We start from the raw sequence: 112,480 nt of genomic DNA, 5'->3' as shown, positions 1-112,480 counted from the left end.
CCATGACGTTCAAGGTGCCGGGTTACCGCGTGAATCAGCTGCTGGGACGGGGAAGTCACGGCGAAGTGTGGTCCGCCCGCGCCAACGGCTCCGGTGAGCTGGTGGCGCTGAAACGGATAGTCACCGCAGACGCCGGCATTGTCACCGCCGCGCGGGCCGAGGCCGCCGTGCTGGCCGCCCTTGACCACCCGAGCCTCATCCAGCTTCGGGAGTTCATTGCCATGGATGCGGCCGTAATCCTGGTGATGGAGCTGGCAAACGCAGGCTCGCTCGCAGGATTGCTGGGCAGGCGAGATCGACTCAGTCCCGGCGAGGTGGCGTCAACGCTCAGTCCGATCGCCGCCGCACTCGCGCACGCTCACCACGAAGGAGTGCTGCACGGAGATGTCAGCGCCGCCAACGTGCTGTTCTCGGAGGCCGGTCATCCGAAGCTGGCCGACTTCGGTGTGGCCAGGATGGTCGGGGGCGATGCCGAGGTCATCGGCACGCCGGCCTACCTCGATCCGGTCATCGCCGCCGGCGGCGTGCCGGGCGCGGCCAGCGATGTGTTCTCGATGGGCGCGGTCGCGCTGCACTGCCTCACCGGCACCGGGCCGTGGCACAGCGGCGGAGCGACCGGCGTCGACGATGTTCTCGCCATCGCGGCCCGCGGGTCGATACCGAATCTGGCTGCCCGGCTTGAGCACTGCCCGCCCGACCTGGCCGCCGTGGTGATCCGGGCTCTGGACCCAGAGCCTTACCGGCGAGGCACCGCCGCCGAGTTCGCCCTGGACCTTCGTGCATCGACGCGGCCGGTGCCGGTGATGCTGACCGGTGGCCGGGTCGTACCCAGGGTTGGGCGGCACTCCCTCGAGGGCAGGCAGGCCAGCATGCTGGCGGGTCGCGGGTCCGGGTCTGCCGCGGGCACCCGTGAAGCTGTCGGCGCACGGTCGGGTGCTGGAGCGTCGGCTGCCGGCCGTGCGGCCACCGACGGACCGGGAGGAGCCGACCCGCTGGCTGCGGGCGTAGCCGGACGACCGATATTTTCGCGTCCGCCGCGGATAACGGCGGGGCCTCCACAAGCCGAGCTGACACACGTGTCCCGGCCACAGGTTCGCCCGCCCGTCGTGGCACCGCGTCACGGCCCACGGTGGCTGCCGGCAGCACTCGCGGGCAGGGCGTGGTGGCTCGGGTTCGGAGCCGTCGTGATCGGTGGCTCGGTGTTGCTGGCCGTAGCCGTAGCCCTCATCGCGCTGCCTCGGCGGCCGGCGAGCATCTCGGCGGGGCGGCCGCCGTCGGGAATCCCCGCCCCGCGCTCCGCAGCGACTGTGGAGGGCAGTGTCGCGTCCGCGCCAGCAACGACGTCCGCGAGGGCTGGGGCGGCAACCGCTCCTGTGCCGCGTGCGCTGGTGGCCGCGCCGGCCGAGGCGGCGAGAATTCTGGCCGCGCTGGATGCGACTCGGTCCCAGGCGTTCGAGTTGCGCCGGCCAGACCTGCTCAACGACGTGTATGGCGTGCCGGGGCTGCTCGAACAGGACACTCAGCAGCTCACCGATCTGGTCCCGCCCGGCTGCGGTGTGACCGGGCTGCGTACGCGCTACCGGGTGCTGTCCGCCTCCCGTTCATCGACCGCGACATCGGCCACCGCGCTCCACGTGAGCGTGACCGCCAGTCTCGGAGCGGGGTCAGTGGTGTGCGGAGGTTCGGTCCACGGGCGGACTCGCGCGGCCGGGCCGGTCGGACTTCGCCTGGTGATCGAGGGCGGAGGTGCTGGTTACCGCATCGTGTCCGAGCGTGCCGACGCTCCGGCGCGATGACCGGCACTGGCAGATCCTCCGCCGACGGGCGTCAGTTCTTCGTAGCCCAGGCGAGCGCCGCGTGCACGTCCTCGTGCTGAAACCGGTAGCCGGTCTGGGACAGCTTCTCGGGGATGACCCGCTGACTCACCAGCACACCCTCGTCGGCGAACTCTCCGAGCGCCAGCCGGAGCGCGAAGGCCGGTCCGGGCAGCAGAGCTGGGCGATGCAGGACTGTGGCGAGCGCCGCGCTGAACTCCTCGTTGCGCACCGGCTGCGGACCCGCGAGATTGACCGGCCCGGTGACCGATTCCGACTCGAGGACGTGACGGATCGCGCCGATCTCGTCGGCCAGGCTGATCCACGCCTGGTACTGCTTGCCGGAACCGAGCTTGCCACCGGCTCCGATCTTGAACAGCGGGACGAGCCGCTTGAGAAGACCGCCGTGTGCACTGAGCACCAGGCCGGTCCGCAGGGTCGCGACGCGGACTCCGGCGTCCACGGCCGGTGTCGTCGCCGCTTCCCACTCCTGAACGAGCTCGGCGAGAAAGCCGGTGCCGGCGGCTGCCGTCTCGGGCAGCGGCAGGTCGCCCCGCTCGCCGTAATAGCCGATGGCGGAGGACGAGAGGAAGGCCCGGGGCCTGTCCGCCTGCGGCAGGCTGGCCAGGGTCGCGGCGATCGTCGCGGTCGGCTGCACCCGGCTGTCCAGGAGCTCGCGCTTGTAGGCCGCGTTCCACCGCTTGTCGCTGATCCCGGCACCCGACAGGCTGATGACCGCGTCCACGCCGCTGAGGGCGGACGGATCGAGCTCGCCGCGGTCCGGGTGCCACTCGATCTCGGATGCCGCGGCCGGGGACCGGCGTACGAGGGTGGTGATGGAGTGACCGTAACCGGGCAGGTCCGCTACCAGCGCGCGACCGAGGAATCCGGAGGCTCCCGCGATGAGCACCTTCATGATCGGCTCCTTCGGGGCACTGCGCCTGCGATGGTCAGCGCGGGCGGGTGCCCACGTTGCGCGAAAGCCGACCGGCCGCGGGTGCCCGATCGGCTTTCGTCAGTCGTTTCGAGGTCAGGCAAGCCCGAGCGCACGCTCGAACGCACCGGCTTCCAGCCGCGCCTTCATGGTGCTGAGAAAGCGTGCCGCGTCGGCGCCGTCGACGATTCGGTGGTCATAGGACAGCGCCAGGTAGACCATCGAGCGGATGGCGATGACCTCGCCCAGGTTGGCGTCCGACACCACGACCGGACGCTTCACGACGGCGCCCGTTCCCAGGATCGCGACCTGCGGCTGGTTGATGATCGGCGTGTCGAACAGCGCGCCGCGGCTGCCGGTGTTCGTCAGCGTGAACGTACCGCCACCGAGCTCGTCCGGGGACACCTTGTTGGTACGGGTCCGCTCGGCCAGGTCGGCGATCTTGCGCGCCACTCCGCCGAGGTTCAGGTCACCGGCATCGTGGATGACGGGCACCAGCAGACCGCGGTCGGTGTCCACAGCGATCCCGAGGTGCTCGGCCTCGTGGTAGGTGACCGTGCCGGCCTCGGTGTCCACCGAGGAGTTCACGTTCGGGTGCTGCTTCAGCGCCTCGACCGCGGCGACGGCGAAGAAGGGCAGGAATGAGAGCTTGACGCCCTCGCGCTTCTCGAAGCCCGTCTTGGCGGCGTCGCGCAGACGCGCGATCCGGGTGATGTCGACCTCGACCACGGTGGTGAGCTGGGCCGAGGTCTGCAGCGACTCCACCATGCGGGCCGCGATCACCTGGCGGAGCCGCGACATCTTCACCGTCTGGCCACGCAGCTCGCTGCCGGGCGCCGACTGTGCGGTGGCAGAACCAGCGGACGGGCCAGAGCTCGCCGAAGGGGCAGAACCAGCCGAAGGAGAAGAGCCGGCCGTTGGAGCAGCGGATGCGGACTTGGCCTGTGCGGCCAGTGCTGCCTCTTCCGCCTGACGCTCCGCGGCGGCATTGGCTGCGCTCAGCACGTCGGACTTCCGGATCCGGCCGCCCACGCCGGTGCCGGTGAGCGAGTTCAGGTCGACGCCGTGCTCACTGGCGAGCTTGCGCACCAGGGGGGTGACGTACGTGCCCGCAACCTCGTCGTCGTCCGCGCCCGCAGGTGCCGTGACAGGTGCGGCGGGTGCCGCAGACGCCGGTGCGGCAGCGGCAGGTGGGGCAGCTGCAGCAACAGCGGGGGCGGCGGCAGGGGCGGCGGCCGCTGGAGCGGGCGCGGACTGTGCGGCGGAAGCCGGTTCAGGGGCAGCAGCCGGCTCGGGCTCGGGCTCCGGTGCTGGCTCGGCAGCAGGCTCCGGGGTCTCGGCGGGAGCCGACGTCGATGAACCCGCTCCGGAAGCTGCGGACGTCTCGCCGGCGTCACTGATCACAGCCAGCTCCACGCCGACCTCGACCGTCTCGTCCTCGGCCACCTTGATCGAGGTCAGGGTGCCGGACGCGGGCGAAGGCACCTCGGTGTCGACCTTGTCGGTCGAGACCTCGAGTAGGGGCTCGTCCGCGGCAACCTCGTCGCCCTCTTTCTTGAGCCAGCGAGTAACGGTTCCTTCGGTCACGCTCTCACCGAGGCGCGGCATGGTCACTGAGACCGGCATGTGTTTCAGGCTCCTTCTGTTCTCGTCAACGCATTGCTCGCCGGCCGTGCACCAGCGGGAGGGAGGTACCGCCGAGGGGTCAGTCGTGGACGTGCAGCGGCTTGCCGGCGAGCAGCAGGTGAGCCTCGCCGATCGCCTCGGACTGGGTCGGGTGCGGGTGGATGAGCTGGGCGACCTCGCTGGGCAGCGCCTCCCAGTTGTAGATGAGCTGCGCCTCCGCGATGAGCTCGCCGACCCGGTCGCCGACGATGTGCACACCGAGCACCGGACCGTCGACCTTCGCGACCAGCTTGACCGACCCCTTGGTGTTGAGGATCGCGCTGCGGCCGTTTCCGGACAGGTCGTAGTTCACGCTCTTGATGCCGTCCGCGCCGTACTTCTCCGCCGCCTGCGCCTCGGTCAGACCGACGGAGGCGACCTCGGGGCTGGAGTACGTGATTCGCGGGACCCCCGCGTAATCGATGGGCACCACCGACAGCCCGGCGATCTGCTCGGCCACCATGATGCCCTCGGCGAACCCGACGTGCGCCAGCTGCAGGGTCGGGATCAGGTCGCCCACGGCGTACACACCGTCGACGCTGGTGCGGCAGTACGGGTCCACGGTGACGAACCCGCGATCCATGGCGATGCCGGCCTCTTCGTAGCCGAGGTTCGCCGATGCCGGACCGCGGCCGACCGCGACGAGCAGCAGCTCGGCGTCGAGCGTCTCGCCGCCCTGCAGCGTCACCCGGACGCCCTCGTCGGTGTGCTCGACCTTCTCGAACCGGGCACCGAGCTTGAAGCCGATGCCCCGGCGGCGGAACGCGCGCTCGAGCAGCTTGGAGTTGGCCTCGTCCTCGAGGGGCACCAGGTGCGGCAGCGCCTCGACGATCGTGACGTCGACACCGAAGGATTTCCAGGCGCTGGCGAACTCGACGCCGATGACGCCACCACCGAGCACGATCGCGCTGGCCGGGACGTGGTCCAGAACCAGGGCGTGCTCGCTCGCGATCACCCGCTGGCCGTCGACCTGCAGGCCGGGCAGCGTGCGGGAGTAGGAGCCGGTGGCGAGGATGACATCGTTGCCGTTGTAGACGTCACCGCCGACGGTTACTTGCTTCGGTCCGGTCAGCCGGCCCTCGCCCTCGACGATTTTGATGCCGCGGCTGCGGATCAGCCCCTGCAAGCCCTTGTGGTTCTTGGAGATGACGCCGTCCTTGTACTTGTGGACGCCCGCCATGTCGATGCCCTCGAGGGTGGCGTTCACGCCGAACTGCGAGCTCTCCCGAGCGGCGTCCGCGATCTCGCCCGCGTGCAGCAGCGCCTTGGTCGGGATGCAGCCTCGGTGCAAGCAGGTGCCACCGACCTTGTCCTTCTCGATCAGCACGACCGACTTGCCGAGTTCGGCGGCGCGCAGAGCGGCCGCGTAGCCGCCGCTTCCGCCGCCCAGGATCACGACGTCGACGTTGTCGGGGGTCCCCTCACCTGCCACTGAAAGATTCTCCCAGCTCCGGAGCTTGTGGCCCCGATAGTTCCTGTTAGGTCGGGCTCTGATCGAGCCGGTCCTATCTTGTCACTCCATGTTGGCCGATGGGCAGTCGGGCGGCGGTTTTCCGCCGGTTCACCGGGCGTCGATGCGATCATCATCACCACGTGCGGCGGACGCCGACACCGCACGGGACGCGACCGACGAGGAGGGCGAGATGGGGCTGTTCGGACGCCGCCGGAAGCGCGGAACCGAGGGCTCGGGAACGGTACGGACGGGGACCTCGGACGACGCCGCGCACCTGGAGGAGTTCATCCGGACACACCTCGGCGTCGAGGCGTTCGTCGAACCGCGCACGACCGTCACCGACACCACGATCATGCTCGTCGCGCACGACGGCGAGTGGACCCGTCGCCGGATAGATGGCCCGAACGGCGCGGTCAACTTCGCCAAGCGGCAGGCCATCCCGCTGTACGACGCTGCCGTCGTCGGATATCCGCAGCGGATGCGCGACTACAACGCGCGAAAGAAATCGGGCTGACGGTGTGGGGATGGCGCACTGGCGGCGCGCCAGAAATCCGGCTGGGTCAGGAGCCGTTCTGGGCGATATCGGTCAGGGCGGCGACGATCGTACGGACGATGGCGCCGGTGCCGCCGCGCTGGTTGTAGCCGGAGGCCGACGTGGCGAAGGCCGGCCCGGCGATGTCCAGGTGCACCCAGTCCAGCCCGTCGGGCACGTAGTTCTTCAGGAAGATGCCGGCGAGCAGCATCGAAGCCCAGCGGTCCTTGGTCACGTTGACGATGTCGGCGACGGGCGAGTCGAGGTTGCTGCGCAGCCGCGGCGGCAGCGGCATCGGCCACAGCGACTCGCCGGCTCCGGTGCCGGCCGCGACGACCCGGTCCCGGAACTCGTCACTTCCCATCGCACCGACCGTCTCGGTGCCCAGCGCGATCAGCTGGCCGCCGGTCAGGGTGGAGGTCTCGATCAGGAAGTCGGGGGAGTCCTCGCAGGCGCGCAGCATCGCGTCCGCGAGGATCAGCCGTCCCTCGGCGTCGGTGTTGTCCACCTCGACCGTGCTGCCGTCACGCATCACCAGCACGTCGGAGGGCCGGTAGGACGTGCCGGACACCGCGTTCTCGGCCATCGGAACGGTGGCGGTGACCGCGACCGGCAGCCGGAGCTTTGCTGCGGCGATCACGGACTCGATCACGGCGGCGGCCCCGGCCATGTCCGACTTCATCTGGGCCATCATGGCGGTCTTGAGGTCCAGGCCACCGCTGTCGAAGGTGATGCCCTTGCCGATCAGCGCGACGCTGCTCTTCGCGCGGGCCGGCTGGTAGCTCAACCGGACGAGCCGGGGCGGCGTGGCGGACCCGCCGCCGACCCCGAGGATGCCGCCGAAGCCGCCCCGCTTCAGTGCCCGCTCGTCCAGTACCTCGACGCTCAGACCGGCGGCTTCGCCCTGCTCCCTGGCGTACGCGGCGAAGGTGACCGGGTTCAGCTCGTTGGCGGGCGTGTTCACCAGGTCGCGGGTGTTGTTCACCGCGGTGGTGACGATCTTGGACCGGCGCAGGGCGGCCCGGGAGCCGGCGTCCGAGGCGTCGGTGACGGCGATGTCGACACGGCGGACCTCGGCCGGACTCGGCGCGGACTTGTACTTGGTGAACCGGTAGCCACCCAGCAGCACGCCGTCGGAGATCGCCTCGACCAGACCGCTGTCGCTCGCGTCGCCGATCGCCACCGCGACCCGACCGCCGGACAGCGCGCGCAGAGCTGCCCCGACGGCGCGCCGCACGCTCTCGGGCTCCAAGGTGTCGGCACTGCCGGTACCCAGCCCGGTGGCCACGATCAGCGGTGTCGCGCTCTTGCCCAGCGTCGGGATCTTCACGACCTCGTCGGCACGGCCGGTCGCCGTCACCGCCTTCAGGGCCGCCAGCAGGACGCCACCCAGCGCTTCGTCCACCGGGCTAGCGCCGGTGGCCAGGGCCACCCCGGCCGGGGTGGCGACGGTGGCCACGACGATCGCGTCGGCCGAGAGCGGAGCGGTGGAGCTGATGAGAGACACCGATGTCATGCGGGTCACTCTATGGGAGCCCGCTGGGTGCGCAGCGTGAGGTCGTCCACCCGGTTACCGGCCCGCGCCGTGGCTCGGCTATGGCCCGCGCCATAGCCGAGCGGAGCAGCGGTCCCATGTCGGCCGGTATCGGTACCGTTGCCGCCATGACTGACCTGCGCCGTTCGCCGCTGCACGATCGACACGTCGATCTGGGTGCCAAGCTCGCCGATTTCGGGGGCTGGGAGATGCCTATCGAATACAGCGCCTCGGGTGGCGGCGTGCTGGCCGAGCACACGGCGGTACGGCAGGCGGTCGGGGTCTTCGACGTCTCGCATCTCGGCAAGGCCACCGTCGCGGGGCCCGGAGCCAGGGCCTTCGTGGACTCCTGCCTGACCGCGGATCTGTCCAAGATCGGCCCCGGCCAGGCCCAGTACACGCTGTGCTGCGCCGAGGACGGCGGCGTCATCGACGACGTGTTCAGCTACCTGGTCAGCGACGACGAAGTCTTCCTGATGCCGAACGCCGCCAACGCCGACGAGGTGATCGGCCTGATCGCCGCCGCCGCGCCGGTGGGCGTGACCGTCACGAACCAGCACGAGAGCTTCGCGGTGATCGCCGTGCAGGGGCCGAGGTCCGCGGACGTGCTCGCCGCGCTGTCCCTTCCCACCGAGCTGGACTACGTCTCGTTCGTCGACGCCGACTTCGACGGCCGTCCGGTGCGCGTCTGCCGCACCGGCTACACCGGCGAGCGCGGCTACGAGCTCATTCCCGGCTGGGACGGGGCCGTGGCGCTGTGGGACGCGCTGGTAGAGACAACCCGCGCGGTCGGCGGCATGCCGGCGGGGCTCGGCGCTCGGGACACCCTGCGCACCGAGATGGGCTACCCCCTGCACGGGCAGGACCTGTCCCGCGACATCACTCCGGTGCAGGCCGGCTCGTCGTGGGCGGTCGGCTGGAAGAAGCCGGCGTTCTGGGGCCGCGACGCGCTGCTGGCCGAGCGCGCCGCCGGCCCGGCCCGGCGGCTGCGGGGGCTGCTGGTCACCGACCGCGGCGTGCCGCGCGGGCACATGCCGGTGCTGGACGCCGAGGGCACCGTGATCGGCGAGACGACGTCCGGCACGTTCTCACCGACACTGAAGCAGGGGATCGCGCTGGCCCTCGTCTCCACGGCCGCCGGCGTTTCCGAGTCTGCCGACGTCGCGATCGAGGTCCGCGGCCGCAAGCTCGCCGCCACGGTGGTGTCGCTGCCGTTCGTGCCCTCGCACGTGCGCTGACCGTCGTCAGTGGGTGCTGAGCGTGATCAGCGCGATGGCGGTGGCGGTCTCGCAGCCTGCCCCGAGGACGTCGCCGGTGACCCCGCCGAGGCGACGAAGCACCTGCCGCAGCAGCAGCGCCACCGCCCCGCACGGCAGCAGCACCGCCAACACGCCCCGCGACCACCCGGATGGGGCTGCCAGCACAGCGGCCCCGCCGAGGACCAGCGCCCAGGCCAGGCAGCCAGCCGGAGCGACCGTGCCGGCCACCAGCGCGCCGAGGCCGTCCGGCCGGGCGGCGGGTATTCGCCGCAGGCAGCAGATCGGGATCGCGAGCCGGCCGAGGCCCAGGGCCAGGACGATGGCCGCCCAGCGCCGGTCAGCCAGCAGCCCGGTCAGCGCGGCCGCCTGCAGCAGCAGCACGAGGACCACCGCGGCCGCTCCCAGCGGGCCCACCTCAGGGGACCTCATGATGTCCAGGGCCCGCTCGCGCGGACGGTAGGAGGCCAGCGCGTCGACGGTGTCCGCCAGGCCGTCCAGGTGCAGGCCGCGGCTCAGCATCGCAAGCGCGGCGACCAGGACGGCTGCCGCGGTCAGCGGATCGAGGACCTGGAGCAGGCACCACCCGGCGCCGGCAAGGACAGCCCCCAGACACAGGCCGACAGCCGGAGCCAACGCCATTGCCACCCGGGCCACCGCCCGGTTGACCGGTCCGGCGCGCAGCGGCAGCACCGTCAGGGTCGTCAGGGCCAGCCGGACGCCGGCCCGGACCAGGCGGCTCCCGCGCACGGTCGGCTCCGGAGCCGGACCGGACGGTTCGGCTGGCTCGCCGCTCACGGGTGTCCCGTCACGCCGGGTCGAACCCCGTCGACACACTCGTGGATACAGCCGCCTCGTCGAAGGTCGACATCTCGGCGAGGGTCCGGGTGGCGGCGCGCAGGATCGGCAACGCCACCAGCGCGCCGGTGCCCTCGCCGAGCCGCATACCGAGGTCCAGCACCGGCGTCAGCCCCAGCCGGCGCAGCGCCAGGTCGTGCGCCGGTTCGGCGGACAGGTGGGCGGCCTGGAACCAGCGGACCACCCGCGGATTGCCCAGCTGGGCGGTCAACGCCGCGGCGCTGACAACCAGCCCGTCCAGCAGAACGGGGGTGCGCCGGTTCGCCGCCTGCAGCAGAAAGCCGGTCATCGCGGCAAGATCCGCGCCGCCGGCGATGGCGAGCAACCGGGATAGGTCATCGCGATGCGGCCAGGCGCGGCGGCGGGCGTCCCGGATGGCCGCGCACTTGCGGATCCAGCCGGCGTCATCGATCCCGGTGCCCCGGCCGACCACCTTGATCGGCTCGGTATCGGTGAGCACCGAGACGAGGACCGACGCCGGCGTGGTGTTGCCGATGCCCAGGTCACCGGCGATCAGCAGTTCGACACCGGCGTCGATCTCCTCGTCGGCTACCCGGATCCCGGCCTCGATCGCGCGCTCCGCCTCGTTCGCGGTCAGGGCGTCCTCGGTGTCGATGCGACCGGTGGAGCGCCTGACCTTGTACCGGGAGATGTCGGACCTGGACACTTCCTGGGAAGTGTCGGCGTCGACGGACATGTCCACCAGCCGCACCCCGGCGTCGGCAGCGGCGGCGAGCACGCTGACGGCGGCGCCACCGGCGAGGATGTTGCCCACCATCTGGGCGGTGACCTCCGCCGGGTAGGCGGACACTCCGGCGGCGGCGATGCCGTGATCACCCGCGAACACCACGACGCGGGTGCGCTCGAAGGAGTGCGGCGGGCACCGGCCCTGGACGCTCGACGCCCAGATCGACAGCTCCTCCAGCAGCCCGAGCGACCCGGCCGGTTTGGTCAGTTCCGCCTGCCGCACCTTCGCCGCGTGGGCGCTGTCGGAGTCGGGATAGTCGATGCCGTCCAGTGCGGCCTGCAGCGGTGTTCTGGGGGCTTCGGTCATCGACTCTCTCCACAATCCTCGGAGTCTTCAGAATCCGCGGGCCGGGCCGGCGGCGGCCGCAGCCAGAGTGGCAGCCCGGCCACCACCAGGACCACCTCGTCGGCGTCGGCGGCCAGTGCGGTGTTGAGCCTGCCGAGCTCGTCGCTGAACACCCGTCCGGCCCGGGTCGCCGGATGGACGCCGCTGCCGACCTCGTTGCTCACCAGCACCACCGTGCCGGAGCAGCACTGCCAGGCGCGCACGAGCTCGTCGGCCCGCTGCCGCAGGCCCGCGAGGTGGCCGTCCCAACCGCCGGTGTCATCGATCGTCCGCGAGAGCCAGTTGCCCAGGTCCTCGATCAGGACGGGGGCGCGCACGGATTCCAGCACGCCGGCAAGGTCCAGGGTCTGGACGGTTCGCCAGTGCGCCGGACGCCGCGCGCGGTGCAGCGCGATCCGCTCGGCCCAGTCGGCGTCATCGCGCTCCGCGGCGGTCGCGACGTAGCGCACCTCGGCGCACTCGTCGAACTGACGCTCGGCCCAACTGGACTTGCCGGAGCGGGCACCGCCGAGCACCAGGGTGCGCCGTCGCGCGGTCATCGCCAGACCTCCGGAAGTGGTGCCAGCGGATTGGGGCTGGCGGTTCCGCGACCTTAGCAACCCGGCGCGCGGCCACCGCTGCCGTGATCGTCCGCACGCTAGCGTGTAGCGGCGCTGCCTCTCGGCGGCCGCACCGGCGAACAGCGAAGGAAGTGGCCCGCGATGGCATGGACGTGGCAGTACGAACCCGACAACACCGGGGCAGCGCCCGCCGACGACTTCGCCAGCCAGTCCGACGCCGAGAGCTGGCTCGGTGAGGCGTGGCGCACGCTGGCGGAGGCCGGGGTGGCGGGGGTGACCCTGGTGCACGACGGCACGGCAGTGTACGGCCCGATGCCACTGTCGGAGTAGCACTGTCGGAGTAGCACTGTCGGAGTAGCACTGTCCGAGCAGCACTGTCCGAGCAGCACTGTCCGAGCAGGCGGGGCAGGGTGGCAGCCGCCGCGCACGGCGGCATAGGGTCGAGATCATGGAATTCAGATACCTCGGAAACAGTGGACTCAAGATCTCGGCGATCACCTACGGCAACTGGCTCACGCACGGTTCCCAGATAGAGAACGAGGTCGCGACCAGCTGCGTGCGGGCTGCGCTCGAAGCCGGCATCAGCTCCTTCGACACGGCGGACGCCTACGCCAACACCAAGGCTGAGACGGTGCTGGGCGAGGCGCTCAAGGGCGAGCGGCGTGAGTCCCTGGAGATCTTCACCAAGGTGTACTGGCCGACCGGACCCGGCGGTCACAACGATGTCGGCCTGTCCCGCAAGCACATTATGGAATCCGTCAACGGCTCGCTCAGCCGACTGCAGAGCGACTACGTGGACCTGTACCAAGCGCACCGCTACGACACCGAGACCCCACTGGAAGAGACGATGCAGGCCTTCGCCGACGTCGTCCGCTCCGGCAAGGCGCTCTACATCGGGGTCAGCGAGTGGACGGCCGACCAGCTGCGCGCCGGTCACGCGCTGGCCAAGGAGCTCGGCTTCGGCCTGATCTCGAGCCAGCCGCAGTACTCGATGCTGTGGCGCGTCATCGAGGATGAGGTGGTTCCGACCTCGCGGGAACTCGGCATCGGCCAGATCGTGTGGTCCCCGATCGTGCAGGGCGTCCTCACCGGGAAGTACCGGCCGGGGCAGGCCCCGCCGGAGGGCTCCCGTGCCACCGATACCAACGGTGGCGCCGACATGATCAAGCGCTTTATGAACGACGACGTGCTCACCCGGGTTCAGCAGCTGCAGCCGGTGGCCGACGAGCTGAACCTGACGATGGCCCAGCTCGCCGTGGCCTGGGTGCTGCAGAACGACAACGTCTCGGCCGCCCTGGTGGGTGCGTCACGCCCCGAGCAGGTCGCCGAGAACGTCAAGGCCGCCGGAGTGCGGATTCCGGACGAGGCGCTCAAGCGCATCGACGAGGTGCTGGGCGATACCGTCGTGCGTGATCCGGCCAAGACCGCCGAGAACGCGCCGACCAGCCGTCCCGCGTAACTGAGCGGCTGCCTAGATCTTGTCGCCGGGCTCCACGGCCGGCATCGGCCGGCGCCAGCTGCGCCGAAAGTACGCCCGGCTGCCGGCGTAGAAGCCGAGCGAGATCGCGGACTCCTTGGTCTGCATCCCGCGCTCCAGTGCCAGCTTGCGGATGCGGCTGCCTGCCAGCATCCATTCCGCGAGCAGCAGCGCGAACAGCGCCAGTGTGATGATCTGCAGCGGTCGGATGACGTAGCCGATGAGCATCAGCGGAAAGAGCAGCAGCAGGTAGTTGGAGGCCATCCGCCGGGAGTCGACGTAGTCGCGGGCCAGCGCCCGGACCGGTCCCTGGTCGCGGCGCGGCAGCACCCGCGGGTCACCGGTCTTGAGCGCTTGCTTGTACTCGGCGGGGGAGAGCTTCTTCTGGCCGGCGACCTTTGCCTTGGCGCCTTGCTGCTTCTGCCAGGCCATCGCCTCTTTGCGCGTGCGAGGCGCGGGCGGCGGCGGTACCGAGGCGGTGCGCCGCTTCGGCGTGGGCCGTCCCTTCGACGCTCCCGGACCGGATGCGACGACCTCGGGCGGCTCGATCTCGACACTGGTGGCGGTGCCCTTGCGGCGTGGCAGCTTCAAGGATCCATGCTTTCTGGTTCGGCCGTTACGGATGGTGTACGCCGTTTACGGACGGTGGCACAGGACGCGGCGGCGCCGGAACCAGCTTGTTGAGCAAAGCCCCGTCAACGTGTGTTGAACCGCCTGACCCCGCACTGCGTATGCATCCTTAGAGCACGCACTGCCGGGTCACGGCTAACAGTCTGCCTCCTGGGGGGCTCGAAGTCGGCATGGGGCCGTGCGGAAGGCGGCGCGTGCCGTTCCGCAGGCAGGGCGCGCGATCAGTTCGCCTTGCTGTTCGCCTCGCCGCGAGAGGACGCGATACCAATGAGCAACATCGAAACAGTCCGTGGGCGTCGCTACGAGTCCGCCCGGCCACGACGCGGAAACAGCTGGGCGGTCGTGCCGCTGCGACTGTTCCTGACCGCACTTTTCCTGTTTGCCGGCTACGCCAAGCTCGTCTACCCCGGGTTCTTCGACCCCGCGTCGCCCACCGGTCTAAAGGCCTCGGTTGACGCCGCCAGGAACGGCACTCCCATCGGGGCGGCGCTGGGCCCGCTGAGCGACCACCCGTCGCTGCTCGGCCATGTCACGGCGTTCGCCGAGATCGCCATCGGACTCGGACTGCTGGTGGGGCTGCTGACCCGCATTGCCGCGCTGGGCGGGATGGTGCTCGCCGCCATGATCGTGCTGAGCATCGACTGGGGTGGCGTGAAGCAGTACACCGGCTCCAGCGGCTGGTTCACCTCGGTCGACCTCGCGGTCGCGGCCGGGCTGTCGGTGTTCCTGCTCGGGGGTGCCGGTCCGCTGTCGCTGGACTGGCTGATCTCCAGGGCACGGGCCAAGTACAACGCCCGCGACGATGACGAGCCGAGCTTCCGGGACTCCGAGCTGGAGGATTCCCGGCGCCGGTTGCAGGGCGAGCCGCCGTCGGCACAGTGGCGCGACAACCGGACGGAGCAGCTGCCCGTTCCGCGTCGGCCGGAGCAGCCGGTCGGCGAGCGGGCTGAGCGTTCGGGAGCCACCCGGATCGAGCAACCGGCGCCCGCGCCTGAGGGGAACTCGCTGTGGGATGAGGACCGGCGCGATTCCGACCAGTAGTGTGCTGGTGGTTCGGGCCGTACTATCGGAAATAGCAGCGGGACCGCAGAAGTTGTCGATATCGAACCGCTGCAGCTACGCCTGGCAACACGCACGTCTGGACAACGCAACGCATACCGCTGAGCTCCGGCTCATCAGCACAAGTTTGGGGACCGAATGACTGCCACCGAGATTTCCATCACCACGCCGGGCGCCGACACCGCGCCGCTCGCCCTGACCGACGCGGCAGCGCTGAAGGTTCGCGAGCTGCTCGACGCCGAGGGACGCAGCGACCTTCGCCTGCGTGTCGCGGTCCAGCCGGGGGGTTGCGCCGGCATGCAGTACCAGCTGTTCTTCGACGAGCGCGCGCTCGACGGCGACATCGCCATCGACCAGCCGCTGAGCGGAGCCGAGGGTACGGTTCCCCTGGTCGTCGACCGCACCAGCGTGCCGCTCCTCGTCGGCGCCACCATCAGCTACACCGACACCATCGAGAAGCAGGGTTTCGAGATCGACAACCCGAACGCCGGCGGCGGCTGCGCCTGCGGTAACTCGTTCTGCGGCTGAGTCTCTCTCGTTCGCCAAGGCACTTCTCCGCTTTCCGACGGGCGTCACCCCACTCCGACAGGGGTGCCGGTGGCGCCCGTTGCGTATCCGCCGGGCCGCGCCGTCCGGGTCGGCCTGTGCCACTGCGGGGCAGTAGCCCAGGTAATCTGACGGATATGCCTGTCCTCCTCTCCGGGTCCATCGCGACCGACCACCTGATGCACTTTCCTGGCCGGTTCTCAGAGCAGTTGCTCGCCGACCAGCTCCATCAGGTTTCTCTGAGCTTCCTCGTCGACGACCTCGTGGTTCGCCGCGGCGGTGTGGCCGCCAACATCGCGTTCGGAATGGGTCAGCTCGGCGAGCGCCCCATTCTGGTCGGCGCGGTCGGCCGGGACTTCGCCGATTACCAGGCGTGGCTCGAGCGCAACGGCGTGGACTGTGAGTCCGTGTACGTCTCGGACGAGCACCACACGGCACGTTTCGTGTGCACCACTGATGAAGAGATGTGCCAGATCGCGTCCTTCTACGCCGGGGCGATGAGCGAGGCACGCAACATCGAGCTGAAGCCCGCCGTCGAGCGGACCGGCGCCGACCTGATCGTCATCAGCGCCGACGATCCCGCCGCGATGGTCCGTCACTCGGTAGAGGCCCGCGAGCGCGGGTACCGCTTCGCCGCGGACCCGTCCCAGCAGATCGCCCGGATGACCGGCGACGAGCTGCGCGGCCTGGTCGAGGGCGCCGAACTGCTGTTCACCAATGACTACGAGAAGAACCTGCTCGAGTCCAAGGCCGGCCTGTCCGAGGGGGATGTGCTGGCGCAGGTGCATGTCCGGATCACCACGCAGGGCAAGGACGGCGTCGAGATCGTCGGCCGTGACATCGAACGGGTGCACGTGCCGGTGGCCCGTGAGCGCGCCAAGATCGATCCGACCGGTGTCGGCGACGGCTTCCGCGCCGGCCTGCTGTCGGCCCGCACCTGGGGACTGTCCTGGGAGCGGTCGGCCCAGGTCGGCAGCCTGCTGGCGACGCTGGTGCTCGAGACGGTCGGCACCCAGGAGTACCAGGTCAAGCCGGCCGACTTCGCGGAGCGGCTCGCGGAGTCCTACGGGGACGAGGCCGCCGCCGAGGTGCTGCCGCTGCTGGGCAGCTGAGAATCATGCTGGGCAGCTGACCGCGAGCCCTGGCGTCCGGTCGATGCGAACCTAGGCTTTATGACACATGCTGGAGGAATGACAGACGCGTGGAGAGTGGACAGCAGCTATCTCGACGGTGATGACCAGGAACAGGGCGGCCCAGGGGCGTGCGCTGAACCTCGCGCCGCTGGTCGATCGCGACCGGGTGTGGCCGCTGAAGCGGGCCGCCCTGGAGGCGATCTTCCAGGCCGCTCCGCCGGGAGCGGACTTCCGGCGCTGGCAGGCCGGGCAGGGCCAGGGGCTTGCCGAGTTCGCGACCTGGTGCGCGCTGGCCGACCGGCACGGCTCGACGTGGCGGGAGTGGCCCGACGAGGTGCGCCGTCCGGACGGCCCCGGAATCGCCGAGTTCGCGGATAGCGCCCGAGCGGAGATCGACTTCCACGCCTGGCTGCAGTGGTTGATCACGCAGCAGCTGGACAGCCTCGACGAGCAGGTCGCCGTGGTCCAGGACCTGCCGATCGGGGTGGACCCGTCCGGCGCGGACGCCTGGGCGTGGCAGGACCTGCTGGCCGACGGGGCCGGGGTCGGTGCTCCGCCGGATGCCTTCAATGCCGGCGGTCAGGACTGGGGCATGCCGCCGTTCATCCCGTGGCGGTTGCGCCAGGCCGACTACCAGCCGTTCATCGACTCCATCCGGGCAACCCTGACCCGCGGCGGCGGGCTGCGGGTGGATCACGTGATCGGGCTGTCCCGGCTGTGGTGGATTCCGAAGGACCAGCCGGCGACGCACGGCGGCTACGTCCGGTATCCACTGGAGGATCTGCTCGACATCGTGTGCCTGGAGAGCGTCCGCGCCGGCGCCGTGGTCGTCGGCGAGGACCTCGGCACGGTGGAAGAGGCCGTCCGGGACGCGATGCGCGACCGCGGCATCCTGTCCAGCGAGGTGTTCTGGTTCGAGTCCGACCCGCCGTCGGAGTGGCCGCCCGCCGCGATGGCCAGTGTGAGCACCCACGACCTGCCGACGGTGGCCGGCATCTGCTCCGGTACGGATCTCGCTGACCAGCTCGAGCATGGGGTCCGGGCGACCGAAGCGCGCCAGGACGAGATGCGCTCGCTGCTGCTGGAAGCCGGTGTCAAACCGGCCGACGACGACGAGACCGCGGTGCAGCCCGCCTATGCCGCCCTGGCCGAATCGGAGTGCAGGCTGCTGGCGGCCTCACTGGACGACGCCCTGGCGGTCCGGGCGCGCCCGAACGTGCCGGGTAGCACCGATCGCGAGAACTGGTGCCTGGCGCTGCCGGTGCCCCTCGACGTACTGCAGAGCCAGCCGCTCGCGCGGCAGATTGCGGGGACGCTGGAGCGGGCGGTGACAGCCGAGGACGGGTGGCCGAGGTGATAGCCCTGGCCGTAGTGGATGCCCAGGCGCTCCAGGGTGGCGAGCTCGGCGACCGTCTCGATCCCCTCGGCCACCACCAAGGGCATCGGTGGTGAAGGCGAAGGCGGCGAGCGCGGCAGCCAGCGCCTGCCGGGGAAGGTCGCTGTCGATGCCACGCACCAGGCTCAGATCGAGCTTGATGAAGTCCGGGACGATGCTGAGGATGTGCCGCATGCAGGCGTACCCCGCGCCCGCGTCGTCGATCGCCACCCGCAGGCCGTTGCGCCGTAGCGGCCCCAGTGCCTCGTTGAGCTCGATGACGATCCGGTGCATGGGCAGCGCGGCCGGCATCCGGCCGAACTTCGGCGAGCACACCGTCTCCGATGAGACGTTGACCGACAGGAAGCCGGTGACCTCGTCCAGCGAGGGGAAGGCGTTGGACAGCGCGGCCAGCTCCAGCTCCACCCCGAGGCCGACGCTGTGGGCGTTCCTGAACCAGTCGGCGGGGTCCGGCGTCCCCTGCGGGAACCGGCTCAGCGCCTCCGCACCGACCGGTACCAGCCTCGGCAGGTCGAAGAGCGGCTGGTAGACCATCGCCGGTCCGCCGCTGGCGTACAGGAGTCGAGCCTGCTGATGAACGCGTGCCGGCCGTCCTCGGCGTCCTCTTCCTGCTCCACCAGCTTCATGAGGATCGGGCCGATCGCCAGCAGCACGTCGGCGTCGGCCGGGCGAAGGTCGGGGATCGGACGTTGCGACAACGTGCTCAGGGTTCCGTAGCTGCTGCCGTCGGCGCGGTACAGCGCGATCCCGACATGGCAGCCGATGCGCAGCTCCCGGGTCGTGGGATGGTCGCGCAGGACGGCGACGGTGCTGGTGTCCCCGATCACCGCGGGTACCAGGCCGTCCAGCAGAAGCTGGCCGTACCCGTCGGCGCGCAGGTCGGTGTAACCGCGATGGACCGGCAAGTCCACCTTGGACTGGAGGTTGCGGACCCGCTGCTTGGCGTCCAGATGCTTGTGCAGCACGGCGACCTGCATGCCGAGCTGGTCGCGAACCAGGCGCAGCAGCGCGTCCACGGTGGTGAGTTCCGGTGGGGTGTCAGCGGATGTCGCCTCGGTCGCCGGCCCGGTGCGCGCCGCCGCCTTCTCGCGGATCGCACCGGACACCGGTGCGGCATCCCGCCGCGCTTTGTTGCGGTACATGTCGACGTCGGCTTCGCGCCAGGCCTGCCGGAGGTCCGAGCCGCTGCGGCGCGCGCTGACCCCCAGCGAGCAGGCCACGCCTCCGACCCGCAGGCTGTGGAACAGCCGGTCGGCCATCGCCCGGGCCGCGCGCAGGTCGGTGGCCGGCAGCAGCACCCCGAACTCGTCGCCGCCGAGCCGTGCGATCAGGTCGTCCTCGCGCAAGCCGGCCCGCAGCACCGCGGCGGTGCGGACGAGCGCGCGGTCACCGGCCTCGTGGCCGCCCTGGTCGTTGATGGCTTTCATGGCGTCCAGGTCGATGACGATGACGGCGGAGGAGTCCGCGTACAGCTGGGCATGCGAGTCCTCGGCCAGCAGCGCGGCGTCCCAGGCCCGGCGGTTGCCGACGCCGGTGAGGCTGTCCGTGGTGGACGCGGTCTCGGCGCGCTCCGCCCGCAGCACCTCTTGCGCGATCCGCAGCTCCTGAGAGAGCCAACCGCCGAGCAGGCCGGCCTGCAGCCGCAGTTGGGGCAGCCGCCGCCGCAGCTCGTCCAGGTGCGCGCCGGGGCCGGCCCCGTTGAGGAATCCCAGTACGGCGCGGTCCGGCCCGACCAGAGGAACCGCGACACAGGTACCGACCTCGACGCCGAGCACCTCCCGGGCGTGCACCACGGCGGGTACCTCGCGCACGTCGATGGACACGGGGTCAGCGCCTTCGAGGACCCGAGCGCAATAGGTGTCGTCCCAGCGGTACACGGTGCCACGGACGATGTCGAGCAGGTCGTCGGCCGCTTCGAGAACCACGCAGTCCTCACCGTCCCGACGGCAGACGAACCAGCTGCCGAGGCCCGTCCCGTCTTTCAGGTCAGCCAGGGCGGCACGTGCGGCTGATCCGAAATCAGCGAACGCCGATGCCTTGCCCTGCTCCACCCAATCACTCCTACGTGGTCAGTCGGTTACCCAATGCCACTACCGACACAACCAGACTACGGCGAAAGCCGCCAGTCGAGACGCCCGGTTTCCGCTAGATGGCCACCGGGTACACGGTTTGCGGGATCTCGGGCTTGATCCGGCCCTCGACGAAGATGCCGTGCCAGATCATGAATACCAGCAGCGTCCAGATCTTGCGTGAGTAGTCGTGCGGGCCGTCCCGGTGGGCGTCCAACAGTGCCAGTGCGGACTCGGTGTCGATCAGATGCCCCGTCCCGGCCGAGGTGATGATGTCGCGCGCCCAGTCGTACATGACATCGCGCAGCCATGGCCGGGTCGGAACCGGAAAGCCCAGCTTGGCGCGGTTGAGCACGTGCGGCGGCACGATCTCGGCCAGCGCGCGCCGCAGCGCGTACTTGGTGGTCTCCTTGGTGAGCTTCTGCTCGACCGGGATGGTGGAAGCGGCCCGGAACACCTCGGTGTCCAGGAACGGAACCCGCAGTTCCAGCGAGTTCGCCATCGTCATCTTGTCGGCCTTGACCAGGATGTCGCCGCGTAACCAGGTGAACAGGTCGACGTACTGCATCCGGGTCGAGTCGTCGAGGTGTCCGGTCACCGCGTAGTGCGGCGCGGTGACATCGGTGTAGCTCACCTTGGGGGAGTAGGTCTTGAGCAGGTTGCTGGTCGCCAGTTCTTCAGAACGGAAGATCCGGGCGTTGCCGTAGTAGCGCTCCTCGATCCCGATGGACGACCGGCGTAGCAGGTCCTTGCCGCGCATCCCCTCGGGCAGGCTCTTGGACAGCGAGCCGAGCAGCCGCCGGACGGGGTCCGGCGCGGCGGTCAGGTGCCGCAGCGAGATCGGTTCACGGTAGATCGTGTAGCCGCCGAACAGCTCGTCGGCCCCCTCACCCGACAGCACCACCTTGACGTGCTTGCGGGCCTCTCTGGCGATGAAGTACAGCGGAACCAGCGCCGGGTCTGCCACCGGGTCGTCGAGATACCAGATGATCAGCGGCAGCGTGTCCATCATCTCTTGCGGGGTGACCACCTTGGTGATGTGCTCGGCACCGATCGCGGCGGCGGACTCCGCGGCGACATCGATCTCGGAGAAGCCCTCGCGCTCGAACCCGGTGGTGAAGGTGAGCAGCTTCGGGTTGTGCTCCTTGGCCAGCGCCGCGATCGCGGTGGAGTCGATGCCGCCGGACAGGAAGGCGCCGACCGTGAAGTCCGAGCGCATGTGCTTGGCCACCGAGTCCCGCAGCACCTCGGCGATCTCGTGGTACAGCTTCTCGGGCTCGGGCACCGGCTTGATCGGAAAGTCCGGCGTGAAGTAGCGACGGGTCCGTACTGCCTCGCCGGGGCGCACCGTGAAGCAGCTGCCCGAGTCGATGCGGGTGATCCGGGAGTGCATCGAGGCGGGCTCCGGAACGTACTGCAGGGTCAGGTAGTGCTGCAGTGCCTCGGTGTTGACGTCCTGGGACACCTCGTCCGGCGCCACCGACAGCAGCGCCTTCTTGTCCGAGGCGAAGAACGAGCCACGCTCGTCGGTGTAGGTGTACAGCGGCTTGATGCCGAACCAGTCGCGGGCGCCGAACATCACCCGCTCCTCGGAGTCCCAGATGAGGAACGAGAACATCCCGCGGAGCAGTTCCACGATCTTCTCGCCGAGATAGTGGTAGCCGGCGACGATCGCCTCGCCGTCACCGTTGGTGCTGAAGGTGGCGCCGAACTCCTCGGTCAGCCGCTCCCGCAGCTCCAGATAGTTGTAGATCTCACCGTTGAAGATCAGGTGGTAGCGGTTCTGCAGGTAGGGCAGCGGCTGGTGGCTGTGCTCCCAGTCGATGAGCGACAGCCGCCGGAAGCCGATGACCACGTCCTGGTCGGACCAGATGCCGCCGTCGTCCGGGCCGCGGTGGCGCATCTCGTCCCGCGCGATCTCGATCCGCCGGATGGTCTCGGGCAGTTGCGCGGTGCCGGGGCCGGCCGCGAGGAAACCGATCAGTCCGCACATGTCAGCGGCTCGCCAGCTGGTCGCTGAAGCCCGGTTGGTCACTGAAGCGCAGTGCTCCGGCGTCCTTGGCCGAGATCTGGGCAGGGTCGGCGGGGTCGATCGGAATCGGCCAGTGCAACCCCAGTTGCTCGTCCAGCGGTGAGAACGCCGTGCCCGCCATGCCCGGGCGCCATTCCTCGGTGAAGCAGTACAGGTACTGAGTGCCTTGCTCGCTCATGGACTGGAACCCGTTGCACACCCCGGCCGGCACCAGGACCTGGACGCCGGGGGAGAGCGGGACGGTGACCAGCGCGCCGTAGCTGGGGGACTCGGGACGGGCGTCGAGATAGGCACCGAACGCCTCGCCGGACACGCAGGCCACGAGTTTGGTCATCGCCTCGCCGTGCAGCCCGCGGACGGCACCGTGGCCGGACTCGGTCACGTTGATCTGGCGCCAGTCGCCCAGGCCCGGCACCGCGTCGGTGTACGCGGAGGCCCGGAAGAATTCCCGGACGCTGCCGCGCTCGTCGCGCACCTGTTTGAGGGTCAGGACGAGCAATCCCTCGATGTCGGTGGTGGCGGACTGCATGTCGGTGATGTGCACGCTCATGGGGTCAATCTTCCCATGAGAACTTCCGGTGACGTGGACGTCGGATGCCGGCCGACGCGCCCACCACTCAGGCGCCCACCACGCGGCGCCCAGCGCGGCAGACCCCTGCCACCCCGCCCGGCAGTGTCGGCTAGTCTTTCAACAGGGACTAGAAGCGGGCCCGGAGGTAGCTCAGAAAGGCGGTTTCGCCAGTGCAACGCAGTCTCAGGTCACGTGTGTCGCGACTCGGACTACTCGCCGGCTCAGCCGTGTTGCTGACCGGCTGCACCGCCCGCGATGGCGAGGAGCGACTGCGCTTCGGCATCCCGTCCGGCGTCACCAACCAAGCCGACCGGGTTCGCGCCCTCTGGGCCTGGTCCTCGCTGGCTGCCCTCATCGTCGGCGTGATCGTGTGGGGTCTCATCTTCTGGTGCTGCTTCCGCTACCGCAAGACCGACGACCTGCTGCCCACGCAGACGAAGTACCACCTGCCGATCGAGGTCGCGTACACGATCGCGCCGTTCCTGATCATCGCCGGCCTCTTCTACTTCACCGCGGTGACCGAGAACTACGTCGACAAGACGACGGCTAATCCGGCCACCACGATCCAGGTCGACGCCTTCAAGTGGAACTGGAAGTTCGAGTACAAGTCGAACACCGTCAACGGCCAGACCCAGGCGACGAACTACCCGGCCAGCGATCCGTCCGCGGGCACCTCGCTGTCCACCGTCGGAAGCTCCACCGAGATCCCGATCATGGTGGTTCCGGTCCACCAGCGGGTGCGGATCATCGAAACCAGCCGGGACGTCATCCACTCCTTCTGGGTGCCCGATTTCCTGTTCAAGCGCGACGTGATCCCGCAGCCGAAGCCGAACCAGTTCGAGTTCAGCGCGACCACGATCGGGCATTACGTCGGTCGCTGCGCCGAGCTGTGCGGCACCTACCACTCGCAGATGAACTTCGAGGTGCGGGTCGTCTCGGCCGCGAACTACAACGCCTACCTGACGAACCTCGCGGCCATCCCGTCCAGCGACTCGGGACGCCAGCGCAAGGCCCTGCAGTCGATCGGCGAGACTCCCTGCGCGACGACCACCCACCCGTTCAACACGAGTCGCACAATCCGGTCGGCCTCCACGGAGTCGTCGACGGTGTGCAGCGCCAGCTCCAACTAGGGGGATGCAGCAATGAAGCTCGAAGCTCGAATCTTCCTGTGGATCGCGCTCTTCTGCTTCGTTATCGCGGCGGTCTACGCCTGGCTCACCAACCACGCCTCGCACGGTGCCGGCATCGAAGTAGCGGGTACCGCGGCACTGGTCATGTCCGGCGGCCTGCTGGGCATCGGGGGATCGTTCTTCTGGTTCGTGTCACGTCGTATCGACGCCCGCCCCGAGGACCGCAACGATGCCGAGATCGCCGAGGGCGCCGGTGAGCTGGGCTTCTTCTCCCCGGGTAGCTACTGGCCCTTCGGTATCGCGCTGGCGGCCGCTGTCACGGGCATCGGCATGGCATTCTTTCTCATCTGGCTCGCTGCCCTCGGTGTCGTGCTCATCCTCATCACGACCGGTGGTCTGCTGTTCGAGTACTACGTAGGTCACCGCGCTCCGCTGCGTTGAGTCCCACGCAGGTCGGTGATGGCGCCATCATAGGCAGCTGGTAACCACCCCAGCGCTGGTACGTCGGCAGAGTGTGCGGCACCATCCTTTGCTCCGTGCCCACGCTCGCTTCTGAACTGGGGCCGCCACACGCTCGGTCGAGGCGATCCGCTGCGGTACGTCAAGGCAATCCTCTACCGCAGCGTCAACGCGCCGAAGCCCTGGTCCTGGCATTGACCGCGCCGGCAGCTGTCCCCCGTGACGCACAAATCCGCGCCCAGCCCCGTAGTAAAGGGTTGGACGCGGATTGGAACAGATCGTTCGCAGTCTTCTTAGTCGGTGAGTTCCCGAGGACGGCTCTTCTCGGCCTCTTCCGCCTCGGCGAGCTGGCGAAGCTCGGCCTCGATGTCGGCGCGTTCGCGCACCGGCCGGAAGAAGCCCTTGACCTTGGCGCCGTGCGGGTTGCCGAGCTGGTTCATCCGCTTCGGCACCGGAGTTCCGCCGTACTGCAGCACCCCGTGGCCATGGTCGTCCACCGGGCCGAGCGGCTGGTGGATCTCGATGAACTCACCGTTGGGCAGCTGCTTGATGACGCCCGTCTCGATGCCGTGTTCGATGACCTCGCGGTCGTGCCGCTGCAGGCCCAGGCAGATCAGATAGGTGATCGCGTAGGCCAGCGGCGGCACGATCAGGACACCGATACGCCCCGCCCAGGTCATCGCGTTCAGTGACAGGTCGAACGCCTTGGCGATCAGGTCGTTACCACCGGACACCAGCAGCACCGCGTAGAAGCTGATCGCCATGACGCCGAGACCCGTGCGGACCGGAACGTCACGCGGGCGCTGCAGCAGGTTGTGGGAGAAGCGGTCCTTGGTCAGCTTCGCCTCGAGGAACGGATAGGCGCCAGCCAGTCCGAACATGATCCCGGGCAGCACCAGAGTCGGCCAGAACAGCGGCGGAATGGTGTGGTGGAACAACCGGATCTCCCACGAGGGGAAGAGGCGGGTGGACCCGTCGAGGAATCCGATGTACCAGTCGGGCTGCGAGCCGGAGGACACCTGGGCGGGGTTGTACGGGCCGAACAGCCAGATCGGGTTGATCTGCGCGAGGCCGCCGAGCGCGCAGCAGACCGCGGCGACGATGAAGAAGAAGCCGCCGGCCTTGAGGCTGTACGTCGGATACATCCGCTCGCCGCTGACCGTGGCCTCGGTCTTGCCCGGACCAGGGAACTCGGTGTGCTTCTGCTTCACCAGCAGGGCCATGTGAGCGCCGATCAGGCCGGCCAGAACGCCCGGAACGATCAGCACGTGCACGATGTACAGCCGACCGATGATGGCGGTGCCCGGGAACTTGCCACCGAACACGAGGTATGCGGCCCAGCTGCCGATGACCGGGATGGACTGCACGATCGCCTCGGCGATGCGGAGGCCCGTACCCGACAGCAGGTCATCAGGCAGGGAGTAACCGGCGAAGCCCTCGACCAGGCCCAGGGTGACCAGGCCGAGGCCGATCAGCCAGTTGATCTCACGCGGCTTGCGGAACGCGCCGGTGAAGAACACCCGGAACATGTGGATCAGCATCGACGCCATGAACAGCAGCGCCGCCCAGTGGTGGATCTGGCGCATGACCAGACCGCCGCGGACGTCGAAGGAGATGTTCAGGCTGGACGCGTAGGCACGCGACATCTGCACGCCGTCGAGCGGGACGTACGAGCCGTCGTAGCGCACTTCGGCCATCGAGGCGTCGAAGAAGAACGTGAGGAAGGTGCCACTGAGGATCAGCAGGATGAACGAGTAGAGCGCGATCTCGCCCATCATGAAGGACCAGTGGTCCGGAAAGACCTTGTTCAGCTGGCGGCGGGCACCGCCCGCGATGCCGAGCCGGTCCTCAGCCCACTTTGCGGCCTTGCCCTGCGGGGTGGCCGGCTTGTCGAACCGCTTGGCCCGCTTCACCCGGGGGGACTGGCTGATGTCGTCGGCACTGCTCATGGTCGCTCCCAAAATGCCGGGCCGACCGCTTCTGGGAAGTCGCCCATAGCAACAAAGTACTGCGTGTCACCGACAGTTTCGACGCCGAGCGGCAGCTTCGGCAGGCTGCGCGTCGCGGGGCCGAACACCGGCTTGGCGTCCTGCAGGACGTCGAACTGCGATTGGTGGCAGGGGCAGAGCAGGCGGCCGGTCTGCTGCTCGTACAGCGAGGCGGGGCAACCGGCGTGCGTGCAGATCTTGGAGTACGCGACGTACTCGCCCCAGCCGAAGGTGTTCTGGCCCTTGCGCGACTTCACCACCTGCCCCGGCCGGAGCCGGATCAGCAGTGTCGGCGAGTCACCGGCCCGGATGCCGCCCTCGACTCCGGGGAACACGGTGGCCAGGCCACCCGCGTCGAGGTCGTTGGGGCTGACCCGCCGCCCGTCGGCGTACACCAGCGGCACGCCCTTGGCGAACATGGTGTGGAAGAGACTCTCGTTCTTACCGCGATTCGGTTTCTTGATCATGGCGCCGACGAGGGCGACCAGCGGAACCAGGCCGAGCGCCCCACCGGCCACGCCGAAGGTCATCTTCAGCATCGAGCGCCGCGCGACCCCCATGTCGTGGAACCCGGATGTCAGCGTTGCCGCCGTCATCAGCTGGGCGGCCTCTTCGGACGGGCCGTCGTGGCGATCCTGTACGGCCTCTTCTTCGGGCATCAGCCACTTGGCCCAGAGCACCAAACCGATGCCCATGCAGGCCAGCGACAGGCCCAGGAACGCCCCGAGCAGCGGGGTGAAGTAATGGAAGGCCCTGCCCTCGCCGGGCAGTCGCCACTGGTACGGAACGGCTCCGCAGAAGACCACGATGAACGCGATCGCCGAGAGGAATCCCAGGATGAAGACGCCGGCGATGGTGCGCTCGGCGCGCCGCTCGGCCCGGGTGCCGGCGATCGGGAAGCGCTCACGCCGGTGGACGAGGTAGACACCGTCGACCTCGGCGCCCGCGATCATCGCCTCTTCGGTGCTCATCTCACGAAGCTCTTCGACGGACGGCCTCTTGTCAGAGCTCCCGCCGCTGTTGTCCTCACTCACGACTTGGCTCCGATCCACAAGATCGTGACCATCAGCGCACCGATACCCACGGTCCAGATGACAATGCCCTCGGATACCGGGCCGAGGCGGCCGATGCCGGCACCGCCCGGGTCCTTCGAGGCCCTCAGGTAGTCGACGTACCCGATGATCTCGCGCTTCTGCTCAGGCGTGATCTGGTTGTTCGAGAAGACCGGCATGTTCTCGGGACCCGTGATCATGGCGGTGTAGATCTGCGCGTCGGTTGCCTTGTCGAGGGCCGGGGCGATCTTTCCGGCCGAGAGCGGGGCGCCGTGGGCGGTGGCGCCGTGGCAGGAGGCGCAGTTGAGCCGGAACAGCTCGCCACCGTTGGCGACCGCGGCACCGGATGCGCGCAGATCGGTTCCCGGAGCCGGAACCTGCGGACCGCCGCCGATCGACTGGACGTAGGCCCCCAGCTGCAGGGTCTCGGCCTCGTTGAATTCGGGGTCCTTGCGCAGGTTCACCGCGCCCTGGGAGGGCGCGGGCATGCGGCCGGTGCTCACCTGGAAGTAGACCGCCGCCGAGCCGACACCGACCAGCGTCGGACCGCGGCCGGTGACGCCCTGCAGGTTCGCGCCGTGGCAGGTGATGCAGCTGGTCTCGAACAGCTGGCGACCCTTGGCCACGTCCGCGCTGCTCGAGGCGGTGTCGTCCGCGCCCGAGGACGGGGCGAGCAGGGCGTAGCCGCCGCCGACGGTGGTCAGCGCGCCGACCAGGACGGCGAAGCTCGCCACCCGTCGGCGCAGCCCGCCGCGGTGCTTGCGGGGCGTCTTCGGCGCGCGGCCGATGTTGCCAAAGACAGTGTTGTCCGAGACAGCCGGCTCGAAGCCGAGTTCTCTGTCCACGTCGACGTATTCCTCGTCGGTCATGGGCGTCCTTTCGCTCTTCGGCCGCACTGAACCTTGGTTGCGTGGATTGATATCAATGGATCAAGTAGATCGTCGCGAAGAGCCCGATCCACACGACGTCGACGAAGTGCCAGTAGTAGGACACCACGATGGCGGCCGTCGCCTGGGCGGGCGTGAACCGGCCCAGCGCCGTGCGCGCCAGATAGAAGAGGAACGCGATCAGGCCGCCGATGACGTGCAGGCCGTGGAAGCCGGTGGTGAGGTAGAACACCGAGCCGTAGCCGGACGACGAGAGCGTCATACCGGCCTCGTGGACGCCGTTGACGAGGTGGTGGTACTCGTTCACCTGGTTGCGGTACTCGTTCGCCTGCCCGCAGACGAAGATCAGCCCCATCAGGAAGGTGCCGAAGAACCAGCGGCGGACGCCGTAGACGTCGCCACGCTCAGCGGCGAACACGCCCCATTGGCAGGTGATCGACGACGCCACCAGGATCACGGTGAACACCGTCGCGTACGGAACGGCAAGGTGCACGGAGTAGCCCGGCTGGCCGTTCACGGCCGGAGCGCCCGGCCAGACGGCGATGTTGTTCGCGCGCACGGTGAAGTACATGGCGAACAGCCCAGCGAAGAACATCAGCTCGCTGGACAGCCAGACGATCGTCCCGACACTGACCAGGTTCGGCCGCGTGAGCGAGTGAACCTGGGAGGAAGGGAAGCGCTCCGCGGGAGCCACCTGTGCAGTCGACGTCACTCTTGCATTATTGCCTCATCTCGCAGGTTGTGTGGCAGGGGGTCCGCGCGTACTTGTGCGTCGCTGGAGCCTAAGGTGCAAGCCGAGCGGGCGCGGTGTTCGGCGGCGGCTGTCGATATCATTCTCGGCGAGCCGTCCTCGCCCGGCGGTCCCGGTCGATCCCGTAGAGAGAAGCACCCGTCATGAGCTCCGCCAGCCTCACCGTTCTGGTCTACAGCCAGCGTGCCAACGTGCGATCGGATGTTCGCTCGGCTGTCGGTCGCCGCGCGGCGTCAGACACGGGTCGCATCGAGTGGGTCGAGTGTGCCAACTACAGCCAGCTCAAGGACCAGCTCGACTCCGGCGACATCGACCTGGCCATCCTGGACGGCGACGCCCAGCCCAGTGGCGGCGTCGGCCTGTGCCGGCAGTTCAAGAACGAGCTGGCCGACTGCCCGCCGATGATCGTGCTGATCGCGCGTCCACAGGACCGCTGGCTGGCGGCCTGGTCCGAGGCGGATGCCGTCCTGCTGCGACCCCTGGACCCGGTGACCGCGGCGGCGACCGTCGCGGACACGCTGCGGGCGCACGCGGCAGCCATTCCCGTCGTCCGCTGAGCGCCGGCGTGGCCGAAGCCGGGCGGCCCGTGGCGCTCAGCTGGCCCGAGGTGCTGTCGGCTCTGATGCACAGAGCGGCGCTGTCCAGCGAGGTGACGGCGTGGGCGATGGACGAGATCATGTCCGGCGCCGCCACCCCGGCCCAACTGGCTGCCTTCGCGGTACTGCTGCGGGCCAAGGGCGAGACTCCCGCCGAACTGGGCGGCCTGGTTCAGGCGATGCTGGCCCGGTCCACTCCGGTGCCCGTCGATCGCAGGGCCGTCGACGTCGTCGGTACCGGTGGTGACCGCGCGCAGACCGTCAACATCTCGACCATGGCTGCCCTGGTGACGGCCGGTGCCGGCCGGACGGTGGTCAAGCACGGCAACCGGGCTGCGTCGTCGGCCTGCGGAACGGCTGACGTGCTCGAACGGCTCGGTGTGGTCATCGACCTGCCGGCCGGCGCTGTCGCCAGCACGGTTGCCCAGGTCGGCATCGGGTTCTGCTTCGCACCGGTGTTCCACTCGGGAATGCGGCATGCCGGCGGTCCACGCCGCGAGCTGGGCGTGCCCACGGCCTTCAACTTTCTCGGACCCCTGACCAACCCCGCTCGCCCGACTGCCGCGGCCATCGGGGTCTATGACGCCGGGATGGCCCCGGTCATCGCCCAGGTGTTAGCCGACCGGGGCGATACCGCCCTGGTGTTCCGCGGCGACGACGGCCTGGACGAGTTGACCACCACGACCACGTCCAAGGTGTGGCTGGTCACCGACGGTTCGGTGCGGGCGACGGTGCTCGACCCGGCCGTGTTCGGCATCGCGCCCGCCGGTCCGGACGCGTTGCGCGGTGCAGACGCGGCCTTCAACGCCGACGTGGTGCGGCGGTTGCTCGCCGGTGAGCGTGGGCCGGTGCGTGAGGCGGTACTGCTCAACGCGGCGGCCGCCATTGCCGCCTTCGACGGCCAGCTGGGGTCCGCGGAGGGCGCCATCGAGCATGGCTTGCCGATCGCCACCGCCGCCATCGACAGTGGCGCCAGCTCGGCGCTGCTCGATGAGTGGATCACGCTGAGCCAGCGGCTGAAGAGCTCACTCAGGTAGCCGCCGCTGGGGCGGTACGGCACTGACCAGCCGGCGGGGGCGGCGCACTGACCAGCCCCGGGGCGGGCGCTATTCCGAGGCGGTATAGCCGATCGAGAAGGCCGCCTCCAGGTCGTGCCGGGAGTACGCGCGAAACGCCACATGGGTGTCGGTGTGCAGCACGCCCTCGATCTTGCTCAGCCGGCCGGCGATCACCTCGGCGATCTGGTCGAACTCGCGAACCCGGACGATGGCGATCAGGTCGACGTCACCCGCGACGCTGTAGACCTCGCTCACCCCGTCCAGGTCGGCGATGGCCTGCGCGACCTCGGGAATCCGGTCGGTCTCGACGCTGACCATGACGATGGTGGTGATCATTCCCCGCATCTTAGGCCGTGGACCGGGTCGGCTGGTGGCTCACCGGCAACCTCCTGCGGTCGGCGAACGGGTCCGCGCTGCGGCGCGCGCCCTCAGCCGAGGCCAGCCAGCTGCGCAGCCGCGCCGCCCCCCGCGCCGGTGAGGCCCACGGATCGCTGGTGGCGACCAGGCGCACGCCCGGTTCCTGCAGCCAGCGCAGCAGGATCTCGGACTCCTCGACGGTGGCCATGGTCGCCGAGTCGGAGGTGTCCGGAATAGCCTCGGCGGTCGCCACCAGCGAGGAGACGATGGGCATCGGCGCGACTCCGCGTGGTGCCACCTCGGAGCCGACCAGCCGGCCCCGGCGGATGACGGCCAGCTCCCAGCCGCCGCCGCCGTCCGGGCGCGCTGCCACCAGCTCGGCAATTCTCGTCAGGGTCCCCAGGGACTGCATCCGGGCACAGCTGCGAACCAGGGTGGCGATCCGGTCGCGGACCGCGGCGGCATCCTCATAACGCTGGTCCGCGGCGAGCTGGTCGAGCCGGTGCCGCAGTGGCTCGATCAGCTCCGACACGTCAGCCTGCCACGCTCGCACCACCCGGGCCACCAGCTCGGCGTAGCCGGCCGGATCGACGCGGTCCTCGCAGGGGGCGTGACACCTGCCGATCTCGGCCAGCGCGCAGGCGCCGCGAACCGGCTTGCCGGGCAACAATCGGTCGGTGCACTGGCGCAGCGGAACGGCGTCGTGGATGGCGTCGCGCACCTGCTCCGCCTGGCTGGTGGAGCGCAGCGGCCCGAAGTAGTGCGCGCCGTCGGAACGGACCTCGCGCACCACCGAGAGCCTGGGAAACACCTCGCGGGTGAGCTTCAGCCAGACCGTCCGGTCGCCGTTCTTGGAGCGACGGTTGTAGCGCGGCTTCAGCGAGGTGATCAGCCGCAGTTCGCGCACCTGGGCCTCGAGCGCGTGCGCGCAGACGATCGAGTCGACGGATTCGGCCAGCCCCACCATCTCGCCCATCCGGGTACGGGTCTCGGACGCGACAAAATATTGCCGCACCCGCGAGCGCAGATCCTTGCTGGTGCCGACATAGAGCGGTGAGCCGGTGCTGTCAGCGAAGACGTAGACGCCGGGGGAGTGCGGCAGCGGGTCTGCCAGATGGCGCTTGCGCCGCTGCGCGTCGGTGACCCGGGAGGTGAATCCCCGCAGCTCGGGCAGCGAATGCACCCCGAGCGTGCCGAGCCTGCCGATCAAGCCGTGCAGCACGTCGACCGTCGCCCGGGCATCGGCCAGCGCCCGGTGGTTCGGCGTCGTGGTGGCGGTGAAGAAGCCCGCCAAGGTGCCCAGCTTGCAATTGGGAACCTCGTCCCGGGTGAGCACCCGGCGCGCCAGCACCGCGGTGTCGACCACCTGGGGATGCGGCCACGGATGATCGTGCCGCACGCAGGCGGCCTTGAGGAAGCCCACGTCGAAGGGGGCGTTGTGCGCCACCAGCACCGCGCCGGCGGCGAACTCGAGAAAGGCGGGCAGCACCGTCGCGATCGACGGGGCGGTCGACACCATCCGGTCGGTGATGCCGGTGAGCACGCTGACGAACGGGGTGATCGGCACGCCGGGGTCGACCAGCGTCGCGAACTCGCCCAGCACCTCGCCGGCGCGGATCTTCACCGCGCCGATCTCGGTGATGGAGTCCGAGGCGGACGTGCTGCCCGTTGTTTCCAGGTCGACCACCACGAACGTCGTCGCGTGCAGCGGCTCGTCGAGTGCGTCCAGGCTCAGCTGACCTACGGTTATCGTGCTCACGTTCGGGCACGCTAGCGGTGACGTCCGACGAAAACGGCGAAGCACCTCTTCCGGCGGGTTGGCGTGGTGCCGTCGCCGCGCGGGGTGCGGGTGCTGTTCAGCGCTCCCGGCCGCTTGCCGACGACCTGATCCGGAACCTGCTCCGGGCCGAACCGCCCGGCCGAACGGTGGTGGTGGCCAGCTCTGACCAGGCCGTGGCGAGCAGCGCCCGAGCCGCCGGGGCGTGGCCGACGCCGGCGCAGATCCTGCTGTCCCGGCTCGAGCGCGGCTGATCACCGGCAGAACTGTCAGTGCCTGTTCCTACGGTTGCCCTGACCGGCTCGCGAGCGCCGGCACCGGACGATCTGGAGGGGCGACATGCTCATCGACTGCGACACCTGCGCTGTGCGCGACATCAACTGCGGTGATTGCGTGGTGGCCGTGCTGCTGGGCCCACGAACCGGCTCCATCGAGCTGGACAGTGCGGAGCAGGACGCGCTGGGCGCGCTGGCAACCGGCGGGCTGCTGCCACCGCTGCGACTGGTGCCGACCACTCCGCCGGACGAGACTCCGCGGCGTTGCAGCGCGATTGCCTGATTCGCGCCTGCGGGATCCTCGCCATACCGGCCTGGCGAGGCCGGATTGTGATGTGGCAGCCGAGTCACGTAGCCTTCGGCCAGGCATTCCGGCTACCCGCCTCCTGACCCTGGGGGCACCGGATGTCACCGCCGAGTCGACACCACGTCGCAGCGGCCGACCGAACGTCGGTGCTGAGACGGTCGAACCGGGGACCCAAGGTTTTCTGGGGTGAATCGGGGTAGTACCGCCGCGGTAACGCGGTCGGTACGCGCTGCTCCGTAGGGCAACTTCCAAGCCCGAACCCGACAGCTAACTCGGTAGGCGGTCGACTGGAAGAGGAGTTCCGCCAACAGTGGCGTTGACTCGTACCTCGCGGCTCAGCCGCGCTGTCATCGGTTCCGCAGTGATCACCAGCGCAGTTCTGCTGACGCCGCTGGCTGCCGATGCAATCCCGCACTCGAAGTCGCCGGCGCAGACCACCACCTCGGTCAACGCCAAGCTGGCGGCGCTGGCCAAGACCAGCGAGCAACTCGCTGAGCAGTACAACAAGGCGCAGCTCGATGTCGTCGGCGCGCAGCACTCCACCGAGCTCGCCACCCAGCAGGCGTCACAGGCCCAGGCCGCCGTGCGGACGACGCGGCACGACCTCGCCGCCTCGCTGGCCACCCAGTACAAGTCCGCGTCGTTCAGCCGCACCGCCGCGATGATGGCGAGCACCTCCACCGACGGCTACCTGCAGACCATGCAGTCGATGACCCTGATCACCCAGCACCAGGGTGAGGTGGCCACCCGGGCCAGCAAGGCCATCGCAATCTCGAACACCGCCTCACAGAAGGCCAGGGATGCGGTGTCCACCGCGGTCTCCGAACGCGCGGCCGTCGCCCAGCGCCGTGCCGCGCTCGATGCCCAGGTGAAGACGTACCAGGCATTGCTCGCCACCCTCACCGCCGCGGAGCGCGCGAAGTTCTTCACGCCGGTGCCGCCACCGACCGCCGCGCAGGTCGCCAAGGTGGTCGACGCCCCGCGACCGGCCGCCACCCAGGTCCAGGCACCGCAACAGCAACAGCAACAGCCGCAAAAGCAACAGCCGCAAAAGCAACAGCCGCAAAAGCAACAGCAGCCGCAGCCGCCAGCACCGCAACAGCAGGCACCGCAACAGCAGGCACCGCAACAGCAGGCACCGCAACAGCAGCAAAAGCAGGCACCGCAACAGCCGCGACAGCAGGCGCCGGCGGCAGCAGCCGTTCCGCAGGCACAGCAGGCATCCCAGGGCGCCGCTGCCGCAATCGCGTCGGCTCGCGCCGAACTCGGCAAGCCTTATGTATGGGGCGCCAGCGGGCCGGACTCGTTCGACTGCTCCGGACTGACCGCCTGGGCGTGGGGCCACGCCGGTGTCAACCTGCCGCACAGTGCGGCTGCCCAGCAGGGCATGGGCTCGTCGGTGAGCCGGAGCGAGCTGCAGCCGGGTGACCTGGTGTTCTTCGGATCGCCCGCGTACCACGTCGCGCTGTACATCGGCGGGGGCTTGATCATCCACGCGCCCACCACCGGTGACGTCGTCAAGATCGCGTCGCTGTCCTACCAGAGTGATTATTCAGGGGCGCGCCGGGTCGGGTGACGTTCCAGTCCGAAGCCGACGGGCGTGTACCGGACACGGTCCGGCCCGTTGTGCTGTCCCGCCGCGGTCCCAGCAGACCGGCGCTGTCGCTGGGCCTCGTCCTCATCGCCGTGATCGCGTTGCTCGCCGGGCGGGCGCTGACCGGGGACCAGCGGGGCAGCGGGGTAGGAAGCGGCTCGGCTGCGTCCGGCGCCCCGCCGTCCGCAGCTGAGGTCACGGCCGTGCTGAGCGTGCTCGACCACCACGCCGACGCGTTGAAGCACCGGGACAGCGCGGGCTGGGTGGCCGACCTGGATCCCGCCGCCGCGGCCAGCCGCTACACCGACACCGAACGCGCGGTGCTCGGCAACCTCAGGCGGGTGCCGCTGACGACGTGGCGCTATGTCCTGTCCGCCCCGGTCACCGATCCGGACGTTCTCGCTCCAGCCGCGGTCCGGCTCGGCGGCCGGGCGGTGATCCTGCACGTCCAGCTGCGATACGCCTTCGCCGTGGTCGATCCCGCGCCGACCGGCCGGGACCTGTGGCTGACCGCCGTCCACCGGCCGGACGGTTGGAAGCTGGCCGGCGACGCGGACGCCACGGGCCCGGGCGGCGCGTCGTGGCAGGGGCCGTGGAATTTCGGGCCGCTGATCGTCCGGGCCTCGGCGCACACGCTGGTGCTCGCCCATCCCGCACACCGTGCCGAACTGGCCGCCTTCACGGACCTGGTCGAGCGCTCGGTGCCGGTGGTGACGAGCGTGTGGGGGAGTTCGTGGAACGACCACGTTGCGGTGCTGATCCCGGACACCGCCGCGGAGTTCGCCGCGGTGACCGCCGACGGCGCGGACAGCGAGGACCTGGCCGCGGTGGCCGTGGCCGACTCCGTCACGCCGGCGGGCGTAGTCCTGGGCGCGCGCATCGTGCTGAACCCGACCACCCTCGGCCGCCTGGACGCCGCCGGTCGCAGGCTGGTCGTCCGGCACGAGCTGACCCATGTCGCGACCCGCGCGGTGACCTCGGACCAGCTGCCGACCTGGCTGATCGAGGGGTTCGCCGACTACGTGGGCAACCTCGGCTCCAGGCAGTCGGTGCGCCAGGCAGCGCAGGAGTTGGCGGCGGAGGTCCACGCCGGCACCGTTCCGGCCGCGCTCCCGACGGCAGTTGACTTCGGTGGCGGCAACCAGCGGCTGTCCCAGGTGTACGAGGAGTCGTGGCTGGCCTGCCGGCTGGTGGCGAGCCGAGCCGGCCAGCCGGGACTCGTGCGGTTGTATGAGGCGGTGAGTGCCGCCGCTGCCACCGACCCCGACACCGCGGCGGAGGTGGGGCTGCGCCGGGTGCTCGGCTCCGGTGTCGTCGCCTTCACCAGCTCGTGGCGCGCCTACCTGAAGGCCCAGCTGCGATGAACCGCAAGCTGTTGATCGTCACCAACGACTTTCCGCCGCGGCAGGGCGGCATCCAGTCCTTCGTCCACGAGCTGGCCCGCCGGCTGCCCGCCGACCAGGTCGCGGTGTACTGCTCGGACTACCCCGGTGCGGCGGCCTTCGACTCCCAGCAGGACTTTCCGGTACGCCGGCATCCGACCGGCCTGCTCGTCCCCACCGTCGCCGCGGCACGCCGGATCATCGAAACCCGCAACCAGGTCGGCGCGACGTCCGTCTGGTTCGGGGCGGCGGCGCCGCTGGCACTGCTGGCGGGCCCGCTTCGTGCGGCCGGCGTCACCCGCCAGGTCGCCAGCACGCACGGCCACGAGATCGGCTGGGCGATGCTGCCCGGCGCCCGGCAGGCGCTGCGCCACATCGGTCACCGCGTCGACGTGCTGACCTACCTGGGGGAGTACACCCGGCGGCGGCTCGCGGGCGCGTTCGGACCCCGCGCCCGGCTGGTGCCGCTACCGCCCGGCGTGGACGCCGACAGCTTTTCCCCCGGCGTCGACGGCTCCGCCATCCGCGCGCGGCACGGCCTGACGGGACGTCCGGTGGTGGTGTGCGTATCCCGGCTGGTGCCGCGCAAGGGCCAGGACGTGCTGATCCGCGCGATGCCGGCCGTGCTCGAACAGGTGCCGGACGCGGCGCTGCTGATGGTCGGCAAGGGGCCGTACCACGCTCGGCTCACCGAGCTCGCCAAACGGGTGGGAGTCTCCGAGCAGGTGGTGCTGACCGGCGGCGTGCCGTTCGAGGAGCTGCCCCAGCACTTCGCCGCCGGGAACGTGTTCGCGATGCCATGCCGGACCAGGCGGATGGGAATGGACGTCGAGGGCCTGGGCATCGTGTTCCTCGAAGCTTCGGCATCCGGCCTGCCGGTGATCGCGGGGAACTCCGGCGGTGCTCCGGAAGCGGTGCGCCCCGGTGTCACCGGCGAGGTCGTGAACGGCCGGGACGTGGCCGCGGTCGCGGCCGAGCTGGCGAGGCTGCTCAGCGATGCCGACCGAGCCCGGACGATGGGCGCGGCCGGGCGCGACTGGGTCGAGACCTCCTGGGACTGGGACGCCAGGAGCGACCGGCTGGCGGAGCTGCTGCGGCTGTAGCGGCGCCAGCTCAACGCGAAGTTCAGTCCTTTCGCGGCCCGGAGTACAGCGCGGCGATCTCGGCCGCGCACTCGGCCATCACGACGTTGCGCTTGAGCTTGAGCGAGGGCGTCAGCTGGCCGGTCTCCTCGGTCCAGTCGGCACCGAGGATGGTGAACTTCTTGATCGCCTCGGCGCGCGAGACGGCCTTGTTCGCGTCGTCCACCGCGCTCTGGATCTCGGCGAGCAGCGCGGGGTCCTCGGCTAGCTCCGCCATCGGGGTGTCCGCGGGCTTGCCTTTCTTCTCCAGCCAGGTCGGCAGCGCCTCGGGGTCGACGGTGATCAGGGCGGCGATGAAGGGCTGCTGGTCGCCGACGACGAGGCACTGGCTGATCAGCCAGTGCGCCCTGATCCGGTCCTCGAGTACCGCGGGGGCGACGTTCTTGCCGGCGGCGGTGACGATGAGCTCCTTCTTGCGTCCGGTGATCGTGACGAAGCCGTCGTTGTCGATCTCGCCGATGTCGCCGGTGTGGAACCAGCGCTTGCCGCCGACCTGCTCCAGCGCCTCGGTGGTCGCCGCCTCGTTCTTCCAGTAGCCGTCGAACACCACGGGGCCGGCCAGCAGGATCTCGCCGTCGTCACCGATCTTGGCGCTCATCCCGGCGATGGGACGGCCGACCGAGCCGACCTTGATCTTCTCGGCGAGGTTCAGGCACGCGCCGGCGGTGGTCTCGGTGAGGCCGTAACCCTCGTAGATGGTGACGCCCATGCCCCGGAAGAAGTGGCCCAGCCTGGCGCCGAGGGGCGCGCCGCCGGAGATCGCCGCGGTGCACTGGGCGCCGAGTGCCGCGCGCAGCTTGGAGTAGACCAGCTTGTCGAACAGCGCGTGCTGCAGCTTCAGCGCCAGGCCGGGACCGTGCTGGTCCAGCGCCTCGGAGTAACGGATGGCGACGGCCTCCGCGCGGTCGAAGATGGGCCCCTTGCCGTCGGCGTGCGCGCGCTGCTTGGCGGTGTTGTAGACCTTCTCGAACACCCGCGGCACGCTGAGGACGAACGTCGGTTTGAACACGGCGAAGTCGGCGATGAGGTTCTTGATGTCGGCCGTGTGCCCCAGGGTGGTGGCGTTGGCGATGGCGCCCATCTCGATGGCCCGGCCGAAGACGTGGGCGATCGGCAGGAACAACAGCGTCGAGCTGTCCTCGTTGAAGAGCTCCTTGAGACCGGCGGCGACCTCGGACACCTCGGCGAGGAAGTTGAGGTGGGTCAGCTGGCAGCCCTTGGGTCGGCCGGTGGTTCCGGAGGTGTAGATGATCGAGGCGAGGTCGGACTGCGCGGTCGCCGCGATCCGCTGGTGCACCGCCGCCTCGTCGATGCCGGCCCCGGCCGCGGTAAGCGTGCTGACCGCGCCGCCATCCAGCTCCCAGACGTCGATCAGCTCTGGCACCTCGGCTCGCACCTCGGCCACCAGAGCGGCGTGCGCGACACTCTCGATCACGAGCGAGCGCGCTCCGGAGTCGGACAGGATCCACTGCACCTGCTCGGCGGAGGAGGTCTCATAGATCGGCACCACGACGGCACCGGTGGCCAGGATCGCGAAGTCGAAGAGGGTCCACTCCCACCGGGTCTTGCTCATCAGGGCCACCCGGTCGCCCGGCTGCACGCCCGCGGCGATCAGGCCCTTGGCGACGGCGAGCACCCGGTCGGCGAACTCCCGCGTGGTGATCTCTGACCACCCCTGGCCATCGCGGATCTTCAGCGCCACCACGTCCGGCCGCGTGCGGGCATTGTCGAAGACGAACTGAGCCGCGCTGTTGAGGGCGGGCTTGCCGGCGCTCGGGATGGTCAACTCACGCACTCGCTTGTGCCTTTCGCAAGGGTTTCTGTCCGGGGTGGACGCCACCGGTCAGCCAGGCCTGCAGAGATGTTAGGCCTCACCGACATGTCATCCTGCCGCAATGCACCCGCAATTCCACCTGATCGACGAAACCTGGATCGCCGCGCCCCCGGCAACGGTCGCCGCCGCGGTCGCGGATGCGGCGAATTGGCCGGCATGGTGGCCGGGGCTGGAGCTGGCCGTGACCCGGGACCGCGGTGTCAAGGGCATGCAATGGGCGGCGCAGTCACGGGCCGGGGCCGCGCCGCTAGCGGGGTCGGTGGAGATCTGGCTGGAGCCGTTCTCCGACGGCGTGATCCTGCATCACTTCCTGCGGCTGGACCTGCTCCCGCCGGCGACGCTCTCGCGACGCTGCCTCGGACGGCTGGAGCGGCGGTTGGCCTGGCACGCCAAGCGGGCGTTCTGGCAGCTCAAAGACGACTTGGAGAGATCGGCGGGTGCTGACCGCCGAGGGTGTTGAGGCGGTCGCGGAACGATCGGACAGCGCCTGAGCGCGTCCCGCGACGGAGCTGTCGCGGCGCGGCGGTAGCCTTCGCCCATGGCCGATGAGTCAACGCAGTCGATCACCATCAGCGCGCCTCCGGCAGCGGTGATGGCCGTTATCGCCGACTTCGAGGCGTACCCCCAGTGGGCCGCCTCGGTGAAGTCGGCGCAGGTGACCGAGGCCGGAGCGGACGGGCGCGCCGACCGGGTGGCCTTCAAGATCGACGCGGGCGTGATCCGCGACGAGTACGAGCTGTCCTACGTCTGGAACGGCGACGAGCAGGTCTCCTGGATGCTGGTCAAGGGCCAGATGCAGCGGGCTCAGCGCGGCTCGTACTTGCTGCGCCCGACCGTCGACGGCACCGACGTGACGTACAACCTCTCCGTGGATCTGGCGATCCCGATGCTCGGCATGCTCAAGCGCAAGGCGGAGAAGGTCGTCATGGACACCGCGCTCAAGGAGCTGAAGAAGCGCGTCGAGAACAGCACCGCGAGCGCCGGCTCGTGACCCGCGGCCAGCGCTGATACGGCCGCGAAGTTGCGGATAGTTCTCTTCACCGGCAAGGGCGGTGTCGGCAAGACCACCATGTCAGCCGCGACCGCGCTGCGGCTCGCCGACCGGGGCATGCGGACGCTGCTGCTGTCCACCGACGCGGCGCACTCGCTGTCCGACGCCCTCGACGTGCGGCTGACCGACGAGCCGGTGACCGTCGCGCCGGGCCTGGACGCGGTGCAGCTGGACATCCAGCGCCGGTTCGAAGGCGCCTGGAAGGAGCTCGAGAAATACCTGGTCAGCGTGCTCACCCAAGGCGGGATGGACCCGGTTTCTGCCGAGGAGTTGACGGTGCTGCCCGGCGTCGACGAGGTGCTGGCGCTGCTGGCCGTGCGTGACTTCGCGGGCCGCGGGCAGTGGGACGCCCTGGTCCTCGACTGCGCCCCGACGGCCGAGACGCTCCGGTTGCTGGCGCTTCCTGACGCGCTCGGGTGGTACCTGCAGCGGGTCCTGCCGATGTACCGGGTACTCGCCCGTGGCGCTCGCCCGCTCGGCGCGCTGCTCGGCCGGGGCGCCGCCGTGCCGCCCGACGCGGTGTTCGAGGCCATCGCCGCGCTGGCCGCCGACCTGGCCTCGGTCCGCGAGCTGCTGACCGACCACCGGACCACCTCGATCCGCCTTGTACTCACCCCTGAGGCGGTGGTGCTCGCGGAGGCGCGGCGGACGTTCACGGCGCTCGCCCTGTACGGCTACCAGCTGGACGAGGTGGTCGCCAACCGGGTCTTCCCGCGGTCGACGGAGGCCTCGCCCTGGCAACAGGGCTGGATCCAGGCCCAGGCAGAGCAGCTGGCCGCTATCGAGGACTCCTTCGCCGGCCTGCCGGTGCGGACGGCCAGCTATCTGGCGACTGAGCCGGTCGGCTGCGCGGCGCTGCGGGCGGTCGCCACCGAGCTGTACGGCGAGCGGGTCCAGAGTTCTGGGGCAGAGAGTGAAAACGGTGCCGCGGCGGACGTCGATCCGCTGGCTGAGGTCGAGCCGGCGGAGCTGTTGTTGGTCACCACCGTGTCGCCGTCAGCGGCCGGGGACGACGAGCCGCGGTTCCTGCTCACCCTCGCGCTGCCGCTGGCCTCGAGCGGGGACGTGCGGGCCAGCCGCAGCGGGGACGACCTCATTGTCACGGTGGCCGGTCACCGCCGAATACTGGCGTTGCCGAGCGCGCTGCGCCGTTGCGCCGTCCTGGACGGCTCGGTCACCGACGGCCGTCTCACCCTCCGGTTTCGTCCCGACCCTCGATATTGGCGGCCCACATGAGCGAGCATCCCGGATACCGCGACGGCAGCTGGGAACCGCCCGGCCCGCTCGCCGACGAGGCGGCCAGGCTGGTCGGCGCCGCGCAGGACTGGTGGCACCGCACCACCGGGGGCGCCCGGCCGGACGGCGGTGGGAGGGGCTCTCCCGACAACGCGACGGGCTCTCCCGGCATCGCGACCGGCGCCGCCGAGTGCTGCTGGTGCCCGGTGTGCCAGGCGATCGCCACGGTCCGTGGCGATCGACCGGACATTCTGGAGCGGCTGGCCGAGACCCAGGCCGCGGTGACCGGGCTGCTCCGCGCGCTGGCCGACACGACGGCTGCCGGACGCGCATCCCGCCCGGCCGACCAGGCCCAGGAGAGCGGTCCTCGTGCGCCGCGGGTCCAGGAGATCATCCTGAACAGCGATACCGATACCGACACTCCCGAGCCGGGTCCCGGTTCGGACTCCACGGCCGCGGACGACGCGGCGGACCCTGAACAGGACGGGAACTGATGTCTCTGGCAATCGGTGTCGATATCGGCGGCACCAAGGTCGCCGCCGGGGTGGTGGACGACGAGGGCCGGGTGCTGGACTCCACCCGCCGGCCAACCCCCGGCAATGACGTCGCCCAGACCGAGGCCGTCATCGCCGAGGTGGTGGCCGAGCTGTCCAGCCGGCACGAGGTGACCGCGGTCGGGATCGGAGCCGCCGGCTGGATCGCCAACGACCACGCCACCGTGCTGTTCTCACCGCACCTGGCGTGGCGCAACGAACCGCTGCGCGACGCCCTGGCCGAGGTGATCGGCGTTCCGGTCGTGGTCGAGAACGACGCCAATGCCGCGGCCTGGGCGGAGTACCGCTACGGCGCCGCCCGGGACTCCCGGGTCAGCGTGATGGTGACCATGGGCACCGGCATCGGCGGCGGACTGGTGTTCAGCGGCATCCTCTACCGCGGCGCGAACGGCGTCGGCTGCGAGTACGGCCACATGAGCGTCGTTCCGGACGGCCGGCGCTGCGCCTGCGGCAACCGGGGCTGCTGGGAGATGTACGCCTCCGGAACCGCGCTGGCCCGGGACGCCCGCGAGCTCGCGGCCATCGCGCCGGTCAGTGCGCACCGGCTGATGACGCTGGCGAACGGGGACGTCGACCAGCTCACCGGCCAACTGGTCACCCAGGCCGCCCGCGAGGGTGATCCCGCGGCGGTGGAGATCTACACCCAGATGGGGCGCTGGCTCGGCCGCGGCCTGGCCAACCTCGCGGCGGTGATCGATCCGACGGTGTTCGTGATCGGGGGCGGGGTGTCCGAAGCCGGTGACCTGCTGCTGGGACCGGCACGGCAGAGCTTCGCCGAGAGCCTGACCGGACGCGGATTCCGCCCGGCGGCCGACATCCGGCTCGCTGAGCTGGGACCCGAGGCGGGTCTCGTCGGCGCGGCCGATCTGGCGCGCCGCAGGCACTGAACCGCCGCCGCCGCGATGGTTGCCGGCCAGGCTGCCAAAATGCAGGGGTGACCCTCGTGAAGCTGCTCTCGTACAACGTCCGTTCCCTGCGCGACGACACCGCGGCGCTGGCGCGGGTGATGCGGCAGGTGGCTCCGGACGTGGCGATCATCCAGGAGGCCCCGAGGTTTCTGCGCTGGCGGTCCCAGTGCGCGGCGCTGGCCCGCCGGGCAGGCCTGGTGGTCGTGACCGGCGGGCGGGCCACCGGGGCCAACCTGGTGCTGTCCTCGCTCGCCGTCGACGTGGTCGCCACGCACGAGATCGGCTTCTCCCGGGACCAGAACCTGCACCACCGGGGCGTGGCGCTGGCGGTGCTGAGGCTGTCGGGCACCGAGTTCGCGGTCGCCGGCACCCACCTGGACCTGATCGAGTCGCCCAGGCTGCGCCATCTCGACGAACTAGCCGAGCACGCTGCGACGGCGGTTCCGGCGGGTGTCCCACTGATCGTCGGCGGGGACCTGAACGCGCTGCCCGGCTCGGCCACCTGGCGGCGGCTGGAGCGCTTCGGCCCGGACGCGTTCGCCACCGTCACGGCCGCGGTCACCGATCCGGCCGGCGATCCCGGCTACACGTACTCCAGCACCGACCCGGTGCGTCGCATCGACGCCCTGTTCGCCGACCCGCGGGCGGTTCCGGTATCGGCCGAGGTGCTCAGTTCCGACGATGTCCGGATCGCCTCGGACCACCGGCCGCTGGTCGTCGAGTTCGACATCGGCTGACCGGCCGCTTGACCGGCAGGCACCGTCCAGTACGGCGGTGGCCCCTTCGCGTGCCAGCACGACTGGCCCGACTACAGGAGATGATCGACGCATGTGCGCGGCCTGCGGTATCCCGACCCACCTCATCGAGGCCGGCGCCATGCCCGTCACCGATCAGCCGGCGACGACCAGGGCGGCGACGACCAGGGCGGCAAGCCGCAGCCGGACGGCGACCCAGCAGGCGGTGGCGGGGCCCCGCAAGTTCGCCGCCCTGCACAACCGCGACTGCCGGCCGTACCTGTGCGGTGCCGCCCTGGCCATGATGGCCGACAACATCGAGCACGTGATCACGTACTGGGTGCTGTGGCAGAAGTTCCACTCACCCGCCCTGACCGGATTCCAGGTGATCAGCCACTGGGTACCGTTCCTACTGTTCTCCGTGTACTTCGGATCGCTGGCGGACCGGCACGACTGCCGCCGGCTCATCCAGGCGGCGCAGGCGCTGTTCATGGCCGTGTCCGCCGCCTGGGGAATCCTGTTCTTCACCGACTCCCTGCATATGTGGCAGGTCTGCGTCCTGCTCGTGCTGCACGGGTGCGCCGGTTCGCTGTGGGCGCCCGGCGAACAGCTGATGCTGCACGATTTCGTCGGGCGCGAGGATCTGCCCAGCGCGGTCCGGCTCAATGCCACCTTCCGCAGCCTCGGCATCCTGTTCGGCCCGGTCGTCGGCTCGGTGCTGCTGCTGGGCCTGGGAGCCACCGCGGGCATCTTCGCCAACATCGCGTTCTACCTGCCGCTGACGCTGTTCCTGTTCCGCACGAAGTTCACCGGCCACACCCGCGACCACGGCGTCACCCGGCCGCGGATGGGCGTCCTGGACTCGCTGCGCGTGTTCCGTGAGGTGCGCACCAACCACACCATGGTGAGCATGATCGTGCTGGCCGGGCTCGGATCGTTCTTCGTGGGCGCGTCGCTGCAGTCGTCCATGCCGATCTTCGCCCACGACCTCGGAGCGGGCAGCGCGGGTCTCACCTACGGCGTGCTGCTGTTCGCCAACGGTGCCGGGGGCGTGATCGGCGGCATCCTGCTCGAGGCGACCGGACGCATCAAGCCGAACGTGCTGGCCGCGGTGGTCAGCACCGCCGGGTACGGAGTGACGAGCCTGCTCTTCGCCGTCACCACCAGCTACCCACTGGCGGTGCTGATGCTGGTCATCGGGGGCGTGGCCAACCTGGCCGCGATGTCGGTGGGACAGACCGTGGTGCAGCTGCTCGCTCCCGCCGCCAACCGGGGCCGGATCATCGGCCTCTACGGCGTGTCCGCCAGCGGCTTGCGTGCCGGCAGCGGCTTCACCGTCGGGCTGCTCGGAGCCGCGATCGGCGTGCACTGGTCACTCGGGCTCAGCGCCACCGCGCTCTGCCTGGGAACCCTCGCCGCCGGGACGTACGCGTTCCGCGGCAGGGACCGCGTACCCGCCGTGGAGTGAGGCTGGGACAGCGCCCGCCGGCAGCCTCAGCACCGCCGCCGACCGCGGGTTTCCGGCGGCGAAGTAGGCGACGAGCAGGGTGATGTCGCGAATGCCGCATCTGTGCTGCTGGTTCAGTACGATGCCGCCCCCCTTGCACGCACTACTTGGACTCAATACCGTCCCAGCGGGGTTGTCGCGGTCGTGAGTGCGTTCTGGGCGGCCTGCCAAGCGGTGTCGTCCTAGTCCGAGCTGGGTGCGGAGGTAGGCCCAGGTGAGCCACTGGACCCCCCTTCACACACTCTGGGTTGTCGTCGATGGTTTTGGCGGCGTCGTAGCCGGCGATTCCGCCGAGGCCGTGCTCGGCGCCGACCAGGGTGAGCAGCGACTTCAGGCCGGACCGCTCCGGATAGCCGTGCCGTTAAACAGCAAGCGTGAGTGTCGCCTGCCTCGACCCGCTCGCGATGGCCGTGCGCGTCGAGCCGCTGACCACCCGGTGAGCCCGTCCAGGGATCGTCATCCGGGTTCGACTGGACGGTGCGCCCAGAACAGGGCATCTCCGCTGTCACCCTCGGGTACGTACTGCTCGGTCAAGATGCGGAAGTCCGCATCGGTGAGCCAGGAGTGGTACGTGGTCGCGTCGGCGTGGCTCCCCACATCTCGGCGGTCGTGCCGAGCCAGCCTGCCTGGGAACCGGTCCAGGCGTCCGACCCGGCGGTAAGCAGCAGGGTCCCGTCCGGGACCAACCAACCGGCGCCAGATCACGTAACTCGACGACGGGGTGTGGCAGCATCTACCGGACGGACGGGCTGAGCCCGCGCGCGACAGGGCATGATGGCGAGGACCCTGAGATGAGAGGAACGACGCGCCATGACTGCCTCCATACCAGCCCTCGTCGAACCACTCGTCCTTCGCTGGGCCCGGGAATCCGTGGGGCTGAGCCCGCTCGCGGCGGCACGCAAACTGGGTGTCCCGGATGATCGGGTCGATCTGTGGGAGCAGGGACAAGCCCAGCCGACCGTCTCGCAGCTTCGCAAGGCCGCAGCCGTCTACAAGCGCCCACTTGGGGTTTTCTTCCTCGCTCAACCGCCCCAGGACTTCGACGCCATGCGTGACTTCCGCCGCCACGTCGATGCGACCGGTGGTCAGTGGTCACCCGAGCTGCACGGCGAGTACCGGCGAGCCCAATTGCAACGCGAGAACGCACTCGAACTTTTCGAACTCGAGGACGACCAGCCGCCGACGGCGTGGCGGATCGACGACCTGCCGTCAGACGACCCCGAGGCCGCCGGGGCGCTCGCGCGAGCTCGGCTGCTCGCTCACGCCGTCGTCCCGCTGCCCTCGGGAGTCGGCACCTCCTACGACCACCTCAACGCCTGGACCGCGGCATTGGAGGAAGCCGGAGTTCTCGTCCTCGCAACCTCGCGAGGTGGTGTCTCGCCGAGCGAGATGCGCGCCTTCTCGCTCTACTTCGACGAACTCCCGATCATCGTCGCCAACGGCGCTGACGGAGCGCGCGGCCGACTGTTCTCGATGCTGCACGAGTACGCCCATCTCATCCTGCACACCGCGGGCTTGTGCGACACCGTCACCGACGCCCGCGCCACAACCCCGGACCGCGAGCTCGAGGCCCGCTGCAACGCCATCGCCGCCGCCATCCTCATGCCCGCCGGCGACGTCCTCGCCCAACCCCTCGTCGCAGCCCGCGCACACCGACCGGAGGACTGGACCTACGACGACCTGCGCGCCGCCGCAGCCCCGTTCGGGGTGAGTGCCGAGGCGTTCCTGCGCCGACTCGCCACGCTCGGGCGAACAACCCAGACGTTCTACCAACGCCGCCGCGCGGAGTTCCTCGCCGCCTACGAGGCTGACGAGGAGCGAACGAAGGCGAGCGGAGGGAACTGGTACCGCAACACCGCCCGAGACCTGGGCAAGGGATACGTCCGACGGATCGCTGACGCCTACCGCCGGCGTGTGATCGACAGCTACACCGCAGCGTCCTACCTCAATGTGAAGGTCGACCAGATTCCGCGACTGGCCCAGGAAGCGTCGCTGCAGGTGTCGGCACAGCGATGACGTTCTTCTCCTTCGACACCAGCTCCGTTTTGAACGGCCGACGCGACCTACTCCCACCAGTCGTGTTTCGCTCGGTATGGCTGAATGTCGAAGCCGCCATCGCGTCGGGCGACGTGCGGTCGATCGATGTCGTGCGCGATGAACTGTCCAAGCGCGACGACGAGGTCCACGCCTGGGCCAGGACGCAGGGAGTTCTGTTCGTGCCCCTCGATGAGGCAGTCCAACGCGCAACGCGCGAGGTGCTCGCATCCCATCCCAAGCTCATGGGACGCGGCGGCGGTCGCAACGCGGCCGACCCGTTCGTCATCGGCCTCGCCATGGCTCGAGGTGGTGTGGTCGTCACCGAGGAGACAATGAGCGGCAACCTGGCCAACAAGCCGCGGATCCCGGACGTCTGCCAAGCCCTCGGGGTTCCGTGGACCAACCTCGTCGGCTTCCTCCAGCAGCAGGGTTACTCCTACTGAGCTGTGGCCCGACGACATCAGCTACTCGGATCAGGCCTGCGCAGCAGGCCCACCACGTCCCACAGCGTGGCCGCCGGCATGCTCACACATCCAGACGCATTCGTGCCCGTCGTCGGGGGGAACTGCCAGGTCCAAAGTTGCCAAGGAGATTGGCCGCTACGGCACCTTGAAGCTGATCCGCGATATCGACGACCGACTCGGCATACTCACGGCCGAGATCGAAGCCGCCATCGGCGCCGAAATACCAGTCCGCGGCCGCCAACGCACGCTCGGTCTCCTCCCAGCCCGGTCCCAGGTCATTGATCCGCAGCGGCGGCAGATCGTCGAACTTCATCTGCGGCCACCCGAACGTCGCGTGTCGCCCAAGCTGCCGATCCTGGCCATGACGTGGTCGCCGGTCGGGCACACCCAGGATGCAACGCCTTCGACGGGTCGCGCCGAAAGGCCTCGATCATGCTCCGGGCATGCGGGCCAGACCGTCCACACCTCGTCGATCACATGATCGCGAAGGTTTTCTGCGACCTCGCAGGTCGCCTCCGGCGCGCGCAGCGAGTTCATCGCCGGAGTCTGATAGTTACCGTTGAACGACACGATGAGGAGGTCGTCCTCCCGGCGGACATCGATGTTCGGCGAAGCGATCTTCATCGTCGTGCGAATGTCGGCAGCGACGAGGTCGGCCGCCTCGCGGGCCATCGTCAATTCCCGCGCCTGCCAGATCTCTGACAACGCGTCCGCAGGCACCGGGCCGTGCTCCTCGAACACCTCGCGGAAGAACTCCATCGCACCCACGGCCAGCTGGCCTGTGTCGTCGTCGTCGTCCTGAGCGATCGACTCGACCCACTCCTTGAAGTCCTGCGTCATGAATTGATCATCCAGCACGGTCGCCGAGTATTTCCGCTTCACGTGAACGGCATGCCGGTCACCCAGGCGAGCAGCGTCCCGGATGGGATCCCCGACCGGCTCAGCCGATAGTTGCGACGGTGTATGCGCGACGCTGGCCTGGTGAACTCTGGGCGTCGGTGTGCCAGCTGGTGGTTCTGTGGGCTTGCCCGGCGTGGGCAAGACGGCGATCGCACGGCGTGTCGCCGACAGGCTCGCTGCAATGTTCCTGCGAATCGAGACCATCGAGGCGGCAATCGCCTCGGCGCTCGTCCGTTCACGAACAACCCGGTCGGCTACGTGGTCGTCGACTGCGTCGCCGTGGATCAGCTGCGCGCCGGACGACCGGTGGTGGCCGACGCGGTGAACGACGTGACCCCGGCCCGCGTCGAGACCCGCCGCCCGTGGCAGCCGTTTCCCGAGCCGAACGTGATTATCGACAACCTCGGCGACCCGAACGTCCACGCCGCCGCCGTGATCGACTGGTCAGCCCACGCGGGCGCCGGCTCCTCACCGCGCTGACCACTTCGCCGTAACCCGGGGATCGGTCAGCGGCACGTCGCTTTCCGTGCCGGGCAGGTGGGGACGTTCGCGCTGCCGGCCGGCGCGTGCGAACCGCTCGCTGGCCGGTCAGTCGTTCGACAGGGCGGTAGCTGTCTCGGCGGCGCGTAGGGCGATCGGATTTCCGCGCCGATGAGATTGCAAGGTGACTTCGGTGAACTTGATCGCGTGGGCGTCGCCGGTGGCGGCGGCACGGTCGGCGATGTCCTGCGCGGCGAGTCGGGTTGCGCTGTGATCGAACGGGTCGGTTCGCTTCGGTCGGTACATGCTGGCGATGGCGGCGCTGGTGGTCCAGGCGTGCCGGTAGGTCATCGGCCACAGCTCGGGCGGCAGGGCGGGGAGGACGAGTCGGGCCGCGCGTGGGGCGGTTGGCCATGTGCACCAGCATCGTCGGTTCGGCGCGGCCCCAGGCCGCGTAGTGGTGACGGCAGCGTCGACGAGCTGATCCAGGGCGGCCGGTGCCTCGGCGCTGCGCGGCTGGGCCATCCGGGCGGCGGCGATCGGCCACCGACTGCCGACCCAGAGATGCGCCAGCCCGGTCCGGGCGCCGCCGCGGTCCGGGACCGGGGAGTCGATCCAGGCGGTCGCGGGCGTCTCGATGCCGGCCGGACGAGTCCTCGGAAGCGGCGCCCAGCGGGCAGCCCAGTAGCCGAGCGCGTGACCGAGTTCGGTCACCCGCGGCGGCGTCGACGCATCGAGCAGCGCCGCTCAGGCGGCGGCGAGCTCCACGCCGCGGACGGCGCTCAGCCAGCGCTCCAGGGGCAGCGAGCCGGGGCGGCCGGCCGTGATCCCGGCGTGCAGCAAGATGGCGTAGGACGTCCGGGACAGTTCACCCACCTGGGGCCGGGCCCGAAAAGCGTCGCGCTCGTCCTCGCCGAAGTCGGCCGGATCGTTGCCGGTGATCCGGCACCACGCGAGAAAGACCGTGTCCTGAGCTGTCAGCATGATCAGCACCTCCGGTCTCCACGATCGGGGGCGGAGGCGTCCTGGCAGCTACCGCAAGATGACCGCCAGGCGAACGTTCGCGAACGGAATCCGCTAGACCACGGCTCCGTCGTCGTCGGACCCGTCCCGGGGTTCCGGCCGGAGCCGGAATATCAGCATGCCGATACCGAACAGCACCAGGACGACGCCCAGCGGGAACTGCACATCCGAGCCGAGTCCGAGCTGGTAGCCGAAGGCGATCACGATGATCCCGGCCAGAGTGACCAGCGCGGCCACCGCGGTAGGCAGTGCCGGACGGGGAAGCGGCGGGGGCGGCGGCGGCACGTAGTGCTCCACCTCGTCCACGGAGTCCTGCGGTGCGGGTCCCATGGCGTGCACGGCCGGTGACGTCAGCGGGTCGAACAGCGGCCGGTCCTCGTCCTGCATGCCGGCGATGATCGCGGCGAAGGCGGCGTCGGTGTCGATGCCCGCGAGCGGGTCCGGCGGCGGTGGTTCCCGACGGTCGCGGTAGCGGTGCTGGGAGACCTCGATGCCGAGTTCGGTGGCGATCTCGGTCAGCACCTTGCGGGCCTCAGCGATCTGGTCGGCCGCGACGTACAACCGGTCCGCGGTCACCGGGTCGTTGGCCGGCGTCGGCTCGACGTAGGCAGGCACGTCCCGCAGGCCTAGGACGTCGAGCAGGTGATCGGCCAGCCGCGGGTCGACGTCGGCGACGGGCGCGAACGCCTCCGAGTCCAGGCCGTTGTCACGGCGGCCCCGATGCGAGGGCAGCGTCACGTCGTCAGTTCCCGACGCCGGGACGGGCATGCTGCCGGATGAAGTCGAGCGTGCCGGTGAAGATCTGCTCGGCGTCGTTGTCCATGGTCGCGACGTGATAGCTGTTGGTGAGCGCCACCTCGGTCACCGTCGTGCCGGTCGCTCCGGCGTGCAACAGCCTGCCGGAGAGGGCATCGACCACGTGATCCTCGGTGGAGTGGAAGTAGAGGATCGGCGCCCGCACCTCGGGCAGATCCGGCACCACCACCTTCCACAGGTCCTGCAACGAGACCAAGGCCTTCAGGGGAACCCGGTCATAGCCCAGCTCGGCGACGCCCGGCCTCTTGATGTCGCTGGCTATACCCGGACGTGACGGCACCGCCCACGCGAGGTAGCGGGCGAATCGGGCGTCCTTGCGCAGGGTGCCGTACGCCGGATTGACCAGCACCAGGCCGACGATCTTCTCACCCAGATCCTCTGCGAGCTTGGTGACCAGGGTGCCGCCCATCGACAGGCCGCACGCGAAGACCGTGTCGCAGCGCTCGGCGAGCTCGTCGTAGGCACGCCTGATCTCGGCGTACCAGTCGGGCCACCGGGTGTCGTTCAGCTCCTGCCAGCTGGTCCCGTGACCCGGCAGCCGGGGAAGCCGCACGCTGTGCCCTGCGGCGGCCAGGTGCTCGGCCCACGGCCGCATGCTCAGCGGCGCGCCGGTGAACCCGTGGCTGACGACCACGCCGATCCGGCCGGCCGCCCCATCGCCGTCGGAGGCGAAGGGCTGGGCGCCCTCGAGGATTGGCACGCAGGATCTCCTTCTGTGGTCTCAGTCGTCCATCATGCCGTGGTCGGGTGGCTCCTGGCGAGTGCCGGCTCCGGCCGTGCCACCGCGGCGCGCAGGCCGGGCGCCATGATTGTCGCGGCGTCGGGTCAAGGCTAGGGTTTCAGCCACGGAACAGATCCAGCGGAGCAACGTCCATCGTCCCCCGATCAGGCTTGGAGGCCTTTAGGTGCTGTACTGGTTCCTGAAGTTCTTCGGACTCGGCCCGTGGCTGAAGGCCATCTGGCGCCCGTATGTCGAGGGCGCCGAGAACCTGCCCCAGACCGGCGGCGCGATCCTCGCCAGCAACCACCTCTCCTTCTGCGACTCGTTCTTCATGCCGCTGATGGTGCGGCGCCGGGTCACCTTTCTGGCCAAGGCGGAGTACTTCACCACGCCGGGGCTCAAAGGGATGCTGTCGCGGGCGTTCTTCTCGGGTATCGGCCAGGTTCCGATCGATCGGGACGACGCCGATGCCGCCAAGGGCGCGCTGACCGCCGGGGTGCGGATCCTGCGCAGGGGCGACCTGCTCGGCATCTATCCCGAGGGCACCCGGTCCCCGGACGGCCGGCTGTACAAGGGGAAGACCGGTGTGGCGCGGATGGCGCTCGAGGCCGGCGTGCCGGTCGTCCCGGTCGTGATGATCGACACCGAGAAGACCATGCCGACCGGTCGCAAGCTTCCGCACCTGCGTCCCCGGCCGGGCATCCGGTTCGGAAAGCCGCTGGACTTCTCCCGCTACGAGGGCCTGGCCGGTGACCGGTTCGTGGAACGGTCGATGACGGATGAGGTCATGTACGAGCTGATGCAGCTGTCGGGCCAGGAGTACCTCGACGTGTACGCGTCGAAGATGAAGCTGCTGCTCGGAGCCAACCGCGGCTTCGGTGCCAGGCAGGGCATCGGCCACGCGGACGCTGTCGGCGCGACCCGGGACGACCGCGTTCCGGTCGAGCGCGCGGGCTGAAGCGGGCGCTGGCGGAGTGCGGTATTTCTACGACTGCGAGTTCATCGAGGACGGCACCACCATCTCCCTGGTGTCCATCGGCTTCGTCGACGAGAACGGCCGGGAGTTCTACGCGGTGTCGACCGAGTTCGACCCGACCCGGGCCATCGACTGGGTGAAGCGGCACGTGCTCAACCAGCTGCCCTCGCCGGCCGACCCGGCCTGGCGCTCGCGGGCGCGGATTCGTGACGACCTGCTGGAGTACCTGCTGGCGCCCGGTGAGCCGATCGAGCTGTGGGCCTGGATGGCCAGTTACGACCACGTCGCGCTCGCCCAGCTCTGGGGTGACATGCGCGCGTTGCCGCGCCAGATTCCGCGCTTCACCCACGAGCTGCGCCAGCTCTGGGAGTTCTCCGGGTCGCCGCCGCTGCCCGCCGCCGGCTCGGACGCCCACGACGCGGTGGCCGACGCCCGGCACAACCTCGCCCGGTGGCGGGTGATCACCCAGACCTCGGCCGTCGGCTGACCGGGAGCCTCGCTAAGCTGCCGCTCGACAACGCCGTCAACTGGTTCGTCCTCTTTGTGTTTTCCTCGAAAGGACTGCGTTCATGCGTATCGGTGTACTGACCGGCGGCGGGGACTGCCCGGGCCTCAATGCGGTCATCCGGGCTGTCGTGCGTAAGGGGGTCGGCGTCTACGGCTACGAGTTCGTCGGCTTCCGCGACGGCTGGAAGGGACCCCTGGAGGGGATGACCCAGGAGCTCGGCATCGCCGAAGTACGCGGCATCCTGCCCCGTGGCGGAACCATCCTGGGATCCTCGCGCACCAACCCGTTCAAGATCGACGGCGGCGTCGACCGCATCCGCGAGAACCTGCACTCCCTCGGCGTGGACGCCCTCGTCGCCATCGGCGGCGAGGACACCCTGGGCGTGGCGACGAAGCTGCACGAGCTCGGCGTCAACGTGGTGGGCGTGCCGAAGACCATCGACAACGACCTCAACGCCACGGACTACACGTTCGGCTTCGACACCGCGGTCAACATCGCGATGGAGGCCATCGACCGGCTGCACACCACTGCCGAGTCCCACCACCGCGCGCTGATCGTCGAGGTGATGGGACGGCACGCGGGCTGGATCGCGCTGCATGCCGGGCTTGCCGGCGGTGCCAACGTGATCCTGATCCCTGAGCAGCGCTTCTCGATCGAGCGGGTTTGTGCTTACGTAGAAAGCCGATTCGAGTCCCACTACGCCCCGATCATCGTCATCGCAGAGGGCGCCATGCCGCTGGAGGGCGAGATGTCGACCCTCGACAAGGGCGTGGACGCCTTCGGGCACGCCCGGCTCGGCGGCATCGGTGACTGGCTGGCATCAGAGATCGAGCACCGCACCGGCAAGGAGGCGCGAACCACGGTGCTCGGGCACATCCAGCGCGGCGGCACGCCGACCGCCTTCGACCGGGTGCTGGCGACCCGGTTCGGCCTGCACGCCATCGACGCGGTGAACGCCGGCGACTTCGGCAAGATGGTGGCGCTGCGCAGTACCGACATCGTCACGGTGCCGCTGGCGGATGCGACCACGGTGCTCAAGACCGTCCCGCCGGAGTTCTACAGCGAGGCGGAGGTCTTCTTCGGCTGATCGTCGCGGGCGGTGGCGGTGCTCACCGCACGCGCCACCGCCCGTGCGGGCGTTCGGCCGACGCCGGGGCGCCGGTAGGATCGGCCCCGTGACCGCGACGCTTGACAGTCCTTCTGATTCGGCCGACCTGAACCTGGACGCTTGGCGGACGTTGACGGCGGCGCAGCAGCCGAACTGGCCGGACCCTCAGGTGTTGCGCGAGGTCGCCTCGACGCTGGCGCAGCTGCCGCCGCTGGTCGTGGCCACCGAGGTCGACGCGTTGACGGCGCGGCTGGCGCAGGTGGCCAGAGGAGAGGCGTTCCTGCTGCAGGGCGGTGACTGTGCCGAGACCTTTCTGACCTCGACGCAGGCCGACATTGCCGGCAAGGTTCGGGTGCTGCTGCAGATGGCCGTCGTCCTGACCTACGGCGCGTCGATGCCGGTGGTGAAGGTCGGCCGGATGGCGGGCCAGTACGCCAAGCCCCGCTCGACCGAGCTGGACGCCTTCGGCCTGCCGTCCTACCGCGGTGACATGGTCAACGAGCTCCACGGTGACGCCGCCGCCCGGACGCCCGACCCGCGCCGGATCCTGAAGGCCTACTCCACGGCCGCGTCGACGCTGAACCTACTGCGTGCCTACGCCGGGGGAGGTCTGGCGTCGCTGGAGAAGGTGCACGCCTGGAACACCGCGTTCGCCCGCAGCACCGAGACAGGTGCGCGCTACGAGCAGCTCGCCGCCGAGATCGACCGCGCCGTACGGTTCATGCGCGCCTGCGGCGTCAACGACACCGTCCTGGAGGGCGTCGAGCTCTACGTCAGCCACGAGGCACTGATCCTGGAGTACGAGCGGGGCCTCACCCGGTTGGAGAACGACCGGGCTTATGACCTGTCCGGCCACTTCGTATGGGTCGGCGAGCGAACCCGGCAGATGGACGGCGCGCATCTGGACTTCGTGTCCCGGATCGCCAACCCCATCGGTGTGAAGCTCGGGCCGACCACCACGCCGGAGTTCGCCGCGGAACTCGTCGAGCGGCTGGACCCGGACGGCATTCCCGGCCGGCTCACGCTGATCAGCCGGATGAGTAACTTCCGGGTGCGCGACGCCCTGCCGGCGATCGTCGAGAAGGTGCGCTCGACCGGCCACCTGGTCGTGTGGCAGTGCGACCCGATGCACGGCAACACCCAAGAGACCTCCGACGGGGTGAAGACCCGGCACCTGGACCGAATCATCGACGAGGTGGACGGCTTCTTCGACGTGCACGCGGAGCTGGGCACGCACCCGGGCGGCCTGCACGTCGAGCTCACCGGTGAGGACGTCACCGAGTGTATCGGCGGCACCGCCGACCTGACGGCCGCCGACCTCGGCCGGCGTTACGAGACGGCCTGTGACCCCAGGCTGAACATCGAGCAATCACTGGAACTGGCGTTCCGGGTGGCCGAGCGGCTGGTGGCCGACCGTCGCCGCCGCGAGCAGGCCGACCCGCGGTAGCCCTCTCCCTCGAGAAACGGATTCCCAGCATGAGCGTTCTTGACCTTCGCAGCGACACCGTCACCCGGCCGTCTCAGGCGATGCGGACCGCGATGGCCGAGGCCGAGGTCGGTGACGACGTCTACGGCGACGACCCCACCGTCAACGCCCTCGAGCGCGAGGTGGCCGAGCTGCTCGGCTACGAGGCGGGGCTGTTCACCCCGTCCGGTTCGATGGCGAACCAGCTGGGCCTGCGGCTGCTGGTGAAGCCGGGCGAGGAGCTGGTCTGTGACCGGGCCGCGCACGTCGTACGGGCCGAGCTGGGTGCGGCGGCGGTGTTCTCGGGCATCACCACCCGGACGTGGGACGCCCCGGCCGGCCTGCTCGACCCGGCCGACGTCGAGGCGATCATCACCCCCAACGCCGGGCCGCACCTGGTGTCCACCACGGCCATCGCCATCGAGAACACCCACAACTTCGGTGGCGGAACGGTTCAGCCGCTCGAGGCGGTGCGCGCGGTGCAGCAGCTGGCCCGCGAGCACGGCATCGGCCTGCACCTGGACGGCGCCCGGCTGTGGAACGCCTCCGTCGCCTCCGGTGTGGCGCTGAACGAGCTGGCGGCAGGCTTCGACACGGTGTCGGTGTGCCTGTCCAAGGGGCTCGGCGCGCCGGTCGGCTCGGTGCTGGTCTCCTCGGCCGAGCGGATCGCGGCGGCCCGGATGTGGCGCAAGCGCTACGGCGGTGGCATGCGCCAGGTCGGCATTCTGGCCGCGGCGGGCAGCTTCGCCCTGCAGAACAACCTCAAGCGGCTCGCCGAGGACCATGACCGCGCCCAGCGGCTGGCAGCGGCGTTGGGGCTGGACCCGTCCCGGACGCCGACGAACATCGTGGTCGTCACGGTCGACAACGCCCGCGCGATCGCCGTGGCGGCGGCCGAGCAGGGCTTGCTGGTGTCAGCGCTCGGCCCGACGTTCCTGCGGATGGTCACCCACCTCGACGTGGACGACGACGGCATCGACCGGGCGATCGAGATCCTGCGGCCGCTCGTTCGCGGCTGAGGCCCGCTGGGTGTTGCACCCACCACCGCAGCAAGGCCTCACCCGCGCCGATCAGCGCGTGGGACGCCGCGGCCGCGTCATCGGTGTCGGTGAACACCTGGGACATGGCGTGGTTGATGATCGCGAGCTTACCGAGCGGTAAGAGAAGGGTCGCCATATCACTCACCGAGATCCACGATCCCGTGCTGTTCGCCGTCCCGGTTTTCGTGGTGTTCCTTGCGCTCGAGATCATCGCGATCCACGTCCTGCACCACGACCAGTTCAGCCTCGGTGAGCAGACCGACGCGGTGCGCGGTTACAGCACGGCCGACACTCGGACCAGCCTGCTGATGGGCGTCGGCTACTCGGTGGTCAACCTGTTCTGGCGGCTGGTCGTACTGGTGGTCTACGCCGCGCTGTACGAGCTGACGCCGCTGCGGCTGAGCCCGCACGCCTGGTGGACCTGGGGAATCGTGTTCTTCGCCGATGACCTGGCCTATTACGGCTTTCACCGCGCCTCGCACCGGATCCGGTTCTTCTGGGCGGGCCACATCGTGCACCACTCGTCGACGCACTACAACTTCTCCACGGCGCTGCGGCAGAAGTGGACACCGATGCTGACGCTGCCGTTCTGGATGCCGCTGGCGCTGATCGGGATTCCGCCCTGGGTCATCTTCACCGCGATGGCGTGGAGCCTGACGTACCAGTTCTTCCTGCACACCGAGAAGATCGCGACGATGCCGGGCTGGTTCGAGGCGGTGTTCAACACCCCGTCGCACCACCGGGTGCACCACGGTAGTGACGCCGACTACCTCGACGTCAACTACGCCGGCATCCTGATCATCTGGGACCGGCTGTTCGGCAGCTTCGTGCCCGAGACGCACCGGCCGACGTACGGGCTGACCAAGAACATCGACACCGCCAACCCGTTCAAGGTCGCGTTCGGGGAGTTCGTGAACATCGGCCGGGACGTGCGCCGCGCCCCGGGCGTGCGGGCGAAGCTCGGGCACGTCTTCGGCCCACCCGGCTGGCAGCCACGACTGGCGGCGCTCGATCCGGCGCAGCCCGGCCTCGCCGAGCTGACGCCCGTGCGCGGAGCTGAACGTCCCGGCTTATCGAGTTCAGCCGGCTCGGTGCGCGGCGGACGTCCGGCCCAGCAGCGCCGGCAGGGTGGCCACCACCTTCGCCAGCTCGTCCAGCGACTCGCCCGTCAACGCCTGGGCACCGTCGACCAGGGCAACCTCCGGGTGCGGGTGCACGTCGACCATGACCCCGTCGGCACCCGCCGCTATCCCGGCCCGGGCCAGCGGCACCACGAGATCGCGGCGCCCGGCGGCATGGGACGGGTCGACGATGATCGGCAGGTGCGACATGCGCTGCATCATCGGCACCGCGGACACGTCGAACATGTTGCGGATGGACGGCTCGTAGCTGCGGATACCCCGCTCGCACAGCACGATGTCGAGGTTGCCGCGCTGGGCCACGTACTCCGCCGCCATCAGCCATTCCTCGTAGGTCGCCGACAATCCGCGCTTGATCATCACCGGCTTGCCGATGCTGCCGACGGCCTGGAGCAGGCCGAAGTTCTGCATATTGCGGGTGCCGATCTGCAGCATGTCGGCGTACTCGGCGACGTCGTCGATGTCCTTGACGTCGAGTACCTCGGTGACCACCGGCAATCCGGTGACCTCGCGTACTTCGGCCAGGATGCGGAGGCCATCCAGGGCCAGACCCTGAAAGGCGTACGGCGAGCTGCGCGGCTTGTAGGCCCCGCCCCGCAGCAGCGTGGCACCGGCGCGCTTGGCCAGTTGGGCCGATTCCAGAGTCTGCTCCGGCGTCTCGACAGCGCACGGACCGGCGATCAGCGTGAAGGTGTCCGGTCCGATCGGCACGCCGCCGACCCGAATGGTGGTGCGCTTGGTGTGGTTGTCCGCCGATACCAGCTTGTACGGCGCGGTGATCCGCTTCGTATCGGCCACGCCGGGCAGCCCGGACGCGTCGATCGACTCCAGCACGGCCTCGGAACCGACCACCCCGATGATCGTCCTAGTGACGCCCCGGCTGACGAAGGCCTGGCCCTCGTGGGTGTTCACATGCGCCACCACGGCGTCGATGTCGGACTCGGTCGCGGACGGGGTCATCACGATCACCATGGCATCAGCCTATAGATGTGGGATTGCGGGGCAGCTGGGCGCTGGGCAGCGGTTGCTCGGTAGGTCGTCCAGCCCGCCGGCCGGGCGCTCAGAAGATGGTGAGCGTGACCGTCGAGCCGAGCGGCACCTCGTTGCCCGACCTGGGGGACACCGACCAGACCTCGTGGAAGATCACCGCGTCCGCCAGCTTCTTGGTCGCCACCTTCAGACCGGCGGCTTCGAGCGCCGACGTCGCCTCGTCCACCGACTCACCGATGTGGATCTTCGGAATGGCAACGACCGGCGGCCCCTTCGAGACGACGAGCGTCACCACGCTGAACTTCGGAGCTGAGCCGTCGCCGGCCGGGTTCTGCCGGATCACCGAGCCCTGCGGCACCGAGGTGGAGAAGTCCTGGGTCACCTCGACCTTGAAGCCCGCCTCCGACAGCGTCGCGCTGGCATCGCCCTGGCCCCGGCCCGCGACATCGGGAACGGTGAGTACGGGCGGGCCGGTGGAGACGTACACGGTGACGACGGAATCCCGTCTCACCTTCGCCGCAGTGGAGGGGGCGGTGCGCAGTACCCGGCCAGAGGCCACCTTGCCGGTGCCGTCGGAGGTGTTGCTGCGCTTGAGCCGCACCGGTATGCCGCTGAACGCCTGCTCGGCCTGGTCGAACGGCTTGCCCGTGACGTCGGGCACCAGGAACCGCTCGGCGCCCTTGGACAGCACCAGCTCCACGCTCTTGCCGCCGAGCAGGTGCGCGCCCGCGTCCGGATGGGTCCCGAGGACGGTGCCGGCCGGCGCGGTCTCGGAGAACTCCAGCCCGATGTCCGGGCTCACCGCGAACCCAGCGGTCTGCAGCTGGGCGGTGGCGATGGCCTTGCTCTGCCCGTCCACGTGCGGCACCTGGTGGTAGCGCCCGACGGCGAGGTACCAGGCGCCGTAGCCGGTCAGCAGGCCGAGCACCAGGATCAGCACGACGAGGATGGTCGCCCGCCGGCGGGCCTTGCGGCGGCGGCTGGCCGGGCGCGATGGCGTGACCGGCTGGCCGTGCTGTTGACCGGCGAACTGCTGGGGCGCTGCCTGCTGACCACCGTACTGCTGGGCCGACGGCTGCAGCCCCGGTTGCCGGTTCGGCGAGCGCGGTGGCTGCCAGCCGGGTGGTGGGGCATCGACGTCCTGGACGGCGGTGTGCTGGAACTCCTCCGCACCGCCGGGCGAATAGGTGGGCGCGGTGGTGGCGTTCGGACCCGGCCGGCCGGTAACGCGCCGGATCTGCTGGGTCTCCGCGGCGCTGGCACCCGACCGGGGGCTCGGCGGCACTGCCACGACCGGCAGCCCGAGGTCGATCCGGGCGTCGTGCAGCTCGGCCAGGAACGCGCCGGCATCCAGCGGCCGGCCGGACGGTTCACGGCTGGTCGCCCGCAGCACCACCTCGTCGAGCTGGCGCGGTATGCCCGGGCGACGGCTGGACGGCGGCGGCACGTCGGAGTTCACATGCTGGTACGCGACCGCCATCGCGCTGTCGCCGACGTACGGGGCGGAGCCGGTGAGCAGCTCGAACAGCACGACGCCCGCGGCGTACACGTCCGAGCGCGCGTCGGCGGACCCGCGTGCGATCTGCTCCGGGGGGCAGTACGCGACGGTGCCCATCATGAGGCCGGTGCGGGTACTGCTGGCATCGGCCTCGATGGCACGGGCGAGGCCGAAGTCCGCGACCTTCACGACCCCGTCGTCGGACAGCAGGATGTTCTCCGGCTTGACGTCGCGGTGCACCAGGCCGGCCCGGTGCGCCGCGGCCAGGGCGCCGAGCACCGGCTCGAGGATGGACACCGCCTCGGCGGGGGTCAGCACGCCCCGCTCGCGGAGCAGGTCCCGCAGCGTCCGGCCGCGGACCAGTTCCATGACCAGGAAGACGTGCCCGGCGTCGGCGCCCTGGTCGTACACGGCCACGGCATTGAGATGTGACAGCCGGGCCGCGACCCGGGCCTCGCGGGCGAAGCGGTCGGCGAAGGCGGGGTCGGTGGACAGCGCGGCCGACATGACCTTGACCGCCACCGGGCGGTCAAGGCGCTCATCCACCGCGCTGTAGACGGTCGACATGCCACCGCGGGCAAGACGCTCCAGCACCCGGTAGCGACCTTCTAGAACACGGCCGACGATCCGATCTCCAGCGGCCGTTTGCACGCCGCCGATTCTAGGTCGCTCCGGTAGCCCGCGTTGTCCGGCGCACCGCGCACCGGAGCGCCAGTAGGGTTGGCTCATGCTCGGCGCTTCGAACTCCCGCCCGCGGATCGAGTTCATCGCCGACGACGAGCATCCCGGCGGAACCATGCTGGTGATGGACGACGTCCGGCAGTCCTATGTCGACATCAACGACCCCAGCTACCTCGACTTCGAGTACGTCCAGTACTTCGCGAGCGTGCTCACCACCCTGCCCGACGGCCCGCTGGCGGTGACCCACATCGGCGGCGGGGGCCTGACCATGCCGCGCTACCTGCAGGTGAGCCGGCCCGGCTCTCCACAGATCGTGCTGGAGCCGGACGAGGAGCTGACCGTGCTGGTCCGCGAGCGGCTGCCGCTGCCGCGTAACCACCGTATCCGGGTCCGACCGGTGGACGGGCGCACCGGGATCGCCCAGCTCGGCGAGGCCAGTGCCGACCTGGTGATCCTGGACGCCTACGCCGACGGGCGGGTTCCGGCGGCGCTCACCACTTCTGAGTTCTTCGCCGAGGTGTCCCGGGTGCTCAAGGGCGACGGGGTGCTGCTGGCGAACCTCGTGGACGATCCGGGGCTGGCCTACATCCGGCGCGTGATCGCCGGGCTGCGGGCCGTCTTCGGCGAGGTGCTGCTCGTCGGGGCGTCCGACGTCCTCAGGGGCCGCCGGTTCGGCAATGTCGTGCTCGCAGCGTCGGCCAAGCCCTTCGACGTCGACGAGCTGCGCCGCCAGATAGCCCGGCAGCCGTTTCCGGCCGGCGTGCGCGACGGCGTCCAGCTGGCCGCGCAGTTCGGCACCGGCCAGCCGTGGACGGACGCTGACTCCGCGCAATCGCCGGAGCCTGCCCGGGATGGCTGGCGGATCAGGTGACCGAGTTCGGGCATGGCAGGCTGGATGTCATGCCTGACACCACCGAACCCGTTCTCGACCTGATTTCGTTGCCCGAGTCGGCGGAGCTGCTCGCCGTCCCGATCACCAGGGTTCACCAGCTCATCAAGGACGGCCAGCTCGTCGTCACGCTGGACGACAAGGGACGCCGCAAGCTGCCGCGCATCTTCGTGGCCGGCGGCACGGTGCTGAAGGGGCTGCCCGGTGTGATCACCCTGCTCCGCGACGGCGGCTACAACGACGCTGAGGTGGTGGATTGGCTGCTGCGCGCCGACGACACCCTGCCTGGTACGCCGGCGCAGGCGCTCGCCGAGAACCGTGGCACCGAAGTGAAGCGCCGCGCCCAGGCCGCCGCGTTCTGACGCCGGCCGAACCGTTGACGCTCGGTTACGCGGCCCGGACGAAGCGCGCCCCGAGCGAAGCGGCCCTGAGCCCGTGCGGCACCTGACCTATCTCGCGGTACTGGCCGGCTGCCTGCTCGGCACCGCTCCGCTGGAGCTGGTGCTCAGGACGCGGGTGTACACACGCTGGCGGCGGCTGGTGCTGGCCCTCGTCCCTGGCTTCCTGCTCGGCGCGGCCTGGGACGTGTACGCGGTGGGCCGCCACCAGTGGAGCTTCGACTGGAGCTACCTGGCAGGCGTGCGACTGGGTGGATTGCCGTTGGAGGAGCTGCTGTTCTTCGTCGTCGTACCGGTCTGCGCGGTCCTCACGCTCGAGGCGGTCCGCCGCTGCCGCCCGAACTGGCTGATCGGCGACGAGCCGTCCGCGCCACCAGATCGTCCATGACCTACACCGAACTGGTGCTCGTGGCAGTGGCCGCGGCGGTGGTCTGCGACGAGCTGGTGCTGCGGACCAGGCTGCTTCGGCGGCGGGCGTTCTGGGCGGCGTACGTGATCCTGTTCTGCTTTCAGCTGCTGGTCAACGGGGTGCTGACCGGGCTGCGCATCGTGCGGTACGAGCCGTCGACGATCATCGGGGTCCGGCTGGCGTACGCACCCATCGAGGACCTGGGTTTCGGCTTCGCCCTGATCCTGCTGACCCTCTCATGCTGGGTAGCGCTGGGGCGCCGATCCAACTAGCGCTGGGGCGCCGATCCGACTAGCGCTGGGGCGCCGATCCAACTAGCGCTGGGGTGCGCGCTGCACCACCGGCCCCAGCAGCGCGCGGGCGGCAAGCGCGGCCGCGAGTACCGCCGGCAGGTAGGCAGCGGCCTCGAGGCTCGAGCCCATCGGACGGGTCAGCAGGGTCAACGAGATGGAGGCGATCGCGATCCAGGCCACGTGCTTGGGTGCCACCAGGAACACGGCCCCGATGGTGAGCGCCCAGGTGAAGTACCACGGCTGGACGGCCGGACCCAGCACCACGACGCTGACCAGCGCCAGCGCCAGCAGCGGAATGGCCGCCCCGCGGCGGGCCCGGAACCAGAGCGCGATCAGCAGCACGCCGCTGACCACCGAGCCGGCATCGCGGAAGTGCCGGACGGTCGCGTCCACCATCGTGCCGGCGTGCGCAGCCCCGATCGACGCGCGGTAGCCCACCGCCAGGATGGTGGGAATCGACATGAAGTTGATCACCGGAGCGCCGGAGCTGACCTGTTTCGTCCAGCCCAGCCCCACCCCGGCGATCAGGGAGACCAGTGCGAAGACCGGAACGCCGACCGCCACCGTGGCGGCGCAGTGCCGGACCCAGTCACGAGGGCGCAGACCGGCGCGGCCGGTCAGGTAGACCGGTACCACGAAGGCCACCGCGACGAGGCCCGGTGACTTGACCGCGGCGGACAGCGTCATCAGGGCGACGCCGGCCACCAGATGGCGCCAGTTCGCGCCCGGACGGGTGACCACCACCAGGCCGCACACGATCAGCGCCACCATCACGGCGTCGTTGTGTCCGCCGCCGACCGCGTGCACCAGTGTCAGCGGGTTGGCGACCGCGAGCCACAGAGCCAGGTCAGCCCGCTTTCCGCAGTGCCGGGCAAGGGTGGGCAGCAGCCGGGCGGTGAGAACGACTGCGCCGAAGGGCAGCAGGCGCAGCAGCAGGACGCTGATCAGGGCGTGGTCGCCGGTGAGCGTGGCCACCCACTTGGAGATGGCCACCCAGAGCGGGCCGTACGGCGAGGGAGTGTCGACCCACTTCCAGGCGACGTTGTCCAGGAACTTGCCCAGGTCCACGGTGGGCAGGTCGGCGGGCGTGGTGGTGTACGGATCGAGGCCGTGCCGCGCCAGTTGTGCCTGGGCCGCGTAGCTGTAGAGGTCCGAACTGGCCAGCGGCATCCCGAACAGCAGCGGAACCATCCAGGTGATCAGCATCCTGCGCAGCAGCGACGGGGCGACCACCTCGGCGCCGATCTCGGTGTCGCCGTGGGTGGAGCCGGTCAGCAACAGCCGGCCGAGCACCAGCCAGGCGGTCACCAGCACCACCAGGCCGACGTAGTACAGCGCCAGCGCGGCGTGCAGCCCGGGCAGGCCCGCACGCAGCAGGCCGATGACGGGCAGGTGCCGGGTCGGGTCGTTGGCGGGCAGCGCGCCGGCTCCGAAGCTGCCGAGCGCGATCAGCACGGTGCCGAGCAGGCCGGCGTGGCTGATCCGCCGGACGTCCCAGCCGTCGACCGACCGGGCCAGCCACCGCAGCGACGCGTGCGCCTGCGGCGCCTGTCTCGCGTTGTGCTGCAGTCCGGCGGTCATTGCTCCATCGTGGCAGACGGGTGCGACAGGATAACCGGTTGACGCGCGAGCGCTCCTGCGGAACACCGCCGGAAAGACCGGCGGAGAGCCGCCGGAAAGACCGCTAGAAAGACCGGTGTGCGGCGGCCTGCGCCAGTCCGAGCAGTGCGCGAGCCGCGTCGGGAAGCACCAGGGTTTCGCTGTCGATCGCGGTAGCGGCGGCGGCCGCCCGGTCGGCGATCCGGCGCTCCACCCGATCGCGTGCCCCGGTGTCGACCAGGACCTCGCGCAGCCGCCGCACGCCGTCCGCGGTCAGCTCGGGATCGCCCACCCCGGCATCGACCACCCGCAGCTGCGCGGGGTCGGCCAGCTCGGCGGCAAGCGCCACCAGCAGCGTTCGTTTTCCCTCCCGCAGATCGTCACCGGCCGGCTTTCCGGTCAGGTCCGGATCCCCGAATACCCCGAGCAGATCGTCGCGCAGCTGGAATGCCTCGCCCAGGGCCTGGCCGTAGCTCGACAGCGAACCCAGCAGCCGCTCGGCGCCGCCGGCAGCGGTCGCCCCGATCAGCAGTGGACGCTCGACGGTGTACTTGCTCGTCTTGAAGGCGATGACGCGCAGCGCCTCGTCCGGGTCGAAGGCTCCTCGACTCTGTGCCAGCACGTCCAGGAACTGGCCCGCGACCACTTCGGTTCGCATCAGGTCGAAGTGGTTGCCGGCGGCGCCGGCGCGGTCGGCGCCCAGACCCGCGATCGCGTCCCGGAACATCTCTTCCGACCACGACAGCAGCAGGTCGCCCAACAGGATCGCGGCCGCGTCACCGAAGCCCTCCGCAGGCCCGGGCCAGCCGTGGTCCCGGTGCTGGCCGGCGAAGCGGACGTGGGCTGCGGGCTGGCCGCGCCGGGTGTCGGAGGAATCCAGCACGTCATCGTGGACCAGGGCGCAGGCCTGTAGCAGCTCCAGGCCGGCGGCGGCGCGGATCAGCTGCTCCTCGCCGAGCGCCCCGTCTGGCTGGACGCTGCGCCAGCCCCAGTACGCGAAGGTGGGCCGTAGCCGCTTGCCACCGCTCAGAACCGCCTGCCGCGCGGCGTCGGCAAGCATCGCCAGGTCGGAGTGCACGCCGGTCAGCACGGCGCGGTGCCGGTCCAGGAACCGGGACAGCTCGCGTTCGACGGACTCGATCAGAAGGGCGGAACGCACTGAGGGGTCCAGACGCGCTTCCACGAACGCGGACATTACGCTTACGCCATGGCGCGCACCGTGAGGGACTGCTTCGCAGCGGGCAAGACCACTTTCTCGTTCGAGTTCTTCCCACCCAAGACGCCTGAGGACGACCGGCTGCTCTGGACGACCATCCGCGAGCTCGAGTCACTGCGCCCCGACTTCGTCTCGGTGACGTACGGAGCGGGCGGTGCCACCCGCGACCACACCATCGAGATCACCGAGCACATCGCCAGCGACACCACCCTGCTGCCGGTGGCGCACCTGACGGCGGTGGGGCACTCGATCGGCGAACTCCGCTCGATCATCGGCCGGCTAGCCGACGCCGGCATCTCCAACGTCCTCGCGCTGCGGGGTGACCCGCCCGGCGACCCGATGGGGGAGTGGACGGCGCACGCCCAGGGCTTGCACTATGCCGGGGACCTGGTCGAGTTGATCCGCTCGCACGGTGACTTCACGGTCGGTGTGGCGGCGTTTCCGTACAAGCACCCACGCTCGGCGTCGATCGAGGAGGACACCGCCCGGTTCGTCGAGAAGTGCCGCCGTGGCGCCGATTACGCGATCACGCAGATGTTCTTCGATCCGGACGCCTACCTTCGGCTCCGCGATCGGGTGGCGGCCGCCGGCTGCGACGCCCCGATCATCGCCGGCCTGATGCCGGTGACGAACATGGGGATCATCCAGCGGTCCGAGCAGTTCACCGGGGCGGCATTCCCGGCCGCGCTCGGCGCGCGGTTCGCGGCCATCGCGGAGGACCCCAGGGCCGTCCGGAAGCTGGGGATCGAAGAGACCTCCAAGCTCGCGCAGCGGCTGCTGGACGAGGGGACGCCGGGCATCCACTTCTACACACTCAACCGCTCCAAGGCCACCCGCGAGGTATGGGGCAACCTGATGTCCCAGCCGCTGGTGAGCAGCTAGCTGGTCGGACCAGCGCTCGGTGCGGGCGCGAAGGGCAGCGTCGCGCCGAGGACGCCGAACGGCCGGTGGTCCCCGGGGAACATGTGCTTGCGGGCCAGATCGACGAACCCCAGCCGGCAGTAGAGCCGCCACGCCCGGTTCTCGCCTTCCGGAGTCGAGAGCACCATCGTCTGATGCCTGAGTCCGGTGGCCAGTGACCGCAGCACCTGCTCGCCCAGGCCCCGGCCCTGCGCGCTCGGCAGCACGTGCAGCTCAGAGAGCTCGAAGGCGTTGTGCAACCACTCGTCGGCGTTGCCGCCGATGGCCCGGTGGACCAGGTCGTGCCACCACTGTCCCGGCAGGCTGGTGTAGCCGTAGCCGAACGCCAGCATGGTGCCGTCGCCGTCCAGCGCGGCCCGACACCGGAACGAGTCGAGGGAGGCGTGCCGCAGCAGGTGCACGCCCCGCTGGCTGCCGCTGGACGGGGCATAGTCCATCGCGGCGACGTAGATCGCCATGGCCTCGTCCAGCCGGGCACGGACCTGGCTCGGGGCAACGTCGACAACTGTCACCGCGTGCGCGGGGAGGCCCGGCTCGGTCGCGTCGTCCATGCCTTGCAGATTAGGCGACAGCGGCGATCGGCGTGCACGCCAGGGCGCTTGGCGGCGGCGGCGAGGCTGACCGGGTGGGAGCCACGGGCGAAGTGGCTGCCGTACGGTGGCCGGGTGCGGATCAGGGCGGTGCTGCTGGTTCCGCTGTCGTCGCGATGATCGGTCGGCCAGCACTGCTGGTCGGAGCGGCCGTACTGGCCGGTCCGGCCGTGCTCGGTGACCCGCTCGCCGCCGCGGCGACGTCCTCGGTGGCGTTCCGCTTCGCCGATCCGCGCATCGACGAGGCAAGCGGGCTGGCCGTGGGCGTCCGGTCGCCGGGCGTGGTCTACGTGCAGAACGACAGTGGTGACAGCGCCCGGTTCTTCGCCGTGGACGCCAGCACCGGCCGCACTGTGGCGGTCTGCCAGGTTCCGGATGCCCGCAACGTGGACTGGGAGGATCTTGCGACCGGCCCGGACGCCCGCCGCGTGCCGTCGGTCTGGCTAGGCGACATCGGGAACAACGACGAGTCCAGGACGAGCATCACGGTGTATCGGGTGGACGAGCCAGCAGTCGGCAGCGGGTCGGGCGCCAGTGGCTCGGGCGGCGATCTCGCAACCGGCCGACCGGACGTCTGGCGGCTGCGCTACCCGGACGGCCCGCACAATGCCGAGGCGCTCTTCGTCGACCCGCTCAGCCACCGGGTATATCTCGTCACCAAGTCGCTGTTCGGCCGGAGCGAGGTGTTCGAACTGCCTGCCGCACCAAGTGGTCCGGGAGCGGCAACTCAGGCGCTCAGCAGGGTGGGATCCATTGACTTCGAGTTCACCGGGACGACGGGCGGTCCCAACCTGGTCGGTCAGCTCACGGCGACGGGGGCCTCGATGTCCGCCGACGGCAGCCGGCTGGTCGTGCGCACCTACACCGATGCCTACCTGTGGCCAGTTCGGGGTTCCGACGTGCCGGGGGCTCTGGCAGGTAAGCCGACCCGGATGCCGCTGCCCGAGCAGCCCTTGGGCGAGGGCATCGCCTTCGGTGGCCGGGGCTTGCTGATCGACACCGAGGGCGCGGGCGCGCCGGTCTACACCGTTGCGCTGCCGGCAGTGACGGAGCTGCCGGCGGTGACGAAGCAGCCACCGGCTGCCAGCAGTTCGGCGGCAGCACGGCCAACGCCCGGTGCCACTACTTCGCAGCCGGGGCCGGTATCCGCCGGCCACAACGGGGACAGGTCTCTCGGCTGGGCACTCGCGAGCTGCGCGGTCGTCGGTGCGGCTCTGGCCGGGTGGGTCATGCGTCGGATGTCCAAGCGCCACTGACTCAGGTGTGCAGGCCGCACTCGGTCTTGTCGAGGCCGGCCCAGCGTCCCGCTCTGGCATCCTCGCCAGGAAGCAGCCGGCGGGTGCACGGACCGCAGCCGATGGAGCCGTAGCCATCGGACAGCAGCGGGTTCACCAGAATGCCGTTCTCGGCGATGTAGGCGTCCACCTGCTCGTCGGTCCAGGTAGCGATGGGATTGAGTTTCACCATATTGCGCTTGGCGTCCCACTCGACGACGCGTGCCCCGGCACGGGTGGGGGAGTCCGCGCGACGGACACCCGATGCCCAGGCCCGGTACGGAGCCAGCGCCCGCTCCAGCGGCTCGACCTTGCGCATGGCGCAGCAGGCGCCGGGATCCCGGTCATGCAGCTTGGGGCCGAACTCGGCGTCCTGCTGGGCGACGGTCCTCAGCGGCAGCATTGTCCGGACGTTCACCGGAAGCACGGCCGAGACCGCGTCCCGCATGCCGATCGTCTCGGCGAAGTGGTAGCCGGTATCGAGAAAAACCACGTCGACGCCCGGCATCGCCCGCGAGGCGAGATGCGGCAACACCGCGTCGGCCATGGACGAGGTCACGCACCACTCGGTTCCGAACTGCTGCCGCGCCCACTCGAGAATCTCCAGCGCGGAGGCGTCCTCGAGCTCGTCGCCGGCACGTTCGGCCAAAGCCTGCAGGCTGGTCAGGTCAGTTCCGAGGCTCATCGGTGCTCCCTGTCTGTGGCTCAGTGGTCCAGTCCGCGGCGATGCCCACGTACTTGAGGGCGAACACCCTTTGACAGGCGCCACATCGCCACTGGCCATGCGTTTCACCGAAGGGGCGAAGATCCTCGTCGGCGCAGTACGGACAATGGAACGGCGCGGCTCGCTCGGTCATTCCACGCGCCGGCTCACAGCAGCCAGTCCTCGTCTGCCCTGGTCACATAAGTGGCGAAGGACTCACCCTCGGCACGGCGGTCGAGGTAGCCGTTGAGGATCCGCTCGGCGTAGTCGGGAGCCTCGGCGGCAGTCACCTTCAGGCCACGGAACTTGCGGCCGAACGCGGCCTCTGCTCCGAGTTGGCCACCGAGGTGCACCTGGAACGCCTCCGCGTCGGCGAACGAGCCGTCGTCCTGCTTGACCTTCTGCACGATGCCCTTGAAGCCGATGTCGGCGGTCTGGAACCGGGCGCACGAGTTCGGGCAGCCGTTGACGTTGATGGTGATCGGGGTGTCGAAGTCAGGCATCCGCTGCTCCAGCTCCTTGCGGATGATCTCGGCGCGACCCTTGGTCTCGACCAGCGCGAGCTTGCAGAATTCGATGCCGGTGCAGGCGATCGTGCCGCGGTGGAACTTCGTGGGACGGGCGGACAGGCCGAGGGTCTCGAGCTCGTCCGCGACCGCTTCGGCATTCTCCGCAGGAACGTCCAGGATCACCAGGCCCTGCTGTGCCGTGGTGCGGATGCGCCCGCCACCGAGGGACTCCGCCAATTTCGCCACCCGGCTCAGCGCCGTGCCGCTGGTGCGGCCGGACGCTGTGGTGGCACCGACCGCGTACTGGCCGTCGCGCTGTTCGATGATGCCGATGTGGTCGCGGTGTGACGGGGACTTCTCGGGAGCGGGGCCGTCCGGCAGGGCGTGGCCGAGGTACTCCCGCTCCAGTACCTCACGGAACTTCTCGGGACCCCAGTCGGCGATCAGGAACTTCAGCCGGGCGTGGTTGCGCGAGCGGCGGTAGCCGTAGTCGCGGAAGATGCCGCAGACCCCGGCCCACACGTCGGCGACCTCGTCCGGTCGCACGAAGGCGCCGAGCCGCTGCGCGAACATCGGGTTGGTCGACAGCCCGCCGCCCACCCAGAGGTCGAAGCCGGCCGTGCCGTCGGCACCGGTGACGCCGACGAACGAGACATCGTTGATCTCGTGGTTCACGCAGTGCTGCGAGCAGCCGGAGATGGCCGTCTTGAACTTACGGGGCAGGTTCGAGAACGCGGGGTCACCCACGAATTTCGCTGCCGTCTCGCGCAGCACCGGACCGCCGTCGAGGACGCTGTCGGCGGCAACTCCCTCCAGCGGGCAGCTGAGCATCACCCGTGGGGTGTCACCGCACGCCTCGGTGGTGTCGAGGCCGACCGCTTCGAGCTTGCCCCAGATGGTCGGGACATCCTCGATCCGGATCCAGTGGTACTGGACGTTCTGTCGGTCGGTGATGTCGGCGACGTCGCGGCCATAGGTGGTCGAGATCTCACCGAGGACCCGCAGCTGCTCCGACGTCAGCTCGCCACCGTCGATGCGTACCCGCAGCATGAAGAACTTGTCCTCGAGTTCTTCGGGCTCCAGAACGGCCGTCCGGCCGCCGGGAATGCCCTGGGCGCGCTGGGTGTAGAGCCCGAACCAGCGGAAGCGGCCCCGCAGGTCACCGGGATCGATGCCGTCGAAACCGGTGTGCTGGTAGATGTCGATGATCCGCTGCTTGACGAGCAGGCCGTCGTTGTCGCGCTTGCTGCGCTCGTTCGGGTTGAGTGGCTCGCGGTATCCGAGCGCCCACTGACCCTGTCCTTTACCCGCTGCCATGCGCGGTTGATCCCTTCGAGATGTGCCAGATCGTGCTCGGGCGGTGGTGCGAAGGGCGCTCAACAGCCAGCGCCAGCCACCCGCTGCAAGTCGATGTGGCGGCGCGAAGTCAGCAGGAGGGGAGCTGGGCGCACGCTTCCATGGTTCCACACGATCACGGCTACGTCGAAGTCGGCGGCTACGGCCGGTCGGGATCGATGTCGTTGGTTCGCGACCGGCATCTGTGCCACACTCGAATCATGTTCGCCGTCACGCTCGTCGCACGCCTGCATGTGGATCTGCAGCGCGTCGTCAGCGCGGCCTGTCGGACCTTCTGACCGCGTTCCCCGGCCTGCTCCCGGCCGCCTCGAACGCACCCCGCTGACGCAGCTCCCGCCGAGCTCCCGCCGATCAACGGCGGCATGGGCGCGTCCGCATCGCCCGCCGACACTCAGGACGCGCACGCCATGACGGCTCAGACTCAGCCCCGCTCTCCCCAGGTAGGTACCGGCCACGGTGCGACGCTGTGGTTCACCGGCCTTCCCAGCGCCGGTAAGACCACGCTGGCGGAGGCACTCGCGCTGCGGCTGCGCGCCGCCGGTCGTCCGGTCGAGATCCTCGACGGCGACGCGGTCCGCCCAGTGCTGTCTCCCGAGCTCGGGTACTCGCGCGCTGATCGCGACGCCAACGTCGCGCGGATCGGCTGGGTGGCCTCGCGGCTGGCTCGCAACGGCGTCCTCGTCCTGGCGTCCGTGGTGTCGCCGTTCGCCGCCGCCCGCGACGGCGTGCGTGCCTCCCATGCCGACGCCGGCACCCCGTTCCTGGAGATCCACGTCGCCACCCCCCTCCAGACCTGCGCCGAGCGCGACGTCAAGGGCCTCTACGCGCGGCAGCGGTCGGGCACGCTGGACGGCCTGACCGGCATCGACGGCGAGTACGAGCCGCCACCGAACGCGGACCTGCGCATCGACACCGCCGGCCGCTCGGTCGACGACGTGACCGACGACCTGATCTCGTTGTTGCGAAAGGAGAATCTGCTATGACGTCGCTGCTGTCGGTGGACTCGTTGGAACGGGCCTGGCTGACCGACCTCGAGGACGAGGCCATCCACATCATCCGTGAGGTGTTCGGGCAGTTCGAGCGTCCGGTGTTGCTGTTCTCCGGCGGCAAGGACTCGATCGTGATGCTGCACCTGGCGATGAAGGCGTTCTGGCCGTCCCGGCTGCCCTTTCCGTTGATGCATGTCGACACCGGGCACAACTTCGCCGAGGTGATCGACTACCGCGACCGCAAGGTCGCCGAGACGGGCGTCAAGCTCGTGGTCGCCAGCGTGCAGGAGGCGATCGAGGACGGAAGGGTGACCGAGTCACCGGGCGGCATCCGCAATCCGTTGCAGACGATTCCGCTGCTCGACGGCATCGCCTCGAACCGCTTCGACGCCGTGCTCGGGGGCGCCCGCCGGGACGAGGAGAAGGCCCGCGCGAAGGAGCGGGTGTTCTCGGTGCGCGACGACTTCGGTCAGTGGGACCCGCGCAATCAGCGCCCGGAGCTGTGGGATCTGTACAACGGCAGGCACCGCACGGGCGAGCACGTCCGGGTGTTTCCGCTGTCGAACTGGACCGAGCTGGACATCTGGGCCTATATCGAGCGTGAGGGCATCGAGGTTCCCAGCATCTACTTCGCACACGAGCGGCCCGTCGTCCAGCGCGACGGAATGCTGCTTGCCGTGACCGAGTTCACGCCACCGCGCGAAGGCGAAACGGTCGAGACCCGGCAGGTGCGGTACCGCACCGTGGGGGACGCGACCTGCACCGGAGCGGTCGAGTCCGCCGCCGCTGACGTCGCCGCGATCATCACCGAGACCGCCGCCAGCACCATTTCTGAGCGCGGCGCGACCCGGGCGGATGACCGGGCCAGCGAGGCCGCCATGGAAGATCGCAAACGTCAGGGTTACTTCTGATGCCGGGTGAATTGCTGCGCGTCGTCACGGCCGGATCGGTCGACGACGGCAAGTCCACGCTCGTCGGACGGCTGCTGCACGATGCGAAGGCCGTGCTCGCCGACCAGATGACCGCGGTAGAAACCGCCTCCGAGCGGCGTGGCTACGAGGGCGCCGATCTGGCGCTGCTGGTGGACGGCCTGCGCGCCGAGCGTGAGCAGGGCATCACGATCGATGTCGCGTACCGGTACTTCGCCACCGCGAGACGGACGTTCATCCTCGCCGACACACCGGGCCACGTGCAGTACACCCGGAACACGGTGACCGGCGCCTCCACCGCCGACGTCGCGGTCATCCTGGTCGACGCGCGCAGCGGTGTGGTCGAGCAGACCAAGCGGCACCTGGCGGTGACCTCGCTGCTGCGGGTGTCCGAGATCGTGCTGGCCGTGAACAAGATGGACCTGGTCGGGTACGCCGAGACGGTGTTCGACGCCATCGTGGGCGACTTCGCGGCCGCGGCATCCCAGCTGGGCCGGGCACACTTCACACCGATCCCGGTGGCGGCTCTCGCCGGTGACAACATTGTCGACAAGTCCGTCAACATGCCGTGGTTCAGCGGCGCGCCGCTGCTGGAGTACCTGGAAGAGGTCGAGCCGGCGGTCGGGCGCCAGCTGCCGGCCCGCTTTCCGGTGCAGGTCGTCATCCGCCCGCAGACGGCGCTCTACCCCGACTACCGCGGCTACGCCGGGCGGGTCGAGGCGGGCGTGCTGCGCAAGGGCGACAAGGTCCGCGTGCTGCCGTCGGGCCGGGTGTCCTCGGTGGAGGGCATCGACACCCCGGACGGCGAGCTCGCCGAGGCCGCAGCAGGACGTTCGGTGACGGTCCGCCTCACCGACGACGTGGACATCGCCCGCGGCGACCTGATCGTGGCCGACGGCGACCCGCAGCCCGTCGCCACCCGGGAGCTTGCCGCCACGGTGTGCTGGCTGACCGACAAGCCGCTGCGCGCCGGGGACCGCTACCGGCTCAGGCACACCACCCGTGACATCCAAGCGGTGGTGGACGGCGTGCACTCGCGGTTGGACATCGCCACGGTGACGCCCGAGCCTGCCACCGAGCTCGGGCTCAACGACATCGGCAAGGTCCGGATCCGACTGGCCGAGCCCGCCGTGGTGGACCCGTACCAGGTCAACCGGTCCACCGGCGCCTTCCTGCTGGTCGACCCGTCCAGCGGCGCCACGGTAGCTGCCGGCATGGTCAGCTGACCGCCCTGCCGGCAGGAGTGGCACCAGTAGCGGTCGCGGGCATCGGCCCCTCGGCGGCGCCGCGTTCCCGCGCTACGGAAGACTGCTGATGTGAGCGGTCTTCCTATTCTTCTCGATCTGGTGGGTCGTCAGGTCGTCATCGTCGGGGGCGGCGCGGTGGCGACCCGGCGGGCCAAGACGTTCGCCGAAGCCGGCGCGCGGGTAGTGGTGATCGCTCCGACCGTCACGGCCGAGCTGGCCGCGACGTCGGTGTCGGTGCACCCCCGCCCGTACCGCGCCGGTGATCTCGCTCAAGCCTGGCTCGCTGTCACCGCGACCGACGACAGTGCGGTGAACGCGGCGGTGGCCGAGGAAGCCGCCCAGGCCCGGATCTTCTGCGTGCGTGCCGATACCGCGTCCTCCGGGACGGCCCGGGTTCCCGCCATCCACAGCAGCGGGGACCTGACGATCTCGGTGAACGCCGGGGACGACCCGCGGCGGGCGGACGAGCTGCGCAACCTGATCGCCTCATCGCTCGAGATCGGCGCGCTGTCGGCCAGGCCGGTCCGGCCTGCCGCCTCGGGCAGCGTCGCCCTGGTCGGCGGGGGTCCCGGTGATCCCGAGCTCATCACGGTGCGCGGCCGCCGGCTGCTGTTCGAGGCTGACGTCGTCGTCACCGACCGGCTCGCGCCGCGATCACTGCTGTCCGAGCTGGACCCGGGCGTCGAGATCATCGACTGTGGCAAGTCCGCGCACCGGCACAACCTCACCCAGGACGAGATCAACGCCGTGATCGTGGACCGGGCACAGCACGGCAAGCGCGTCGTGCGGCTCAAGGGCGGCGACCCGTTCGTGTTCGGACGGGGCAGTGAAGAGGCGGCTGTCTGCGTGGCGGCCGGTATCCCGGTTCAGGTGGTGCCCGGGATCACCTCCGCCATCGCCGCGCCGGCGGCGGCCGGTATCCCGGTGACCCACCGCGGCCTGGCCGCCGACTTCGCCGTGGTGTCGGGGCACCGCGACCCGGGGCGCGCCGAAGCCGGCTGGAACTGGCCGGAGCTGGCGGTCGGCCCGTCCACCCTGGTGCTGCTGATGGGCATGGACACCCTGGCGGGCATCGCCGCGGAGCTGATCGAGCACGGGCGTCCGGCGGACACCCCGGCCGCGGCCATCCACCGGGCGACCCTGCCGAACCAGCGGGTGGTGCGTGCTCCGCTCGGTGAGTTGGCAGCGGCGGTGCGCGAGGCCGGCCTGTCCGCCCCATCGGTCGTGGTGATCGGCGCGGTCGCCGCGCTGGGCTGGGGCTGACTCAGCGGGGTTCCGGAGTGCTCAGCGGACTTCCGGAGTGCTCAGCGGGGTTCCGGAGTCAGTGCCCAGCAACCCGGTTGGGTGATCAGCGCGGCATTACTGTCAGAGGGTGCGCCTACGGTCGTGTCCATGAGGGATGTGACCCGGTCAGAGCCCACCCGGACGGACGCCGGCGGGCTCCCGTCCGACGAGCGCGCGGTCCAGTTGGAGCTGACCGGCTGCTGGCCGGAGTCACGGCCGAAGAAGTCTCGTGGGCGCGCGTCCGCACGTGCTACTGTTCGAACAACCGTTCGATTACGAGCCGACGAGGCCCGTTCCGACCGGCCCCCGCTCGTCTCACGGCCCAGTGGCCCCGCTGACGAGGCGGTTTCCCGCAGAGGTCGCAGAGGTGAGGAGTACGCGATGACCAGTCCGGTACCCGGCAGCGTGGTGGCGCTGATATCCCAGGCGAAGAGCACCTGGGATCAGGCTGTTCTCGAACCGGTCGCTGCCGAAAAGTATCGATCAGCGCATCTGGCTGCACTGCGAGCGGCCGCCGCGGTGCTCGCGCTGCGAGCCCGGCCGGCCGCGGCGGCGCGGCGGCGGCCCACCAGCGCGTGGGTACTGCTGGACGGGGTCGCTCCCGAACTGGCTGAGTGGTCTGCCTACTTCGCCGACAGCGCCAACCGGCGGGCGGTCATCGAGGCGGGCTCCGTGACGGTCGTCTCTGACCGCGAGGCCGACGATCTGCTGCGGGCCGCCGGCGAATTCATCGCCATCGTCGAGCGGATGGTCGGCCTGCTATCGCTCGGTGTTGCCAGTTGAGTGGCTCGCCGACGGCACCGTCGATCGAAGCACCGCTAGTGTTTGACCTCGTGGCAACCGACTTACGAGGCCTGGCCGACGGCGATGTGCCGCGCGGGTTGTCCCCGCTGCTCTGGGCGAGCGTCTGCGCGATGGTGCGCGGGTACGCCGCGCCGCGAGTGCTCGACTGTGGCGGCGGTTCGGGCAGCCTGGCCGTCCCCCTGGCGGCTCGCGGAGCCCGGGTAACGGTTGTCGATGTCAGCATCGACGCGCTGTCCACCATGCTCCGCCGGGCGACCGAGGCCGGCGTGCGCGACAGTGTCACCGCCGTACAGGCAGAGGCCGAATCCATGGCGGAGTTGCTGCCGCCGACCGGATTCGACGTGGTGCTGGTGCACGGGGTACTCGAGAGCGCCTCCAACCCCGGCCTCGCGCTGCAGCAGATCGGTGCCGTGCTGCGGTCCGCCGGGGTGGTGAGCGTCCTGGTCGCGAACCCGGTGGCCGCCGTGCTCGGGCGCGCCCTGGCGGGAGACGTCACGGGTGCTCTCGCCGCCTTCCACCGGTCGTCAGAAAACGCCTACGACCTAAATACCGTGCTCGGCCAGTGCGCCGCGGCGGGGCTCGAGATCACTGCGGTCGAGGGCGTCGGCGTGTTCACCGAGCTCGTTCCGGGTGTGCAGCTCGAACGGGCCGGCTCGCTGGTGGCCCTGTCCGAGCTCGAAGCCGCGACTGCGGGACTGGCGCCCTATCGCGACATCGCCTCGCGGCTGCACATCGTCGCCCGTCCTGCCGGCACCGGCCAGTTGCCGCCCGCCGCGGTGAGCTAGCAAGGTCTGGCATCGTCATGGGACGCAGCGCGGACCTGCCCCGCTCCTCAGGCGAGATCGACGGTGACGACACCGGTTGCCACGTCCTGCACGTCGACATGGACGCGTTCTTCGCCAGTGTCGAGATCAGAGCCCGCCCGGAACTGCGCGGCCTGCCGGTCGCCGTCGGTGGGACCGAGGGCCGGGGCGTCGTCGCGGCGGCGTCGTACGAGGCCCGGGTGTTCGGGGTGCGCAGTGCCATGCCGATGGGCCAGGCGCTGCGGCTGTGCCCGCGGCTGGTGGTCATATCACCCGATCGCAAGGCCTACACCAGCACCTCTACCGCCATCATGAAGATCTTCGCCGAATTCACACCCGTGATCGAGCCACTGTCCCTGGACGAAGCCTTCCTCGACGTCTCCGGGGCTGTGGGCCTGTTCGGCAGGCCGGCCGACATCGCCCGGCAGATCAGGCGGCGGGTGGCCGAGGACCAGCAGCTGACCTGTTCGGTAGGCGTTGCCACCATCAAGTCCGTTGCCAAGCTCGCTTCGGGAAGTTGCAAGCCGGATGGCCTCCGCGTGGTCAGCGCTGCCGGCCTGGCGGACTTCCTGAACCCGCTGCCGGTCACAGCCTTGTGGGGCGTCGGCAAGCGCACCGCGGAGCCGCTGCGCAGGCTGGGGATCCGCACGGTGGGGGAGCTGTCGGTCACCCCGCTGGACACCCTGCGCCGCGCGGTGGGCAACGCGACAGCGATCCACCTGTACGAACTGGCGAACGGCCGCGACGAACGAGTGGTCAGCCCACGCGAAGAAGAGAAGTCGATCTCGACCGACCGTACGATGAATTCGGACCTGCTCACCGAGGATGACGTGGCGCGGGAATTGCTCCGAGGTGCCGGCGAGGTGGCCGAACGGCTGCGCCAGGCGGGACGGGTCGCGCGCACGGTGGGCATCAAGATCCGATTCGCGGATTTCACCACCCTCACCCGGGTACGGACGCTAGCCGAACCGACAGACGCCGCCGCGGTGGTGTACGCGGAGTCCCTGCAGCTCTATCGCGGCTTGAAGCTGGACCAGCCCCGGGTGCGGTTGGTCGGCGTGAAGGCCGAAAACCTGCGACCGGCCGGTGAAGCGACACAGCTGGCACTCGATCTCAGCGGTCCGGGGCCGGCGCGACGACCTTCCGGCGCGGCGGAGCATGCCATCGACGCGCTCGCCGCGAGGTTCGGAGAGTCGGTGGTGGGACCGGCCTCGCTGCTCCGTTCCAAGACCGCAGACACCCCGACGGGCGGATTGAACCGGCATGTGCCCCGGCGTCCCGCACAGTGACTATCGAAAGATGTAACGAATTGTCTCCAGCGATGTAGCAATCGTCGCCGACAACTTTCGCACTCACATTTCGACTCGTATGCTCAGGGTGTATCCCTCTTCGGCCCGCATGGCCAGTGGGGCAAAGAAACAGGCGTTGGCAATGGGCCAGTACGCAGTGACAGGGATGGGAGGGCATGATGCCGCTCTCCGAGCATGAGCAGAGACTTCTCAACGAAATAGAACAAGCCCTGTATGCCGAGGATCCCAAGTTCGCCTCCTCGGTGAGGTCAGCGCGGCCGCGAAGTCGCGCCCGCACGATGCTGGCCCTTTCGATTCTGGGGGTGGTCGTCGGCCTGGTGGTGGTTCTTGTCGGGCTCACCGCCCACCTGACGTTGCTGGGTGTCGCCGGATTCGTCCTGATCGTCGGCTCGTGCGTGGCCGGCGCCGGTGCATTGCGCGGACCGAGGCGCAACAGCGCGGCCTCGCTGGCCCACGATCCGCGCGGCGCGAAGTCGAACACGCTACGGACCAAGATGGAAGATCGGATGCGCCGCCGGTTCGACGAGAACTGACGCTCCCACCCGACGCCAGACGGATAGCTCGACCGAACGGCCCAGCCCGCGCTGGGCCGTTCGGTCTCCCTTGACTCGCTCAGCTGCCGCCCGGCCGCTCAGGTGCCCGGGTCGCCTGCCGGGTGGATAGTCGCGCCTGCCGGGTGGACCTGCCATTAGCCCTGCCGGAGGACCTGCCATTAGCTCAGCGGGACCAGCGGGAGTGCCTGCCGATCAGCGAGCGCGGAATCCAGCGGTGCACCAACCGCAGCCGCCGGTCCGTGCGGCGAGCCCAGCGGGACAACGCCTCGTCCAGCTCCGTGATCGATTCTGCCGGAATCTCGCTGCCGCGCCGGGCGCTGAACCGGTCCCGCTCCACCCTGGCGGCCAGTGCCGTCAGGGCGGCGTGCCCGCTTGCGTCCATCCCGTGACCGGACAGCCAGCCCGGCACCTGGCCCACCGTCACGGTGTCGGGCCACAGCGCCTCGCGGTCCGCGGCCGTCGCCGCGAGCTCCTGCCACAGTGTCTCCGGATTGCCGGTCGACCGTGCTCGATCGAGTCGCCTGCGTCGCTGGCGTCGCCGCAGCAGGCGTGGGCCGACCACGAGCGCTGCCAGCACCAGGATGAGCACCAGCACGGTGACCAGGACCCGCCACACCGGTGAGGAGGTCTGCGCGGCGGCTGCCGCGACCGGCGCCGCGGTCTGCTCCGGCCGCGCCGCGGACGGTGCCATCGACTGGCCCCGGTTCGCGGTCGGCTCGGCGGTCTGGACTGGCGGGTCCACCGCGTGGGTGGCCCACGGCAGCGCGACGGCGCGGGCCGAGTCGGCACCCGCGAGCGGGGTGGGGTCGAACGGCACCCAACCGATCCCGTTGAAGAACACCTCGACCCACGAGTGCGCGTCCGAGGTGGTGACGGTGAAGACACCGTTGGCGTCCGGGGCGTGGTGGGTGTAGCCGATCACCACGCGCGCGGGCAGGCCGGCCTGGCGCATCAGCACCGCGGCGGCCGCGGCGTACTGCTGGCAGTACCCGGTCTTCTTGTCCAGAAAGGTCACCAGCGCGTTGCGGCCGTCATTGGGCGGTGCGTTCAGCGCGTAACTGAAGCCGTTCCGGGGATTGGTGAAGTAACTCGAGATGGCCCGGGCCTTGTCGTACGGCGTCCTTTCGCCGCCCGCGAGCCGGCTCGCGAGCTGGGCCACCTCGTCCGGTTGCGGGGGCAGGAACGTGAGCTGCGCTGCGAGCCCCGCGTCGACACCGCCGGTCCAGGGGATGGCCGCCTCCAGCTGGGCCACCTTCGGCGCCGGCTGCTTAACGGTCTCGGTATAGGTCATGCTCGGCTTCAACGAGACGCCGAAGGCACTGGACGTGCGGCTGTTCCAGCTGGCGGTGTCGGAGGGCGGTCCAAAGGCCGCGGGGTTGGCCAGGATCGGCAGCGTCGTCCCGCCGAGGGCGAGGATCGTGAACCGGGCGTTCATCGAGAACGCCGGCGTGCTGGTCGCCTGGGTGTCGTCGGACTGGGGGCCGACCGGGTAGTGGCCGCTGCCCAGTGGAGTGATCGCGCGAGGGTTGTCGTACGTACGTCCGGACGGTCGCCAGCCGTCATTGGTGAACATGTCGTCCACTTCTTGGCGGATGTAGAACGGATCGCTGCCACGGGTGACCTGCACCCGGAACAGGTCCACCGGAGTCGGCCGCTGCAGCGATCCGCGCAGCGACGCCAGGCTGTTGAGCACGATCTGGCCGCTGCCGCCCTGGCCGGAGCCCCCACCGTTGTGGTGCGCCGCCCGGGCGAGCACGTTCACCGAGGCCGACGGCAGCACCGCCGGAACGATCAGGGCGGCGACCACTCCGGTCACCGCCATCCGCCGGGCGCCGCCGAGTCGGCCGCCGGAGCCGTCGACGGACGGCCCCCAGGCACGGTCCTGCAACCGGGTTCCGGCAAGCATGATGAGCAGGAATCCCAGCGCCGCGGCCGCGAACCAGATCGGGTTCGAGGCCCTGGACGACGTCGCGGACGCAACCACGAGCACCTCGAGGAGTGGCGCGGAGGCGAGCAGTGGATGCCGGAGCAGGATCGCCAACACATCGGTCAGCACCGCCAGCGCGACCAGCGCCGCCGCGACCAGGAGCCGCAGAGCCTGGGTCGAGGCCAGCGGGGCATGCTGGCTCCGCACCGTGTCACGGGCGGTGCGGACCAGGTCCGAGAGGTCCCCGAACGAGCTGCCGGTGGGAAGCACGCCCAGAGCCAGGTGTTGTGGCACGAAGACCCAGAGCAGCATCAGCAGCGAGGCCGCCAGGCCCACCGCGCTGTGCCACCAGCGCGGGGCTGTGCGGGATCGTGCCAGCGCGACGATCGCCAGGTACGGCAGCGCACAGCCGATGCTGACGGTCAGCCAGGACCAGTCCGTGAACACCGAGCGCAACGGCAGGGTGGTGAGCAGCATGCCGAGCGCCACCGCGCCGCTGACGGCGGGCAGCGAGGCGTCGAGGCCGTTGCTGCTTCCGGCCGGCCGGAAGCCGCGAGAGGTGGGGGCGAGCGTCGGCGCGGTCATCGCAGCACCACCGGTCGGGTCGTCAGGAGCGTGGGCCACAGCTCGACCAGCTCGTCGCCGGCCTCCACCGGCAGCACCCGCCACCCGCTGGCGCGCAGGGAGTCTGCCGTGCTGTGCCACGCGGTCTCCGACAGCGCGTCACGGCCGCCGGCCGCCCAGGTCCAGGGGCGCAGCAGCAGCGCCACCGCCGACCCGGGCAGCTGCGGCTTGACCAGCAGCTCGCCGACGGAGCTCTTGGGCGTGGCCGCGAGGATCGCGAACACCGACGACTCCCGGCCGAGGCCGGTGAGCGCGGTGACCAGCGGCTGGACATCCGCCCGGAGCGCGGGCCTGACCTCCGCGGTCAGGTCCAGGATCGCCGCGGCGTCATCGTGGGCGACCTGGCCGCCGCCGGTGACGACCGCGACCCGCCGGCCCCGTTCGGCCAGGTGCCGGCCGATGCTCGCGGCGGCGGTGACGGCCCACTCGAAGGCCGCCGACTCGGCGCCGAGGGCACCCGCCGAACCCCCGCCGCCGGGGTAGATTCCGCCGCCGACGGGATAGGCGCCGACTCGGGTGTCCAGCAGCACCAGGCTCTCGCCGTGCCAGGGCCGTTCCTCCTGCCGCACCATCAGACCGCCGGAGCGGGCGGTGCTGCGCCAGTGGATCTTGCGCAGGTCGTCGCCGTGCCGGTACTCCCGGACGGATGCGTCGTCGGAACCGCCGGCACCTACCGAGTGGCTCATCGTCGCGGCACCGTCGCGCCAGGCCATCGGCAACGGCAGTGCCGGCAACGGAACCGTCTCGGGCCGCACGATCAGCTCGGCCGTGTCGGTGGAGCGGGACTCCGCGGTGATCAGGCCGAACGGGTCGCTCGCCACCACCGTGGTCGGGCCGACGGCGTACCGGCCGCGAGGAAGTGCGGGCAGCGGATAGGCGACCGTGCGATGCTGGCGACCGCGCACCCCGGCGACGCTGAAGCGCAGCGGACGGCCGCGGGGAACGGTCTCGGTGACCCGGAGCGGCCCGGTACCGAAGGGCTGCGGATTGCTCAGCACCACCCGTACCTCGGCCCGCTCGCCGCGGACGACTCGGGCGGAACTCACGCTGTGGCCGACCCGCAGTCCGGACCGCGCCTGGCGCACCGCCCACCACGCCGGCAGCGGTAGGACCAGCAGCAGCACGCCGAGACGTTGAAGATCCTGCACGCCGAGTGCCAGCCCCGTCAGCACCAAGATGACGCCGACCGCGATGAACGTCCGGCCGCGGCTGGTGAGCGAGACCCGCGTCGTCGCGACGGACGCCGCGTCGTCGGAGCCTTGCCCCGCGGACTGCTTAGCTGCCATGAACTGTCCTCAACATCGAACTATCCTCGATATGGACTGTCTGTATATGTGCGACTGCTATGTACGCGTGACTGCTATATACGTGCGCTTGCCACCGGGATCGGCACCTTCACCACGATCTCGGCCAGCAGGTTCTCGGGGGAGCGTCCGGCCACGATCGCGCTCGGAGCGAGCAGCAGCCGGTGGGCCAGCACCGGCGCCACCAGTCGCTGCACGTCGTCGGGCAGCACGAAGTCGCGCCCGGCGATGGCAGCCGCGGACTTGGCCGTCCGCAGCAGGTGCAGCGAGGCACGAGGTGACGCGCCGAGGCGGATGTCGGAATGGTTGCGGGTGGCCTCGACCAGGCTGACCACGTAGTCCTTCACCGCCTCGGCGACGTGGACGTTGCGCACCGTCTCGATCAGCGCCCGGATGTGCTCGGCGTCGGAGACGGTGGTGAGCGTGGTCAGCGGGTCGGCCGTCGTCTGGTCGCTGAGCATCGCGATCTCCGCGGCGCGGTCGGGATAGCCCAGCGACAGCTTCGCGGTGAACCGGTCGCGCTGCGCCTCGGGCAGGGCGTAGGTGCCTTCCATCTCGATCGGGTTCTGGGTGGCCAGCACCAGGAAGGGCGACTGCAGGACGTAGCGGGCGCCATCGACGGTTACCTGGCGCTCGGCCATGCATTCCAGCAGCGCGGCCTGGGTCTTCGGGGAGGCCCGGTTGATCTCGTCGCCGAGGACGATGTTGGCGAACACCGGCCCGGGCTTGAACTCGAAGTCGGTGGACTCGGAGTTGTAGATGCTGACCCCGGTGACATCGCTGGGAAGCAAATCCGGCGTGAACTGGATGCGGCGGACGGTGCAGTCGATGGAGCGGGCGAGCGCCTTGGCGAAGGTCGTCTTGCCGACGCCGGGCACGTCCTCGATGAGGAGATGCCCCTCGGCCAGCAGGACGGTCACGCCGAGGCGGATGACATCGTGCTTGCCGGCGACGACCTTCTCTATGTTGGCCACGATCCGTTCGGCCGCCGGCCCGACCTGGGCCACCGACAGCGTGGGTACGGTGTTCGACGGGCTATGCCCGTTGGTCGACGGACGGTCGTGCGGCGTCGCGTCGCTCTGCGCTCCGGGTGCCGGCGATACATGTGTCACTGAGCGCATCCGTCCTGGTAATAGCTGTGGGCCGGGCCGTTCCCTGCTGAAGCTGCTCGCGGACGTCGCGGCGATCCGCCGGGGGCGGGACTCGTCCGGTGTTCGAGCGTTCAGCCGACTGCCGCTGTCGAGGGTAGTTGCCCATCGGCGACTCCGGACCAGCGAGCGCCAAAAGGCAGCAGCGGGAGGCTTGTCATCCCATTCCTCCCCACCGCTCGAAGGCCCCGGATTTGCTGCCATAGCGTCCCGAGACAGCGGCTCGCGAGGCGGTGTTTCGAATTGACGGTGGTGGACGGTGGGGTATGGTGGGCCCCAGTGGGGAACGTGTGAGCGGTCAGTCCAAACAGGGGGTGTCGGGTGTTCCTCGGAACGCACACCCCCCGCCTGGACGACAAGGGCCGACTCGCCTTTCCCGCGAAGTTCCGGAACGAGTTCGAAGGGGGCCTGGTGATCACCAAGGGTCAGGAGCGCTGCCTCTTCGTCTTTCCCATGGCCGAGTTCGCCCGGATCACCGACCTGCTCCGCTCCGCGCCGGTCACCCAGCGCAGCGTGCGGGACTTCAGCCGCGTCTTCTTCGCCAGCGCATCGCACGAGGTGCCGGACGCGCAGGGACGCATCACCGTGCCGCAGCCGCTGCGCGACTACGCCGGGCTGTCCAAGGACTGCGTCGTCATCGGCGCGAACAGCCGGGTCGAGGTGTGGGCCGCGGCGGCGTGGCAGAGCTACCTCGACGGCACCGAGGACTCGTTCTCCGACGCCGAGGAGGTCCTTCCCGGCCTTCTCTGACCATGGCTGCCGAGGCCGCTTCCGTGGTGTTCGTGCTGATCGGCCTCCTCCCGCCACCTCCGCTGTTTTCCTGACGCACTTCCCCGGCGCCAGGCACGCGGCGCAGGCCGGCGGGCGGGGACCAGTCCGCACGCCCATCAGAGCTCTGCGACAGCGCCACGCACGTTTTGCACCCGACCACCCGCCACGGCCGAGAAGTTCAGGAGCTCAGCATGGACGCACCGGACTTCCCGGTTCCGCCCGCTGCTGCTGTGCCTGCTGGATCGGTGCCCGGTGGACCGGTGCCCGGTGGATCCTTACCCGCGGCTCACGTGCCGGTGCTGCTCGACCGGGTGCTGGAACTGCTCCGTCCACCGTTGAGCCGGCCCGGGGCGGTGGTGGTGGACGCCACGCTCGGGCTCGGCGGCCACAGCGAGGCGCTGCTGCGCGCGCATCCGGCTGCCCGGCTGATCGGTCTGGACCGCGATCCCGAGGCGCTGCGGCGAAGCGCGGAGCGGCTTGCCGGCTTCGCCGATCGCACCGACCTGGTACATGCCGTGTACGACGAGTTGCCCGCGGTGCTCGATGCCCTCGGCCTGCCGCGGGTCGACGCCATCCTGTTCGACCTCGGCGTGTCCTCGATGCAGCTGGACCTGGTCGAGCGCGGTTTCTCCTACGCGCAGGACGCGCCGTTGGACATGCGGATGAACGAGCAGGATCCGCTGACCGCCGAAGAGGTTGTGAACACGTACCCGGTGAACCGATTGGCTCAGGTACTGCGTGAATTCGGCGAGGAGCGGTTCGCCCTGCGCATCGCCCAGTCCATCGGGCGGCGCCGCGCGCAGCACCGGCTCACCTCCACCGCGGAGCTGGCCGAGCTGGTGCGCGATGCCATTCCGGCGGCGACCCGGCGAACCGGTGGCCACCCCGCCAAGCGCACCTTCCAGGCGCTGCGGATCGAGGTCAACTCCGAGCTGGCCGCGGTCGAGACGGCCATTCCGGCGGCGCTCACCGCGCTCAGCGTGGGAGGACGCATCGTCGTGCTCGCCTATCACTCGCTGGAGGACCGGATCGTCAAGCGCAGCTTCGCCGAGCTGGCCGTCGACCGCACCCCGCCGGACCTGCCGGTTCCGCTGGCCGAGGCCGGTCCGCAGATCCGGCTGCTGAGCCGGGGATCAGAACCCGCCACCGAAGAAGAAATCGCCGCCAACCCCCGAGCCGCCTCGGTCCGGTTGCGCGCTGCCGAGCGAATCAGGGACGCCGCATGAACCACTCCACCGCCAGCACGCTCGCGTACCGGGACACTGAGGGCAGGCGCGCGGACGGCAGGAGGGCAGGTGCCACGGCTACTGCAGCCGCCGGTGCTGCGGTTACCGGTGCTGTGAGCTCCCGGTTGCGCCGTCTGCCGCTGCCCGTCCTGCTCGGGTTGATGCTGGTCGCCGGCCTGTGCGCGCTGCTGGCACTGAACACCGCCTCGGCGGCGCAGGAGCTCAAGCAGCGGGCGCTCACCGACTCCAATGCCAACACCCTCGACGTCGAGCAGCAACTGGAGCGCGACCTGGCCGCCAAGCAGGCGCCGGCCGCGCTGGCGTCCGCGGCCACCGCCCAGGGATTGGTGCCGAACCCGAACCCGGCGTTCCTGCGCATCAACGCCAACGGCTCCGTGACCATCCTCGGCTCACCCGCGCCTGCCAGCGTCCCGCCACCGCCGGTGACGCCCACGCCGCACGCTCGCACCGCCGCGGCAGCCCCCACGGCCGGCACGTCAGCCAGTTCAGCGCCCAAGGTCTCCAGCAATCCGGATAGTCAGGCTGCCAGCCCGACGCCAGCTCCGCCCTCGCCGACGGCGCCCGTGGTGACCGTGACGGTCACCAGCACAGCGCCCAGTACGACTGCCAGTCCAGCAGGGGACGGCGGAGTAGCCGCACCGACGCCCGGAGGGCACTGATGACCCGACCGCCACAGCGCCCGCCGGCACCGGCGGAGGGTCGCTCGAACGGACAGCGTCCGGGCAGGCGCGGCCGTCCGATCGCGCAGGGCCGTCCAGTCACTCAGGCGCGGCCCAGCCAACCCCGTCCGGCCCAGCCCCAGCCCGCTCCGCGCCCCCGCGGGCAGCGCGCCGCGAAGCCGCCGCGCGCACCCAGCCCGCCGCGCCTCATCACCCTCGGCGGGTCGATGAACCGGTTGTGGACCAGCGTCGTGGTCGTCGGACTGCTGCTGGCCGTGGTGCTCGTCCGGCTCGTGGTACTGCAGGGAATGGACTCCAGCGGTTACGCGCTCGCGGCCTCGGACGAGAAGCACGAATTCGTCACGCTGCACGCCGCCCGCGGCTCGATCGTCGACCGCAACGGCGTGCCGCTGGCCTACACCGCGAACGCCAAGGACATCGTCGCCGACCCGACCATGATCTCGGCCGGCCACCGGACCCGGTACGCCGAGCTGCTTTCACCCCTCGTCGGCAAGTCGGTCGCGGCGATCGAGAAGGCGCTCAACTCGACCACCCACTACGCGCCGCTGGCCACGGCCCTGTCGCCGGCCACCGCGAAGCAGATCGGCGAGCTGACGCTGGACGGCAAGCCGCTGCCCGGCGTGTTCAGCCAGGCGACCCTGCAGCGGATGTACCCCAGCCAGACCACCGGCTCCAACGTGGTCGGGGTCGTCCAGGCCGACGGCAACGGTGCTGCCGGCATCGAGGACAGCTACGACTCGGTGCTCAAGGGCACCGACGGCTCCGTCAGCTACGAGAAGGACTCGGTCGGCAACGTCAATCCGGCCGGCCCGATCAAGAGTAAGGCGGCCGTCGACGGCGGCACGGTCCGGCTCACAATTGATCAGGACCTGCAGTACGTCACCCAGCACTACCTCGACCAGTCCGTACGGGAATCCGGGGCCCGCGGCGGCCAGGTCGCGATCGTGGACCGCAGGACCGGCCAGGTGCTGGCGCTGGCGTCCAACGGGTCCTTCAATCCGCAGGACCCGTCCACGATCAAGGCGGGCGTGTCGCTGAACCCGAACGTCCAGCAGGTGTTCGAGCCCGGCTCCGCGAACAAGATCGTCACGATGACCGCCGCGGTCGAGAAGGGCGTGATCACGCCCCGCACGGTGATCAGCGTGCCGGACTCCATCGACACCGGCGGCATCACCGTGCACGACGCCTGGTGGCACCCGGTGCAGAAGTTCACCGCCACCGGAGTGCTTGCCGAATCCTCCAACGTGGGCACGCTCGAGATCGCCCAGCGGGTCGGCAAGCAGACCTTCGACGACTACCTGCAGCGTTTCGGGCTCGGTCAGAAGACCGGCGTGGAGCTGCCGGGTGAGAGTGCCGGCCTGCTGCCGGCCATCAACACCTGGTCGGACGCGACGTTCGCCAACCTGCCAATCGGCCAGGGTGTCGCGATGACCTCGCTGCAGCTGGCCTCGATGTACCAGACGGTCGCCAACGACGGTGTGCGAATCCCACCACGGGTCGTCCGGTCGGTCACCCGCTCGGACGGAACCGCCACCCCCGCCGCCCAGCCCGCCGGCGTGCGGGTGATGTCGTCGGCCACCGCGAAGACGGTGCGCACCATGCTGGAGTCGGTGACGCTCAAGGGCGGGACGGGCACCAAGGCAGCGATTGCCGGCTACCGGGTCGCGGGCAAGACCGGAACGGCGCAGCAGCCGGACCCGAAGACCGGCGCGTACTCCAACTCCGTGTACTGGGACACCTTCGCCGGGATGGCACCGGCCGACAACCCCGCGTTCGCCGTGGCGATCATGATCGACAACCCCGCGCACGGCCTGGAGGGCGGTGACGTGGCGGCGCCGCTGTTCCACCACATCGCCAGCTACGAACTGGCCGCGGCCAAGATCGCGCCGTCCGGCTCGCAGTCCACGCTCGTTCCGTTGCTGGTCAAGTAAATTCCGGCATGAGGGCATCGGTACCGTGGTCAACCGTGACCCGACCGGAGCTGGCTGAGAACGCCGAAGGCACCGGTCTTCGGCCGCGGCACACCCAGCCCCGTTCCGTCGCCGAACTGGGCGCGCTGATCGGCGCGGCGAGGCGGGGCCGGGACGTTTCCGTGACGGGCATCAGCTCCAGCTCCGCCATGGTCGGTGCCGGTGACCTGTTCGCGGCGCTACCGGGGGCGACCGCGCACGGTATCCACTACGCGCCGGCGGCTCTGGACGCCGGGGCAGTCGCGGTGCTCACCGATCCGGCGGGCGCGGCCGAACTCGCCGCGCTGGATCTCGCCGAGGTTCCCGCCCTGATCGTGGCCGAGCCGCGGGCGGTGCTCGGCGAGCTGTCGGCAGAGCTGTACGGCCACCCCGCGCGGGGGCTGCGGGTGCTGGGCGTGACCGGCACCAGCGGCAAGACCACCACCACCTTCCTGGTCCGGGCCGGTCTGGAAGCCGCCGGGATCTCGTCGGGCATCGTGGGCACGGTCGGGGTGTTCGCCGGCGACGTGCTGGTGAAGACGCCGTTCACCACCCCGGAGGCCCCGCAGCTGCAGGCCCTGCTCGCGGTCATGCGCGAGCGCGACATCGACTGCGTGGCGATGGAGGTGTCCTCGCACGCGCTGCGGATGGGACGGGTCGACGGCACCGAGTTCGCCGTCGGGGCGTTCACCAACCTGTCCCAGGACCACCTCGACTTCCACTCGGACATGGCGGACTACTTCGCGGCGAAGGCGCTGCTCTTCGACGGCCGCGCCCGCCGCGAGATCGTCGTGGTGGACGACGAGTGGGGCCGGCGCCTGGTCACCGACGACACCGTCACCGTGAGCACCGAGGCCGAGGCCGACTGGCGGGCCACCGACGTCACCGTGCTGCCCGACGGCAGCACCCGGTTCACCGTGCACGGCCCGGTCCGCTCCTTCGCCGCGGGCTGCCGCATTCCCGGCGCGTACAACGTCGCCAACACGCTGCTCGCCTTCGCGATCCTGTCCGAGTCCGGGGTGGACGCCGCCGCCGTCGCCCCAGCCGTCGCCACCGCCCAGGTGCGCGGTCGGATGGAGCGCGTCGACGGCGACCAGCAGTTCCTGGCGGTCGTGGACTACAGCCACAAGCCCGCCGGGGTGGCCGGGGCGTTACAGGCCCTGCGGCCGCTCACCGCGGGCCGGCTGATCATGGTGCTCGGCTGCGGGGGCGACCGCGACCGCGGCAAGCGCCCGGTGATGGGCGAGGTCGCGGCCCGGGGCTGCGACGTGCTGATCGTCACCGACGACAACCCGCGCACCGAGGCGCCCGCCGAGATCCGCGCGGCGATGCTGGCGGGCGCGAGGTCCGTTCCGCCTGCCGAAGCCGCTGAGATCCTGGAGGAGGGCGACCGGCGCGCCGCCATCGCCCGGGCCGTCGCCCTCGCCCAGCCCGGCGACACCGTGTTGATCGCGGGCAAGGGCCACGAGACGGGCCAGGACGTCGGCGGCACGGTGCTGCCCTTCGACGACGTGTCGGTCGTCCGGAACTGCCTTCGGGAGCTCGGGTTCTCCGCCGAGGTGGCTCGATGATCGCGATGTCGCTCGCCGAGGTGGCCGCGATCGTGGAGGGCCGGCTCGCGGGGGCCGATCCCGACGCGCTCGCGACCGGCAAGGTGGAATTCGACAGCCGCAAGGTGGCCCCTGGTGACCTCTTCCTGGCGGTCCCCGGCGAGCGCGTCGACGGCCACGACTACGCCGAAGCCGCGATCGCCAGCGGTGCGGTCGCGGTGCTGGCGACCCGGCCGGTTCCCGTCTCCTCGATCCTGGTGGCTGACCCGATCGCCGCGCTCACCGCACTGGCCACCGCCTCGGCCCGCCGGCTGACCGCCACCGTCGTCGCACTCACCGGCTCGTCGGGCAAGACCTCGACCAAGGACCTGTTGGCCCAGCTGCTGCAGGGCTCTGGCAACACCGTGGCTCCCCCCGGATCGTTCAACAACGAGCTCGGGCACCCGTACACCGTCCTGCTGGCGGACGCGGATACCCGGTACCTGGTGCTGGAGACGTCCGCGCGCGGGTTGGGCCACATCCGCCACCTCGTGGACATCGCGCCACCGTCCGTCGCGGCCGTGCTGAACGTCGGTACGGCGCACCTGGCCGAGTTCGGCACGGTGGCCACCATCGCCCAGGCCAAGGGCGAGCTCATCGAGCAACTGCCCGCAGCGGCGGCCGGGGGAATGGCACTGCTCAATGCCGACGACCCGCTCGTCCTGGCGATGGCAGACCGGACCCGGGCGCGGGTGCTGACCTTCGGTGAGAGCCCCGGCGCCGACATCCGCGCCGAACGGGTCGAGATCGACCGGGACGGCCGCGCAAGCTTCGAGCTGGTGACCGAAACCGGTCAGGTCGGCGTCCGGCTGACCCAGCGCGGCGAACACCAGGTCGCCAACGCACTGGCGGCGGCCGGGCTCGCGCTGGCCTGCGGCCTCGACCTGGCCGCCGTGGCGGCAGGGCTGTCCGCGGCAACCGCCCAGTCGCACTGGCGGATGGAGGTCACCGAGACGGCGGCCGGGGTCACCGTCGTCAACGACGCCTACAACGCCAGTCCGGAATCCATGCGGGCCGCGCTGAAGACCCTGGCAATCATGTCCGAGGGCAGGCGCTCCGTCGCGGTTCTGGGGCACATGTCCGAGCTGGGGTCGGACTCGATCAGCGAGCACGACCGGCTGGGCCGGCTGATCGTCCGACTGGACATCGAGCACCTGATCGCGGTCGGCCCCGAGGCGCGTCCGATCGCGAACGGCGCGGCCCTGGAGGGGTCTTGGAACGGCGAGTCGGAGTGGGTTCCCGATGTCGAGGCAGCCGCCGTCAGACTGTCTGAGATCGTGGAGGCCGGTGACGTGGTGCTGATCAAGGGCTCACGCTCGGCAGGGATGGAAAGGGTGGCTCACGCCGTTCTGAAGAACCTGGACCGGACAGCGGGCGCGGCTGCCGGTGAGCACGCTTCATGAAGACCATCCTGATCGCCGCGTTCTTCGGTCTGATGACCTCGATCCTGTGCACGCCGCTGGTGGTCCGCTACTTCCGCAAGCAGGGGTTCGGGCAGGAGATCCGCGACGACGGGCCGAAGTCCCACCTGGTCAAGCGAGGCACCCCCACCATGGGCGGCGTCGCCATCATCGGCTCCACGATCGTCGGCTACGTCGTGGCTCACCTGGTGGGGTCCTTCCGCCACCACTCGGGGCCGACGGCCTCCGGCGGGCTGCTGCTGTTCGTGATGGTGGGCTCCGGCGCGGTCGGATTCCTGGACGACTTCATCAAGCTGCGGCACCGGCGCAGCCTCGGTCTGCGCGCCCGCGCCAAGTTCGCCGGCCAGTTGATCGTCGCGGTGATCTTCGGCGCCGGGGCGATGATGTTCAAGAACTCGCGCGGGCTGACCCCGGCGTCCAAGCACATCTCCTACGTGCGCGACCTCGCGCCGATCTCGATCGGTGTGGTGGGCTTTCTGTTGCTGGCCTACCTGATCATCACCGCGACCACCAACGCCGTGAACCTCACCGACGGCCTGGACGGCCTGGTGGCGGGCAGCGCAGCGATGGTGATGGGCGCGTACACGCTGGTCACGTTCATCCAGTTCCGCAGCACCTGCTCTCCAGGACCCGCCCTGAGCGGCTGCTACACCGTCCGCGATCCGCAGGACCTGGCGTTGATCGCCGCGGCGGCCATGGGCGCGTGCTTCGGGTTCCTGTGGTGGAACGCCAAACCGGCCCAGATCTTCATGGGCGACACCGGCTCGATGGCGCTCGGTGGCCTGATGGCGGGCCTGGCGATCCTGTCCCGTACCGAGCTGCTGCTGGTCGTGCTGGGCGGCTTGTTCGCCGTCGTCACGCTGTCCAGCGTCATCCAGACCGGCTGGTTCAAGTACACCCGGATCCGCACCGGCACCGGCAAGCGGGTCTTCCGGATGGCCCCGTTCCACCACCACTTCGAACTCGGCGGCTGGGACGAGGTGACCACCATCGTCCGGTTCTGGATCGTCGGCGGTCTGGCCGTGGCCTTCGGAATGGGCCTCTTCTACGCCGAATTCATCTCGCACGGCTAAAGGCTGGACGCAGACGTGATATCGCCTGACACTCCCACCCCATTGACCGGTCCGGAGGGATTCGCCGGGCGCTCTGCCCTGGTCTGCGGAACCGGCATGGCCGGCGTGTCCGCCGCCCGCGCGCTACTGGACCTCGGCGCCACCGTACTTCTCAGCTCGGACGGGGCGCCGCCCGCCGAGGGGGCGTTGCCGCCAGGCGCGGTGTTCGCCGGAGCCCTCGTCACGGTGCCGGCGGACGTCGAGGTGGTGGTGGCTTCCCCCGGCCTGCCGCCGAGCCATCCGCTGCTGGTGGACGCCTGGGCGCGTGCCATCCCGGTTCTCGGCGAGCTGGAGTTCGCGTGGCGGCTGCGCGGACCCGGTGCGGCCGAGTGGTTGCTGGTGACCGGAACCAACGGCAAGACCACCGTCGTCCGGATGCTCGAAGCCATGCTGCGGGAGGCCGGCCTGCGGGCACTCGCGGTGGGCAACGTCGGCACGCCGGTCATCGACGCCGTCCGGGCCGAGTCGCCGTACGACGTCCTCGCCGTGGAGGCGTCGAGCTTTCAACTGCACTTCTCCAGCACCCTGGCTCCGCGTGCCGGGGCGCTGCTGAACCTTGCCGAGGACCACCTGGACTGGCACGGTTCGATGGCCGCGTATGCCGGCGACAAGTCCAAGGTATGGGCCGGTTCGGTCGCCATCGCCAACGCCGACGACCCGGCCGTCACCGAGCTGCTGGACGCGGTTGCGCCGGCAGCGGACGTCCGCACCTTCACCCTCGCCGCGCCGGGCCCCGGGCGTTTCGGCGTTCTGGACGGCTGGCTGGCCGACGACTCCGGGCAGCGGCTGATCCCCGTGACCGAGATCCGGCCTCCCGGCGCGCACAACGTGGCCAACGCCCTGGCCGCCGCCGCGCTGGCCGTGGCGGCCGGCGTGGACGGACCGGCGATCGCGGCCGGGCTGCGCTCCTTCACGCCCGAGCCGCACCGCAACATGTTCGTGCGCACGGTGTCGGGTGTGAGCTACGTCGATGACTCCAAGGCCACCAACCCGCATGCCGCGGCCGCCTCGCTGGGCAGCTACCAGCGCGTGGTGTGGATCGCCGGTGGCCAGCTCAAGGGCGCCTCCGTCGACGATCTGGTGGCTGACTTCGCGGATCGGATGGCCGGTGTCGTGCTGCTGGGAATCGACCGGGACGCCATCAGGTCGGCCCTGACGCGACACGCGCCGAATCTCCCGGTGATCATGGTGCCCAGGACCGACGATGGAGCCATGCATGACGTCGTGGCTGCTGCCGCCGCACTGGCCACTCCTGGGGACGTGGTGCTGCTGGCGCCCGCCGCCGCCTCCAAGGACATGTTCGCAAGCTACGGTGCCCGCGGCCGGGCCTTCGCCGATGAGGTGGCTGCCCTGGCCGAGGGCCGGTCCGCCACGTGATCGCAACTCTGCGCGGACGGGTCGAGAACACCAGGCTGGTCCGGGCGTCCGGGCGTTATCTCGGGAACCCTTACGCATCCCTGCAGCTGATGCTCGCCGCCGGTGGTGGGCTGCTCTTCTTCGGCCTGATCATGTCGGCCTCGACCACCATCTCGGCCTCGGTGCACACCACCAATGAAGCTCCCTGGACTCAACTGGTGCGCGAGGCGGAGTTCGTGGTGCTGAGCGTGCCGGTGTTCTGGCTCGCGGTGCGGATGGCCCCGTCGTCCTATCGCCGATTGGCCTATCCGTCGCTCGCGATGGCGGTCTTCGGGCTGGTCGGTGTGCTGATTCCCGGTATCGGCGTGACCATCAACGGCGCGCACCGCTGGATCCAGCTCGGCCCGCTCACCCTGCAGCCGTCGGAGTTCGCGAAGCTGGCGATCCTGCTGTGGGGCGCGGATCTGCTGGCACGCAAGGAATCCCTGAAAACGCTCAGGACCGCCAAGCACGTGTTCGTCCCGCTGGTACCGGGATTCGTCGCGATCATCGCCCTGGTGATGCTCGAGCCCGACCTGGGAACGTCGCTGTGCTTCATGTTGCTGCTGCTCGGCCTGCTCTGGATGGTTGGCCTGCCGTACCGGTTCTTCCTGGCATTGCTCGGTGTTGTCGTCCTCGCGGTCACCGCGCTGGCGATCGCCGAGCCGTACCGGCTGCAGCGGCTGACCACGTTCATGCATCCCAATCTCGACCCGCAGGGCGCCGGCTACCACACCATGCAGGGTCTCTACGCGCTGTCCAGCGGTGGCATCTTCGGAGTCGGCCTCGGTCAGGGAACGTCGAAGTACGGCTGGGTGCCGAACGCCAACACCGATTACGTTTTCGCTGTCGTGGGCGAGGAATTGGGGCTTCTCGGCTGCACGGTGGTGCTGGCGCTGTTCGCCCTGTTCACCTATTCGGCCATGCGGATAGCGCTGCGCAGCCAGGACGGCTTCACCCGGCTGGTGGCCAGCGGCGCCGCCATCTGGATCGCGGGCCAGGCGCTGATCAACATCGGCTATGTCACCGCGCTGCTGCCCGTCACGGGTATTCCGCTGCCGTTCATCTCCAACGGCGGAACGTCGCTGATCCTGACCTGCGGCGTGCTCGGAATGCTGGTGTCCTTCGCGCGGCACGAGCCTGCCGCTGTGGCGGCGGCGAACGCCGCGGCGTCCGGTGGCAGCACGGCCCGGTGGGTACGGCTGCTGCGCCTGGGAGCGCCCAACGACAACCATGCTGCCGACACCCGCAGCGCCCCCCAGCCCTCGGCGAACCTGCAGTCGCCCAAGGCTTCGCCTTGGGACCGGCCGAGCTCGGCGACACCGTGGAACGCGGTAACCCACTTCGAGCCCAAGCAGTCGCCCCCCAAGCAGTCGGCAGCCAAGCAGTCGACACCGCGACGCAGGGGCGCGTGAGGGCGGTGGCAGCACCGAACAACAGCGGCCGACCAACCAGCATCGTCATTGCCGGCGGGCACTCCGCCGGGCACATCGAACCAGCGATGAACGTGGCTGACGAGATTCGCCGGCTGGACCCCGCGACGGTGATCACAGCCCTGGGAACCGTCCGCGGCCTGGACACCACCCTGATCCCGGCGCGCGGCTACCCGCTCGAGCTGATCCCGCCGGTTCCGCTGCCGCGCACGCTCAGCCTCGAACTGCTCCGCACGCCGGGACGGGTGCGGGCCGCCGTCGCCGCGGCGGGGGAGGTGCTCGACCGGGTGCGGGCCGACGTCGTGGTCGGTTTCGGCGGTTACGTCGCGGTGCCCGCCTATCTGGCCGCCCGCTCGCGCAACATCCCGATCGTCGTGCACGAGGCCAACGCCCGGGCCGGCGTGGCGAACCGGCTCGCGGCGCGCCTGACCACGCACGTCTACACCGCCTCGGCCTCCGTTCCCCTGGCACACGCGCAGCCGATCGGCATCCCGCTGCGGCCGGCGATCACCGCGCTCGACCGCGCTGCGGCGCGACCGGCGGCGCTGGCAGGTTTCGGATTGTCGCCGGACCGGCCGACGCTGCTCGTGACCGGCGGCTCACAAGGCGCGCGCCGGTTGAACGAGGCGGTGCTCGGGGCTCAGCGGCAGTTCGCCGACGCCGGCATTCAGGTTCTGCACATCGCCGGCAGCAAGAACCCGATGAGCGCTCCCGCCCGGGCCGGTGGCGAGCCGACCTACGTGGTGCTTCCCTACCTCGACACGATGGCTGCCGCGTACGCAGCCGCCGACTTCGTGCTCTGCCGGTCCGGGGCGATGACGTGCGCCGAGCTCACCGCGGTGGGCCTGCCTGCCGCGTACGTGCCGTTGCCGCTGCGGGGTGGCGAGCAGCGGCTCAACGCCGAGCCGATCGTCGCGGCCGGTGGCGGGTTGCTGGTGGCCGATGCCGAGTGCACCCCGCAATGGGTGGCCAGCCAGGTCATCGGCGTGCTGAGCGACCCGCCGCGTCTGAGTGCGATGGCCGCTGCCGCGAGCCAGGCCGGTGCCCGCGGCGCCGGAGTGGTGCTGGCCGAGAAGGTGCTGGAGGTGGCGCGTGAGCACAACACCCGATCCTGACCAGCCGACGCTGGACGCGGCGCACCGGTCGCAGAGCAGCTATGACCGGCCGGCCGGCTGGGCCGCGCCCGGGGCAGCCCTGGTGTCCTCAGCCGCCACCGAAGAGATTCCGGCCGCCGACGAGCTGGGCCGGGTGCATCTGATCGGCATCGCCGGCGCCGGCATGAGCGCCGTCGCCCGCATCATGCTGGCCCGTGGCGTGCCGGTCTCCGGTTGTGAGAACAAGGAGTCGGCGTCCGTCCAGGCGTTGCGCGAACTGGGCGCCGACATCAGCATCGGGCACTCACCGGCGCACCTCGACGAGGCCGACACCGTGGTGTACAGCACGGCCATCAGCCCCACGCACGTCGAGCTGGCGGGGGCCAGGGAACGCGGCCTGCTGATGCTGCGCCGCGCGAGTGCGCTCGGAGCGATGATCTCGGGCAGCCGGTCGGTGGCCATCGCGGGCACCCATGGCAAGACCACCACCACCTCGCTGCTCACGGTCGCGGCGCAGGCCGCCGGGCTGGACCCGTCCTTCGCGATCGGGGCCAACCTGCGCGCCTCGGGCACCAACGCGCAGGTCGGGGCCGGCGAGGTGTTCATCGTCGAGGCCGACGAGAGCGACGGCTCGTTCCTGCTGCTCAGACCGGACGTGGCGATCGTGCTGAACGTCGAGGCGGACCACCTTGAGAACCACGGCGACCTCGAAGGCGTCTTCCGAGCCTTCGAGCAGTTCGTCGACCGGATCACTCCGGGTGGCCTGCTGGTGACCTGCGCCGACGACGAGGGCGCCCGGCGGCTCGCCTGCTACGCCCGTGATAGTGGCGTCCGGGTCAGGACCTACGGCACCGTGGCCGACGCCGACGTCCGGCTGACCGGCATCCTCGAGCACCGGGACTCGGTCGAGATCACCGTTTCCGGATTGAGCGATTCTGAGGAGCCGGTGAGCGTCCGGGTCGGCTCGATGATCGGGCACCACATGGCCCTCAACGCCGCCGGCGCGCTGGCGCTGGCCGTGGAGATCGGGGCGGACGCGGAGGACTTCGGGCCGCTGTCGGCCGCATGGAGCGACTTTGCCGGGGTCAGCCGCAGGTTCGAGTTCCGTGGCGAGGCCGAGGGTGTCCGGGTGTATGACGACTACGCCCACCACCCGACCGAGGTGCGTGCGGAGCTGACCGCGGCGCGGGCGACGCTGCCGCAGGCCGGGCCCGGTCGGCTGGTCGCGGTGTTCCAGCCCGGGACGTACAGCCGGACCCAGACGTTCGCGAAGGAGTTCGGTGAGGCGCTGGCCGTCGCCGATGTCGCGGTGGTGATGGACATCTTCGCCTCGCGTGAGGAGCCGATCCCCGGGGTCACCGGGGCTCTGATCGCCGGCCTGGTGCCGCTGCCGGCGTCCGACGTCGTGTACGATCCGGATCGCAACGCCACCGCCGGCCGGGTTGCCGCGCTGGTGCGCCCGGGTGACGTGGTGGTGACCATGGGAATCGGTGACGTCTACCTGCTGTGCCCGGACATCCTTGCCGAGATCGCGCACCGGAGCGCCACGCATGACTGACGTAGTCGACCGGAGCGCGCCCGAGCCGCCGCCGGCCGCCGGCCGCCGGCTGCCGCGCTGGGCGGTTCTGGTGGCGGTGGCCGCGGTGTTGGTGCTGCTGGCCTGGGTGATCGGATTCTCCAGCGTGCTCGGCGTGCGGTCGGTGCAGGTCCGCGGCGCGAGGTCGCTGTCGGCCGCGCAGGTTCGTCAGGTGGCAGCCATCCGCTCCGGAGCCCCGCTGCTGCGGCTGGACACCGCGGCGATCCAACGACGGCTGGCCACGCTGCCGGTGGTCCGGTCCGCGCGGGTCACCACCTCGTACCCGTCCACCGTCACGATCCGGATCCTGGAGCGGGTGGCCGTCGGCTATCGTTTCGCGCCCGGCGGGGTCACCGTCGTCGATGCCGACGATGTCGCCTTCCGGACGGTGAAGACGCCGCCGAAGGGGCTGCCCCGGATCGACGTGTCCGGCAGCGTGGACCGGATGGACGCCGCGGCCGCGGTCGCCGGATCTCTCACGACGAGCGTGGCGCGCAAGGTCGCGCTGATCACCGCGCCGACGACGGAGTCGGTCACGCTCACGCTGTCCGACGGCCGCACGGTGCTGTGGGGCGGCACGGATCACAGTGCGGATAAGGCGAAACTGCTTCCCGCCTTGATCACCCAGCCGGGGACGTACTTCGACCTGAGCGATCCCACGTCCGTGATCAGCCGCGGCGCGCCCAGCACCGGCAACTAATCTTTTCGTTTTTTCGCGTGTCGCGGCGCGCCTTCACCCTGTCGAGCGTCAGCGAACTACCTTCGCTTTTAACGCTCAGGTTGACATAACGTTAACGGTCTACTTGAGGGTGAGGGTTCTGAATCCCAACTGACCAGCACCGACCAGCACAGCACCGAAGACCCCCATCACCGAAGCCCGAAAGCTACCGAAGGAACGCTCATGACCCCACCGCACAACTACCTCGCTGTCATCAAGGTCGTCGGTGTCGGCGGCGGCGGCGTCAACGCGGTCAACCGGATGATCGAGCAGGGCCTGAAAGGTGTCGAGTTCATCGCGGTGAACACCGACGCCCAGGCGCTGCTGATGTCCGACGCGGACGTCAAGCTCGACGTCGGACGCGAGCTGACCCGCGGCCTCGGCGCCGGCGCGCAGCCCGATGTCGGCCGGAAGGCCGCCGAAGACCACCGCGACGAGATCGAAGAGGTGCTCAAGGGCGCCGACATGGTCTTCGTCACCGCCGGTGAGGGCGGCGGCACCGGAACCGGTGGCGCGCCGGTCATCGCCAGCATGGCCCGCAAGCTCGGCGCGCTCACCATCGGCGTCGTCACCCGGCCGTTCTCCTTCGAGGGCAAGAAGCGCGCGACCCAGGCCGAGATGGGAATCGAGGCGCTGCGGGCCGAGTGCGACACGCTGATCGTGATTCCGAACGATCGGCTGCTGCAGATCTCTGACCACAACGTCTCGGTGATGGACGCCTTCCGCAGCGCGGACCAGGTGCTGCTCTCCGGTGTCCAGGGCATCACCGACCTGATCACCACGCCGGGCCTGATCAACCTCGACTTCGCCGACGTCAAGAGCGTGATGAGCGGTGCCGGCTCCGCCCTGATGGGCATCGGCTCCGCGCGCGGCGAGGGCCGGGCGCGGGCGGCGGCCGAGATGGCCATCGCCTCGCCGCTGCTCGAGGCGAGCATGGACGGTGCGCACGGTGTGCTGCTCTCGATCTACGGCGGGTCCGACCTGGGCCTGTTCGAGATCAATGACGCCGCGACGCTGGTTGCCGAGTCCGCTCACCCGGACGCCAACATCATCTTCGGCGCGGTCATCGACGACACGCTCGGTGACGAGGTGAAGGTGACGGTCATCGCCGCCGGCTTCGACTCCGGCCAGCTGCCGTACAAGAAGGTGGAGCCGCGGCGCGAGGCGGAGGCGCGCACCCCACAGCCGCAGCCGGTGCTCGCGGGCACCGGCCGGCCGGCTCCGACCTTCCTGCCCTCATCGGCCGCAGCCCCGGTCGGGGCCGGAGCGACGGCCGTGTCCGCGCAGGGTGTCGGCCAGCAGAGTGCCGGTCAGGGCGGCACCTGGACGCCTGCCCCGGTCCGCAAACCGGTCGAGGTCGAGGACGAGCTGGACGTACCCGATTTCTTGAAGTGATCCCATCTCAGGACGCGGCCGCGGGCGGTGATGCGATGAAGCCGCCGCCCGCGGCCGAGCTCAATGCAGGCGGCGTGGCGCCGGGACGGGGCGACACTGCGGCTCGCGGTGCGGAGCTTCGGCAGAACCTGGCCGAGGTGCGCGAGCGAATGCGGCGGGCGTGCGAGGCGGCCGGCCGGGCGCCGGACGAGATCACCTTGATCGCGGTCACCAAGTTCTTTCCGGTACAGGATGCGGTGCTGCTCGCCGGGGCGGGGGTAGCCGACCTGGGCGAGAGCCGTGACCAGGAGGCGTCGGCGAAGGTCGCGGAGTTCGGCGGGCTGAGCAAGGCGAAGGTTCGCTGGCACTTCATCGGTCGGCTGCAGTCGAACAAGGCTAAGTCGGTGGCCCGCTACGCCGACGTGGTGCACAGCGTGGATCGGCTCGAGCTCGCGAAGGCGCTGGACAACGGCGTCCGTCGCGCTGAGCGGGAACCGCTTGCGGTGCTCGTCCAGCTCAGCCTGGACGCGGACCCGGAGCGGGGCGGCAGTGCTTCGGCGGAGCTGGAACGGCTGGCCGACGAGGTCGCCGGACTGGACTCGCTGAGGCTGGCGGGGGTGATGGCGATCGCTCCGCTGGACGTCGAGGCGGACGTGGCGTTCGGGCAACTCGAAGAGGTGGCAGAGCGGGTGCGGGCCTCGCATCCGGAGGCAAGAATGATCTCGGCCGGCATGAGCAATGATCTCGAAGCGGCCGTGCGGCACGGTGCCACACACGTGCGGATCGGTACGGCGTTGCTCGGCCGTCGGGCAACGCCTTTCAGATAACGTCGGCTCGCAGCAGCTGGCAGTACTTAAACAGGAGGACGACACATGGCTACAGGCCTTCGGAAGATGGGCGTGTACCTCGGTCTGGTCGAGGATGACGACTACACCGAAAGCGGCGGCTCGGAGTCCTATGGAGCGCTGGCTCGCGATCCGCAGTACCACCGTCGCGAGGTAGAGGTTGCTCAGGTGCGCACCGGCTACGAGACCACCACCGACGCCGAGGTCTTCGACGACTACGACGCCGGCTTCGAGCAGGCGCCGCAGCGCATCACCACGCTGCACCCCCGCACGTACAACGAGGCGAAGACGATCGGGCTGCAGTTCCGCGGCGGCACGCCGGTGATCATGAACCTCTCCGAGATGGACGACTCGGATGCCAAGCGGCTGGTTGACTTCGCCGCGGGCCTGACCTTCGGCCTGCACGGCAGCATCGAGCGGGTCACCCCCAAGGTGTTCCTGCTCAGCCCGCACAACGTGTCGGTGACGGCGGCCGACCGCCAGCGCATCGTCGAGGGCGGGTTCTACAACCAGAGCTGAGGCCGGCTCGGCGTCCTGCCGATCCGTGGTGTCCCGACCGAACTCGGCGGCGGTCCGGCTGGCGCAGCTGAGGTGGGTGCGAGAATGGAGCTATGACGACGTTCTGGGCTGCGGTCGGGTTAGCGCTGCTGATCTTCTACCTGTTGGTGATCGCGCGCCTGATCGTGGAAACCACCCGGAGTTTCGCCCGGTCCTGGCGCCCCGCAGGCATCGCGGCGGTGAGCCTGGAGGTCGTCTATGTGGTGACCGATCCACCGATGAAGCTGCTGCGCCGGCTGATTCCGCCGCTGCGACTGGGTGGGATCAGCTTCGACATGAGCGTCCTCGTGCTGCTGATCACCATCTGGATACTCCGGCTGATCGTCGCCTCGCTGGCCGCCGGCTAGCGCTCGCGGGCCTCGCGCTGTGGGCTCCGAAGCCACTCGCTATCCTCTGTCCGTTCCATCCGTTCGCTGGTTGGCAGCGCCCCTAGCCGGGTTCGGCCGCCACTTCTCATGAGGTGACTCGATGCCTTTGACCCCCGCTGAAGTCCACAACGTGGTCTTCAAGAAGCCCCCGATCGGCAAGCGCGGGTACGACGAAGAAGAGGTGGACGCCTTCCTCGACATCATCGAGGTCGAGCTCGCCCGCCTCGTCGAGGAGAACGCCGACCTCAAGAGCCGTCCGGCCTCCGGTGGCACCCCGAGCAACACGGGCGCGGCCGACGCCGCCGCGCTGGCGAGCGCTCGCGAGGAGAACAAGAAGCTGGCCGCGCGGGTCAGCGAGCTCGAGGCCCAGGTCGCGCAGGGCCGCCAGGCGGCGCCCCAGGCGCAGCAGGAACTCACCACCGCCAAGTCCACGGCCCCCGCCGGGGTCGCAGCCGCCACGTCAGCACAGTCGGCCGCGCAGGCCGGTAACGCCGGCGCCACGCTCAGCCAGGCCGAGCGGGTTCTCGCAATGGCCCAGCAGGCGGCGGACGAGCAGGCGGCGGCGGCCAAGGCCGAGCACGACAAGACGATCGCCGACGCCAAGACCCATCAGGAGCGGGTGCAGGCCGAGACCCAGGCGTTCCGCGAGAAGACGGTTTCCGAGGCACAGGCTCGCGCCGATCAGCTCGACCGGGACTCCCGGGCGAAGGCGACCAGCACGGTGTCCGACGCCGAGCAGCGCGCGAACCAGATCACCGTGCAGCTCGAGCAGCGCAAGACGGCGCTGGAGAAGAAGCTGGAGGAGTTGCGCACCTTCGAGCACGAGTACCGGTCGCGGCTCAAGAGCTATCTCGAGTCGCAGCTGCGCGATCTGGACTCCAGTGGTCGCGCGGAGCCCGTTGCGGCGAGCGGTTCGGCCGAGCGAGCGTCGGGTCAAGCTGCTTCCGGTCAGGACAGGCAGGGCAAGAAGGCCTGATCTCCAGCTGATCCGGGCCGATCCGGCGCGGACAGGCACTCACTTGCCGAGGTCCGTGCCGCCGGCTCCCACGACCGGGCCAGCACCAGGCCCTCACCTCCGCAGCACCGTCAGCCGCTCGCCCTCGCCAGCCACAGCCGCAGCCCCAGTTCCTCGTCATCGGCCTCGAAGAAGCCGGCCGGCTCCTCCGGAGCTCCCTCGGTCAGCGTGCTCGCGAGGACCTCGGATGCGAGTTCGGGGGTGTGCGCCCGGATGGCCTCCGCAGGCTCGGGCGAGCCGCCGACCGTCCAGTGCAGCGCTATCCGGTCGGTGACTTCGAAACCGGCATTCTTGCGGGCCTCCTGCACGATCCGGACGATGTCACGCAGCTGGCCGAGCCGGCGCAGCTCCGGAGTGAGTTCCAGGTCCAGCGCGACCGTGTTCGAGCCGGCCACCTCGACCACCCAGCCGCTGACCGGGGCCTCGCTGATGATGACGTCGTCGGCGGTAATGGTCTTGCCCACGGATTCCAGCGTGAAGGCACCCTGGGTCCGCAGCGTGTGCGCCAGGCCCCCCGGGTGCTGGAAGGACGTGATCGCCGCGGCCACCGCCTTGGTGTCGGAACCGTGCTGCTTACCCAGATTCCGGAAGTTGGGCTTCACCGTGATGTCCAGCAGTTCGCTGGCGTCGGTCAGCTCGGCCAGGTCCACCACGTTGAGCTCGTCGGCCACCTCGCGTCGCAGCGCCTGCGGCAACTCGTCCCAGCCTGGTGCCGAGATGAGCGCTCGCGCCAGCGGCTGTCGGGTCTTCACGCCGGACGCGGCCCGGGCGGCGCGCCCGAGTTCCACGATCCGCCGCACCAGCGCCACCTGCCGGGACAGTGCGGGGTCGGTGGGCGCGTCCGTCTCGGGCCAGGACGCCAGGTGTACCGAGGCGATGCCGGTGGTGTCGGCGAACAGCGCCTGCCAGACCCGCTCGGTCACGAACGGCACGAACGGGGCGAGCAGCCGGGTCAGGGTGTCGAGGCAGTCGTGCAGGGTCTGCAGCGCGGCCGGGTCGCCTTCCCAGAAGCGGCGGCGGGAGCGGCGCACGTACCAGTTGGACAGGTCGTCGATCAGGCCGAACAGTGCCTTGCCCGCGCGGGCCGGGTCGTAGGCCTCCAGGGCGGTGTCGACCTCGGTGGCGACCCGGTTCGTCTCGTTGCGGGCCCACTGGTCCAGCAACGTGTCGGGGCCGCCGGAGCCAGCCTCCCAGCCGTTCGCGCGGGCGTACAACGACTGGAACGAGGCCAGCGACCAGTACGTCCGCAGCACCTTCGAGGCGATCTCGTCCAGGTTCTTGTGGCCCACCCGGCGCGCGGACCACGGGGAGCCGCCGGCCAGCATGAACCACCTGACGGCGTCGGCACCGTGCTGGTCCATCAACGGGATGGGCTCCAGGATGTTGCCCAGGTGCTTGCTCATCTTGCGGCCGTCCTCGGCCAGGATGTGGCCCAGGCACACGACGTTGCGGTAGCTGGATTGGTCGAAGATGAGGGTGCCGATGACCATCAGGGTGTAGAACCAGCCCCGGGTCTGGTCGATCGCCTCGGAGATGAAGTCGGCAGGGTAATTCTCCTTCGCCAGCTCGGCGTTGCGGTGCGGGGCGCCGAACTGCGCGAACGGCATCGAGCCGGAGTCGAACCAGCCGTCGATCACCTGGGGCACCCGGCGGAAGGTTCCCTCGACGCCGGGCAGCCTGAAGGTCGGGGCGTCGACGTACGGGCGGTGCGGGTCGAGATCGCTCAAGTCCTCGCCGGTCAGCTCCGACAGCTCCGCCAGCGACCCGACGCACACCAGGTTGGCCGGGTCCACGTCGTTGCGCCAGATGGGCAGCGGCGTTCCCCAGAACCGGTCCCGCGACAGCGCCCAGTCGATGTTGTTGTCCAGCCAGTCGCCGTACCGGCCATGCTTGATGGTGCCCGGATGCCAGTTGGTGGCCTCGTTCTGGGCGATAAGCTCGGCCTTGCGCGCCGTCGTCCGGATGTAGAAGGACGGCAGCGCGTAGTACATCAGCGGGGTGTGGCAGCGCCAGCAGTGCGGGTAGCTGTGCTCGTAGGCGATGTGCTTGAACAGCAGGCCGCGGCGGTCCAGGTCGGCGACCAGCTGCTCGTCTGCGTCCTTGAAGAACACCCCGCCCACCTCGGGCACCTCGGGCAGGAAGTGGCCGTCCTTGCCGATCGGGTTGACCACCGGCAGGCCGTAGCCGCGGCAGGTCGCGAGGTCGTCGGCGCCGAACGCGGGGGACTGGTGCACCAGTCCGGAGCCGTCGTCGGTGGTCACGTAGTCGGCGAGCACCACGTAGTTGGCGGGCGTCTCGGGTGTCCCGATCTCGACGTAGTCGAAGGGTCGGGTGTACGTCCAGCGCTCCAGCTCGCGGCCGGAGTAGGAGCCGACCACCTCGCTGCCCTCGGGCAGGTAGGCACTCGCCGCGCCGCCGGTGAACATCACCAGCTGCCGTCCGTCCGGCGTGCGGACCAGGGAGTACGTCACGTCCGGGTTGGCCGCCACCGCGGTGTTGGACACCAGCGTCCACGGGGTGGTCGTCCAGATGAGCAGGTCGGCCTGTCCCGCCAACGGCCCGGACGTGATGGGCAAGGTGACGTAGACGGAGGGGTCGACGACGGTCTCGTAGCCCTGGGCGACCTCGTGGTCGGACAGGCCGGTGCCACAGCGCGGGCAGTACGGCGCGACCCGGTGGTCCTCGACGAGCAGGCCCTGGGAATGGATGTTCTTCAGCGCCCACCACACCGACTCGATGTAGTCGGGGTTCATCGTCCAGTAGGCGTTGTCGTAGTCGGCCCAGTAGCCCATCCGCTCGCTCATGGCGGTGAACTGGTCGACGTTGCGCTGCACCTCGGCCCGGCACTTGGCGTTGAACTCCGCGATGCCGTAGCGCTCGATGTCGGGCTTGCCGGTGAAGCCGAGCTGCTTCTCGACGGCGAGTTCCACGGGCAGGCCATGGCAGTCCCAGCCGGCCATCCGGGGGACGTGATAGCCCTTCATGGTCTTGAACCGCGGGAACAGGTCCTTGAACGCGCGGGCCTCGATGTGGTGGGTGCCGGGCGTGCCGTTGGCGGTCGGCGGGCCCTCGTAGAAGGTGAAGTGCGGGCCGCCGGCGCTCTGGCTCAGGCTGGCCTCGAAGATCTTGTTCTCGCGCCAGAAGTCGATGACGCTCTTGTCCGTGGCGGGCAGGTCCACGTGCGCGGGCAGGGCCTCGTAGGCCATCGGGCAGTTCTCCTTCGCCGGGTCAGCGCCAGGCCGCCTCGGACGAGCCAACCTGGCCGTAACGGTGAAGGGACGACGGTCGGACCGCCGCGGTACCACCCCTCTTGACCGGCCGGACGAGCTGGCCGATCCACTCATTGCACTGCCACTCGGGTCTACTGCGGCCTGTGCGGGCCGGTTCTTCCGAAGCTCGGAGGTGATTTCGCCGTCGGCGCACCGCTCCCGGGCTCGCACCGTCCCCCGGTCGCTCTGTGGGTGCCACCGACGCTACTTGTCCTCGTCGACGCGAAGCCAAGTGTACGTGCCTCGGCCGCCTGCTGGTCCGGGCACGCCACGTGCTGGCGCTGAGGTCGCGACGGCCATATCCTGGGCGCCCTTGCTGAGCGATCCGCGCACCAGCGACCGCGCCCGGAGAGAGGGCCGTCATGACAGGAGTCCGGTCGCCATGACAGGAGTCCGGAAGGAAGCCGGCACGGCACGGCTCACCGCCGCCGAGACGAGCGAGTTCAAGGCACGGTTGCGGAGCGAACGGGCCGCGATGCAGGCCGAGTACGCGGCGGCGGTGGCGGAGTTGGACAACCTGCGGCGCTCGCACACCGACGGGGCGGGGAACGACCAGGCGGACGTGGGGAACACGACGTTCCAGCGCGAGCAGCAGCAATCGATCGCGGCCAACCGGCGGGATCTGCTCGATCAACTGGAGCACGCGTTGGAGCGGATCGACGCCGGAACCTACGGGCGCTGTGAGAACTGCGGGCGCCCGATCCCGAAGGCCCGGCTGACGGCGCTGCCGATGGCGACCTTGGACGCGGCCTGCAAGTCACGAGAGGAGCGGCGCTAGCTGTTCGACTGTCCGGACAGGTTGGTGACAGGGGCGGGCACGCGACCCGCGCCCGGTGAGCGAGAATGGGCGTGTGACCCAGCCCCTACTACCGCAGCCAGGCGACGTCGGCGCGAGAAAGCCCCGAACCAGGATGCGGGCCTTCGTCGCCACTGCCGTGATCGCCCTGGTCGCGGACCTGATCAGCAAGATCCTGGTCGTCGCGCACATCAAGCCCCAGGACGCGGGCACCCGGTTGCTCGGCGGTGCCGTGTACCTGGTGCAGACGCGCAACAGCGGGGCAGCGTTCTCGGTCGGCACGGGGGCCACCGTCGTCCTGACGATCATCTCGGTGATCGTGGTCGTGGTCATCGCCCGGGCGGCGCGGCGGCTGACGTCCCGGGGGTGGGCGATCGCGCTGGGGTTGGTGCTCGGCGGGGCGCTGGGCAATCTGATCGACCGGCTCTTTCGCGCGCCGTCGCCGGGCAAGGGCCATGTGGTCGACTGGATCTCGTTGTTCGCCAATGACGGGCATGTGTGGCCGATCTTCAACCTGGCCGATTCGGCCATCGTGATCGGCGGCGCGACGGCCGTGGCGCTGTCGCTGCTCGGGGTTGACTTCAACGGAGCGCGGAACCACGAGCTGCCGCAGAGCGATGCGGTGTCGGAGAAGCCTGCGTCATCCGATGGCTGAGCCGCGGATGATGCCGGTCCCCGACGGGCTGGAGGGCCTGCGGCTGGACGTGGCCATCTCCCGGTTGTTCGGGCTGTCCCGGTCCGCGGCCGCGACCCTGATCGATGATGGCGCGGTGACCCTGGACGGAGGGATTCCGGCGCGGTCGGAACGCGTGCACGGCGGGTCGTGGCTGGAGATCACCATTCCTGAGCTGGTCGACCTGGCGAAGGCTCCGCCGATGGTGGTGAACGGGCTGAAGATCCTGTACCAGGACGACGACATCGTCGTGGTCGACAAGCCGGTGGGTGTGGCCGCGCACCCGAGCATCGGCTGGGAGGGCCCGACGGTGGTGCAGGGGCTGGCCGCGATGGGGCTGCGGATGTCGACGTCCGGAGCGGCGGAGCGGCAGGGCATTGTGCATCGCCTGGACGCCGGCACCACCGGTGCGATGGTGGTGGCCAAGAGCGAGCTGGCGTACACGGTGCTGAAGCGGGCATTCAAGGAGCGCACGGTCGAGAAGCTGTACTCGGCGCTGGTGCAGGGGCATCCTGACCCGAGCAGCGGGACCATCGACGCACCGATCGACCGGCATCCGTCCTCGGACTGGAAGTTCGCGGTGGTGGCCGGTGGCCGGCCGAGCGTGACCCATTACGAGACCGTGGAGGCCTACCGGGCGGCGTCGCTGCTCGACGTCCGGCTGGAGACGGGCCGGACGCACCAGATCCGGGTGCACCTGGCGGCGCTGCGGCACCCCTGCTGCGGTGACACCCTGTACGGGGCCGATCCGGTACTCAGCCGCAAGCTGGGCCTGGCGCGGCAGTGGCTGCACGCCCGGTCGCTCGGCTTCCACCATCCCGCGACGGGGGAGTGGATCCAGGTCGTCTCGCCGTTTCCGGACGATCTGCAGCACGCGCTGGATGTCCTGGACGCCGAGTCCTGAACCGTGGCGCGGGTGCTGAGCTGGCGGCGCGGCTGAACTCTGTCATGGCGCACGAGTTCTGACCTGCGCCGATTTCGGACGTGGGAGTGCGGGTGGCTGGGTTGGATCGCCGCGATCGGTCTGCGTCAGAACGGTGGCCTGGTGGGGTCTTTGCGGTGGGCGAGTTGGCGTTGTCGTTCCTGGTGGGTGGTTTTGATGGCGGTTCTCACGGTGGCGATGGCGCGTTCGTCCTGTGCCTGCCGGGGGAGCCGAAGGTCGTGTTCGCACTGGCGCAGCCATGGCTGCGGGCCGCATCCAAACCGTGGCTGGGCACGCATCCCAACCGTGGCTATCGGCCACCGCGGCGGCTCAGACCATCGATCCGCCGGAGACGACATAGGACCACAACTGGCTGCTCACGCCCACCGGCCGCTTCGGCTGCTCGCCGGCAGGCGTCTCGGCGTGCGCGCCCTCGGACTTGTGGCCCTGACCGAACGCCGGCGAGTTCACCCAGGCGTTGAAGGCGTCCTCGTCTCGCCAGCGGGTGATCACGAGCCAGGTCGTGCGGCCATCGGTCGGCTGCAGCAGTTCGAAGCCCTCGAAACCCTCTTGGCCGTCGACGGCACCGGCGCGAGCGGCGAAGCGCTTGGCCAGTTCGTCCCCGCTGTCCGCGGCGACGGTAATGGCGTTGATCTTGATAATCGACATGCGTCCATGCTGTCACAGCCCACGGACAAAACCGGTCGGGAGTCGGTCCGGTAGCGGGCTGCAACCGACCCCAAGCCGGTCGTCCACCGGCGCTGACAGCAAGCCTCGATAGCAGGTCGAGAGACTCGCGGATCGAGCTGGCCCTGCGGAAGGTTGTCGGTGCCCGGGTGCAGAATCAAACCCGCTGGCCAGCCCGAACGATGGGCGCCACCCGAACGAAAGATGAGGGCACCGCTGTGACTGCCGCAGGCTCGACTGACTCCTTCGTGCACCTGCACAACCACACCGAGTACTCCATGCTCGACGGTGCCGCACGGCTGGACGACCTGTTCACAGAGACAGCACGGATGGGCATGCCCGCCCTGGCAATGACCGACCACGGCAACGTCTTCGGTGCCTACGATTTCTACAAGAAGGCCAAGGCGAACGGCGTCAAGCCCATCATCGGGCTGGAGTCCTACCTCACTCCGAACACCCACCGCGGCGAGCGCACCAGAGTCCGCTGGAACGCCGGCGGCCAGGACGATGTGTCTGGCGCGGGCGCCTTCACCCACATGACTCTGTTGGCCGAGAACACCGCCGGCATGCACAACCTGTTCCGGCTCTCCAGCCGGTCCAGCCTCGAGGGCTTCTTCTACAAGCCGCGGGCTGACCGCGAGCTGCTGCACGAGTACGCCCAGGGACTGATCGCCACGACCGGTTGCCCGTCGGGTGAGATCCAGACCTGGCTGCGGATCGGCAACTACGAGAACGCCCGGCAGAGTGCCGCCGAATTCAGGGATATCTTCGGCAAGGACAACTTCTTCCTGGAGCTGATGGACCACGGCCTCGGAATCGAGAGCCGGGTCCGCGACGGTCTGCTGAAGCTCGGAAAAGACCTCGGGCTTCCCATGATCGCCACCAACGACCTGCACTACACCCGCGCCGAGGACGCCGACGCGCACGAGGTGCTGCTGTGTGTGCAATCCGGCAAGACGATGCAGGACTCCAACCGGTTCAAGTTCGACGCCAAGGACTTCTACCTGAAGTCGCCGGCCGAGATGCGTTCCCTCTGGGCCGACAAGTACGACCTGCGCGAGGCCTGCGACAACACCCTGCTCATCGCCGAACGGTGCGAGGTCACCTTCGACGAGAGCAAGAGCTACATGCCGCGCTTTCCGGTTCCCGAGGGCGAGAACGAGCAGTCCTGGTTCATCAAAGAGACCGAGAAGGGACTGCTGCACCGCTACCCCAACGGCATCCCGGACGAGGTCCGCAAGCGCGCCGACTTCGAAAGCGGCGTCATTGTCCAGATGGGTTTCCCCGGCTACTTCCTCGTCGTGGCGGACTTCATCAACTGGGCGAAAGAGAACGGCATCCGGGTCGGTCCGGGACGTGGCTCGGGCGCCGGCAGCATGGTCGCCTACGCCATGCGGATCACCGACCTCGACCCGCTGCGGCACGGCCTGCTCTTCGAGCGGTTCCTCAACCCCGACCGCGTCTCGATGCCCGACTTCGACGTCGACTTCGACGAGCGCCGGCGCGGTGAGGTGATCCGCTACGTCACCGAGAAGTACGGCGAGGAGCGCGTTGCGCAGATCGTCACGTACGGCACCATCAAGGCCAAGCAGGCGGTCAAGGACGCCGCCCGGGTACTGGGCTACCCCTTCGCCATGGGGGACCGGGTCACCAAGGTGATGCCGCCGCCGGTGATGGGCAAGGACGTTCCACTGTCGAAGATCTTCGACAAGGACCACAACCGGTACGGCGAGGGCGGTGAGTTCCGGTCCCTGTACGAGGCCGATCCCGAGGTCAAGCGGGTTGTCGACACCGCAAAGGGGCTCGAGGGCCTCAAGCGCCAGTGGGGCGTGCACGCGGCGGGTGTGATCATGTCCAGCGACCCGCTGATCGACGTCATCCCGATCATGCGCCGTGAGGCCGACGGCGCCGTGATCACCCAGTTCGACTACCCGTCCTGTGAGAGCCTCGGCCTGATCAAGATGGACTTCCTGGGGTTGCGAAACCTCACCGTGCTCGACGATGCGCTGCACAACGTCAGGGCCAACCGCGACCAGACGGTCGTGCTGGAAGACCTGACGCTGGATGATCCGAAGACCTTCGAGCTGCTCGCGCGCGGTGACACGCTGGGCGTCTTCCAGCTCGATGGTGGTCCGATGCGGGCGCTGCTGCGGTCGATGCGGCCCGACAACTTCGAGGACATCTCCGCGGTCGGAGCGCTGTACCGGCCCGGCCCGATGGGCGCCAACTCCCACAACGAGTACGCCGACCGCAAGAACGAGCGCAAGCCCGTCGTGCCGATCCATCCCGAACTGGAAGAGCCGCTGGGCGAGATTCTGGGCGACACCTATGGTCTGATCGTCTACCAGGAGCAGGTCATGGCCATCGCGCAGAAGGTGGCCGGGTTCTCCCTGGGGGCCGCGGATCTGCTGCGCCGGGCAATGGGCAAGAAGAAGAAGTCAGAACTGGACGCGCAGTATGAGAAGTACTCCGCCGGCATGTCGGCCAACGGCTACTCCGCCGCCGCGATCAAGACGCTGTGGGACATCCTGCTGCCGTTCTCCGACTACGCCTTCAACAAGGCGCACTCTGCCGCCTACGGCCTGGTCTCATACTGGACCGCTTACCTCAAGGCCAACTTTCCGGCCGAGTACATGGCCGCGTTGCTCACCTCGGTCAAGGATGACAAGGACAAGATGGCGATCTACCTCGCCGAGTGCCGGCGGATGGGCATCAAGGTGCTGCCGCCGTGCGTGAACTCCTCCGACGCCGACTTCACCCCGACCGGCACCGACATCCGCTTCGGCTTGTCGGCAGTCCGCAATGTCGGTGGCAACGTCGTCACCTCGATCACCACGTCGCGCAAGGCGAAGTCGGCCTTCACCGACTTCG

Annotated in this window: 106 protein-coding genes, 4 pseudogenes and 1 riboswitch (1 of these 111 running past the window's edge); of the genes and pseudogenes, 71 read left to right on the top strand and 39 right to left on the bottom strand. The window is 69.8% G+C overall.

All coding sequences use genetic code 11. The annotated features are described in order from the left end of the window. The first annotated feature begins 2 nt into the window (after positions 1 to 2). Positions 3 to 1,796: a serine/threonine protein kinase gene (locus RM423_RS08330; RefSeq protein ID WP_311422556.1), complete on the top strand. Its 1,794-nt coding sequence runs from the start codon at positions 3 to 5 to the stop codon at positions 1,794 to 1,796. Positions 1,797 to 1,827: 31 nt separating this feature from the next. On the opposite strand, the gene RM423_RS08325 is transcribed toward RM423_RS08330, so the two are convergent. The 3 genes from RM423_RS08325 to lpdA form a co-directional block, all read right to left on the bottom strand. Beyond that, positions 1,828 to 2,730 carry a TIGR01777 family oxidoreductase gene (locus RM423_RS08325; protein WP_311422555.1) on the bottom strand — a complete coding sequence of 301 codons (903 nt, stop codon included), beginning with the start codon at positions 2,728 to 2,730 and terminating at the stop codon, positions 1,828 to 1,830. Positions 2,731 to 2,844: 114 nt separating this feature from the next. Continuing rightward, positions 2,845 to 4,374: a 2-oxoglutarate dehydrogenase, E2 component, dihydrolipoamide succinyltransferase gene (gene sucB, locus RM423_RS08320; RefSeq protein WP_311422554.1), complete on the bottom strand. Its 1,530-nt coding sequence runs from the start codon at positions 4,372 to 4,374 to the stop codon at positions 2,845 to 2,847. Between the two features lie 79 nt (positions 4,375 to 4,453). After that, positions 4,454 to 5,845: a dihydrolipoyl dehydrogenase gene (gene lpdA, locus RM423_RS08315; protein ID WP_311422553.1), complete on the bottom strand. Its 1,392-nt coding sequence runs from the start codon at positions 5,843 to 5,845 to the stop codon at positions 4,454 to 4,456. A 211-nt stretch (positions 5,846 to 6,056) separates the two neighbouring features. On the opposite strand from lpdA, the gene RM423_RS08310 reads away from it, so the two are divergent. Continuing rightward, positions 6,057 to 6,380: a hypothetical protein gene (locus tag RM423_RS08310; protein ID WP_396327650.1), complete on the top strand. Its 324-nt coding sequence runs from the start codon at positions 6,057 to 6,059 to the stop codon at positions 6,378 to 6,380. Between the two features lie 46 nt (positions 6,381 to 6,426). Here the strand turns inward: RM423_RS08310 and RM423_RS08305 are convergent, their stop codons facing one another. After that, positions 6,427 to 7,914: a leucyl aminopeptidase gene (locus RM423_RS08305; protein WP_311422551.1), complete on the bottom strand. Its 1,488-nt coding sequence runs from the start codon at positions 7,912 to 7,914 to the stop codon at positions 6,427 to 6,429. A 146-nt stretch (positions 7,915 to 8,060) separates the two neighbouring features. On the opposite strand from RM423_RS08305, the gene gcvT reads away from it, so the two are divergent. Beyond that, the gene (gcvT, locus tag RM423_RS08300; protein WP_311422550.1) at positions 8,061 to 9,170 is read left to right on the top strand and encodes a glycine cleavage system aminomethyltransferase GcvT; all 1,110 of its coding nucleotides are present in this window, start codon (positions 8,061 to 8,063) and stop codon (positions 9,168 to 9,170) included. A gap of 6 nt (positions 9,171 to 9,176) precedes the next feature. On the opposite strand, the gene RM423_RS08295 is transcribed toward gcvT, so the two are convergent. Genes RM423_RS08295 through cobU form a run of 3 tightly spaced genes read right to left on the bottom strand, consistent with a single transcriptional unit; the run spans position 9,177 to position 11,678 of the window. Then, positions 9,177 to 9,938: an adenosylcobinamide-GDP ribazoletransferase gene (locus RM423_RS08295; RefSeq protein ID WP_396327649.1), complete on the bottom strand. Its 762-nt coding sequence runs from the start codon at positions 9,936 to 9,938 to the stop codon at positions 9,177 to 9,179. Between the two features lie 58 nt (positions 9,939 to 9,996). Further along, positions 9,997 to 11,100 (bottom strand): nicotinate-nucleotide--dimethylbenzimidazole phosphoribosyltransferase, encoded by a 1,104-nt coding sequence (gene cobT / locus RM423_RS08290; protein WP_311422548.1) that lies wholly within the window; start codon positions 11,098 to 11,100, stop codon positions 9,997 to 9,999. Further along, a complete protein-coding gene (cobU, locus tag RM423_RS08285) occupies positions 11,097 to 11,678 on the bottom strand; it encodes a bifunctional adenosylcobinamide kinase/adenosylcobinamide-phosphate guanylyltransferase (protein WP_311422547.1) in 582 nt (193 codons plus the stop codon). Before cobU ends, cobT begins: the two co-directional genes overlap by 4 nt. Before the next feature lie 162 nt (positions 11,679 to 11,840). On the opposite strand from cobU, the gene RM423_RS08280 reads away from it, so the two are divergent. Continuing rightward, the gene (locus RM423_RS08280; protein WP_311422546.1) at positions 11,841 to 12,029 is read left to right on the top strand and encodes a hypothetical protein; all 189 of its coding nucleotides are present in this window, start codon (positions 11,841 to 11,843) and stop codon (positions 12,027 to 12,029) included. 118 nt (positions 12,030 to 12,147) lie between these two features. Further along, a complete protein-coding gene (locus tag RM423_RS08275; RefSeq protein WP_311422545.1) occupies positions 12,148 to 13,158 on the top strand; it encodes an aldo/keto reductase family protein in 1,011 nt (336 codons plus the stop codon). Between the two features lie 12 nt (positions 13,159 to 13,170). Here the strand turns inward: RM423_RS08275 and RM423_RS08270 are convergent, their stop codons facing one another. Further along, positions 13,171 to 13,767 carry a DUF3043 domain-containing protein gene (locus tag RM423_RS08270; protein WP_311422544.1) on the bottom strand — a complete coding sequence of 199 codons (597 nt, stop codon included), beginning with the start codon at positions 13,765 to 13,767 and terminating at the stop codon, positions 13,171 to 13,173. 306 nt (positions 13,768 to 14,073) lie between these two features. Between RM423_RS08270 and RM423_RS08265 the strand changes: the two genes are divergently transcribed. From RM423_RS08265 to RM423_RS08250, 4 genes are all read left to right on the top strand, one after another. Further along, positions 14,074 to 14,847 (top strand): DoxX family protein, encoded by a 774-nt coding sequence (locus RM423_RS08265; protein ID WP_311422543.1) that lies wholly within the window; start codon positions 14,074 to 14,076, stop codon positions 14,845 to 14,847. 156 nt (positions 14,848 to 15,003) lie between these two features. Further along, positions 15,004 to 15,393 carry a HesB/IscA family protein gene (locus tag RM423_RS08260; protein WP_311422542.1) on the top strand — a complete coding sequence of 130 codons (390 nt, stop codon included), beginning with the start codon at positions 15,004 to 15,006 and terminating at the stop codon, positions 15,391 to 15,393. A gap of 155 nt (positions 15,394 to 15,548) precedes the next feature. Beyond that, complete coding sequence (locus RM423_RS08255; protein WP_311422541.1) at positions 15,549 to 16,523, top strand: carbohydrate kinase family protein; 975 nt, start codon at positions 15,549 to 15,551, stop codon at positions 16,521 to 16,523. A 121-nt stretch (positions 16,524 to 16,644) separates the two neighbouring features. Further along, entirely contained in the window at positions 16,645 to 17,901 is a 1,257-nt protein-coding gene (locus RM423_RS08250) for a 4-alpha-glucanotransferase (RefSeq protein WP_311422540.1), read from the top strand. Between the two features lie 150 nt (positions 17,902 to 18,051). Here RM423_RS08250 and RM423_RS08245 read toward each other — a convergent pair. From RM423_RS08245 to RM423_RS08230, 4 genes and pseudogenes are all read right to left on the bottom strand, one after another. Beyond that, positions 18,052 to 18,474 (bottom strand): annotated as a pseudogene (locus RM423_RS08245) (EAL domain-containing protein); the annotation flags it as partial. Beyond that, positions 18,414 to 19,991: a GGDEF domain-containing protein gene (locus tag RM423_RS08240; protein ID WP_311422539.1), complete on the bottom strand. Its 1,578-nt coding sequence runs from the start codon at positions 19,989 to 19,991 to the stop codon at positions 18,414 to 18,416. The gene RM423_RS08240 and the pseudogene RM423_RS08245, both read right to left, overlap by 61 nt. A 94-nt stretch (positions 19,992 to 20,085) precedes the next feature. Further along, on the bottom strand, positions 20,086 to 22,002 hold the full coding sequence (asnB, locus tag RM423_RS08235; protein ID WP_311422538.1) for an asparagine synthase (glutamine-hydrolyzing): 1,917 nt from the start codon (positions 22,000 to 22,002) through the stop codon (positions 20,086 to 20,088). 1 nt (position 22,003) lies between these two features. Then, the gene (locus RM423_RS08230; protein ID WP_311422537.1) at positions 22,004 to 22,591 is read right to left on the bottom strand and encodes a dTDP-4-dehydrorhamnose 3,5-epimerase family protein; all 588 of its coding nucleotides are present in this window, start codon (positions 22,589 to 22,591) and stop codon (positions 22,004 to 22,006) included. A gap of 215 nt (positions 22,592 to 22,806) precedes the next feature. Here RM423_RS08230 and ctaC point away from each other — a divergent pair, with 215 nt between their 5' ends. Continuing rightward, positions 22,807 to 23,742, top strand: a complete 936-nt coding sequence (gene ctaC, locus RM423_RS08225; protein ID WP_311422536.1) for an aa3-type cytochrome oxidase subunit II — start codon at positions 22,807 to 22,809, stop codon at positions 23,740 to 23,742. A 12-nt stretch (positions 23,743 to 23,754) separates the two neighbouring features. Next, complete coding sequence (locus tag RM423_RS08220; protein WP_311422535.1) at positions 23,755 to 24,183, top strand: cytochrome c oxidase subunit 4; 429 nt, start codon at positions 23,755 to 23,757, stop codon at positions 24,181 to 24,183. A gap of 311 nt (positions 24,184 to 24,494) precedes the next feature. On the opposite strand, the gene qcrB is transcribed toward RM423_RS08220, so the two are convergent. From qcrB to ctaE, 4 genes are read right to left on the bottom strand one after another with little or no spacing between them, the layout of a single operon-like run. Next, a complete protein-coding gene (qcrB, locus tag RM423_RS08215; RefSeq protein ID WP_311422534.1) occupies positions 24,495 to 26,150 on the bottom strand; it encodes a cytochrome bc1 complex cytochrome b subunit in 1,656 nt (551 codons plus the stop codon). Next, positions 26,147 to 27,223: a cytochrome bc1 complex Rieske iron-sulfur subunit gene (gene qcrA / locus RM423_RS08210; RefSeq protein ID WP_311422533.1), complete on the bottom strand. Its 1,077-nt coding sequence runs from the start codon at positions 27,221 to 27,223 to the stop codon at positions 26,147 to 26,149. Before qcrA ends, qcrB begins: the two co-directional genes overlap by 4 nt. Further along, entirely contained in the window at positions 27,220 to 28,110 is an 891-nt protein-coding gene (gene qcrC / locus RM423_RS08205; RefSeq protein WP_311422532.1) for a cytochrome bc1 complex diheme cytochrome c subunit, read from the bottom strand. The genes qcrA and qcrC overlap by 4 nt, the downstream gene beginning before the upstream one ends. A gap of 52 nt (positions 28,111 to 28,162) precedes the next feature. Next, positions 28,163 to 28,822: an aa3-type cytochrome oxidase subunit III gene (ctaE, locus tag RM423_RS08200; protein ID WP_396327648.1), complete on the bottom strand. Its 660-nt coding sequence runs from the start codon at positions 28,820 to 28,822 to the stop codon at positions 28,163 to 28,165. 200 nt (positions 28,823 to 29,022) lie between these two features. On the opposite strand from ctaE, the gene RM423_RS08195 reads away from it, so the two are divergent. Together RM423_RS08195 and trpD are read left to right on the top strand one after the other, a co-directional pair. Then, on the top strand, positions 29,023 to 29,436 hold the full coding sequence (locus tag RM423_RS08195; protein WP_311422530.1) for a hypothetical protein: 414 nt from the start codon (positions 29,023 to 29,025) through the stop codon (positions 29,434 to 29,436). A gap of 8 nt (positions 29,437 to 29,444) precedes the next feature. Next, on the top strand, positions 29,445 to 30,512 hold the full coding sequence (trpD, locus tag RM423_RS08190) for an anthranilate phosphoribosyltransferase (protein WP_311422529.1): 1,068 nt from the start codon (positions 29,445 to 29,447) through the stop codon (positions 30,510 to 30,512). Positions 30,513 to 30,581: 69 nt separating this feature from the next. On the opposite strand, the gene RM423_RS08185 is transcribed toward trpD, so the two are convergent. Together RM423_RS08185 and RM423_RS08180 are read right to left on the bottom strand one after the other, a co-directional pair. Beyond that, entirely contained in the window at positions 30,582 to 30,869 is a 288-nt protein-coding gene (locus tag RM423_RS08185) for an Lrp/AsnC family transcriptional regulator (protein WP_311422528.1), read from the bottom strand. 10 nt (positions 30,870 to 30,879) lie between these two features. Then, a complete protein-coding gene (locus tag RM423_RS08180) occupies positions 30,880 to 32,649 on the bottom strand; it encodes a DEDD exonuclease domain-containing protein (protein WP_311422527.1) in 1,770 nt (589 codons plus the stop codon). Between the two features lie 75 nt (positions 32,650 to 32,724). On the opposite strand from RM423_RS08180, the pseudogene RM423_RS08175 reads away from it, so the two are divergent. From RM423_RS08175 to RM423_RS08155, 5 genes and pseudogenes are all read left to right on the top strand, one after another. After that, positions 32,725 to 32,921: pseudogene (locus RM423_RS08175) on the top strand (NYN domain-containing protein); the annotation flags it as partial. A gap of 85 nt (positions 32,922 to 33,006) precedes the next feature. Continuing rightward, positions 33,007 to 33,225: a hypothetical protein gene (locus RM423_RS08170; RefSeq protein WP_311422525.1), complete on the top strand. Its 219-nt coding sequence runs from the start codon at positions 33,007 to 33,009 to the stop codon at positions 33,223 to 33,225. A gap of 161 nt (positions 33,226 to 33,386) precedes the next feature. Beyond that, positions 33,387 to 33,547, top strand: a riboswitch (cyclic di-AMP (ydaO/yuaA leader). A gap of 12 nt (positions 33,548 to 33,559) precedes the next feature. Continuing rightward, a complete protein-coding gene (locus tag RM423_RS08165) occupies positions 33,560 to 34,825 on the top strand; it encodes a C40 family peptidase (RefSeq protein ID WP_311422524.1) in 1,266 nt (421 codons plus the stop codon). Next, the gene (locus RM423_RS08160; protein ID WP_311422523.1) at positions 34,822 to 36,207 is read left to right on the top strand and encodes a hypothetical protein; all 1,386 of its coding nucleotides are present in this window, start codon (positions 34,822 to 34,824) and stop codon (positions 36,205 to 36,207) included. Before RM423_RS08165 ends, RM423_RS08160 begins: the two co-directional genes overlap by 4 nt. Then, entirely contained in the window at positions 36,204 to 37,328 is a 1,125-nt protein-coding gene (locus RM423_RS08155; protein ID WP_311422522.1) for a glycosyltransferase family 4 protein, read from the top strand. Before RM423_RS08160 ends, RM423_RS08155 begins: the two co-directional genes overlap by 4 nt. A gap of 22 nt (positions 37,329 to 37,350) precedes the next feature. Here RM423_RS08155 and RM423_RS08150 read toward each other — a convergent pair whose 3' ends face one another. Then, complete coding sequence (locus tag RM423_RS08150) at positions 37,351 to 39,162, bottom strand: AMP-dependent synthetase/ligase (RefSeq protein WP_311422521.1); 1,812 nt, start codon at positions 39,160 to 39,162, stop codon at positions 37,351 to 37,353. A 100-nt stretch (positions 39,163 to 39,262) separates the two neighbouring features. On the opposite strand from RM423_RS08150, the gene RM423_RS08145 reads away from it, so the two are divergent. The 7 genes from RM423_RS08145 to RM423_RS08115 all read left to right on the top strand — a co-directional run bounded on the left by RM423_RS08145 (position 39,263) and on the right by RM423_RS08115 (position 45,152). Next, positions 39,263 to 39,661 (top strand): polyketide cyclase / dehydrase and lipid transport, encoded by a 399-nt coding sequence (locus tag RM423_RS08145; RefSeq protein ID WP_311422520.1) that lies wholly within the window; start codon positions 39,263 to 39,265, stop codon positions 39,659 to 39,661. 78 nt (positions 39,662 to 39,739) lie between these two features. Beyond that, a complete protein-coding gene (locus tag RM423_RS08140; protein ID WP_311422519.1) occupies positions 39,740 to 40,192 on the top strand; it encodes an SRPBCC family protein in 453 nt (150 codons plus the stop codon). Between the two features lie 30 nt (positions 40,193 to 40,222). Beyond that, the gene (locus tag RM423_RS08135; protein ID WP_311422518.1) at positions 40,223 to 41,488 is read left to right on the top strand and encodes an ArsA family ATPase; all 1,266 of its coding nucleotides are present in this window, start codon (positions 40,223 to 40,225) and stop codon (positions 41,486 to 41,488) included. Next, positions 41,485 to 41,982, top strand: coding sequence for a hypothetical protein (locus RM423_RS08130; RefSeq protein ID WP_311422517.1), 498 nt, complete (start codon positions 41,485 to 41,487; stop codon positions 41,980 to 41,982). Before RM423_RS08135 ends, RM423_RS08130 begins: the two co-directional genes overlap by 4 nt. Further along, positions 41,982 to 42,929 carry an ROK family glucokinase gene (locus RM423_RS08125; RefSeq protein WP_311422516.1) on the top strand — a complete coding sequence of 316 codons (948 nt, stop codon included), beginning with the start codon at positions 41,982 to 41,984 and terminating at the stop codon, positions 42,927 to 42,929. The genes RM423_RS08130 and RM423_RS08125 overlap by 1 nt, the downstream gene beginning before the upstream one ends. 47 nt (positions 42,930 to 42,976) lie before the next feature. After that, positions 42,977 to 43,687 (top strand): endonuclease/exonuclease/phosphatase family protein, encoded by a 711-nt coding sequence (locus RM423_RS08120; RefSeq protein WP_311422515.1) that lies wholly within the window; start codon positions 42,977 to 42,979, stop codon positions 43,685 to 43,687. 91 nt (positions 43,688 to 43,778) lie between these two features. Further along, complete coding sequence (locus RM423_RS08115) at positions 43,779 to 45,152, top strand: MFS transporter (protein ID WP_311422514.1); 1,374 nt, start codon at positions 43,779 to 43,781, stop codon at positions 45,150 to 45,152. A 152-nt stretch (positions 45,153 to 45,304) separates the two neighbouring features. On the opposite strand, the pseudogene RM423_RS25495 reads toward RM423_RS08115, so the two are convergent. Then, a pseudogene (locus RM423_RS25495) lies at positions 45,305 to 45,528 on the bottom strand (chlorophyllase); the annotation flags it as partial. Positions 45,529 to 46,001: 473 nt separating this feature from the next. On the opposite strand from RM423_RS25495, the gene RM423_RS08110 reads away from it, so the two are divergent. Both RM423_RS08110 and RM423_RS08105 read left to right on the top strand, forming a co-directional pair. Further along, positions 46,002 to 47,207, top strand: a complete 1,206-nt coding sequence (locus tag RM423_RS08110) for an XRE family transcriptional regulator (RefSeq protein WP_311422513.1) — start codon at positions 46,002 to 46,004, stop codon at positions 47,205 to 47,207. Then, a complete protein-coding gene (locus tag RM423_RS08105; RefSeq protein ID WP_311422512.1) occupies positions 47,204 to 47,671 on the top strand; it encodes a DUF4411 family protein in 468 nt (155 codons plus the stop codon). The genes RM423_RS08110 and RM423_RS08105 overlap by 4 nt, the downstream gene beginning before the upstream one ends. Before the next feature lie 82 nt (positions 47,672 to 47,753). On the opposite strand, the gene RM423_RS08100 is transcribed toward RM423_RS08105, so the two are convergent. After that, the gene (locus RM423_RS08100; protein ID WP_311422511.1) at positions 47,754 to 48,005 is read right to left on the bottom strand and encodes a hypothetical protein; all 252 of its coding nucleotides are present in this window, start codon (positions 48,003 to 48,005) and stop codon (positions 47,754 to 47,756) included. Then, a complete protein-coding gene (locus RM423_RS08095) occupies positions 48,002 to 48,796 on the bottom strand; it encodes a hypothetical protein (RefSeq protein WP_311422510.1) in 795 nt (264 codons plus the stop codon). The genes RM423_RS08100 and RM423_RS08095 overlap by 4 nt, the downstream gene beginning before the upstream one ends. On the opposite strand from RM423_RS08095, the gene RM423_RS25490 reads away from it, so the two are divergent. Both RM423_RS25490 and RM423_RS08090 read left to right on the top strand, forming a co-directional pair. Further along, complete coding sequence (locus tag RM423_RS25490) at positions 48,693 to 48,917, top strand: AAA family ATPase (RefSeq protein ID WP_396327644.1); 225 nt, start codon at positions 48,693 to 48,695, stop codon at positions 48,915 to 48,917. The genes RM423_RS08095 and RM423_RS25490 overlap by 104 nt on opposite strands. After that, complete coding sequence (locus RM423_RS08090) at positions 48,851 to 49,072, top strand: hypothetical protein (RefSeq protein WP_311422509.1); 222 nt, start codon at positions 48,851 to 48,853, stop codon at positions 49,070 to 49,072. Before RM423_RS25490 ends, RM423_RS08090 begins: the two co-directional genes overlap by 67 nt. Positions 49,073 to 49,180: 108 nt before the next feature. Here RM423_RS08090 and RM423_RS08085 read toward each other — a convergent pair whose 3' ends face one another. The 4 genes from RM423_RS08085 to RM423_RS08070 all read right to left on the bottom strand — a co-directional run bounded on the left by RM423_RS08085 (position 49,181) and on the right by RM423_RS08070 (position 51,611). Further along, on the bottom strand, positions 49,181 to 49,786 hold the full coding sequence (locus tag RM423_RS08085; protein ID WP_311422508.1) for a hypothetical protein: 606 nt from the start codon (positions 49,784 to 49,786) through the stop codon (positions 49,181 to 49,183). 33 nt (positions 49,787 to 49,819) lie between these two features. Continuing rightward, a complete protein-coding gene (locus tag RM423_RS08080; protein ID WP_311422507.1) occupies positions 49,820 to 50,056 on the bottom strand; it encodes a hypothetical protein in 237 nt (78 codons plus the stop codon). 93 nt (positions 50,057 to 50,149) lie between these two features. Continuing rightward, complete coding sequence (locus RM423_RS08075; RefSeq protein ID WP_311422506.1) at positions 50,150 to 50,863, bottom strand: hypothetical protein; 714 nt, start codon at positions 50,861 to 50,863, stop codon at positions 50,150 to 50,152. Beyond that, positions 50,838 to 51,611, bottom strand: a complete 774-nt coding sequence (locus RM423_RS08070; RefSeq protein ID WP_311422505.1) for an alpha/beta hydrolase — start codon at positions 51,609 to 51,611, stop codon at positions 50,838 to 50,840. The genes RM423_RS08075 and RM423_RS08070 overlap by 26 nt, the downstream gene beginning before the upstream one ends. A gap of 205 nt (positions 51,612 to 51,816) precedes the next feature. Here RM423_RS08070 and RM423_RS08065 point away from each other — a divergent pair, with 205 nt between their 5' ends. The 6 genes and pseudogenes from RM423_RS08065 to RM423_RS25485 all read left to right on the top strand — a co-directional run. Then, positions 51,817 to 52,590 (top strand): lysophospholipid acyltransferase family protein, encoded by a 774-nt coding sequence (locus RM423_RS08065; protein ID WP_311422504.1) that lies wholly within the window; start codon positions 51,817 to 51,819, stop codon positions 52,588 to 52,590. 16 nt (positions 52,591 to 52,606) lie between these two features. Beyond that, positions 52,607 to 53,095: a polyadenylate-specific 3'-exoribonuclease AS gene (locus RM423_RS08060; RefSeq protein WP_311422503.1), complete on the top strand. Its 489-nt coding sequence runs from the start codon at positions 52,607 to 52,609 to the stop codon at positions 53,093 to 53,095. A gap of 82 nt (positions 53,096 to 53,177) precedes the next feature. Then, complete coding sequence (locus RM423_RS08055) at positions 53,178 to 54,203, top strand: 6-phosphofructokinase (RefSeq protein WP_311422502.1); 1,026 nt, start codon at positions 53,178 to 53,180, stop codon at positions 54,201 to 54,203. Positions 54,204 to 54,291: 88 nt separating this feature from the next. Then, a complete protein-coding gene (locus RM423_RS08050; RefSeq protein ID WP_311422501.1) occupies positions 54,292 to 55,671 on the top strand; it encodes a class II 3-deoxy-7-phosphoheptulonate synthase in 1,380 nt (459 codons plus the stop codon). Between the two features lie 29 nt (positions 55,672 to 55,700). Beyond that, entirely contained in the window at positions 55,701 to 56,708 is a 1,008-nt protein-coding gene (locus tag RM423_RS08045; protein WP_311422500.1) for a threonine aldolase family protein, read from the top strand. A gap of 116 nt (positions 56,709 to 56,824) precedes the next feature. Continuing rightward, positions 56,825 to 57,724: pseudogene (locus RM423_RS25485) on the top strand (sterol desaturase family protein); the annotation flags it as partial. Between the two features lie 84 nt (positions 57,725 to 57,808). Here the strand turns inward: RM423_RS25485 and aroF are convergent. Together aroF and pknB are read right to left on the bottom strand one after the other, a co-directional pair. After that, complete coding sequence (gene aroF, locus RM423_RS08035) at positions 57,809 to 58,840, bottom strand: 3-deoxy-7-phosphoheptulonate synthase (protein WP_311422498.1); 1,032 nt, start codon at positions 58,838 to 58,840, stop codon at positions 57,809 to 57,811. 88 nt (positions 58,841 to 58,928) lie between these two features. Then, positions 58,929 to 61,007 carry a Stk1 family PASTA domain-containing Ser/Thr kinase gene (gene pknB / locus RM423_RS08030; protein WP_311422497.1) on the bottom strand — a complete coding sequence of 693 codons (2,079 nt, stop codon included), beginning with the start codon at positions 61,005 to 61,007 and terminating at the stop codon, positions 58,929 to 58,931. Between the two features lie 76 nt (positions 61,008 to 61,083). Here pknB and RM423_RS08025 point away from each other — a divergent pair, with 76 nt between their 5' ends. From RM423_RS08025 to RM423_RS08010, 4 genes are all read left to right on the top strand, one after another. Beyond that, the gene (locus RM423_RS08025; protein WP_311422496.1) at positions 61,084 to 61,908 is read left to right on the top strand and encodes a spermidine synthase; all 825 of its coding nucleotides are present in this window, start codon (positions 61,084 to 61,086) and stop codon (positions 61,906 to 61,908) included. Between the two features lie 29 nt (positions 61,909 to 61,937). After that, complete coding sequence (locus RM423_RS08020; protein WP_311422495.1) at positions 61,938 to 62,288, top strand: Rv2175c family DNA-binding protein; 351 nt, start codon at positions 61,938 to 61,940, stop codon at positions 62,286 to 62,288. A gap of 73 nt (positions 62,289 to 62,361) precedes the next feature. Further along, entirely contained in the window at positions 62,362 to 62,712 is a 351-nt protein-coding gene (locus RM423_RS08015) for a lycopene cyclase domain-containing protein (protein WP_311422494.1), read from the top strand. Then, a complete protein-coding gene (locus RM423_RS08010; RefSeq protein WP_311422493.1) occupies positions 62,709 to 63,005 on the top strand; it encodes a lycopene cyclase domain-containing protein in 297 nt (98 codons plus the stop codon). The genes RM423_RS08015 and RM423_RS08010 overlap by 4 nt, the downstream gene beginning before the upstream one ends. Before the next feature lie 42 nt (positions 63,006 to 63,047). Here the strand turns inward: RM423_RS08010 and mptB are convergent, their stop codons facing one another. Both mptB and RM423_RS08000 read right to left on the bottom strand, forming a co-directional pair. Continuing rightward, complete coding sequence (gene mptB, locus RM423_RS08005; RefSeq protein WP_311422492.1) at positions 63,048 to 64,607, bottom strand: polyprenol phosphomannose-dependent alpha 1,6 mannosyltransferase MptB; 1,560 nt, start codon at positions 64,605 to 64,607, stop codon at positions 63,048 to 63,050. 103 nt (positions 64,608 to 64,710) lie between these two features. After that, entirely contained in the window at positions 64,711 to 65,784 is a 1,074-nt protein-coding gene (locus RM423_RS08000) for a polyprenyl synthetase family protein (RefSeq protein ID WP_311422491.1), read from the bottom strand. Between the two features lie 48 nt (positions 65,785 to 65,832). Here RM423_RS08000 and metF point away from each other — a divergent pair, with 48 nt between their 5' ends. Continuing rightward, the gene (metF, locus tag RM423_RS07995; RefSeq protein WP_311422490.1) at positions 65,833 to 66,723 is read left to right on the top strand and encodes a methylenetetrahydrofolate reductase [NAD(P)H]; all 891 of its coding nucleotides are present in this window, start codon (positions 65,833 to 65,835) and stop codon (positions 66,721 to 66,723) included. Here metF and RM423_RS07990 read toward each other — a convergent pair. Further along, positions 66,720 to 67,313 (bottom strand): GNAT family N-acetyltransferase, encoded by a 594-nt coding sequence (locus RM423_RS07990; RefSeq protein ID WP_311422489.1) that lies wholly within the window; start codon positions 67,311 to 67,313, stop codon positions 66,720 to 66,722. The genes metF and RM423_RS07990 overlap by 4 nt on opposite strands. Before the next feature lie 74 nt (positions 67,314 to 67,387). Here RM423_RS07990 and RM423_RS07985 point away from each other — a divergent pair, with 74 nt between their 5' ends. Then, the gene (locus RM423_RS07985; RefSeq protein ID WP_311422488.1) at positions 67,388 to 68,608 is read left to right on the top strand and encodes a hypothetical protein; all 1,221 of its coding nucleotides are present in this window, start codon (positions 67,388 to 67,390) and stop codon (positions 68,606 to 68,608) included. A 1-nt stretch (position 68,609) separates the two neighbouring features. On the opposite strand, the gene RM423_RS07980 is transcribed toward RM423_RS07985, so the two are convergent. The 3 genes from RM423_RS07980 to RM423_RS25480 form a co-directional block, all read right to left on the bottom strand. Then, complete coding sequence (locus tag RM423_RS07980) at positions 68,610 to 69,311, bottom strand: phosphoadenylyl-sulfate reductase (protein ID WP_311422487.1); 702 nt, start codon at positions 69,309 to 69,311, stop codon at positions 68,610 to 68,612. A 185-nt stretch (positions 69,312 to 69,496) separates the two neighbouring features. Then, positions 69,497 to 71,155 (bottom strand): nitrite/sulfite reductase, encoded by a 1,659-nt coding sequence (locus RM423_RS07975; protein ID WP_311422486.1) that lies wholly within the window; start codon positions 71,153 to 71,155, stop codon positions 69,497 to 69,499. 59 nt (positions 71,156 to 71,214) lie between these two features. Further along, on the bottom strand, positions 71,215 to 71,376 hold the full coding sequence (locus RM423_RS25480; protein ID WP_396327642.1) for a putative leader peptide: 162 nt from the start codon (positions 71,374 to 71,376) through the stop codon (positions 71,215 to 71,217). Here RM423_RS25480 and RM423_RS25475 point away from each other — a divergent pair. The 9 genes from RM423_RS25475 to RM423_RS07930 all read left to right on the top strand — a co-directional run bounded on the left by RM423_RS25475 (position 71,353) and on the right by RM423_RS07930 (position 79,093). Further along, on the top strand, positions 71,353 to 71,472 hold the full coding sequence (locus tag RM423_RS25475; protein WP_396327641.1) for a putative leader peptide: 120 nt from the start codon (positions 71,353 to 71,355) through the stop codon (positions 71,470 to 71,472). The two genes, RM423_RS25480 and RM423_RS25475, sit on opposite strands and share 24 nt — an antisense overlap. Positions 71,473 to 71,601: 129 nt before the next feature. Then, positions 71,602 to 72,177: an adenylyl-sulfate kinase gene (cysC, locus tag RM423_RS07965; protein WP_396327647.1), complete on the top strand. Its 576-nt coding sequence runs from the start codon at positions 71,602 to 71,604 to the stop codon at positions 72,175 to 72,177. Further along, positions 72,174 to 73,094, top strand: coding sequence for a sulfate adenylyltransferase subunit CysD (gene cysD, locus RM423_RS07960; protein WP_311422483.1), 921 nt, complete (start codon positions 72,174 to 72,176; stop codon positions 73,092 to 73,094). The genes cysC and cysD overlap by 4 nt, the downstream gene beginning before the upstream one ends. Continuing rightward, the gene (locus RM423_RS07955) at positions 73,094 to 74,338 is read left to right on the top strand and encodes a sulfate adenylyltransferase subunit 1 (protein WP_311422482.1); all 1,245 of its coding nucleotides are present in this window, start codon (positions 73,094 to 73,096) and stop codon (positions 74,336 to 74,338) included. The genes cysD and RM423_RS07955 overlap by 1 nt, the downstream gene beginning before the upstream one ends. Before the next feature lie 90 nt (positions 74,339 to 74,428). Then, a complete protein-coding gene (cobA, locus tag RM423_RS07950) occupies positions 74,429 to 75,622 on the top strand; it encodes a uroporphyrinogen-III C-methyltransferase (RefSeq protein ID WP_311422481.1) in 1,194 nt (397 codons plus the stop codon). A gap of 402 nt (positions 75,623 to 76,024) precedes the next feature. After that, on the top strand, positions 76,025 to 76,426 hold the full coding sequence (locus RM423_RS07945; protein WP_311422480.1) for an SAV_6107 family HEPN domain-containing protein: 402 nt from the start codon (positions 76,025 to 76,027) through the stop codon (positions 76,424 to 76,426). 50 nt (positions 76,427 to 76,476) lie between these two features. Then, positions 76,477 to 77,232 carry a methyltransferase domain-containing protein gene (locus tag RM423_RS07940; RefSeq protein WP_311422479.1) on the top strand — a complete coding sequence of 252 codons (756 nt, stop codon included), beginning with the start codon at positions 76,477 to 76,479 and terminating at the stop codon, positions 77,230 to 77,232. Positions 77,233 to 77,249: 17 nt separating this feature from the next. Further along, a complete protein-coding gene (gene dinB, locus RM423_RS07935) occupies positions 77,250 to 78,539 on the top strand; it encodes a DNA polymerase IV (protein ID WP_311422478.1) in 1,290 nt (429 codons plus the stop codon). Positions 78,540 to 78,715: 176 nt separating this feature from the next. Then, complete coding sequence (locus RM423_RS07930) at positions 78,716 to 79,093, top strand: DUF3040 domain-containing protein (RefSeq protein WP_311422477.1); 378 nt, start codon at positions 78,716 to 78,718, stop codon at positions 79,091 to 79,093. Between the two features lie 184 nt (positions 79,094 to 79,277). Here the strand turns inward: RM423_RS07930 and RM423_RS07925 are convergent, their stop codons facing one another. The 3 genes from RM423_RS07925 to RM423_RS07915 form a co-directional block, all read right to left on the bottom strand. Beyond that, positions 79,278 to 81,626: a transglutaminase family protein gene (locus RM423_RS07925; RefSeq protein WP_311422476.1), complete on the bottom strand. Its 2,349-nt coding sequence runs from the start codon at positions 81,624 to 81,626 to the stop codon at positions 79,278 to 79,280. Then, positions 81,623 to 82,951: a DUF58 domain-containing protein gene (locus RM423_RS07920; RefSeq protein ID WP_311422475.1), complete on the bottom strand. Its 1,329-nt coding sequence runs from the start codon at positions 82,949 to 82,951 to the stop codon at positions 81,623 to 81,625. The genes RM423_RS07925 and RM423_RS07920 overlap by 4 nt, the downstream gene beginning before the upstream one ends. 74 nt (positions 82,952 to 83,025) lie before the next feature. Continuing rightward, positions 83,026 to 84,090: an AAA family ATPase gene (locus RM423_RS07915; protein ID WP_396327640.1), complete on the bottom strand. Its 1,065-nt coding sequence runs from the start codon at positions 84,088 to 84,090 to the stop codon at positions 83,026 to 83,028. Positions 84,091 to 84,438: 348 nt separating this feature from the next. Between RM423_RS07915 and mraZ the strand changes: the two genes are divergently transcribed. The 17 genes from mraZ to RM423_RS07830 all read left to right on the top strand — a co-directional run bounded on the left by mraZ (position 84,439) and on the right by RM423_RS07830 (position 103,223). After that, complete coding sequence (gene mraZ / locus RM423_RS07910) at positions 84,439 to 84,867, top strand: division/cell wall cluster transcriptional repressor MraZ (RefSeq protein ID WP_311422473.1); 429 nt, start codon at positions 84,439 to 84,441, stop codon at positions 84,865 to 84,867. Between the two features lie 212 nt (positions 84,868 to 85,079). Beyond that, on the top strand, positions 85,080 to 86,114 hold the full coding sequence (gene rsmH, locus RM423_RS07905; RefSeq protein ID WP_311422472.1) for a 16S rRNA (cytosine(1402)-N(4))-methyltransferase RsmH: 1,035 nt from the start codon (positions 85,080 to 85,082) through the stop codon (positions 86,112 to 86,114). Continuing rightward, on the top strand, positions 86,111 to 86,794 hold the full coding sequence (locus RM423_RS07900; RefSeq protein ID WP_311422471.1) for a hypothetical protein: 684 nt from the start codon (positions 86,111 to 86,113) through the stop codon (positions 86,792 to 86,794). Before rsmH ends, RM423_RS07900 begins: the two co-directional genes overlap by 4 nt. Next, positions 86,794 to 88,746, top strand: a complete 1,953-nt coding sequence (locus RM423_RS07895; RefSeq protein WP_311422470.1) for a peptidoglycan D,D-transpeptidase FtsI family protein — start codon at positions 86,794 to 86,796, stop codon at positions 88,744 to 88,746. Before RM423_RS07900 ends, RM423_RS07895 begins: the two co-directional genes overlap by 1 nt. Positions 88,747 to 88,754: 8 nt before the next feature. Beyond that, positions 88,755 to 90,335 carry a UDP-N-acetylmuramoyl-L-alanyl-D-glutamate--2,6-diaminopimelate ligase gene (locus tag RM423_RS07890; protein ID WP_396327639.1) on the top strand — a complete coding sequence of 527 codons (1,581 nt, stop codon included), beginning with the start codon at positions 88,755 to 88,757 and terminating at the stop codon, positions 90,333 to 90,335. Continuing rightward, positions 90,332 to 91,756: a UDP-N-acetylmuramoyl-tripeptide--D-alanyl-D-alanine ligase gene (locus RM423_RS07885; RefSeq protein WP_311422468.1), complete on the top strand. Its 1,425-nt coding sequence runs from the start codon at positions 90,332 to 90,334 to the stop codon at positions 91,754 to 91,756. Before RM423_RS07890 ends, RM423_RS07885 begins: the two co-directional genes overlap by 4 nt. Beyond that, positions 91,753 to 92,847 (top strand): phospho-N-acetylmuramoyl-pentapeptide-transferase, encoded by a 1,095-nt coding sequence (mraY, locus tag RM423_RS07880; protein WP_311422467.1) that lies wholly within the window; start codon positions 91,753 to 91,755, stop codon positions 92,845 to 92,847. Before RM423_RS07885 ends, mraY begins: the two co-directional genes overlap by 4 nt. A 15-nt stretch (positions 92,848 to 92,862) precedes the next feature. Then, positions 92,863 to 94,263, top strand: a complete 1,401-nt coding sequence (gene murD, locus RM423_RS07875; RefSeq protein WP_311422466.1) for a UDP-N-acetylmuramoyl-L-alanine--D-glutamate ligase — start codon at positions 92,863 to 92,865, stop codon at positions 94,261 to 94,263. Continuing rightward, positions 94,260 to 95,696: a putative lipid II flippase FtsW gene (gene ftsW, locus RM423_RS07870; protein ID WP_311422465.1), complete on the top strand. Its 1,437-nt coding sequence runs from the start codon at positions 94,260 to 94,262 to the stop codon at positions 95,694 to 95,696. Before murD ends, ftsW begins: the two co-directional genes overlap by 4 nt. Next, complete coding sequence (locus RM423_RS07865) at positions 95,693 to 96,829, top strand: UDP-N-acetylglucosamine--N-acetylmuramyl-(pentapeptide) pyrophosphoryl-undecaprenol N-acetylglucosamine transferase (protein WP_311422464.1); 1,137 nt, start codon at positions 95,693 to 95,695, stop codon at positions 96,827 to 96,829. The genes ftsW and RM423_RS07865 overlap by 4 nt, the downstream gene beginning before the upstream one ends. 82 nt (positions 96,830 to 96,911) lie before the next feature. Beyond that, entirely contained in the window at positions 96,912 to 98,366 is a 1,455-nt protein-coding gene (murC, locus tag RM423_RS07860) for a UDP-N-acetylmuramate--L-alanine ligase (RefSeq protein WP_396327646.1), read from the top strand. Further along, positions 98,359 to 99,084, top strand: coding sequence for a cell division protein FtsQ/DivIB (locus RM423_RS07855; protein WP_311422462.1), 726 nt, complete (start codon positions 98,359 to 98,361; stop codon positions 99,082 to 99,084). The genes murC and RM423_RS07855 overlap by 8 nt, the downstream gene beginning before the upstream one ends. Before the next feature lie 201 nt (positions 99,085 to 99,285). Next, positions 99,286 to 100,497, top strand: coding sequence for a cell division protein FtsZ (gene ftsZ, locus RM423_RS07850; RefSeq protein ID WP_311422461.1), 1,212 nt, complete (start codon positions 99,286 to 99,288; stop codon positions 100,495 to 100,497). Positions 100,498 to 100,532: 35 nt separating this feature from the next. Next, complete coding sequence (locus tag RM423_RS07845; protein ID WP_311422460.1) at positions 100,533 to 101,303, top strand: YggS family pyridoxal phosphate-dependent enzyme; 771 nt, start codon at positions 100,533 to 100,535, stop codon at positions 101,301 to 101,303. 45 nt (positions 101,304 to 101,348) lie between these two features. Further along, on the top strand, positions 101,349 to 101,840 hold the full coding sequence (locus RM423_RS25470; protein ID WP_396327638.1) for a cell division protein SepF: 492 nt from the start codon (positions 101,349 to 101,351) through the stop codon (positions 101,838 to 101,840). A 92-nt stretch (positions 101,841 to 101,932) separates the two neighbouring features. Then, positions 101,933 to 102,226: a YggT family protein gene (locus tag RM423_RS07835; protein WP_311422459.1), complete on the top strand. Its 294-nt coding sequence runs from the start codon at positions 101,933 to 101,935 to the stop codon at positions 102,224 to 102,226. A 121-nt stretch (positions 102,227 to 102,347) separates the two neighbouring features. Then, on the top strand, positions 102,348 to 103,223 hold the full coding sequence (locus RM423_RS07830) for a DivIVA domain-containing protein (RefSeq protein WP_311422458.1): 876 nt from the start codon (positions 102,348 to 102,350) through the stop codon (positions 103,221 to 103,223). A 110-nt stretch (positions 103,224 to 103,333) separates the two neighbouring features. Here RM423_RS07830 and ileS read toward each other — a convergent pair whose 3' ends face one another. Beyond that, positions 103,334 to 106,468 carry an isoleucine--tRNA ligase gene (gene ileS / locus RM423_RS07825; RefSeq protein ID WP_311422457.1) on the bottom strand — a complete coding sequence of 1,045 codons (3,135 nt, stop codon included), beginning with the start codon at positions 106,466 to 106,468 and terminating at the stop codon, positions 103,334 to 103,336. A 445-nt stretch (positions 106,469 to 106,913) separates the two neighbouring features. On the opposite strand from ileS, the gene RM423_RS07820 reads away from it, so the two are divergent. The 3 genes from RM423_RS07820 to RM423_RS07810 all read left to right on the top strand — a co-directional run bounded on the left by RM423_RS07820 (position 106,914) and on the right by RM423_RS07810 (position 108,904). Then, positions 106,914 to 107,309, top strand: a complete 396-nt coding sequence (locus tag RM423_RS07820; protein WP_311422456.1) for a TraR/DksA family transcriptional regulator — start codon at positions 106,914 to 106,916, stop codon at positions 107,307 to 107,309. 73 nt (positions 107,310 to 107,382) lie between these two features. Next, a complete protein-coding gene (lspA, locus tag RM423_RS07815) occupies positions 107,383 to 107,982 on the top strand; it encodes a signal peptidase II (protein ID WP_311422455.1) in 600 nt (199 codons plus the stop codon). Continuing rightward, positions 107,975 to 108,904 (top strand): RluA family pseudouridine synthase, encoded by a 930-nt coding sequence (locus RM423_RS07810; RefSeq protein ID WP_311422454.1) that lies wholly within the window; start codon positions 107,975 to 107,977, stop codon positions 108,902 to 108,904. Before lspA ends, RM423_RS07810 begins: the two co-directional genes overlap by 8 nt. A gap of 348 nt (positions 108,905 to 109,252) precedes the next feature. Here RM423_RS07810 and RM423_RS07805 read toward each other — a convergent pair whose 3' ends face one another. Beyond that, the gene (locus tag RM423_RS07805) at positions 109,253 to 109,591 is read right to left on the bottom strand and encodes an antibiotic biosynthesis monooxygenase family protein (RefSeq protein WP_311422453.1); all 339 of its coding nucleotides are present in this window, start codon (positions 109,589 to 109,591) and stop codon (positions 109,253 to 109,255) included. 200 nt (positions 109,592 to 109,791) lie between these two features. On the opposite strand from RM423_RS07805, the gene dnaE reads away from it, so the two are divergent. Continuing rightward, positions 109,792 to 112,480 carry the 5' portion of a DNA polymerase III subunit alpha gene (dnaE, locus tag RM423_RS07800; protein WP_396327637.1) on the top strand. It continues 884 nt past the right edge of the window, so only the first 2,689 of its 3,573 coding nucleotides appear in the window; its start codon is at positions 109,792 to 109,794; its stop codon lies beyond the right edge, outside the window.

The organism is Jatrophihabitans lederbergiae (genome assembly GCF_031845305.1).
Taxonomy (GTDB): domain Bacteria; phylum Actinomycetota; class Actinomycetes; order Mycobacteriales; family Jatrophihabitantaceae; genus Jatrophihabitans_A; species Jatrophihabitans_A lederbergiae.
Note: the sequence above shows the minus strand (reverse complement) of the source record. Positions and strands in the feature narration are given on the sequence as shown.

Excerpts from the sequence above, each read along its gene's own strand:
- ileS (WP_311422457.1), bottom strand. The coding sequence starts at position 106,468 with ATGGCCTACGAGGCCCTGCCCGCGCACGTGGACCTGCCCGCCACGGAC.
- RM423_RS07920 (WP_311422475.1), bottom strand. The coding sequence starts at position 82,951 with ATGGCAGCTAAGCAGTCCGCGGGGCAAGGCTCCGACGACGCGGCGTCC.
- sucB (WP_311422554.1), bottom strand. The coding sequence starts at position 4,374 with ATGCCGGTCTCAGTGACCATGCCGCGCCTCGGTGAGAGCGTGACCGAA.
- RM423_RS25470 (WP_396327638.1), top strand. The coding sequence starts at position 101,349 with ATGGCTACAGGCCTTCGGAAGATGGGCGTGTACCTCGGTCTGGTCGAG.
- RM423_RS07990 (WP_311422489.1), bottom strand. The coding sequence starts at position 67,313 with ATGGACGACGCGACCGAGCCGGGCCTCCCCGCGCACGCGGTGACAGTT.
- RM423_RS07900 (WP_311422471.1), top strand. The coding sequence starts at position 86,111 with ATGAACCACTCCACCGCCAGCACGCTCGCGTACCGGGACACTGAGGGC.
- RM423_RS08130 (WP_311422517.1), top strand. The coding sequence starts at position 41,485 with ATGAGCGAGCATCCCGGATACCGCGACGGCAGCTGGGAACCGCCCGGC.
- RM423_RS25480 (WP_396327642.1), bottom strand. The coding sequence starts at position 71,376 with ATGCCGGTCGCGAACCAACGACATCGATCCCGACCGGCCGTAGCCGCC.
- qcrC (WP_311422532.1), bottom strand. The coding sequence starts at position 28,110 with ATGACCGACGAGGAATACGTCGACGTGGACAGAGAACTCGGCTTCGAG.
- RM423_RS08110 (WP_311422513.1), top strand. The coding sequence starts at position 46,002 with ATGACTGCCTCCATACCAGCCCTCGTCGAACCACTCGTCCTTCGCTGG.
- RM423_RS07980 (WP_311422487.1), bottom strand. The coding sequence starts at position 69,311 with ATGAGCCTCGGAACTGACCTGACCAGCCTGCAGGCTTTGGCCGAACGT.
- RM423_RS08025 (WP_311422496.1), top strand. The coding sequence starts at position 61,084 with ATGCTCGGCGCTTCGAACTCCCGCCCGCGGATCGAGTTCATCGCCGAC.
- RM423_RS08185 (WP_311422528.1), bottom strand. The coding sequence starts at position 30,869 with ATGATCACCACCATCGTCATGGTCAGCGTCGAGACCGACCGGATTCCC.
- RM423_RS07845 (WP_311422460.1), top strand. The coding sequence starts at position 100,533 with ATGAAGCCGCCGCCCGCGGCCGAGCTCAATGCAGGCGGCGTGGCGCCG.
- RM423_RS08280 (WP_311422546.1), top strand. The coding sequence starts at position 11,841 with ATGGCATGGACGTGGCAGTACGAACCCGACAACACCGGGGCAGCGCCC.
- RM423_RS08305 (WP_311422551.1), bottom strand. The coding sequence starts at position 7,914 with ATGACATCGGTGTCTCTCATCAGCTCCACCGCTCCGCTCTCGGCCGAC.
- aroF (WP_311422498.1), bottom strand. The coding sequence starts at position 58,840 with ATGGTGATCGTGATGACCCCGTCCGCGACCGAGTCCGACATCGACGCC.
- RM423_RS08140 (WP_311422519.1), top strand. The coding sequence starts at position 39,740 with ATGGCCGATGAGTCAACGCAGTCGATCACCATCAGCGCGCCTCCGGCA.
- RM423_RS07820 (WP_311422456.1), top strand. The coding sequence starts at position 106,914 with ATGACAGGAGTCCGGAAGGAAGCCGGCACGGCACGGCTCACCGCCGCC.
- cobU (WP_311422547.1), bottom strand. The coding sequence starts at position 11,678 with ATGACCGCGCGACGGCGCACCCTGGTGCTCGGCGGTGCCCGCTCCGGC.
- RM423_RS08260 (WP_311422542.1), top strand. The coding sequence starts at position 15,004 with ATGACTGCCACCGAGATTTCCATCACCACGCCGGGCGCCGACACCGCG.
- cobT (WP_311422548.1), bottom strand. The coding sequence starts at position 11,100 with ATGACCGAAGCCCCCAGAACACCGCTGCAGGCCGCACTGGACGGCATC.
- cysD (WP_311422483.1), top strand. The coding sequence starts at position 72,174 with ATGACGTCGCTGCTGTCGGTGGACTCGTTGGAACGGGCCTGGCTGACC.
- mraY (WP_311422467.1), top strand. The coding sequence starts at position 91,753 with ATGAAGACCATCCTGATCGCCGCGTTCTTCGGTCTGATGACCTCGATC.
- asnB (WP_311422538.1), bottom strand. The coding sequence starts at position 22,002 with ATGTGCGGACTGATCGGTTTCCTCGCGGCCGGCCCCGGCACCGCGCAA.
- qcrB (WP_311422534.1), bottom strand. The coding sequence starts at position 26,150 with ATGAGCAGTGCCGACGACATCAGCCAGTCCCCCCGGGTGAAGCGGGCC.
- RM423_RS07945 (WP_311422480.1), top strand. The coding sequence starts at position 76,025 with ATGACCAGTCCGGTACCCGGCAGCGTGGTGGCGCTGATATCCCAGGCG.
- RM423_RS08255 (WP_311422541.1), top strand. The coding sequence starts at position 15,549 with ATGCCTGTCCTCCTCTCCGGGTCCATCGCGACCGACCACCTGATGCAC.
- RM423_RS08265 (WP_311422543.1), top strand. The coding sequence starts at position 14,074 with ATGAGCAACATCGAAACAGTCCGTGGGCGTCGCTACGAGTCCGCCCGG.
- RM423_RS08330 (WP_311422556.1), top strand. The coding sequence starts at position 3 with ATGACGTTCAAGGTGCCGGGTTACCGCGTGAATCAGCTGCTGGGACGG.
- RM423_RS08250 (WP_311422540.1), top strand. The coding sequence starts at position 16,645 with ATGACCAGGAACAGGGCGGCCCAGGGGCGTGCGCTGAACCTCGCGCCG.
- RM423_RS08155 (WP_311422522.1), top strand. The coding sequence starts at position 36,204 with ATGAACCGCAAGCTGTTGATCGTCACCAACGACTTTCCGCCGCGGCAG.
- RM423_RS08100 (WP_311422511.1), bottom strand. The coding sequence starts at position 48,005 with ATGAAGTTCGACGATCTGCCGCCGCTGCGGATCAATGACCTGGGACCG.
- RM423_RS08145 (WP_311422520.1), top strand. The coding sequence starts at position 39,263 with ATGCACCCGCAATTCCACCTGATCGACGAAACCTGGATCGCCGCGCCC.
- RM423_RS07885 (WP_311422468.1), top strand. The coding sequence starts at position 90,332 with ATGATCGCGATGTCGCTCGCCGAGGTGGCCGCGATCGTGGAGGGCCGG.
- RM423_RS08055 (WP_311422502.1), top strand. The coding sequence starts at position 53,178 with ATGCGTATCGGTGTACTGACCGGCGGCGGGGACTGCCCGGGCCTCAAT.
- mptB (WP_311422492.1), bottom strand. The coding sequence starts at position 64,607 with ATGACCGCCGGACTGCAGCACAACGCGAGACAGGCGCCGCAGGCGCAC.
- RM423_RS08230 (WP_311422537.1), bottom strand. The coding sequence starts at position 22,591 with ATGAGCGTGCACATCACCGACATGCAGTCCGCCACCACCGACATCGAG.
- RM423_RS07835 (WP_311422459.1), top strand. The coding sequence starts at position 101,933 with ATGACGACGTTCTGGGCTGCGGTCGGGTTAGCGCTGCTGATCTTCTAC.
- RM423_RS08275 (WP_311422545.1), top strand. The coding sequence starts at position 12,148 with ATGGAATTCAGATACCTCGGAAACAGTGGACTCAAGATCTCGGCGATC.
- RM423_RS08195 (WP_311422530.1), top strand. The coding sequence starts at position 29,023 with ATGAGCTCCGCCAGCCTCACCGTTCTGGTCTACAGCCAGCGTGCCAAC.
- RM423_RS08095 (WP_311422510.1), bottom strand. The coding sequence starts at position 48,796 with ATGGTCTCGATTCGCAGGAACATTGCAGCGAGCCTGTCGGCGACACGC.
- RM423_RS07810 (WP_311422454.1), top strand. The coding sequence starts at position 107,975 with ATGGCTGAGCCGCGGATGATGCCGGTCCCCGACGGGCTGGAGGGCCTG.
- RM423_RS07925 (WP_311422476.1), bottom strand. The coding sequence starts at position 81,626 with ATGACCGCGCCGACGCTCGCCCCCACCTCTCGCGGCTTCCGGCCGGCC.
- RM423_RS07930 (WP_311422477.1), top strand. The coding sequence starts at position 78,716 with ATGATGCCGCTCTCCGAGCATGAGCAGAGACTTCTCAACGAAATAGAA.
- RM423_RS08045 (WP_311422500.1), top strand. The coding sequence starts at position 55,701 with ATGAGCGTTCTTGACCTTCGCAGCGACACCGTCACCCGGCCGTCTCAG.
- cysC (WP_396327647.1), top strand. The coding sequence starts at position 71,602 with ATGACGGCTCAGACTCAGCCCCGCTCTCCCCAGGTAGGTACCGGCCAC.
- RM423_RS07915 (WP_396327640.1), bottom strand. The coding sequence starts at position 84,090 with ATGCGCTCAGTGACACATGTATCGCCGGCACCCGGAGCGCAGAGCGAC.
- dinB (WP_311422478.1), top strand. The coding sequence starts at position 77,250 with ATGGGACGCAGCGCGGACCTGCCCCGCTCCTCAGGCGAGATCGACGGT.
- RM423_RS08310 (WP_396327650.1), top strand. The coding sequence starts at position 6,057 with ATGGGGCTGTTCGGACGCCGCCGGAAGCGCGGAACCGAGGGCTCGGGA.
- RM423_RS08115 (WP_311422514.1), top strand. The coding sequence starts at position 43,779 with ATGTGCGCGGCCTGCGGTATCCCGACCCACCTCATCGAGGCCGGCGCC.
- gcvT (WP_311422550.1), top strand. The coding sequence starts at position 8,061 with ATGACTGACCTGCGCCGTTCGCCGCTGCACGATCGACACGTCGATCTG.
- RM423_RS08105 (WP_311422512.1), top strand. The coding sequence starts at position 47,204 with ATGACGTTCTTCTCCTTCGACACCAGCTCCGTTTTGAACGGCCGACGC.
- RM423_RS08170 (WP_311422525.1), top strand. The coding sequence starts at position 33,007 with ATGCTCATCGACTGCGACACCTGCGCTGTGCGCGACATCAACTGCGGT.
- RM423_RS08075 (WP_311422506.1), bottom strand. The coding sequence starts at position 50,863 with ATGCCCGTCCCGGCGTCGGGAACTGACGACGTGACGCTGCCCTCGCAT.
- RM423_RS25475 (WP_396327641.1), top strand. The coding sequence starts at position 71,353 with ATGTCGTTGGTTCGCGACCGGCATCTGTGCCACACTCGAATCATGTTC.
- RM423_RS07895 (WP_311422470.1), top strand. The coding sequence starts at position 86,794 with ATGACCCGACCGCCACAGCGCCCGCCGGCACCGGCGGAGGGTCGCTCG.
- RM423_RS08220 (WP_311422535.1), top strand. The coding sequence starts at position 23,755 with ATGAAGCTCGAAGCTCGAATCTTCCTGTGGATCGCGCTCTTCTGCTTC.
- RM423_RS08080 (WP_311422507.1), bottom strand. The coding sequence starts at position 50,056 with ATGCTGACAGCTCAGGACACGGTCTTTCTCGCGTGGTGCCGGATCACC.
- RM423_RS08010 (WP_311422493.1), top strand. The coding sequence starts at position 62,709 with ATGACCTACACCGAACTGGTGCTCGTGGCAGTGGCCGCGGCGGTGGTC.
- RM423_RS07975 (WP_311422486.1), bottom strand. The coding sequence starts at position 71,155 with ATGGCAGCGGGTAAAGGACAGGGTCAGTGGGCGCTCGGATACCGCGAG.
- RM423_RS08125 (WP_311422516.1), top strand. The coding sequence starts at position 41,982 with ATGTCTCTGGCAATCGGTGTCGATATCGGCGGCACCAAGGTCGCCGCC.
- RM423_RS07805 (WP_311422453.1), bottom strand. The coding sequence starts at position 109,591 with ATGTCGATTATCAAGATCAACGCCATTACCGTCGCCGCGGACAGCGGG.
- RM423_RS07855 (WP_311422462.1), top strand. The coding sequence starts at position 98,359 with ATGACTGACGTAGTCGACCGGAGCGCGCCCGAGCCGCCGCCGGCCGCC.
- RM423_RS07890 (WP_396327639.1), top strand. The coding sequence starts at position 88,755 with ATGAGGGCATCGGTACCGTGGTCAACCGTGACCCGACCGGAGCTGGCT.
- RM423_RS08020 (WP_311422495.1), top strand. The coding sequence starts at position 61,938 with ATGCCTGACACCACCGAACCCGTTCTCGACCTGATTTCGTTGCCCGAG.
- ftsZ (WP_311422461.1), top strand. The coding sequence starts at position 99,286 with ATGACCCCACCGCACAACTACCTCGCTGTCATCAAGGTCGTCGGTGTC.
- RM423_RS07955 (WP_311422482.1), top strand. The coding sequence starts at position 73,094 with ATGCCGGGTGAATTGCTGCGCGTCGTCACGGCCGGATCGGTCGACGAC.
- metF (WP_311422490.1), top strand. The coding sequence starts at position 65,833 with ATGGCGCGCACCGTGAGGGACTGCTTCGCAGCGGGCAAGACCACTTTC.
- RM423_RS07830 (WP_311422458.1), top strand. The coding sequence starts at position 102,348 with ATGCCTTTGACCCCCGCTGAAGTCCACAACGTGGTCTTCAAGAAGCCC.
- rsmH (WP_311422472.1), top strand. The coding sequence starts at position 85,080 with ATGGACGCACCGGACTTCCCGGTTCCGCCCGCTGCTGCTGTGCCTGCT.
- RM423_RS08325 (WP_311422555.1), bottom strand. The coding sequence starts at position 2,730 with ATGAAGGTGCTCATCGCGGGAGCCTCCGGATTCCTCGGTCGCGCGCTG.